The organism is Pseudomonas helmanticensis (genome assembly GCF_900182985.1).
GTDB lineage: Bacteria > Pseudomonadota > Gammaproteobacteria > Pseudomonadales > Pseudomonadaceae > Aquipseudomonas > Aquipseudomonas helmanticensis.
The window spans coordinates 4,793,082-4,906,195 of record NZ_FXUY01000001.1; the positions used below are offsets into that span (position 1 = coordinate 4,793,082).

General features: G+C 60.0%; 108 protein-coding genes, 1 pseudogene and 1 riboswitch (2 of these 110 cut by a window edge). Of the genes and pseudogenes, 48 read left to right on the forward strand and 61 right to left on the reverse strand.

The window, feature by feature from the left end:
• Both QOL84_RS21390 and trmB read left to right on the forward strand, forming a co-directional pair.
• Positions 1-228, forward strand: partial view of a thiazole synthase gene (locus QOL84_RS21390; protein WP_016983239.1) — the end only. Its footprint begins 567 nt before the window's first position; only the last 228 of its 795 coding nucleotides appear in the window; its start codon lies beyond the left edge, outside the window; its stop codon occupies positions 226-228.
• A gap of 9 nt (positions 229-237) precedes the next feature.
• Positions 238-963: a tRNA (guanosine(46)-N7)-methyltransferase TrmB gene (gene trmB, locus QOL84_RS21395; protein WP_283438471.1), complete on the forward strand. Its 726-nt coding sequence runs from the start codon at positions 238-240 to the stop codon at positions 961-963.
• A gap of 138 nt (positions 964-1,101) precedes the next feature.
• Here the strand turns inward: trmB and QOL84_RS21400 are convergent, their stop codons facing one another.
• The 10 genes from QOL84_RS21400 to QOL84_RS21445 form a co-directional block, all read right to left on the reverse strand.
• Positions 1,102-1,425, reverse strand: coding sequence for a DUF3392 domain-containing protein (locus QOL84_RS21400; RefSeq protein ID WP_034153666.1), 324 nt, complete (start codon positions 1,423-1,425; stop codon positions 1,102-1,104).
• Between the two features lie 22 nt (positions 1,426-1,447).
• The gene (gene hemW / locus QOL84_RS21405; RefSeq protein ID WP_283438472.1) at positions 1,448-2,653 is read right to left on the reverse strand and encodes a radical SAM family heme chaperone HemW; all 1,206 of its coding nucleotides are present in this window, start codon (positions 2,651-2,653) and stop codon (positions 1,448-1,450) included.
• Positions 2,650-3,246: an RdgB/HAM1 family non-canonical purine NTP pyrophosphatase gene (gene rdgB, locus QOL84_RS21410; RefSeq protein ID WP_129395906.1), complete on the reverse strand. Its 597-nt coding sequence runs from the start codon at positions 3,244-3,246 to the stop codon at positions 2,650-2,652. Before rdgB ends, hemW begins: the two co-directional genes overlap by 4 nt.
• Positions 3,243-3,677, reverse strand: coding sequence for a DUF4426 domain-containing protein (locus QOL84_RS21415; RefSeq protein ID WP_283438473.1), 435 nt, complete (start codon positions 3,675-3,677; stop codon positions 3,243-3,245). The genes rdgB and QOL84_RS21415 overlap by 4 nt, the downstream gene beginning before the upstream one ends.
• Before the next feature lie 26 nt (positions 3,678-3,703).
• Complete coding sequence (gene metW / locus QOL84_RS21420) at positions 3,704-4,324, reverse strand: methionine biosynthesis protein MetW (RefSeq protein ID WP_008083798.1); 621 nt, start codon at positions 4,322-4,324, stop codon at positions 3,704-3,706.
• A gap of 7 nt (positions 4,325-4,331) precedes the next feature.
• Positions 4,332-5,471, reverse strand: coding sequence for a homoserine O-succinyltransferase MetX (gene metX, locus QOL84_RS21425; protein WP_129395904.1), 1,140 nt, complete (start codon positions 5,469-5,471; stop codon positions 4,332-4,334).
• Between the two features lie 186 nt (positions 5,472-5,657).
• Positions 5,658-5,951, reverse strand: a complete 294-nt coding sequence (locus QOL84_RS21430; RefSeq protein WP_283438474.1) for a DUF167 domain-containing protein — start codon at positions 5,949-5,951, stop codon at positions 5,658-5,660.
• Positions 5,948-6,538: a YggT family protein gene (locus tag QOL84_RS21435; protein WP_283438475.1), complete on the reverse strand. Its 591-nt coding sequence runs from the start codon at positions 6,536-6,538 to the stop codon at positions 5,948-5,950. The genes QOL84_RS21430 and QOL84_RS21435 overlap by 4 nt, the downstream gene beginning before the upstream one ends.
• A 10-nt stretch (positions 6,539-6,548) precedes the next feature.
• The gene (proC, locus tag QOL84_RS21440) at positions 6,549-7,367 is read right to left on the reverse strand and encodes a pyrroline-5-carboxylate reductase (protein ID WP_129395901.1); all 819 of its coding nucleotides are present in this window, start codon (positions 7,365-7,367) and stop codon (positions 6,549-6,551) included.
• Between the two features lie 23 nt (positions 7,368-7,390).
• Positions 7,391-8,077, reverse strand: coding sequence for a YggS family pyridoxal phosphate-dependent enzyme (locus tag QOL84_RS21445; protein WP_283438476.1), 687 nt, complete (start codon positions 8,075-8,077; stop codon positions 7,391-7,393).
• A gap of 56 nt (positions 8,078-8,133) precedes the next feature.
• Between QOL84_RS21445 and QOL84_RS21450 the strand changes: the two genes are divergently transcribed.
• Positions 8,134-9,168, forward strand: a complete 1,035-nt coding sequence (locus QOL84_RS21450; RefSeq protein ID WP_283438477.1) for a type IV pilus twitching motility protein PilT — start codon at positions 8,134-8,136, stop codon at positions 9,166-9,168.
• A gap of 125 nt (positions 9,169-9,293) precedes the next feature.
• On the opposite strand, the gene QOL84_RS21455 is transcribed toward QOL84_RS21450, so the two are convergent.
• Positions 9,294-9,917, reverse strand: coding sequence for a C40 family peptidase (locus QOL84_RS21455; RefSeq protein WP_129395899.1), 624 nt, complete (start codon positions 9,915-9,917; stop codon positions 9,294-9,296).
• Positions 9,918-10,166: 249 nt separating this feature from the next.
• Between QOL84_RS21455 and QOL84_RS21460 the strand changes: the two genes are divergently transcribed.
• The gene (locus QOL84_RS21460) at positions 10,167-10,598 is read left to right on the forward strand and encodes an NINE protein (RefSeq protein ID WP_129395898.1); all 432 of its coding nucleotides are present in this window, start codon (positions 10,167-10,169) and stop codon (positions 10,596-10,598) included.
• Positions 10,599-10,692: 94 nt separating this feature from the next.
• Here the strand turns inward: QOL84_RS21460 and QOL84_RS21465 are convergent, their stop codons facing one another.
• The 7 genes from QOL84_RS21465 to gshB form a co-directional block, all read right to left on the reverse strand.
• Positions 10,693-11,964, reverse strand: a complete 1,272-nt coding sequence (locus tag QOL84_RS21465; RefSeq protein ID WP_283438478.1) for a dihydroorotase — start codon at positions 11,962-11,964, stop codon at positions 10,693-10,695.
• Positions 11,961-12,965, reverse strand: a complete 1,005-nt coding sequence (locus tag QOL84_RS21470) for an aspartate carbamoyltransferase catalytic subunit (RefSeq protein WP_095164512.1) — start codon at positions 12,963-12,965, stop codon at positions 11,961-11,963. The genes QOL84_RS21465 and QOL84_RS21470 overlap by 4 nt, the downstream gene beginning before the upstream one ends.
• Positions 12,966-12,992: 27 nt before the next feature.
• Complete coding sequence (gene pyrR / locus QOL84_RS21475) at positions 12,993-13,499, reverse strand: bifunctional pyr operon transcriptional regulator/uracil phosphoribosyltransferase PyrR (protein ID WP_016985973.1); 507 nt, start codon at positions 13,497-13,499, stop codon at positions 12,993-12,995.
• Positions 13,500-13,579: 80 nt separating this feature from the next.
• Positions 13,580-14,017, reverse strand: a complete 438-nt coding sequence (gene ruvX / locus QOL84_RS21480) for a Holliday junction resolvase RuvX (RefSeq protein ID WP_007913667.1) — start codon at positions 14,015-14,017, stop codon at positions 13,580-13,582.
• On the reverse strand, positions 14,017-14,589 hold the full coding sequence (locus QOL84_RS21485) for a YqgE/AlgH family protein (RefSeq protein WP_283438479.1): 573 nt from the start codon (positions 14,587-14,589) through the stop codon (positions 14,017-14,019). Before QOL84_RS21485 ends, ruvX begins: the two co-directional genes overlap by 1 nt.
• 174 nt (positions 14,590-14,763) lie before the next feature.
• The gene (locus tag QOL84_RS21490) at positions 14,764-15,663 is read right to left on the reverse strand and encodes an energy transducer TonB (RefSeq protein ID WP_064388085.1); all 900 of its coding nucleotides are present in this window, start codon (positions 15,661-15,663) and stop codon (positions 14,764-14,766) included.
• Between the two features lie 107 nt (positions 15,664-15,770).
• The gene (gene gshB, locus QOL84_RS21495; protein ID WP_283438480.1) at positions 15,771-16,742 is read right to left on the reverse strand and encodes a glutathione synthase; all 972 of its coding nucleotides are present in this window, start codon (positions 16,740-16,742) and stop codon (positions 15,771-15,773) included.
• 225 nt (positions 16,743-16,967) lie between these two features.
• Between gshB and pilG the strand changes: the two genes are divergently transcribed.
• The 16 genes from pilG (at position 16,968) to madM (ending at position 35,357) form a co-directional block, all read left to right on the forward strand.
• Positions 16,968-17,372 carry a twitching motility response regulator PilG gene (pilG, locus tag QOL84_RS21500; RefSeq protein WP_116028398.1) on the forward strand — a complete coding sequence of 135 codons (405 nt, stop codon included), beginning with the start codon at positions 16,968-16,970 and terminating at the stop codon, positions 17,370-17,372.
• A 60-nt stretch (positions 17,373-17,432) separates the two neighbouring features.
• On the forward strand, positions 17,433-17,798 hold the full coding sequence (gene pilH / locus QOL84_RS21505; RefSeq protein WP_008084306.1) for a twitching motility response regulator PilH: 366 nt from the start codon (positions 17,433-17,435) through the stop codon (positions 17,796-17,798).
• Positions 17,799-17,808: 10 nt separating this feature from the next.
• Entirely contained in the window at positions 17,809-18,348 is a 540-nt protein-coding gene (locus tag QOL84_RS21510; RefSeq protein WP_283438481.1) for a chemotaxis protein CheW, read from the forward strand.
• 144 nt (positions 18,349-18,492) lie between these two features.
• Positions 18,493-20,553: a methyl-accepting chemotaxis protein gene (locus QOL84_RS21515; RefSeq protein WP_129395893.1), complete on the forward strand. Its 2,061-nt coding sequence runs from the start codon at positions 18,493-18,495 to the stop codon at positions 20,551-20,553.
• 11 nt (positions 20,554-20,564) lie between these two features.
• Positions 20,565-26,474, forward strand: coding sequence for an Hpt domain-containing protein (locus tag QOL84_RS21520; RefSeq protein WP_283438482.1), 5,910 nt, complete (start codon positions 20,565-20,567; stop codon positions 26,472-26,474).
• Positions 26,467-26,937 carry a chemotaxis protein CheW gene (locus QOL84_RS21525; RefSeq protein WP_283438483.1) on the forward strand — a complete coding sequence of 157 codons (471 nt, stop codon included), beginning with the start codon at positions 26,467-26,469 and terminating at the stop codon, positions 26,935-26,937. Before QOL84_RS21520 ends, QOL84_RS21525 begins: the two co-directional genes overlap by 8 nt.
• Before the next feature lie 529 nt (positions 26,938-27,466).
• Positions 27,467-27,832, forward strand: a complete 366-nt coding sequence (locus QOL84_RS21530; RefSeq protein WP_283438484.1) for a DUF6124 family protein — start codon at positions 27,467-27,469, stop codon at positions 27,830-27,832.
• 297 nt (positions 27,833-28,129) lie between these two features.
• Complete coding sequence (gene mdcA, locus QOL84_RS21535; protein WP_093429846.1) at positions 28,130-29,800, forward strand: malonate decarboxylase subunit alpha; 1,671 nt, start codon at positions 28,130-28,132, stop codon at positions 29,798-29,800.
• A complete protein-coding gene (locus QOL84_RS21540) occupies positions 29,800-30,672 on the forward strand; it encodes a triphosphoribosyl-dephospho-CoA synthase (RefSeq protein WP_283438485.1) in 873 nt (290 codons plus the stop codon). Before mdcA ends, QOL84_RS21540 begins: the two co-directional genes overlap by 1 nt.
• Complete coding sequence (locus tag QOL84_RS21545) at positions 30,672-30,971, forward strand: malonate decarboxylase subunit delta (RefSeq protein ID WP_007913697.1); 300 nt, start codon at positions 30,672-30,674, stop codon at positions 30,969-30,971. The genes QOL84_RS21540 and QOL84_RS21545 overlap by 1 nt, the downstream gene beginning before the upstream one ends.
• Positions 30,964-31,815, forward strand: a complete 852-nt coding sequence (locus QOL84_RS21550) for a biotin-independent malonate decarboxylase subunit beta (RefSeq protein WP_283438486.1) — start codon at positions 30,964-30,966, stop codon at positions 31,813-31,815. The genes QOL84_RS21545 and QOL84_RS21550 overlap by 8 nt, the downstream gene beginning before the upstream one ends.
• Positions 31,812-32,597 carry a biotin-independent malonate decarboxylase subunit gamma gene (gene mdcE / locus QOL84_RS21555; RefSeq protein ID WP_283438487.1) on the forward strand — a complete coding sequence of 262 codons (786 nt, stop codon included), beginning with the start codon at positions 31,812-31,814 and terminating at the stop codon, positions 32,595-32,597. The genes QOL84_RS21550 and mdcE overlap by 4 nt, the downstream gene beginning before the upstream one ends.
• Positions 32,591-33,211: a malonate decarboxylase holo-ACP synthase gene (locus QOL84_RS21560; protein WP_283438488.1), complete on the forward strand. Its 621-nt coding sequence runs from the start codon at positions 32,591-32,593 to the stop codon at positions 33,209-33,211. The genes mdcE and QOL84_RS21560 overlap by 7 nt, the downstream gene beginning before the upstream one ends.
• Positions 33,208-34,128: a malonate decarboxylase subunit epsilon gene (mdcH, locus tag QOL84_RS21565; RefSeq protein ID WP_283438489.1), complete on the forward strand. Its 921-nt coding sequence runs from the start codon at positions 33,208-33,210 to the stop codon at positions 34,126-34,128. The genes QOL84_RS21560 and mdcH overlap by 4 nt, the downstream gene beginning before the upstream one ends.
• Positions 34,129-34,194: 66 nt before the next feature.
• Positions 34,195-34,587 (forward strand): malonate transporter subunit MadL, encoded by a 393-nt coding sequence (gene madL, locus QOL84_RS21570; RefSeq protein ID WP_129395884.1) that lies wholly within the window; start codon positions 34,195-34,197, stop codon positions 34,585-34,587.
• Positions 34,588-34,592: 5 nt separating this feature from the next.
• Entirely contained in the window at positions 34,593-35,357 is a 765-nt protein-coding gene (gene madM / locus QOL84_RS21575; protein WP_283438490.1) for a malonate transporter subunit MadM, read from the forward strand.
• Between the two features lie 211 nt (positions 35,358-35,568).
• Here madM and QOL84_RS21580 read toward each other — a convergent pair whose 3' ends face one another.
• Complete coding sequence (locus tag QOL84_RS21580) at positions 35,569-36,489, reverse strand: LysR family transcriptional regulator (RefSeq protein ID WP_034153639.1); 921 nt, start codon at positions 36,487-36,489, stop codon at positions 35,569-35,571.
• Positions 36,490-36,677: 188 nt separating this feature from the next.
• On the opposite strand from QOL84_RS21580, the gene trhA reads away from it, so the two are divergent.
• Positions 36,678-37,295: a PAQR family membrane homeostasis protein TrhA gene (gene trhA, locus QOL84_RS21585; protein WP_283438491.1), complete on the forward strand. Its 618-nt coding sequence runs from the start codon at positions 36,678-36,680 to the stop codon at positions 37,293-37,295.
• Between the two features lie 135 nt (positions 37,296-37,430).
• Here trhA and QOL84_RS21590 read toward each other — a convergent pair whose 3' ends face one another.
• Both QOL84_RS21590 and QOL84_RS21595 read right to left on the reverse strand, forming a co-directional pair.
• On the reverse strand, positions 37,431-38,150 hold the full coding sequence (locus tag QOL84_RS21590) for a 16S rRNA (uracil(1498)-N(3))-methyltransferase (RefSeq protein ID WP_007913710.1): 720 nt from the start codon (positions 38,148-38,150) through the stop codon (positions 37,431-37,433).
• A 209-nt stretch (positions 38,151-38,359) separates the two neighbouring features.
• The gene (locus QOL84_RS21595; RefSeq protein WP_007913711.1) at positions 38,360-39,766 is read right to left on the reverse strand and encodes an adenosylmethionine--8-amino-7-oxononanoate transaminase; all 1,407 of its coding nucleotides are present in this window, start codon (positions 39,764-39,766) and stop codon (positions 38,360-38,362) included.
• A gap of 221 nt (positions 39,767-39,987) precedes the next feature.
• Here QOL84_RS21595 and QOL84_RS21600 point away from each other — a divergent pair, with 221 nt between their 5' ends.
• The 4 genes from QOL84_RS21600 (at position 39,988) to QOL84_RS21615 (ending at position 43,528) form a co-directional block, all read left to right on the forward strand.
• Positions 39,988-41,757 (forward strand): flavin monoamine oxidase family protein, encoded by a 1,770-nt coding sequence (locus QOL84_RS21600; protein WP_283438492.1) that lies wholly within the window; start codon positions 39,988-39,990, stop codon positions 41,755-41,757.
• Positions 41,758-41,938: 181 nt separating this feature from the next.
• Positions 41,939-42,097, forward strand: a complete 159-nt coding sequence (locus QOL84_RS21605; protein WP_164979458.1) for a hypothetical protein — start codon at positions 41,939-41,941, stop codon at positions 42,095-42,097.
• Positions 42,098-42,369: 272 nt separating this feature from the next.
• A complete protein-coding gene (locus QOL84_RS21610) occupies positions 42,370-42,921 on the forward strand; it encodes a cytochrome b (protein ID WP_129395878.1) in 552 nt (183 codons plus the stop codon).
• Positions 42,922-42,952: 31 nt separating this feature from the next.
• Positions 42,953-43,528 carry a YceI family protein gene (locus QOL84_RS21615; protein WP_283438493.1) on the forward strand — a complete coding sequence of 192 codons (576 nt, stop codon included), beginning with the start codon at positions 42,953-42,955 and terminating at the stop codon, positions 43,526-43,528.
• Between the two features lie 249 nt (positions 43,529-43,777).
• Here QOL84_RS21615 and rhlE2 read toward each other — a convergent pair whose 3' ends face one another.
• The 4 genes from rhlE2 to ahcY all read right to left on the reverse strand — a co-directional run bounded on the left by rhlE2 (position 43,778) and on the right by ahcY (position 49,291).
• On the reverse strand, positions 43,778-45,658 hold the full coding sequence (gene rhlE2, locus QOL84_RS21620) for an RNA helicase RhlE2 (RefSeq protein WP_129395877.1): 1,881 nt from the start codon (positions 45,656-45,658) through the stop codon (positions 43,778-43,780).
• Positions 45,659-45,880: 222 nt separating this feature from the next.
• The gene (locus tag QOL84_RS21625) at positions 45,881-46,693 is read right to left on the reverse strand and encodes a substrate-binding periplasmic protein (protein WP_283438494.1); all 813 of its coding nucleotides are present in this window, start codon (positions 46,691-46,693) and stop codon (positions 45,881-45,883) included.
• A 169-nt stretch (positions 46,694-46,862) separates the two neighbouring features.
• Positions 46,863-47,708, reverse strand: coding sequence for a methylenetetrahydrofolate reductase [NAD(P)H] (metF, locus tag QOL84_RS21630; RefSeq protein ID WP_123376213.1), 846 nt, complete (start codon positions 47,706-47,708; stop codon positions 46,863-46,865).
• 173 nt (positions 47,709-47,881) lie between these two features.
• A complete protein-coding gene (gene ahcY, locus QOL84_RS21635) occupies positions 47,882-49,291 on the reverse strand; it encodes an adenosylhomocysteinase (protein WP_129395875.1) in 1,410 nt (469 codons plus the stop codon).
• 23 nt (positions 49,292-49,314) lie between these two features.
• A riboswitch (S-adenosyl-L-homocysteine riboswitch) is annotated at positions 49,315-49,413 on the reverse strand.
• A gap of 198 nt (positions 49,414-49,611) precedes the next feature.
• On the opposite strand from ahcY, the gene QOL84_RS21640 reads away from it, so the two are divergent.
• Together QOL84_RS21640 and QOL84_RS21645 are read left to right on the forward strand one after the other, a co-directional pair.
• Positions 49,612-50,019 carry an acyl-CoA thioesterase gene (locus tag QOL84_RS21640; protein ID WP_016984776.1) on the forward strand — a complete coding sequence of 136 codons (408 nt, stop codon included), beginning with the start codon at positions 49,612-49,614 and terminating at the stop codon, positions 50,017-50,019.
• Between the two features lie 175 nt (positions 50,020-50,194).
• Positions 50,195-51,091, forward strand: a complete 897-nt coding sequence (locus tag QOL84_RS21645) for a formate/nitrite transporter family protein (RefSeq protein ID WP_283438495.1) — start codon at positions 50,195-50,197, stop codon at positions 51,089-51,091.
• A gap of 2 nt (positions 51,092-51,093) precedes the next feature.
• On the opposite strand, the gene QOL84_RS21650 is transcribed toward QOL84_RS21645, so the two are convergent.
• Positions 51,094-52,383 carry a cation:dicarboxylate symporter family transporter gene (locus QOL84_RS21650; RefSeq protein ID WP_283438496.1) on the reverse strand — a complete coding sequence of 430 codons (1,290 nt, stop codon included), beginning with the start codon at positions 52,381-52,383 and terminating at the stop codon, positions 51,094-51,096.
• Positions 52,384-52,421: 38 nt separating this feature from the next.
• The gene (locus QOL84_RS21655) at positions 52,422-52,835 is read right to left on the reverse strand and encodes a VOC family protein (protein WP_283438497.1); all 414 of its coding nucleotides are present in this window, start codon (positions 52,833-52,835) and stop codon (positions 52,422-52,424) included.
• A gap of 91 nt (positions 52,836-52,926) precedes the next feature.
• On the opposite strand from QOL84_RS21655, the gene QOL84_RS21660 reads away from it, so the two are divergent.
• On the forward strand, positions 52,927-53,790 hold the full coding sequence (locus QOL84_RS21660; protein WP_283438498.1) for a LysR family transcriptional regulator: 864 nt from the start codon (positions 52,927-52,929) through the stop codon (positions 53,788-53,790).
• A 31-nt stretch (positions 53,791-53,821) separates the two neighbouring features.
• Here QOL84_RS21660 and QOL84_RS21665 read toward each other — a convergent pair whose 3' ends face one another.
• Both QOL84_RS21665 and QOL84_RS21670 read right to left on the reverse strand, forming a co-directional pair.
• On the reverse strand, positions 53,822-55,084 hold the full coding sequence (locus QOL84_RS21665) for a cation:proton antiporter (RefSeq protein ID WP_283438499.1): 1,263 nt from the start codon (positions 55,082-55,084) through the stop codon (positions 53,822-53,824).
• Positions 55,085-55,374: 290 nt separating this feature from the next.
• A complete protein-coding gene (locus tag QOL84_RS21670) occupies positions 55,375-56,544 on the reverse strand; it encodes an MFS transporter (protein ID WP_283438500.1) in 1,170 nt (389 codons plus the stop codon).
• Between the two features lie 337 nt (positions 56,545-56,881).
• Between QOL84_RS21670 and QOL84_RS21675 the strand changes: the two genes are divergently transcribed.
• Positions 56,882-57,715, forward strand: coding sequence for an EamA family transporter (locus QOL84_RS21675; RefSeq protein WP_129395871.1), 834 nt, complete (start codon positions 56,882-56,884; stop codon positions 57,713-57,715).
• 39 nt (positions 57,716-57,754) lie between these two features.
• Positions 57,755-58,138: an MAPEG family protein gene (locus QOL84_RS21680; RefSeq protein WP_283438501.1), complete on the forward strand. Its 384-nt coding sequence runs from the start codon at positions 57,755-57,757 to the stop codon at positions 58,136-58,138.
• Between the two features lie 97 nt (positions 58,139-58,235).
• On the opposite strand, the gene mltA is transcribed toward QOL84_RS21680, so the two are convergent.
• A complete protein-coding gene (mltA, locus tag QOL84_RS21685) occupies positions 58,236-59,408 on the reverse strand; it encodes a murein transglycosylase A (protein WP_129395869.1) in 1,173 nt (390 codons plus the stop codon).
• Between the two features lie 128 nt (positions 59,409-59,536).
• Between mltA and QOL84_RS21690 the strand changes: the two genes are divergently transcribed.
• The gene (locus QOL84_RS21690; RefSeq protein ID WP_129395868.1) at positions 59,537-59,986 is read left to right on the forward strand and encodes a c-type cytochrome; all 450 of its coding nucleotides are present in this window, start codon (positions 59,537-59,539) and stop codon (positions 59,984-59,986) included.
• A gap of 167 nt (positions 59,987-60,153) precedes the next feature.
• Here QOL84_RS21690 and QOL84_RS21695 read toward each other — a convergent pair whose 3' ends face one another.
• The 4 genes from QOL84_RS21695 to QOL84_RS21710 form a co-directional block, all read right to left on the reverse strand.
• A complete protein-coding gene (locus QOL84_RS21695; protein WP_064388116.1) occupies positions 60,154-60,549 on the reverse strand; it encodes a DUF1090 domain-containing protein in 396 nt (131 codons plus the stop codon).
• Between the two features lie 97 nt (positions 60,550-60,646).
• Entirely contained in the window at positions 60,647-62,320 is a 1,674-nt protein-coding gene (gene ligB, locus QOL84_RS21700; protein WP_283438502.1) for an NAD-dependent DNA ligase LigB, read from the reverse strand.
• 236 nt (positions 62,321-62,556) lie between these two features.
• Entirely contained in the window at positions 62,557-63,747 is a 1,191-nt protein-coding gene (gene metK / locus QOL84_RS21705; protein WP_008081040.1) for a methionine adenosyltransferase, read from the reverse strand.
• A gap of 18 nt (positions 63,748-63,765) precedes the next feature.
• A complete protein-coding gene (locus QOL84_RS21710) occupies positions 63,766-64,761 on the reverse strand; it encodes an ArsR/SmtB family transcription factor (protein WP_129395866.1) in 996 nt (331 codons plus the stop codon).
• 271 nt (positions 64,762-65,032) lie between these two features.
• Between QOL84_RS21710 and tkt the strand changes: the two genes are divergently transcribed.
• From tkt to fba, 6 genes are all read left to right on the forward strand, one after another.
• Entirely contained in the window at positions 65,033-67,030 is a 1,998-nt protein-coding gene (tkt, locus tag QOL84_RS21715; RefSeq protein ID WP_283438503.1) for a transketolase, read from the forward strand.
• 160 nt (positions 67,031-67,190) lie between these two features.
• Complete coding sequence (epd, locus tag QOL84_RS21720) at positions 67,191-68,243, forward strand: erythrose-4-phosphate dehydrogenase (protein WP_093429868.1); 1,053 nt, start codon at positions 67,191-67,193, stop codon at positions 68,241-68,243.
• Between the two features lie 12 nt (positions 68,244-68,255).
• A complete protein-coding gene (locus QOL84_RS21725) occupies positions 68,256-69,419 on the forward strand; it encodes a phosphoglycerate kinase (RefSeq protein ID WP_008081033.1) in 1,164 nt (387 codons plus the stop codon).
• A gap of 34 nt (positions 69,420-69,453) precedes the next feature.
• On the forward strand, positions 69,454-69,675 hold the full coding sequence (locus tag QOL84_RS21730) for a hypothetical protein (RefSeq protein WP_007913756.1): 222 nt from the start codon (positions 69,454-69,456) through the stop codon (positions 69,673-69,675).
• A gap of 57 nt (positions 69,676-69,732) precedes the next feature.
• Positions 69,733-70,065, forward strand: a complete 333-nt coding sequence (locus QOL84_RS21735) for an MliC family protein (protein WP_283438504.1) — start codon at positions 69,733-69,735, stop codon at positions 70,063-70,065.
• 252 nt (positions 70,066-70,317) lie between these two features.
• Positions 70,318-71,382 carry a class II fructose-bisphosphate aldolase gene (gene fba / locus QOL84_RS21740; RefSeq protein WP_007913760.1) on the forward strand — a complete coding sequence of 355 codons (1,065 nt, stop codon included), beginning with the start codon at positions 70,318-70,320 and terminating at the stop codon, positions 71,380-71,382.
• Positions 71,383-71,460: 78 nt separating this feature from the next.
• On the opposite strand, the gene QOL84_RS21745 is transcribed toward fba, so the two are convergent.
• From QOL84_RS21745 to QOL84_RS21755, 3 genes are all read right to left on the reverse strand, one after another.
• Positions 71,461-72,660, reverse strand: coding sequence for a type II toxin-antitoxin system HipA family toxin (locus tag QOL84_RS21745; protein ID WP_283438505.1), 1,200 nt, complete (start codon positions 72,658-72,660; stop codon positions 71,461-71,463).
• Complete coding sequence (locus QOL84_RS21750) at positions 72,657-72,908, reverse strand: helix-turn-helix domain-containing protein (protein WP_236427370.1); 252 nt, start codon at positions 72,906-72,908, stop codon at positions 72,657-72,659. The genes QOL84_RS21745 and QOL84_RS21750 overlap by 4 nt, the downstream gene beginning before the upstream one ends.
• 305 nt (positions 72,909-73,213) lie before the next feature.
• Positions 73,214-73,882: a polysaccharide lyase family 7 protein gene (locus QOL84_RS21755; RefSeq protein WP_283438506.1), complete on the reverse strand. Its 669-nt coding sequence runs from the start codon at positions 73,880-73,882 to the stop codon at positions 73,214-73,216.
• A 322-nt stretch (positions 73,883-74,204) separates the two neighbouring features.
• Here QOL84_RS21755 and QOL84_RS21760 point away from each other — a divergent pair, with 322 nt between their 5' ends.
• From QOL84_RS21760 to QOL84_RS21770, 3 genes are all read left to right on the forward strand, one after another.
• Positions 74,205-76,328 (forward strand): putative bifunctional diguanylate cyclase/phosphodiesterase, encoded by a 2,124-nt coding sequence (locus tag QOL84_RS21760; RefSeq protein WP_283438507.1) that lies wholly within the window; start codon positions 74,205-74,207, stop codon positions 76,326-76,328.
• Positions 76,329-76,373: 45 nt separating this feature from the next.
• Positions 76,374-76,865 carry a M48 metallopeptidase family protein gene (locus tag QOL84_RS21765; RefSeq protein ID WP_129395859.1) on the forward strand — a complete coding sequence of 164 codons (492 nt, stop codon included), beginning with the start codon at positions 76,374-76,376 and terminating at the stop codon, positions 76,863-76,865.
• A gap of 77 nt (positions 76,866-76,942) precedes the next feature.
• Positions 76,943-77,239, forward strand: coding sequence for a winged helix-turn-helix domain-containing protein (locus QOL84_RS21770; RefSeq protein ID WP_007913779.1), 297 nt, complete (start codon positions 76,943-76,945; stop codon positions 77,237-77,239).
• 97 nt (positions 77,240-77,336) lie between these two features.
• On the opposite strand, the gene QOL84_RS21775 is transcribed toward QOL84_RS21770, so the two are convergent.
• Positions 77,337-77,789 (reverse strand): GNAT family N-acetyltransferase, encoded by a 453-nt coding sequence (locus QOL84_RS21775; protein ID WP_283438508.1) that lies wholly within the window; start codon positions 77,787-77,789, stop codon positions 77,337-77,339.
• A gap of 256 nt (positions 77,790-78,045) precedes the next feature.
• On the opposite strand from QOL84_RS21775, the gene QOL84_RS21780 reads away from it, so the two are divergent.
• Positions 78,046-78,783: a substrate-binding periplasmic protein gene (locus QOL84_RS21780; RefSeq protein ID WP_283438509.1), complete on the forward strand. Its 738-nt coding sequence runs from the start codon at positions 78,046-78,048 to the stop codon at positions 78,781-78,783.
• A 112-nt stretch (positions 78,784-78,895) separates the two neighbouring features.
• Here the strand turns inward: QOL84_RS21780 and yccS are convergent, their stop codons facing one another.
• The 10 genes from yccS to QOL84_RS21830 form a co-directional block, all read right to left on the reverse strand.
• Positions 78,896-81,088 (reverse strand): YccS family putative transporter, encoded by a 2,193-nt coding sequence (gene yccS, locus QOL84_RS21785; protein WP_283438510.1) that lies wholly within the window; start codon positions 81,086-81,088, stop codon positions 78,896-78,898.
• 232 nt (positions 81,089-81,320) lie between these two features.
• Positions 81,321-82,499, reverse strand: a complete 1,179-nt coding sequence (locus QOL84_RS21790; protein WP_283438511.1) for a BaiN/RdsA family NAD(P)/FAD-dependent oxidoreductase — start codon at positions 82,497-82,499, stop codon at positions 81,321-81,323.
• A gap of 131 nt (positions 82,500-82,630) precedes the next feature.
• Positions 82,631-84,016, reverse strand: a complete 1,386-nt coding sequence (gene dbpA, locus QOL84_RS21795; RefSeq protein WP_122594732.1) for an ATP-dependent RNA helicase DbpA — start codon at positions 84,014-84,016, stop codon at positions 82,631-82,633.
• Positions 84,017-84,327: 311 nt separating this feature from the next.
• Positions 84,328-85,755, reverse strand: coding sequence for a multidrug transporter subunit MdtD (gene mdtD / locus QOL84_RS21800; RefSeq protein WP_129395854.1), 1,428 nt, complete (start codon positions 85,753-85,755; stop codon positions 84,328-84,330).
• Between the two features lie 140 nt (positions 85,756-85,895).
• Complete coding sequence (locus tag QOL84_RS21805) at positions 85,896-87,233, reverse strand: TldD/PmbA family protein (protein ID WP_283438512.1); 1,338 nt, start codon at positions 87,231-87,233, stop codon at positions 85,896-85,898.
• Complete coding sequence (locus QOL84_RS21810; RefSeq protein WP_283438513.1) at positions 87,233-88,675, reverse strand: TldD/PmbA family protein; 1,443 nt, start codon at positions 88,673-88,675, stop codon at positions 87,233-87,235. Before QOL84_RS21810 ends, QOL84_RS21805 begins: the two co-directional genes overlap by 1 nt.
• A gap of 257 nt (positions 88,676-88,932) precedes the next feature.
• A complete protein-coding gene (betA, locus tag QOL84_RS21815; RefSeq protein ID WP_283438514.1) occupies positions 88,933-90,636 on the reverse strand; it encodes a choline dehydrogenase in 1,704 nt (567 codons plus the stop codon).
• A 222-nt stretch (positions 90,637-90,858) separates the two neighbouring features.
• Positions 90,859-92,331 carry a betaine-aldehyde dehydrogenase gene (betB, locus tag QOL84_RS21820; RefSeq protein WP_283438515.1) on the reverse strand — a complete coding sequence of 491 codons (1,473 nt, stop codon included), beginning with the start codon at positions 92,329-92,331 and terminating at the stop codon, positions 90,859-90,861.
• Between the two features lie 88 nt (positions 92,332-92,419).
• The gene (betI, locus tag QOL84_RS21825) at positions 92,420-93,013 is read right to left on the reverse strand and encodes a transcriptional regulator BetI (protein WP_129395849.1); all 594 of its coding nucleotides are present in this window, start codon (positions 93,011-93,013) and stop codon (positions 92,420-92,422) included.
• Positions 93,014-93,095: 82 nt separating this feature from the next.
• Positions 93,096-93,314 carry a hypothetical protein gene (locus tag QOL84_RS21830; RefSeq protein ID WP_283438516.1) on the reverse strand — a complete coding sequence of 73 codons (219 nt, stop codon included), beginning with the start codon at positions 93,312-93,314 and terminating at the stop codon, positions 93,096-93,098.
• A gap of 126 nt (positions 93,315-93,440) precedes the next feature.
• Here QOL84_RS21830 and betT point away from each other — a divergent pair, with 126 nt between their 5' ends.
• The gene (gene betT, locus QOL84_RS21835; protein ID WP_129395847.1) at positions 93,441-95,438 is read left to right on the forward strand and encodes a choline BCCT transporter BetT; all 1,998 of its coding nucleotides are present in this window, start codon (positions 93,441-93,443) and stop codon (positions 95,436-95,438) included.
• A 187-nt stretch (positions 95,439-95,625) separates the two neighbouring features.
• Here betT and choV read toward each other — a convergent pair whose 3' ends face one another.
• The 3 genes from choV to QOL84_RS21850 all read right to left on the reverse strand — a co-directional run bounded on the left by choV (position 95,626) and on the right by QOL84_RS21850 (position 98,660).
• On the reverse strand, positions 95,626-96,804 hold the full coding sequence (choV, locus tag QOL84_RS21840) for a choline ABC transporter ATP-binding protein (RefSeq protein ID WP_283438517.1): 1,179 nt from the start codon (positions 96,802-96,804) through the stop codon (positions 95,626-95,628).
• Entirely contained in the window at positions 96,801-97,646 is an 846-nt protein-coding gene (gene choW, locus QOL84_RS21845) for a choline ABC transporter permease subunit (protein WP_007962645.1), read from the reverse strand. The genes choV and choW overlap by 4 nt, the downstream gene beginning before the upstream one ends.
• Positions 97,647-97,712: 66 nt before the next feature.
• Entirely contained in the window at positions 97,713-98,660 is a 948-nt protein-coding gene (locus tag QOL84_RS21850) for a choline ABC transporter substrate-binding protein (protein ID WP_129395845.1), read from the reverse strand.
• 437 nt (positions 98,661-99,097) lie between these two features.
• Between QOL84_RS21850 and QOL84_RS21855 the strand changes: the two genes are divergently transcribed.
• On the forward strand, positions 99,098-100,474 hold the full coding sequence (locus QOL84_RS21855) for an L-serine ammonia-lyase (protein WP_129395844.1): 1,377 nt from the start codon (positions 99,098-99,100) through the stop codon (positions 100,472-100,474).
• 514 nt (positions 100,475-100,988) lie between these two features.
• Entirely contained in the window at positions 100,989-102,092 is a 1,104-nt protein-coding gene (gene gbdR / locus QOL84_RS21860) for a choline metabolism transcriptional regulator GbdR (protein WP_007949927.1), read from the forward strand.
• Positions 102,093-102,264: 172 nt separating this feature from the next.
• On the opposite strand, the gene QOL84_RS21865 is transcribed toward gbdR, so the two are convergent.
• The 6 genes from QOL84_RS21865 to QOL84_RS21890 form a co-directional block, all read right to left on the reverse strand.
• Positions 102,265-102,528, reverse strand: coding sequence for a hypothetical protein (locus QOL84_RS21865; RefSeq protein WP_016983943.1), 264 nt, complete (start codon positions 102,526-102,528; stop codon positions 102,265-102,267).
• Between the two features lie 346 nt (positions 102,529-102,874).
• Entirely contained in the window at positions 102,875-104,038 is a 1,164-nt protein-coding gene (locus tag QOL84_RS21870) for a gamma-butyrobetaine dioxygenase (protein WP_283438518.1), read from the reverse strand.
• A 24-nt stretch (positions 104,039-104,062) separates the two neighbouring features.
• Positions 104,063-104,539, reverse strand: a complete 477-nt coding sequence (locus QOL84_RS21875) for a thioesterase family protein (protein ID WP_283438519.1) — start codon at positions 104,537-104,539, stop codon at positions 104,063-104,065.
• Between the two features lie 340 nt (positions 104,540-104,879).
• Positions 104,880-105,845, reverse strand: coding sequence for an L-carnitine dehydrogenase (locus QOL84_RS21880; RefSeq protein ID WP_283438520.1), 966 nt, complete (start codon positions 105,843-105,845; stop codon positions 104,880-104,882).
• Between the two features lie 157 nt (positions 105,846-106,002).
• Positions 106,003-106,890, reverse strand: a complete 888-nt coding sequence (gene cdhC / locus QOL84_RS21885) for a 3-dehydrocarnitine:acetyl-CoA trimethylamine transferase CdhC (protein WP_129395840.1) — start codon at positions 106,888-106,890, stop codon at positions 106,003-106,005.
• Positions 106,891-107,011: 121 nt separating this feature from the next.
• Entirely contained in the window at positions 107,012-107,956 is a 945-nt protein-coding gene (locus QOL84_RS21890; protein ID WP_158833432.1) for a choline ABC transporter substrate-binding protein, read from the reverse strand.
• A 192-nt stretch (positions 107,957-108,148) separates the two neighbouring features.
• Between QOL84_RS21890 and QOL84_RS21895 the strand changes: the two genes are divergently transcribed.
• Positions 108,149-109,093, forward strand: a complete 945-nt coding sequence (locus QOL84_RS21895) for a GlxA family transcriptional regulator (protein ID WP_283438521.1) — start codon at positions 108,149-108,151, stop codon at positions 109,091-109,093.
• Between the two features lie 137 nt (positions 109,094-109,230).
• On the opposite strand, the gene QOL84_RS21900 is transcribed toward QOL84_RS21895, so the two are convergent.
• From QOL84_RS21900 to QOL84_RS21915, 4 genes and pseudogenes are all read right to left on the reverse strand, one after another.
• Positions 109,231-109,647 (reverse strand): DUF3010 family protein, encoded by a 417-nt coding sequence (locus QOL84_RS21900; protein ID WP_053124561.1) that lies wholly within the window; start codon positions 109,645-109,647, stop codon positions 109,231-109,233.
• A 29-nt stretch (positions 109,648-109,676) separates the two neighbouring features.
• Entirely contained in the window at positions 109,677-110,000 is a 324-nt protein-coding gene (locus QOL84_RS21905) for a helix-turn-helix domain-containing protein (RefSeq protein WP_122596526.1), read from the reverse strand.
• Positions 109,984-110,112: pseudogene (locus QOL84_RS21910) on the reverse strand (type II toxin-antitoxin system RelE family toxin); the annotation flags it as partial. The gene QOL84_RS21905 and the pseudogene QOL84_RS21910, both read right to left, overlap by 17 nt.
• Positions 110,113-110,336: 224 nt before the next feature.
• The gene (locus QOL84_RS21915) at positions 110,337-110,738 is read right to left on the reverse strand and encodes a lysozyme inhibitor LprI family protein (protein ID WP_283438522.1); all 402 of its coding nucleotides are present in this window, start codon (positions 110,736-110,738) and stop codon (positions 110,337-110,339) included.
• Positions 110,739-110,972: 234 nt separating this feature from the next.
• Between QOL84_RS21915 and QOL84_RS21920 the strand changes: the two genes are divergently transcribed.
• From QOL84_RS21920 to dgcA, 3 genes are all read left to right on the forward strand, one after another.
• A complete protein-coding gene (locus QOL84_RS21920) occupies positions 110,973-111,950 on the forward strand; it encodes a dipeptidase (protein ID WP_027610650.1) in 978 nt (325 codons plus the stop codon).
• Between the two features lie 106 nt (positions 111,951-112,056).
• The gene (locus QOL84_RS21925; protein ID WP_015886256.1) at positions 112,057-112,587 is read left to right on the forward strand and encodes a DUF5943 domain-containing protein; all 531 of its coding nucleotides are present in this window, start codon (positions 112,057-112,059) and stop codon (positions 112,585-112,587) included.
• Positions 112,588-112,602: 15 nt separating this feature from the next.
• A protein-coding gene (gene dgcA / locus QOL84_RS21930; protein WP_283438523.1) for a dimethylglycine demethylation protein DgcA crosses the window boundary here: on the forward strand, positions 112,603-113,114 show its start. Its footprint extends 1,549 nt past the window's final position; the window shows 512 of its 2,061 coding nt (coding positions 1-512); the start codon lies at positions 112,603-112,605; its stop codon lies beyond the right edge, outside the window.

Consider the following 113,114-nt stretch of genomic DNA (forward strand, 5'->3'; position numbering starts at 1 on the left):
TTGGTCGATGCCGGTGTCGGCACTGCGTCCGACGCAACCATCGCCATGGAACTGGGTTGCGATGCGGTGCTGATGAACTCGGCCATCGCCCACGCCCAGCAGCCGGTGATGATGGCTGAAGCCATGAAACACGCCATCGTTGCAGGCCGTCTGGCCTACCTCGCTGGCCGTATGCCGAAAAAACTCTATGCCAGCGCCTCTTCGCCGCTGGATGGTCTGATCAAGTAAGAGCCATTGATGACTGAATCGAACGACACGCCTATCCAGACGGAAGAAGGCGACGAGCGCCAACACCGCCGCATCAAGAGTTTCGTGATGCGCGCCGGGCGCATGACCGAAGGCCAGCAAAAAGGTCTGGATCAGGGCACGCCGCTGTTCGTCCTGCCGCTGGCCGACGCGCCGGTGGATTACGATCAGGTGTTCGGCCGTTCGGCACCGCGCTCGCTGGAGATCGGTTTCGGCATGGGCCACTCGCTGCTGGAAATGGCTGCGGCGGCACCGGATCAGGATTTCATTGGCGTTGAGGTTCACCGTCCGGGTGTCGGCGCGCTGCTCAATGGCGTGCTGACGCAAGGTCTGACCAACCTGCGGGTCTACGATTGCGACGCGATCGAAGTGCTCAACCGCTGCATCGCCGACAACAGCCTCGATCGCCTGATGCTGTTTTTCCCGGATCCGTGGCACAAGAGCCGTCACCACAAGCGTCGTATCGTTCAGGCCTCGTTCGCTGAACTGGTGCGCAGCAAGTTGAAGGTTGGCGGCATTCTGCACATGGCCACCGACTGGGAACCGTATGCCGAATACATGCTGGAAGTGATGAACGTCGCCCCGGGCTACCGCAACCTCGCCGAAGACGGCAAGTGCGTGCCACGCCCGGCCGAACGCCCGATCACCAAGTTCGAACGCCGCGGCGAACGTCTTGGCCATGGCGTCTGGGACCTGAAGTTCGAAAAACTCGCTTAAACATCACGCTATGATCGTTCCCACGCTCTGCGTGGGAATGCTGCCCGGGACGCTCTGCGTCCCACAGCGGACGCAGAGCGTCCATTGAGGCATTCCCACGCGGAGCATGGGAACGATCAAAACAGTTTTTTCTTGGGGTTAGCGGCGGTCGGCGACTACGCCGATGAGGACGAGGACTACCAACAACACTGGCGCCAGGCTGTAGTTGTTGAATTGGCTCAAGCCCTTGATCACCCACGGCGTGGCGTAGATCAGTGCTGCGCCGCTGCCGATTACGCACAGCAGCGACATCAGCGGTATGCGCAAGGCCCCGGCGATGCTGCCCAGGCGTTGCTCGACCCAGCCTTTGAAGTCGGCGCCGAACAGCACCAGCAGGCAGCCGACCAGCGCCAGGGCGATTTCCGAGAGGTTGCTGCGGCTCCAGCGGGAGACGGTGGCGAGCAGGTCGAGTATCAAATCCATGCGTTTTCCCTTAGCACTGAAATCAGTTCAGAAATTGTTGCAGCAAGTCGTTGAGGAACAGCTGTCCGCGCTCGGTGGCCGCCAGACGTGACGGTTCGACCTGCAACAGACCGCTTTGTTCTGCCGCTGCCCGGCCTTCGGCAAGGCTTTCCAGCGACAGCCCGGTACGCTCCGGGTACAGGCGCGATTCGACGCCAGCGGTCAGGCGCAAAGCGTTCATCAGAAACTCGAACGGCATCTCGTCATTGGTCAGCGCCTTTTCGCCAGCCTGAAAGCTTTTTACCGGGTTGAGATAGTCCTTCGGCAAACGGGTTTTCCAAGTGCGCACGATGCGCCCGTCGGGATGGCTGAGCTTGCCATGCGCACCCGCGCCGATCCCGATGAAGTCGCCAAAACTCCAGTAATTGAGGTTATGCCGCGCCGGGCGCCCGGCCTGAGCATAAGCCGACACTTCGTATTGCGCGTAACCGTGCTCGGCCAGCAACGCCTGCCCAGCTTCTTGAATGTCCCACAGCGTGTCATCTTCCGGCAGTACCGGCGGCTGATTCCAGAACACCGTGTTCGGCTCCAGTGTCAGCTGATACCAGGAGATGTGCGTCGGATTCAGTTCGATGGCCTGGCGCAGATCGCTCAAGGCATCGTCGAGCGACTGATCCGGCAAGCCGTGCATCAAGTCGAGGTTGAAGTTATCGAACCCGGCCTGACGCGCCATCCCGGCCGCGCGCACTGCTTCGTCACCGTTGTGAATCCGCCCGAGCGCCTTGAGCTTTTCCTGCTGGAAGCTCTGGATACCGATCGACAGGCGATTGATCCCCAGCTTGCGGTAGGCGACAAACTTCTCTTGCTCGAACGTGCCCGGGTTGGCCTCCAGGGTGATTTCGATGTCGTGAGCAAACGGAATGCGCTGCTTGACGCCTTCGAGCAAACGCCCAAGTGCTTCTGCACTGAACAGGCTTGGCGTACCGCCGCCAAAGAAGATCGAGATGATTTCACGGCCGTAAACCGCATGCAGGTCCTGATCGAGATCGGCCAGCAAGGCGTCGACGTATTCCTGCTCCGGCAGCACCGGGCTGGCGGTGTGCGAGTTGAAATCGCAATAAGGGCATTTGCGCACACACCACGGGATGTGGATGTACAGCGCCAGGGGCGGCAGCGTCGGCAACGGCGCCCGAGGCGAAGAGGCGGCGCCGCCGACGATCAGCGACGACGCAGAAGAATCACGGGTCATTTCAAGCCCAGACGCTGGCGCAGCAGATCCATTGCACGGGCGCGGTGGCTGATCTGGTTCTTGTCGGCCGGGCTCAATTCGGCGCTGGACACGTCACGCTCCGGCACCCAGAACAGCGGGTCATAACCGAAACCGTGTTCGCCGCTGGCAGCGGTCAGAATCCGCCCGTGCCACAAGCCTTCGCAGAGGATCGGCAACGGATCGTCGGCATGACGCACCAGCGCCAGCACACAAACAAACTGTGCACCGCGCTCGGCTTCCGGCACGTCCTTCAAGGCGTCGAGCAGTTTCACGTTGTTCGCCGCATCGCCCTTGCCGTCGGCATAACGCGCCGAATAGATGCCCGGCGCACCGCCGAGGAAATCCACCGCCAGACCGGAATCGTCGGCCAGCGCCGGCAATCCGGAAATGCGCGCAGCGTTGCGTGCCTTGAGGATCGCGTTCTCGACGAACGACAGACCGGTTTCTTCCGGCTCGACCTTGCTCCACTCGCCAATCGAGCGCAGTTGCACCGATTCGCCGAGCATGGCCTGAAGTTCTTTGAGTTTGCCGGCGTTATGGCTGGCCAGTACGAGCTGCTTGATGTTCATCATTCGCCGGGAAAGAGTTCTTGGTTGAAATTGATGGTGTTGATCTTGTCGCCGTTCTGCACCTTGATTTCAAAGGTGCGGGTTTCCTGCTGTTCCACCAGATATTGGGCGATGTAGTAAACCGCGCCTTGTTCGGTCACCTGGCGGAAATTCAGCGTCACGCTCTGGCTGGTCAGGTCTTTGACCGTGCCAGTGACGCTGGCGACCAGCGGTTTGCCGTCCTTGATCACCGAGACATTGATCACGCCCTGATTCTTGCTGCGGATCAGCTCGGCAGCCTTGGCGATGTCCGGTTGCAGGTATGTCGAGTTGAAAGTGTTGTAGTGCACCGTCACGTCGCCAAAGGTTTCCTGACGCTCGCCTTTGATGACGTCGGCCGCCAGCGCGCTGGCGCTCAGGCAGGCAGTCAATAACAACAACGTTAAACGACCCATGATCGTGCTCCTCGGAATGACGTGGCTCAGACCGCGACTTTGTGGTCTGCAAGCTGCGGGCTGCTGACGCGGTAGATACCGATCTCACCTAACAGATTAGGCCATAGCTTACTGGCCCACCCGTGGCGGTGCTGTTGATCCACGGCAAGCCGATCAATGACCTTCGCATCACGTTCGCGGCAAAGTTCTTCAAAATCTTCGAAGGTGCAGAAGTGAATGTTCGGCGTGTTGTACCAGGTGTACGGCAGAAACTCGGAGACCGGCATGCGGCCCTTGCTCGCCAAGTACCAGCGGCAGCGCCAGTGGCCGAAGTTGGGGAACGTGATGATGCATTGGCGACCGACCCGGAGCATTTCGTCGAGGATCTTGTCCGGGTAGTGCACGGCTTGCAGGGCCTGGGTCATGACGACGATGTCGAAACTGTTGCTGGCGAAGTTGCCCAGCCCCTTGTCCAGATCCTGCTCGATGACGTTGATGCCTTTGGCCACGCACTCGGCGATGTTGTCGGCGTCGTTTTCCAGGCCATAACCGGTGACGTTCTTGTTGTCGCGCAGCCAGGTCAGCAGCTCGCCGTCACCGCAACCGAGGTCGAGGACGCGGCTGCCGGCGGGGATCCATTCCTGGATGATTTCCAGATCAGCTCTCATGGCTTTCTCACAACGTGATGCGGTTCATGTAATTGCCGAACGCCTGCAAGTAGCGCGGGATCGGAATCAGGAAGGCGTCGTGGCCCTGCGGTGCGTCGATTTCCAGATAGCTGACGTCTTTGCGCGCGGCCATCAACGCATCCACCAGCTCACGCGAACGCGCCGGGGAGAAGCGCCAGTCAGTGGTGAACGACATCACGCAGAACTTGGCCGTGGCGTTTGCAAAGGTTTTTGCCAGGTCATCGTCGAAGTTCGCCGCTGGATCGAAGTAGTCCAGCGCCTTGGTCATCAACAGATAAGTGTTGGCGTCGAAACGGCCGGAGAACTCCTCACCCTGATAACGCAGGTAGCTTTCGACCTGGAACTCGACACTGTGGAAGTCGTAGTTGAGCTTCTCGCTCTTCAGGCCACGGCCGAATTTCTCGCCCATCGAATCGTCGGACAGGTAAGTGATGTGGCCGACCATGCGCGCCAGCATCAAGCCGCGCTTGGGAATCACGCCCGCTTCCTGGAACGAGCCGCCGTGGAATTCCGGGTCAGTGAGGATCGCCTGACGCGCGACTTCGTTGAAGGCGATGTTCTGCGCCGACAGCTTCGGCGCCGAGGCGATGGCCAGGCAGTGACGCACGCGATCTGGATAGGTGATGGTCCATTGCAACGCCTGCATGCCGCCGAGACTGCCGCCGATCACTGCCGCCCACTGGCCGATGCCGAGCAGGTCGGCGAGATGCGCCTGGCTGTGCACCCAGTCTTCCACGGTGAGTACCGGGAAGTCGGCACCGAACGGCTTGCCGGTCTCCGGGTTGATGCTGCTCGGGCCGGTAGAGCCGTTGCAGCCGCCGAGGTTGTTCAGGCTGACCACGAAGAACTTGCTGGTGTCGATCGGTTTGCCGGGGCCGATGCAGCTGTCCCACCAACCGGGCTTGCGGTCGTCGACGCTGTGATAGCCGGCCGCGTGATGATGGCCGGACAAGGCGTGGCAAATCAGCACGGCGTTGCTCGCTTGCGCGTTCAGCGTGCCGTAGGTTTCATAGATCAGGTCATAGGCGGCCAGCGAACGGCCGCAGGCCAGCGCCAGCGGTTCGCTGAAGTGCGCGGTTTGCGGCGTCACCAGACCAACAGAATCGGGGGGAAAGGCAGTTGGCATCGACCCTGCTCTCGTTGAAATGAGGCGTAAGTCTAAAGACCGGGGGGGTTAGCGGCAAGCAACGATCGGGCCCTGATGTGTTCGCTTCTGACCGAGGTGCGGCCATTCGCGAGCAAGCCCGCTCCCACAGGGGATCGCATTCCAATGTGGGAGCGGGCTTGCTCGCGAATGGGGCGACTCGGTGCTTCAGTTTGGGCGCATCAGGTCAGGCAAATCCGGCAACTTTTTCGGCGAGCAGATCTTCACCCGTTTCTGCCGGTTCAACTCACCACTGAGCAAACTGACCTGGCTTTTCGAAACGCCAAACGCCTTGGCCAGAAAGCCCATCAGACAAGCATTGGCCTTGCCCTCGACCGGCGGCGCGGTCAGGCGGATCTTCAGACGATCACCGTGCAGCCCGGCGAAGTCATCGCTGCGGGCTGCCGGTTGCAGGTGACACTCGAGGATCAAGTCGTCACCGTCCCATCGGAACCAGCTCACATCAGCAGGCGGAGGATTTCCGGCATTATCGTCATCGCTGCCAGATTGTTGATCACCAGCATGTCGATCAGCTTCAGTGCGAGGAAGGCGAAGATCGGCGACAGATCCAGACCGCCAAGGTTTGGCAGGATTTTGCGGAAGGGTGCCAGCGCTGGCTCGCAGATCTGGTTGACCAGTTCAGCACCCGGATTGTGGCTGCCCGGCGCGACCCACGACAGAATCACGCTGATGATCAGGGCGAAGAAGAAGATCTTCAGGAACAGCGCGGTCACACCAATGATCGACCAGATGAACAGTTGCAGCGGGTTACCGGTGGTGCCGTAAGTCAGCAGCAGGGTCAGCGCCATCAGCGCCAGTTGCACCAGAATCGCCAATACCAGCGACGACATGTCGAGGCCGAACAGGCTCGGGATGATTCGACGCAGCGGCTTGAGCAGTGGCTGGGTCGCTTTGACGATGAACTGGCACAGCGGGTTGTAGAAGTTCGCCCGCACCAATTGCAGCACGAAACGCAGCAGCACGATCAGCAGGTAAAGGCTGCCGAGGGTTTGCAGCACGTAAACCGCTGCAGTGTTCAATCCAATCATGTAAGGCTCCTTATTTGCCCAGTTGTTCGGCCATTTCGGCCGAGCGGTGCGCGGCGGCGCCGAGTGCGGTTTCGACCAGGGCTTCGAAGCCATTGGCCTGGAATGATTTGATGGCAGCTTCGGTGGTGCCATTTGGCGAGGTCACGCGACGACGCAGTTCGGCTGCGTCAACGTCGCTGGAGGCGGCCATGTGCGCGGCGCCGAGTGCGGTTTGCAGGGTCAGCTGTTCAGCGATGTCTTTTGGCAGGCCGAGTTTGACGCCGGCGGCGGTCATGGCTTCGATCAACAGAAAGAAATACGCCGGACCGGAGCCGGACACCGCAGTGACCGCGTCCAGTTGCTGTTCTTCGTTCAGCCACAGGGCGATGCCCACGGCAGACAGCAGTTCTTCAGCTTGCTGACGCTGTTCGGCGGTGACTTCGCTGGTCGCGTACAAACCGCTGACGCCCTGACGCAGCAGCGCCGGGGTGTTCGGCATGCAGCGCACGATCGGCTGCTCGCCGAGCCACGCGGTCATGCTCGCGCAAGTGATGCCAGCCGCGATGGAGACCACCAGTTGATTGGGTTTCAGGCTTGGGCGAATCGCCTCGCACACGGCTTTCATCGCCTGCGGCTTGACTGCCAGCACAATCACATCGACGCCGTCGATGGCCTGGGCGTTGTCGGCAAAGGTTTCGATGCCGTGTTCGGCGCTGACCTTGGCGCGGGTTTCTTCACCCGGGTCGCTGGCGCGGATCTGCGCCGCTTCCAGACCCTTGGCGCGCAGGCCGCCGATCAAACTGGCCGCCATGTTGCCCGCACCGATAAACGCAATACGTGTGTTGCTCATGTGTGGTCCTTATCTGGAAACGTTCAAGACTGGGAATAATCGCGGGCGCCAAACAGGGCCGTACCGATACGAACCCAAGTGGCGCCTTGGGCAATGGCCGACTCAAGGTCATGGCTCATGCCCATGGACAGTGTGTCGAGTGGTAAGCCGAGGCTCGCCTGCAACTTCTGCACGGCGGCGAATGCCGCGTCTTGCTCGGCGCGGTCTTCAGTCTGCTCGGGAATCGCCATCAAGCCGCGCAGCTTCAGGCGCGGTAACGCGTTGATGGCTTCGGCCAATGCCGGCAGATCGGCCGGGGTGCAGCCAGATTTACTGGCTTCACCGCTGACGTTGACCTGAATGCAGATGTTCAGCGGCGGCAGCTCGGCCGGGCGCTGTTCGGACAGGCGTTGAGCGATTTTCAGGCGATCCACGGAGTGCACCCAGTCGAAATGCTCGGCAATCGCCCGAGTCTTGTTCGATTGAATGGGGCCGATGAAGTGCCAGATCAAGGGCAGATCGGCCAGGTCGAGCTGTTTGCCCAAGGCTTCCTGCAGATAGTTCTCGCCAAAGTCACGCAGGCCGGCGGCGTACGCTTCGCGCAAGGCCTCGGCAGGCTTGGTCTTGCTCACGGCGAGCAATTGAACGCTGTTTTCAGGACGGTGTGCGGCTTGGATCGCGGTCTGGATGCGCGAACCAACGTGGAGAATGTTGTCTGCTATCGTGGACATCAAGAGGCGCCGGCGGTCTGAAGGTTCGCGGCATTCTACTGGAATTGAGGAGCGCTATGGATATCACTGAACTGCTGGCCTTCAGCGCCAAACAAGGCGCTTCCGACCTGCACCTGTCGGCCGGTCTGCCGCCGATGATCCGCGTCGATGGTGATGTGCGGCGGATCAATCTGCCGGCGCTGGATCACAAGCAAGTGCACGAATTGATCTACGACATCATGAACGACACCCAGCGGGTCGACTTCGAGAAACATCTGGAAACCGACTTTTCCTTCGAAGTCCCCGGTGTCGCGCGGTTTCGGGTTAACGCCTTTAACCAGAACCGTGGCGCGGGGGCGGTGTTTCGCACCATCCCGTCGAAAGTGCTGAGCATGGAAGACCTCGGCATGGGCGATGTCTTTCGCAAGATTACCGACGCGCCGCGCGGGCTGGTGCTGGTCACCGGGCCGACCGGTTCGGGCAAGTCGACCACGCTGGCGGCGATGATCGACTACCTCAACAGCCATCGTCATCACCACATCCTGACCATTGAAGATCCGATTGAATTCGTTCACGAATCGCGCAAATGCCTGATCAATCAGCGTGAAGTCCACCGTGATACCCGCAGCTTCGCTACTGCCTTGCGCTCGGCGCTGCGGGAGGACCCGGACGTGATCCTGGTCGGTGAGATGCGCGATCTGGAAACCATTCGCCTGGCGCTGACTGCTGCCGAGACCGGGCACTTGGTGTTTGGCACGCTGCACACGACTTCAGCGGCGAAAACCATCGACCGGGTGGTGGATGTGTTCCCCGGTGACGAGAAGTCGATGGTCCGCTCGATGCTCTCGGAGTCGTTGCTGGCGGTGGTCTCGCAGACGCTGATCAAGAAGATCGGCGGCGGACGGGTGGCGGCGCACGAGATCATGCTGGGGACGTCGGCGATCCGCAACCTGATCCGCGAAGACAAGGTGGCGCAGATGTACTCGGCGATTCAGACCGGTGGCTCGCTGGGGATGCAGACACTGGATATGTGCCTGAAGGATCTGGTGACCAAAGGCTTGATCAGCCGCGAGCATGCGCGGGAGAAGGCGCGTACGCCGGATAATTTCTGAGGGAGTGATCGTTCCCACGCTCTGCGTGGGAATGCAGCCCGGGACGCTCTGCGTCCCTGCCGAAGCGGACGCGGAGCCTCCATTGAGGCATTCCCACGCGGAGCGTGGGAACGATCGGTATGGTGTTAGCGCTGAACGACGCGCATCTGCTTGCTCGCAGGCTCTTTCGGCAACACGCGCTTGGCAACCACGTAATGCTGTTCCCAATACGGCTTGTTCAGCGTATCGATGCTCACCGCTTTGCCACGACGCGGGGCGTGGATGAAGCGGTCGTTGCCCAGGTAGATGGCAACGTGGTTGACCCGACGGCTCTTGATGTTGAAGAAAATCAGGTCGCCCGGCTTCAGATCCTTGCGCTCGACTTTCTCGCCGTGGCCGCTGGCCATGGCGTTGGAGGTGCGTGGCAGGTCGAACGTGGCGTCGTTGAACGCGTATTTCACCAGGCCGCTGCAATCGAAGCCTTTACTTGGGCTGCTGCCGCCCCAACGATAAGGTGTACCGAGGACGTTCACCGCACGGCTCAGCACATTGCTGCTTTCCTTGCTCGCCATCGGTGGCACCAGCTTGCTGTGGCTCTTGCTGCTCAGCGTGGTGGTTTTGCTTTTGCTGCTTTTGCTCGATGGAGCCGAAGCATGGGATTTAGGGGTGAAGCCGTTAACGTTGGGAAGACGTTGCTCACGATTGGTGGCGTGGGCGGCCAGTGGCATTAATAGGCAGATGGTTAGCCATGTCTTGAAAAATGGTCGCATTAGGCGTGGCTCTTCAGTGATAGCGCGCAACTTTATAACAGCTTTTTTGTCCCTTCTGAGTCCGTTGGTCGATTCAGCTTGTGGGCAACGGAACCAAATAAGCGGCAGATTGACGCGATTGTCGGACACAAGTGCGGTGTAATAAGGCTTTGCGCAAGGTGTAACAGTGAAGAGCCACTTGTCGGCTCGACACAAAAAAGTCACAGAAAGTCCGAAAAAATTTATCTATCGAGGCAAATGAGGTCATCCATGAACCGCTATCAGCAGGTTGCACAACCCCAGGATACGCACAGCAAGGTGATCGGTTATCTGCTGTGGATTTTTGGCTTTACCGGTGCTCATCGTTTTTATTACGGCAAGCCGGTGACCGGGACGATCTGGTTTTTCACCTTCGGTTTGCTCGGGATTGGCTGGTTGATCGACGTGTTCCTGATCCCGGCGATGGATCGCGAGGCGGATCTGCGTTTTACCGCAGGGCCGATCGAATACAACGTGGCGTGGATTCTGCTGACGTTCCTCGGCGCGCTGGGCGTGCACCGGATGTATCAAGGCAAGTGGATCAGCGGACTGATCTATCTGTTGACGGGCGGGTTGTTCTTTCTGGGGGTGCTGTATGACTTCTGGACGCTGAACGATCAGGTTTCCGTGCGCAACGCTGAGAATCGCGGCGCTTTCCAATAAGCCTTCGCGAGCAAGCCCGCTCCCACAGGGGATTCGTGTCGATCACAGATCCAATGTGGGAGCGGGCTTGCTCGCGAATGCAGGCAACCCGGTATCAAGCCTGGTGGCTGATCCGGCCATCCACCAGGGTATAGCGAACCACCCCAGGCAATGTATGCCCGATGAACGGGCAGTTCTCACCCTTCGACAGCCAATTCTCACCAGCCACCGTCGAAGCCTGCGGATCGAACAGCACGATATCCGCCGCCCCACCGACCGCCAGCTTGCCCGCCGGCAGGCGCAATGCCTCAGCCGGGCCAGCGCTCAGACGCGCCAGCAGCGTCGGCAGATCCAGCAAACCGTCCTCAACCAGCGTCATCGCCAGCGGCAGCAACAGCTCAACACTGCTGATGCCCGGCTCGGTTGCGCCGAACGGCGCCAGCTTGGCGTCACGCTCGTGCGGCTGGTGATGGCTGGAGATCGCCGAGACCACACCGGACTTCACTGCTGCACGCAGACCATCACGGTCAGCGCGAGTGCGCAGCGGCGGCTGCACGTGATACAGGCTGCTGAAGTCGATCAGCGCTTCGTCAGTCAGAATCAACTGATACAACGCGACATCCGCCGTCACCTGCAAGCCACGGGCCTGCGCCTGCGCGATCAGCGCCACGCCGCGAGCGCTGGTCAACTGGCTGAAGTGTGCACGCACGCCGGTTTGCTCGACCAGCAGCAGGTCCCGGGCCAGGGCCACGGTTTCAGCGGTTTCCGGAATCCCCGGCAGACCGAGGAAGCTGGCCACCGCGCCTTCGTGAGCCAGACCACCCTCTGCCAGATCATGATCCTGCGAGTTGAAGATGACGGTCAGGTCGAAGGTCGCTGCGTATTCCAGCGCCCGGCACAGTGTGCGGGTGTTGCGGAAGCTCTCCAGGCCGTTGCCGAACGCCACGCAACCAGCGTCGCGCAACGCGACCAGCTCAGCCAGTTGCTCGCCGTCCAGACCTTTGCTCAGCGCGCCAATCGGGAACACCTTGGTGTTGCCGGCTTCGCGGGCGCGGTCGAGGATCAGCTCGGCCACGGCGGAGGTGTCGAGCACCGGTTTGGTTTTTGGTGGGCAGCACAGGCTGGTCACGCCACCGGCGGCGGCGGCGCGGGTTTCGCTGATGATCGAGCCTTTGCGGCTGTAACCCGGCTCGCGCAGGGCCACGTTCAGATCGACCAGGCCCGGAGCGGCAACGAGGCCTTGGGCATCGATGGTTTCTACTGCCGTGAAACCCGCTGGGGCGCCGCCGAGGGCGACGATCTTGCAGGCTTCAACGTGAATGTCGGTGACTTGATCCAGGCCGCTGCTTGGATCGATGACGCGTGCGCCGAGAATGCTGAGCTTCACTGGGCGTTCTCCTGCTCGAATTGGCGCTGGGCGGTCTGCCCGCTCATGGCCATGGACAACACGGCCATACGAATCGCGATGCCGTAGGTGACCTGATTGAGGATCACCGAGTGCGGGCCGTCGGCCACTGCGGACTCGATCTCCACCCCGCGGTTGATCGGCCCCGGGTGCATGACGATGCAATCGGGTTTAGCCCCGGCCAGACGTGCGGTGGTCAGGCCGAACAGCCGGTAGAACTCGCCTTCGCTCGGCAGCAGGCCGCCGGTCATGCGTTCACGCTGCAGGCGCAACATGATCACCACGTCGACGTCTTTGAGGCCTTCGGTCATGTCGGTGTAGACCTTCACGCCGTATTGCTCGATGCCGATCGGCAGCAAGGTTTTCGGCGCGATCACGCGGATGTCCGGGCAACCGAGGGTTTTCAACGCGAGCATGTTCGAACGCGCGACCCGCGAGTGCAGGATGTCGCCGACGATGGCCACCGAAAGGTTTTCGAAGCTGCCCTTGTGCCGACGAATGGTGAGCATGTCGAGCATGCCCTGCGTCGGATGCGCGTGACGGCCGTCGCCACCGTTGATGATCGCCACTTGCGGGCAAACATGTTCGGCAATGAAGTGCGCAGCGCCGGAATCACCGTGGCGCACGACGAACATGTCGGCGGCCATGGCTTCGAGGTTGCGCAGGGTGTCGAGCAGGGTTTCGCCCTTGCTTGCCGACGAGGTCGACACGTTCAGGGTGATCACGTCCGCCGACAGCCGCTGGGCCGCCAGTTCGAAGGTGGTGCGGGTGCGTGTGGAGTTTTCGAAGAATACGTTGCAAACGGTCTTGCCGCGCAGCAACGGGACCTTCTTCACCGCCCGGGCACCGACTTCGAGGAACGAGTCGGCAGTGTCGAGGATTTCCGTCAGCAACTCGCGGCGCAGGCCGTCGAGCGAGAGGAAGTGGCGCAGCTGGCCCTGATCATTGAGCTGCAGCGGGCGCTTGGTATCTAGAGGCGTCATCGCGAAGGGGACTCTCAATAGGGCGGATTAAAGGTTGAAGTCTTGCAGTTCGAGCGTCAGCGGCTCGGGGCCGGACAGCTTCACCCGTTCGTGAGCGGCCAGCGACAAGGTTGCGCCGACCACGTTGGGGCGGATCGGCAGCTCACCGGCGTCCAGATCCAGCAGGCAGACCAGGGTCACGCTGGCCGGGCGGCCGTAGTCGAACAATTCGTTCATGGCGGCGCGGATGGTGCGGCCGCTCATCAGTACGTCGTCGATCAGCACCAGATGCTGGCCTTCGATCTCGAAGGGCAGGGCTGACGGGCGCACTTGCGGGTGCAGGCCGTTCTGGCTGAAGTCGTCGCGGTAGAAGGACACGTCCAGCGTGCCCAGTGGCGCGTCGCTGCCCAATTCCTTGAGCAGAGCCTGCGCGACCCAGATGCCGCCAGTGCGAATGCCGATGTAACGCGGTTCAGAGATTTCACGCTGGGCAAGGTGCGCCTTGAGGCGGGTCGCCATCTGGCTGATCAGATCGGCGGGATTTGGCAGGCTCATGGTTGCTCCTTGTTGGGGGCGAGCCGGGTCCTTGGACGCGGCTCGGTTTTTCACTCAAAAGAAAAGCGCCGAAGCGCTTGTCAGGATTCAAACAATGCAGTGTTTTCATCGAGCCACCCCTGCAACAGCAGAGCGGCGGCGATGGCGTCCACCGGGTTGTCGCGGTAACTGCCTTTCTGGCCGCCACGCACCAATCGCTCGCCTTTGGCCTCGAAGGTGGTCAGGCGCTCGTCGTGGGTATAGAAGGGCACGTTGAAACGGCCGTTGAGGCGGCGGGCGAATTTCTCCGCGCGCAGGCACATTTCGCTCGGCGTGCCGTCCATGTTCAGCGGCAGGCCGACGACCACAGCGTCGGGTTTCCATTCCTTGAACAGCGCTTCAACCTGATTCCAGTCGGGAATACCGTTTTGCGCTTTCAGGGTGCACAGCTCGCGGGCCTGGCCGGTAATCACCTGGCCGACCGCGACGCCGATCTGTTTGGTGCCGTAGTCGAAGCCGAGAATCAGGCGCAGGGCCATCAGGCGTGACCTGCCTGGCTGGTCAGCAGGCTGAGGTTGATCCCCAGGTGCCGGGCCGCCGCTTCGAGGCGCAATTCGCTGCTGGTGTTGAAGAGGATGTCGGCGTCGTACGGGCAGGTCAGCCAGGCGTTGTCGGCCATTTCGGCTTCCAGTTGCCCGGCTTCCCAACCGGCGTAACCGAGGGCAATCAGGCTTTTCGCCGGGCCGACGCCGTCCGCGATGGCGAACAGCACGTCCTGCGAGGTCGACAGGGCCAGCTCGCCGTCCAGTTGCGCGGTGGCCTGGAAGGTCTTGCCCGCCGGGTGCAGAACAAAACCGCGATCGGTCTGCACCGGGCCGCCGATAAAGATCGGTACGTGCTGGCAGAGTGCTGGCGGCTCGACGTCCGGGCGCAGTTGCTCAAGAATGTCGGCCAGATTCAGCTCTTGCGGCCGGTTGACCACAATCCCCATAGCGCCATTGGCCGTGTGCTCGACGATGTAGGTCAAGGTATGGGCAAAGTTCGGGTCGGCCATGTGTGGCATGGCGATCAGGAATTGATGCTTGAGGTAGCTGGGGCTGACGTTTTTCATGTGCGCTAGTGTGGCGTTCGGGGGGCAAACTGACAAGCTGGAGATGTAAGCAACACACCGATCCAATGTGGGAGCGAGCCTGCTCGCGAAAGCGGTGTGTCATTCAACATTGATGTAGCTGATCCACCGCATTCGCGAGCAGGCTCGCTCCCACAGGGGGATTTGCGGTGTCTTTTAATTGCTGGAGAGCTTGTCGCCCCGGGCGAATTTCCAGGTGCGGATGATTTCCAGACGGTCGATGTCCGACAAGTCCCCGGTAAACGGGGCAAACGGTGCCGCCAACCGGACGATGCGCTGCGCCGCCTGATCCAGCAGCGGCTGGCCGGACGATTCCAGTACCAGCACTTCATACAGCGAGCCGTCGCGGTTGATCGAAACCATCAGGCGCAAATTGCCGTAGATCTGCTTGCGCCGGGCTTCCTCGGGGTAATTGAGGTTGCCGATACGCTCGACCTTCTTGCGCCAGTCGTCTTTGTACCAGGCGCCCTTGTCGCGCATGGTCGACGCCGCGCTCAAGCGGTGGATGCGTGGGCGCTTGGCGTACAACTGTTGTTCTTTGGCCAGTTCGGCTTCGAGGCTGGCGATGTCGCTGGACAGCTGCGAGCTATCGAATTCCGGTGCGTCGACCGTCGGTTTGACTTCGGTCTTGGTTTCTTCTTTCTTGGTCGGCGCTTTTTTCGGCTTCGGCGCGACGGTGGTCACCGCAGCCTTGGGCGCGGCTTCCTGCACTTGCGGCTTGGCGGCCGGTGGCGGGGTGACTTTCTTGACCTGATTGTCCTGGAATGGCGCCACTTCAGTGGTCTTGGGGATCGCCTTCTTGTCCAGCGTGCCGCTGCCTTCCTGATGCTCTTGAGCAAGAAAGTCAGCCTTCTCCGGCTTCTTTTCGCTCTTGAAGGTGGCGAGGGTGATTTCCAGGGTTTTGCTGATTTGCTTGGGCTCGACCATCGTGAAGCCGACTCCGAGCAGCAGCGCCAAATGGATCAACGCAGCAAGGAATAAGGTAAATCCGAGGCGATCGGCCGGGCGCACGCCACGATGGGCGAGTTCTGCGGGCAGATCGGACGGGAGGGTCATGACAAGAAAACCAACATCGCGTTTTTCAGAGGCTGCGCATGATAACGCAATGTTGGTTTCACGCCTTGGGCTTCACGCTTCAAGCGACAGACTGCATGTGACGTGCATCAAGCTTGTGGCAATTTGCCGGCGGCTTGCAGCTTCTTCTCGATCGCATCCATCAACATGCCTCCGATGTCAGTGCCAAACGCATTGTCGATTTCACGGATGCAGGTCGGGCTGGTGACGTTGATTTCGGTGAGGCTTTCACCGATCACATCGAGACCGACGAACAGCAGGCCTTTCTCACGCAAGGTCGGGCCGACTTGAGCAGCGATCCAGCGATCCTTGTCAGTCAGCGGACGCGCTTCACCTCGACCACCGGCGGCGAGGTTGCCACGGGTTTCGCCGAGTGCCGGAATCCGCGCCAGGCAGTAATCCACCGGCTCGCCGTCGATCATCAGGATGCGCTTGTCGCCATCGACGATAGCCGGCAGGTAGCCCTGAATCATGATCTGCTGCTTGCCGTGCAAGGTCAGGGTTTCGAGGATCACCGACAGGTTCGGGTGGCCGGCGGTGTGGCGGAAGATCGACGAACCGCCCATGCCGTCCAGCGGCTTGAGGATCACGTCGCCGTGATGGTCGGCGAACTGACGCAGGACGTCCGGGCGACGGCTGACGATGGTCGGCGGCGTGCACTGCGGGAACAGCGTGGCGAACAGCTTTTCATTGCAGTCGCGCAGGCTCTGCGGCTTGTTCACCACCAGTACGCCGGCGGTTTCGGCCTGTTCGAGCAGGTAGGTGGAGTAAACGAACTCCATGTCGAACGGTGGATCCTTGCGCATCAGGATCACGTCCAGATCGCTCAGCAGGTTGTCCTGCTCGGCGTCCAGTTCGAACCATTTTTCCGGATTGGCGAAGACTTTCAGCGGCTTCATGCGCCCGCGTGCCTGACCTTCGGCCTGATACAGGTCGCTCTGCTCCATATAGAACAGTTCCCAGCCGCGCTTTTGCGCGGCCAGCAGCATGGCCAGCGAGCTATCCTTTTTATAGGAGATGCTGGCGATAGGGTCCATGACAATCCCGACGCGAACGCTCATTGGGTTTTCCTCGAAAATTGGCTACCGGATCGGTATTGAAAAAGTGCCGCCAGAGTGGCGCCGGGCGGGTTTTCGGTCAAGGAAAAACCCGTCGATAGATTGCATCTGGAGACTGTGCTAAAAAGGCTGGCGTAGCGTGCTGGCCCTTGAGCATCAAGGGTTTCGAGCCATTCATAACCGCAAAACGGACAAATTGATTCGCAAAGGCGACGGTAGAGCCCTCTTATGGAACAGCAGTCCAGCGCCTTGAAGGTCATGGTGATCGACGACTCGAAAACGATTCGTCGCACCGCCGAAACATTGTTGAAGAATGTCGGTTGCGAAGTGATCACGGCGATCGACGGTTTCGACGCCCTGGCGAAGATCGCCGACAACCATCCCGGGATCATTTTTGTCGACATCATGATGCCGCGTCTGGATGGTTATCAGACCTGCGCTTTAATCAAGAACAACAGTGCATTCAAGGCCACGCCGGTGATCATGCTGTCATCGCGTGACGGACTGTTCGACAAGGCCAAGGGGCGGATTGTCGGTTCCGATCAATTTTTGACCAAGCCTTTCAGCAAGGAAGAACTGCTCAGCGCGATCCAGGCCCATGTTCCGGGCTTCGCCGCCGTTCTGCCGCAGTAAGACACGTACAGTGATGCTCGGCCAGCGGGCCGGGGGTCGACAAGAAAAATGGGGAAAACCATGGCACGTATCCTGATCGTCGATGATTCGCCGACTGAAATGTACAAACTCACCGGCATGCTCGAAAAGCACGGCCATGAAGTGTTGAAGGCCGAAAACGGCGCCGACGGCGTGGCCCTGGCCCGTCAGGAAAAACCCGACGCGGTGCTGATGGACATCGTCATGCCCGGCCTCAACGGTTTTCAGGCGACCCGCCAACTGACCAAGGATGCCGAGACCAGCCACATCCCGGTGATCATCATCACCACCAAGGATCAGGAAACCGACAAGGTCTGGGGCACCCGCCAGGGCGCCAAGGACTACCTGACCAAACCGGTCGACGAAGACACCCTGATCAAGACTCTGAATAACGTGCTCAAAGGCTGATCGCGCGACCATGAGCGAATCGCTGACCGCGTTCGAACTGCTCTGGCAAATCGACCAGCGCTGCCGCTTGCTGGCCGCAGACCTGCCGTCGCAAGCGGCGCGTCAGGATCGCTGGAGCGGCATCGGCTTTCGCCTCGGCGAGCATTGGTATGTGGCGCCGATGGGCGAAGTCAGCGAAGTGCTGCACGAACCGCGCTTCACCCAGTTGCCCGGGGTCAAGCCATGGGTCAAAGGCGTGGCTAACCTGCGCGGGCGGCTGCTGCCGATCATGGATCTGTGCGGCTTTTTCGGGCATGAGCTGTCGCCGTTGCGTAAACAGCGGCGGGTGTTGGTGGTTGAACATGGGGATGTGTTTGCCGGGTTGATGGTCGATGAAGTCATCGGCTTGCAGCATTTCGAGCAGGACAGCTTCGAACCGATCTCGATCAGCAAGCGCCAGGGCTCGAAGGCCGAGTTCGTCAAAGGCTATTTCCGGCGTGAGCAGAACTGGCGGGTGTTCAGCCTGTTTGCCCTGGCCAAATCCCCGGTGTTCATGAGCGTCGCGGTATAGCCGTTACAACAAAGATCCCTTGTAGGAGTGAGCCTGCTCGCGATTCAGGCACCGCGGTGTATCAAGTACACCGCGTTATCGTTCAATCGCGAGCAGGCTCACTCCTACAGGTTCTTCGGTGAGCTTCAAATTAGGCGAGGACCGATGACAAAAGCAAAAACAGGCAAGCCGGCGGAAGGATCGCGCAGTCGCTCGCAGATCATCGTGCTGTTCATCGCACTGATCGTGTTCATCATGCTGCTGTTCGCCAACTTCGCGTACCTCAATACCCAGGCGAACTACGACAAACAGTACATCGGCCACGCCGGTGAGCTGCGCGTGCTCTCGCAACGCATTGCCAAGAACGCCACCGAAGCCGCGGCCGGCAAGGCTGCCGCGTTCAAGCTGCTCAGCGATGCGCGCAACGATTTCGCCTTGCGCTGGGGTTACCTGAAGAAGGGCGACGCGGTCACTGGCCTGCCGCCAGCCCCCGCCACCGTGCGCCCGGAAATGCGCGCCGTGCAACTGGACTGGGAACGCCTGCTGAAAAACACTGACGCCATTCTCTCTAGCGAACAGACCGTGCTGTCGCTGCATCAGGTCGCCGCGACCCTGGCCGAAACCGTGCCGCAGTTGCAGATCGAATACGAAAAAGTCGTCGAAATCCTCCTGCAACGTGGCGCCCCGGCGGCGCAGGTCGCCATGGCCCAGCGCCAATCGCTGCTGGCTGAACGCATCCTCGGCGCGGTCAACACCGTGCTCGCCGGCGATGAAAACTCCCAACAAGCCGCCGATGCCTTTGGCCGTGACGCCACCCGTTTCGGCCAAGTGCTCAACGGCATGCTGCAAGGCAACCCGACGCTGAAAATCAGCCAGGTCGAAGACCGCGACGCCCGCGCGCGTTTGAGCGAAATCTCCGAGCTGTTCCAGTTCGTCTCCGGCTCTGTCGATGAAATCCTCGAAACCTCGCCCGAGCTGTTCAAGGTTCGCGAATCGGCGAGCAACATCTTCAGCCTCTCGCAAACCCTGCTCGACGAAGCCTCGCACCTGGCCACCGGTTTTGAAAACCTTGCCGGCGGGCGCAACACCGACACTATCGGCGGTTACGTCCTCGGTTTGCTGGCGCTGGCCTCGATCATACTCATCGGCATGGTTATGGTGCGCGAGACCAACCGGCAACTGCGCGAAACCGCCGAGAAGAACGAGCGCAACCAGAACGCAATCATGCGCCTGCTCGACGAAATCGAAGACCTCGCCGACGGTGACCTCACGGTGACGGCTTCGGTGACCGAAGACTTCACCGGCACTATCGCCGATTCGATCAACTACTCGGTCGACCAATTGCGCGATCTGGTCGCGACCATCAACCTCACCGCCGGCCAGGTCGCCGCAGCGGTGCAGGAAACCCAGGCCACCGCCATGCACCTGGCCCAGGCCTCGGAGCATCAGGCCCAGCAGATTTCCGAAGCGTCGACGGCAATCAGCGACATGGCCGAATCCATCGATCAGGTCTCGGCCAACGCCGCTGAGTCTTCCGCGGTCGCCGAGCGCTCCGTGGAAATTGCCAACAAGGGCAACGAGGTGGTGCACAACACCATCCACGGCATGGACAACATTCGCGAACAGATTCAGGACACCGCCAAGCGCATCAAGCGTCTTGGCGAGTCGTCGCAGGAAATCGGCGACATCGTCAGCCTGATCGACGACATCGCTGACCAGACCAACATCCTCGCCCTCAACGCGGCGATTCAGGCGTCGATGGCCGGTGATGCCGGGCGCGGTTTTGCCGTGGTCGCTGACGAAGTGCAGCGCCTCGCCGAGCGCTCGTCCGCCGCCACCCGGCAGATCGAAACCCTGGTGCGGGCGATTCAGACCGACACCAACGAAGCGGTGATTTCCATGGAGCAGACCACCACCGAAGTGGTGCGCGGCGCGCGACTGGCGCAGGATGCCGGTGTGGCCCTGGAAGAAATCGAAGGCGTATCGAAGACCCTCGCGGCGCTGATTCAAAGCATCTCCAACGCGGCGCAGCAGCAGACCTCGTCGGCCGGGCAGATCTCGCTGACGATGAACGTGATCCAGCAGATCACTTCGCAGACTTCGTCCGGCTCCACGGCCACCGCCGAAAGCATCGGCAACCTGGCGAAAATGGCCAGTCAACTGCGCCGTTCGGTGTCCGGATTCACCTTGCCGGCGGCGTCCGCGCCGGCGACGGATAAAGTGTGATCGGAGCGGTTATGGGTGATCGGCACGACTATGTGGCCCTCGAATGGGTCAAGGGCGAAATTGCCGAAACGCTGAAGCAGGCGCATCAGGCGATTGAAGCCGTGCTCGATGATCCGCAGGCCTTTGCGGGGCTGGACGAATGCCTGGATTACATCCATCAGGTCCACGGCAGCCTGCAAATGGTCGAGTTCTACGGTGCCGCCCTGCTCGCCGAAGAGATGGAGCAACTGGTTGCAGCCTTGCAGCACGAGCGCGTCAGCCATCGCGACGAAGCCCTGCACCTGTTGTTGCAAGCGCTCGGGCAATTGCCGATCTACCTCGACCGTGTGCAGAACGCTCGCCGGGATCTGCCGTTGGTGGTGTTGCCGCTGATCAACGATCTGCGCAGTGCCCGTGGCGAAAGCCTGCTCTCGGAAACCAGCCTGTTCAGCCCGCAATTGCCGGAGTTAGCACCGCTGAGCGCAGAAGCGTTGGCACTGCTGGAACCGGCCGAACTGCCGAATGTGCTGCGCAAATTACGCCAGATGCTGCAAATGGCCTTGGTCGGTTTGCTGCGCGAGCAGGACGACCAGACGCACCTCGAGTACCTGGCCAAAGTCTTCACCCGCCTCGAAGCGCTGAGCGGCGATTCGCCCCTGAGCCCGTTGTGGCAAGTCGCCTCGGCGCTGGTCGAAGGCATGCGCGAAGGCGCCATCGCCAACAGTCCGGCGCTGCGCAGTCTGTTCAAGGACGCCGACAAAGAGCTCAAGCGCCTGCTCGAGCAAGGTATGTCGGGCCTTAATCAGCCGCCCCCGGCGGAGCTGCTGAAAAGCCTGTTGTTCTATATTGCCAAAGCCGAACATCCCACCGGGCAGATGCTGACCATGAAAGATCGCTACTCGCTGGACGACGCGTTGCCCGACAGCGCGATGGTCGACGAAGAACGCGCGCGCCTGGCCGGCCCTGACCGCGACGCGATGCGCTCGGTGCTGGCGGCACTGTGCGAAGAGCTGGTGCGGGTCAAGGAACGCCTCGATCTGTTCGTGCGCAGCGATCGCCAGCACACTTCGGATCTGGAAAGCCTGCTCGCGCCATTAAGGCAGATCGCCGACACCCTTGCCGTGCTCGGTTTCGGCCAGCCGCGCAAAGTCATCATCGATCAACTGGCCGTGGTGCTCAGCCTCGCCCAAGGCCAGCGTGAACCGAATGACGCGATCCTGATGGACGTTGCCGGCGCGCTGCTTTACGTCGAAGCGACGCTGGCCGGAATGGTCGGCACGGTCGAGCCGGAAAGTCCGGAAGACTCGCGCTTGCCCACCACCGACCTGACGCAGATTTATCAGATCGTGATCAAGGAAGCGCGCATCTGCCTGCAACAGGCCAAGGACATGATCGTCGACTACATCGACGCCGATTGGGATCGCCAGCAACTGCAACCGTTGCCGGCGCTGCTGACCCAGGTGCGCGGTGCGCTGGCGATGATTCCGCTCAGCCGCGCGGCGAGTCTGGTCGAGGCCTGCAACGGTTTTATCCGCGAGCATCTGCTGCTCGATCCGCACGAGCCGGGTTGGGAGCAACTGGATCGTCTGGCCGATGTCATCAGCAGCCTCGAGTACTACCTCGAGCGCTTGAGTGACGATCCGCAGGCGCCGAGCGAGCAACTGCTGGACATCGCGCAGAAGTCCCTCGCCAACCTCGGTTATTTCCCTGACGAAGAGCCCGGCGAACACTCTGTGCCCGTGCTCGAAGACGTTCTCAGCCCCAGCGAAGCGCTGGTGATGCAGGACCTGCAGGCGCTGGATGATCCCGAGATCGTGCAATCGTTGGCCGAGGTTCTGGCCAGCCCGGTTTCCGCGCTGAACCCGCCGGCGCTGATCACGCCCGGCAGCCTGATGCCGCCGCCGGCCGGCGAAGAACCGATCGACGACGAGCTGCGCGAAGTGTTCCTCGAAGAGACCGACGAAGTCCTCGAAGTGCTCCATGAATACCTGCCGCGCTGGACCGCCAACCCGCAGGATCGCGATGCGCTGACTGAACTGCGCCGCGCCTTCCATACCCTCAAGGGCAGCGGGCGCATGGTCCGCGCGCTGATCCTCGGTGAGCTGGCGTGGGCCGTGGAAAACCTGCTCAACCGTGTGCTTGAACAAAGTGTCGAACCGGGATCGGTGGTGCAGCAACTGCTGACCGACACGGTGCTCTTGCTGCCCGAATTGATCAACGAATTCGCCACTAACAGCCAGCGTCAGCGCAGCGATGTCGATCAGCTTGCCGCCCGTGCCCACGCATTGGCCAAAGGTGACGAACCGCTGGCCGCCGAAGACATCGACGATGTCGCTGCACTCGATCCGCTGTTGCTGGAGATCTTCCGCAAAGAAGCCGAAACCCATCTCGCCAGCCTCAACCGTTTCCTCGATCAAGCCGCCGAGCATGTGCCGTTGCAGGCCAGCGATGAATTGCAGCGCGCGCTGCATACGCTCAAGGGCAGCGCCTCAATGGCCGGGGTTTTGCCGATTGCCGAATTGGCCGCGTCGCTCGATCAACTGGCCCGCGAGTTCAAGGCGCATCAGTTGCCGCTTGACCTCGACGAAGTGGAATTGCTGCTGGAAGCCGAGGGCCTGTTTCGTATTGGCCTGCGTCAGCTCAAGCACGATCCGCTGGCGCCGATTGTCGGTGCGCAATCGCTGATCAAACGCACCGACGCGCTGCTCGCCGAGCGCCTCGAAACCATCCTCAATGCACCGAACACCGGGTTGCGGATCAAGCGTGACCCGCAACTGATCAACAACTTCCTCGCCCAAGGCATGGACATCCTCCTCGACGCCGAAAACCTCTTGCAGCGCTGGCAGCAACATCCCGGCGAGCGTCAGGAACTCAGCGCCTTGCTGGATGAACTGACCACCCTCGGCGAAGGCGCGCACATGGCCGATCTGCTGCCGGTCGATGTCCTGTGTGAAGCCTTGCTCGACCTGTATGGCGCTGTGGAAGAAAGCAGCCTGGCGGTCAGCGAGCGGTTTTTCCAGGAAGCGCAAAACGCTCATGAAGCGCTGATCAACATGCTCGACGAACTGGCGGCCGGGCAGGAAGTCACGCCGCAGCCGGCGCGGATTCGGGCCCTGCATGATCTGCTTGATGAGAGCCTCGATCCGTCGTCGATGGGCCTGATTCGCAGCGATGGCAGCCGTACTTTGAGTATCCGTGAACTGGGCAGCGCCACCGCTGAGTTGCAGCAAAAGGCAATGGCGCTTGAACCCGATGACGAAATTGTCGAGATCTTCCTTGAAGAAGCGGTGGACATTCTCGACAGCTCCGGCCAAGCCTTGCAGCGCTGGCTCAGCGACCCCGACAACACAGCGCCGCTGTCCTCGTTGCAGCGGGATTTGCATACGCTCAAGGGCGGCGCGCGGATGGCTGAAGTCGAGGCCATCGGCGATCTGGCGCAAGAGCTGGAAAGTCTCTACGAAGGCCTGGTCGATCGTCGCTACAGCTACAGCGAAACCTTGGGGCGATTGCTGCTCAAAAGTCACGACCGCTTGGCGTTGTTGCTTGATCAACTGCAAAACCATCAGCCGCTGACGCCGGCACAGGATCTGATCGACGTTATCCGTCAGGTCCGCCAAGGCCAGAACGTTGCCGAAGTGCCGCCAGCAACAACCGATCACGACAGCGCCGGTCACGACCCGGAGTTGCTGGAGATATTCCTCGAAGAAGGTTTCGACATCATCGAAAACTCCGGCGCCGCACTGCTGCGCTGGCAGGCCGAGCCGGGCAATCGTCAGGAAGTGGAAACCCTGCTGCGCGATCTGCACACCCTCAAGGGGGGCGCGCGGATGGTCGAGATCGGCCCGATCGGCGACCTCGCGCATGAGCTGGAATACCTTTACGAAAGTCTTTCCAGTGGCGCCTTGCAGCCGTCGGCGGAGCTGTTTGCGCTGGTGCAGCGCGGGCATGATCGTTTGGCGCAAATGCTCGATGGCGTGCGCGCCGGGCAACCGTGCCCACCGGCGGATCGGCTGATCAACGCGATCCAGAATTTCAGTCATCCGGCGACGGTAGAAACGCCGCCAGTGCTACCTGTTCCGGTCAAGACTGACGTGGCACCGCCGGTTGCCGAGGCTGGCGCGGACATGGTCAAAGTCTCCGCCGAACTGCTCGATGAGCTGGTCAATCTGGCCGGCGAAACCTCGATCTTCCGGGGCCGTATCGAACAGCAGGTCAACGACGCGCAGATCGCTCTGAACGAGATGGAAACCACCATCGAGCGTATGCGCGATCAGTTGCGCCGCCTCGACACTGAAACCCAGGGGCGGATTCTCAGCCGTCAGCAAGTCGATGCCGAACGCCTCGGCTACGAAGATTTCGATCCGCTGGAAATGGACCGTCATTCACAGTTGCAGCAACTGTCGCGGGCGCTGTTCGAATCGGCTTCCGACCTGCTCGATCTCAAGGAAACCCTCGACCGCCGTAACCACGACGCCGAGAACCTGCTGCAGCAACAGGGCCGCATCAACACTGAATTGCAGGAAGGCCTGATGCGCACGCGCATGGTGCCGTTCGAGCGCATGTTGCCGCGCCTGAAACGCATCGTCCGCCAGGTCGCTGAAGAGCTGAACAAAGACGTCGCGTTTGTCGTCGGCAACGCCGAAGGCGAGATGGATCGCAACGTCCTCGAACGCATGGCCGCGCCGCTGGAACACATGCTGCGCAACGCCGTCGACCATGGTCTGGAATCCGCCGAAGTGCGCCTGGCGGCGGGTAAACCGGCGCAAGGGCAGATCAGCCTCGACCTGTCCCGCGAGGGCGGCGACATCGTTTTCGATATCCGCGATGACGGTGCCGGGGTGCCACTGGAAGCGGTGCGGCGCAAGGCGATCAAGCGCGGCATGCTCGCGCCGGAAGCCGAGATCAGCGACCGCGACGTGTTGCAGTTCATCCTCCAGCCGGGGTTTTCCACGGCGGAAAAGATTACCCAGATTTCCGGGCGCGGCGTCGGCATGGACGTGGTGCATGAAGAAGTGCGGCAACTCGGCGGCAGCATGAGCATTGATTCCGTGCCGGGGCAGGGCGTGCATTTCCGTATTCGCTTGCCGTTCACCGTGTCGGTCAACCGCGCGTTGATGGTGCAGTGCGGTGAGGATCAATACGCGATCCCGCTGAACACCATCGAAGGCATCGTCCGCGTCTTGCCGAATGATCTGGAAGGGCACTTCCGCGTTGATCCGCCGCGCTATCAATACGGCGGCCAGACCTATGAGCTGTGCTACCTGGGCGAACTGCTGAAAACCGCGCCACGGCCGAAACTGCTCGGGCAGAACTTGCCATTGCCGGTGCTGCTGGTGCACTACAACGACCGGCACATTGCGGTGCAGGTTGATGCGATGGCGGGTACGCGCGAAATCGTGGTCAAGAGCCTCGGCGCGCAATTCGCAGCGGTGCAGGGCGTGTCCGGGGCGACGATTCTCGGCGACGGCAGGGTGGTGCTGATTCTCGATCTGCTCGCGCCGATCCGCGCGATGCAGGCACGCATTGCACAGACGCCGACGCTGCCGGAAATCGACAGCGAACCGCAGAAACCGTTGCTGGTGATGGTGGTCGACGACTCGGTCACGGTGCGCAAGGTCACCAGCCGTTTGCTCGAACGTCACGGCATGAACGTGCTGACCGCCAAGGACGGCGTCGACGCCATGCTGCTGCTCGAAGAACACATGCCCGACCTGATGCTGCTCGACATCGAAATGCCGCGCATGGACGGCTTCGAAGTCGCCACCCAGGTGCGCAACGACGAGCGCCTGCAACACCTGCCGATCATCATGATCACCTCACGCACCGGGCAGAAACACCGCGACCGTGCGATGGCCATCGGCGTCAACGACTACCTCGGCAAGCCGTATCAAGAGTCGGTGTTGCTTGAAAGCATTGCCCAGTGGAGCAAGAAACATGCATGAGCGCCGGCATAATCAGCGCACCAGCCAACTGACCGGGTTGTTGCTGCCGTTGGCGGATCGTAATTTGATCCTGCCTAACGTTGCTGTTGCTGAGTTGATCGATTACCAGGCCAGTGCCTTCGATCTGGATACGCCGCCGTGGTATCTGGGGCGGGTCAAGTGGCGTGAGCGGCAGATTCCGTTGTTGAGTTTCGAGTCGGCGTGCGGGCAGAAAATCGTCATTGGCGAGCGTGCGCGGATCGTGATTTTGAATGCGCTGGGCGGGTTGCCGGAGTTGAAGTTCATTGCGCTGCTGGTGCAGGGGATTCCGCGTTCTTACAAGCTTGATAGCCAGTTGAGTTATGTCGACGTGCCGTTGTGTGCGCTGGAGCAGGCAGCGGTGCAGGTCGGGGAACAGGTGGCGAAGGTGCCGGATTTGTTGGGGTTGGAGAAGTTGTTGGTGGATGCGGGGCTGGTCCATTGATCCAGAGTCTTCAGTGTTCTGGATGGCCTCTTCGCGAGCAGGCTCGCTCCCACAGTTGATCTTCGGTGATCCTGGATTTTGCGTACGACACAGACCTCCTGTGGGAGCGAGCCTGCTCGCGAAAGCGCCAGTCGCCACACCTTAATCCGACAGAAAAATCCTCAATCTCCGTGCGCAATAAACGCCTTCCAGCCCCGCTGTTTAAAGACACTCTGTGTTACGGCTCCCTAGCCTACAAATCCTTGCGCCGCTGCCTACGCATGCACCAGAATCCGCCGGCTTGTGCGCCTTTGGCATGCTGCGTAACTTGATTCCGTCACTGATTCCCAGTGATCGGGTTTAGCAGCCCGTGGTTAATCTAAGGGTGCACATACACCATCGTCAGGCTTCGCCTGCATTCGATGGCGGCTGTGCGCAGGGCGCTTCGGCGCGCCGGCTTCCTTAGGTTCCCCGGTCTGCTAACCTGCGTTCAGCTGCCACCCCTTCTTTTAGCAGAGAAGTGGTTCCAGCTTTATTTCGGAACCTGAAGATGATTAAACCAACGCCTAACCCCCCGCTCACAGACCCGGCATCCCCCTACGAATCCCCCGACTCCAAGAAATTCCACGAAGCCGCCGAACGCGCCCTCGACCATTACCTCGGCCCGACCAACGCCGACCTGATGGCCACGCCCTACACCCCGAACACGCTGTACATGGCCAACCCGAATGCCGACACCGAATCCCTGCTGGCTGACGCCAGCGAAACCCTTGGTTCGGCTACGGTCATGCTCAATAACCACGCAGCAACGGTGGAAGGTACGCACCGCAAGACTGTGCAAGGTATTGCGCAGGTGGTGATGGTGGCGGAGATGGCCGTCAACCGTTTGTTGGATCGGTTGGTGCCGACGGAGTGATTTAAAAGCCGACCCTCACCCCAGCCCTCTCCCGGAGGGAGAGGGGGCCGACCGCGGGATGCTAACAAGTTACGCCGACCTGAAAGTACCGCTGTGAATCCATAATCGACTCGGTGGGGCAGGTCGATGTATGGCGCTATACACCTCGGTCGGTCCCCTCTCCCCCCGGGAGAGGGCTAGGGTGAGGGCGGCTCTTGATCGTTACCCTGAGCGTAATGATTCACCGCCGCGCTTGATTGATGCCCCCACCCCACACGCCTACCTTAGCTCCACGACAGCGAACCCCGTGGAGTGAGCATGACAACAACAATTTCCCCCGACTCGCGCTGGACGCGGCGGCGCGATGAGAAGCAGCGCCGCCTCGACAAGGTGCGCGGGCTGGCCGACGGTGTGGTGTTGCCCACCGACAAGATCGTCGCCGCGCTCGAAGCGCTGATTCATCCCGGCGACCGTGTGGTGCTGGAGGGCAACAACCAGAAGCAGGCGGATTTCCTCTCGCGCTCGCTGGCCAAGGCCGACCCGGAAAAGCTCCACGACCTGCACATGATCATGCCCAGCGTCGGTCGCTCCGAGCACCTCGACCTGTTCGAACGCGGCATCGCCCGCAAGCTCGATTTCTCCTTCGCCGGCACCCAGAGCCTGCGCATCAGCCAGTTGCTTGAAGACGGCCTGCTGGAAATCGGCGCGATTCACACTTACATCGAACTCTACGCGCGACTGGTGGTGGACCTGATCCCCAACGTCGTGCTCTCGGCCGGGTTCATGGCCGACCGCGCCGGCAACATCTACACCGGCCCGAGCACCGAAGACACCCCGGCGCTGATCGAACCGGCCGCGTTCAGCGACGGCATCGTCATCGTCCAGGTCAACCAATTGGTCGACGACGTCAGCGAGCTACCACGCGTTGATATTCCCGCCTCATGGGTCGATTTCGTCGTGGTCGCCGACAAGCCGTTCTACATCGAACCGCTGTTCACCCGCGACCCACGCCACATCAAGCCTGTGCACGTGCTGATGGCGATGATGGCGATTCGCGGCATCTACGAAAAACACAACGTGCAGTCGCTCAACCACGGCATCGGTTTCAACACCGCCGCCATCGAATTGATCCTTCCGACCTACGGCGAATCCCTAGGCCTCAAAGGCAAGATCTGTCGCAACTGGACGCTCAACCCGCACCCGACGCTGATCCCGGCGATCGAGAGCGGCTGGGTCGAAAGCGTGCATTGCTTCGGCACCGAACTGGGCATGGAAAACTACATCGCCGCGCGCCCGGACGTGTTCTTCACCGGCCGCGATGGCTCGCTGCGTTCCAACCGGATGTTCTGCCAACTCGCCGGGCAATACGCGGTGGATCTGTTTATCGGCGCGACGTTGCAAGTCGATGGCGACGGCCATTCCTCGACCGTCACCCGTGGCCGTCTCGCCGGTTTCGGCGGCGCGCCGAACATGGGCCACGACCCGCGCGGTCGCCGTCACGGCACCCCGGCGTGGCTGGACATGCGCCACGACGATTCGCAGCAACCGATGCTCGAACGCGGCAAGAAACTCGTGGTGCAAATGGTCGAGACATTCCAGGAGGGCGGCAAACCGACCTTCGTCGAAACCCTCGACGCGGTGGAAGTGGCGAAGAAAAGCGGCATGCCGCTGGCGCCGATCATGATCTACGGTGATGACGTCACACACCTGCTCACCGAAGAAGGCATCGCCTACCTGTACAAGGCGCGTTCGCTGGAAGAGCGCCAGGCGATGATCGCTGCGGTCGCCGGCGTCACCGCCATCGGCCTGCGCCACAACCCGAAAGACACCGAACGCATGCGCCGCGAAGGCCTGATCGCCTTGCCCGAAGACCTCGGCATCCGCCGCACCGACGCCACTCGCGAATTGCTCGCGGCAAAAAGCGTGGCCGATCTGGTCGAGTGGTCCGGCGGCCTGTACAACCCGCCCGCCAAATTCAGGAGCTGGTAATGCACGCACTTAACCTGCAAGCGAAACCGCTGTCCCTGGCTGATCGATTGGCTGATCTTGCGGTGGACGCGCTGATTGACGAAGCGGATCTGTCGCCGAAACCGGCACTGGTCGACCGTCGCGGCAATGGCGCGCACACCGATTTGCACCTGGGCCTGATGCACGCGTCGGCGCTGTCGTTGTGGCCGGCGTTCAAGGAGATGGCTGAAGCAGCGGTTGAAATCGGCGAAGTCGATTCAACGTTGCGCGAAGCGATTGGCCGCATCGGCCGTGAGGGCGAGCAAGCCATGCTCACCACCACCAACGGCGTGAACACGCATCGCGGCGCAATTTGGGCGCTGGGATTGTTGGTGACCGCCGCTGCAATGGAGCCGAAATCCACCAGCGCCAATGCAGTTTCATTGCGCGCCGCGCGACTGGCCTTGCTGGATGACCGCCACGCCCCCAAACCTTTGAGCCACGGCGCCCAAGTCGCCCTGCGTTATGGCGCTCGCGGTGCTCGTGAAGAAGCGCAACTCGGCTTCCCCTCAGTTCTGCAACGTGGCTTGCCACAACTCAAACGCAGCCGCGCCAACGGCCACGGCGAACAGAACGCTCGACTCGATGCCTTGCTCGCGATCATGACTGACCTCGCTGACACCTGCGTGCTCTACCGCGCCGGCGAAGAGGGCTTGCAAGCCATGCAACTCGGCGCGCAAGCGGTACTCGACGCCGGTGGTAGCGCCAGCCTCAGCGGTCGCCGCCGGCTGCACGAACTGGATCAACAACTCATCGCATTGAATGCCTCGCCCGGTGGCGCCGCCGACTTGCTCGCCGCCACGCTGCTGCTCGACCGTATCGAGCGCGACGGCATCCTTCAGGGAGCGTTTTGATGGAAACCCTATCGTTTGAATTCCCCGCCGGGCAGCCGCCACGCGGTCGCGCGCTGGTTGGTTGTGTCGGCTCGGGTGATCTGGAAGTGCTGATCGAACCGGGCCTGGCCGGCAAGCTGACGATCAATGTGCAGACCTCGGTCAACGGCGCCCAGTTGCGTTGGCAGCACCTGTTTGCGCGGATGTTCGACGGCACCACGCCGCCGGCGATGGCTATTGATATCCACGATTTCGGCGCGACGCCGGGGGTGGTGCGCTTGCGTCTGGAACAAGGTTTCGAGGAGATCGGCCATGACTGACAGCGCAGCGTTGCTTAACAAACACAGCTTCGTCGAACTCGGCGCGCGGCAACGGGCGAAGGCTTTGCTCGATGCCGGCAGCTTTCGCGAATTGCTTGATCCGTTTCAACGGGTGATGTCGCCGTGGCTCGAACGCCAGGGCGTGGTGCCGCAGGCCGATGACGGCGTGGTGATCGCCAAGGGCAGCCTCGACGGTTTGCCGATAGTCATTGCCGCGATTGAAGGCGCGTTCCAGGGTGGCAGCCTTGGCGAAGTCGGTGGGGCGAAGATTGCCGGCGCGCTGGAACTGGCGGCTGAAGACAACCGTAAAGGCATTCCGACCCGCGCGGTGTTGCTGCTGGAAACCGGTGGCGTGCGCTTGCAGGAGGCCAATCTCGGGCTGGCGGCGATTGCTGATATTCATGCGGCGATTGTCGATTTGCAGCAGTACCAACCGGTGGTCGGTGTGGTTGCGGGTAGCGTCGGTTGCTTCGGCGGCATGTCGATTGCGGCGGCGCTGTGCAGTTATTTGCTGGTGACTCAGGAAGCACGCCTTGGTTTGAACGGCCCGCAGGTGATTGAGCAAGAAGCCGGGATCGAGGAATACGACTCCCGCGACCGTCCCTTCATCTGGAGCCTGACCGGTGGCGAGCAGCGTTTTGCCAGTGGTCTGGTGGATCGTTATGTCGCCGACGACGTGGCGAAGATTCGTCAGCAGGTCGGTGAATTGCTCCAGCAAGGTTTGCCGGCGCAGCCGCGCAGCCAACGCGCCGAATGGTTTCTGCAACGTCTCGGCAGTCTGAACACTGACCCGCAAATCGAACCGTCGGTGGTTCGCGACCTGTATCAAGGAGAGCGCTCATGAGCGGTTATTCATTGCGCGGTTTGAACTGGTTTAACGCCTTGAGCGCCGGCGCTCTCAAGGTCGAAGGGCTGCCGCCATCGTTGAGGGTCGCTGACGGTGAATTGGGGCGTTTTATCGCTGTGGTCGCTGATCCGGACAATCGTTTTCCGCGTGCTCGTAATGGCGAAGTCGGCTTGCTCGAAGGCTGGGGTCTGGCCAAGGCTGTGGATGACGCGATCACGGCTGACCGCGATAAAGCGCAGAAGCGCCCGATCATCGCCATCGTCGATGTGCCGAGCCAGGCCTACGGTCGCCGTGAAGAAGCCCTCGGCATTCACCAGGCGCTGGCCGGTGCGGCGGACAGTTATGCCCGCGCACGTCTGGCCGGGCATCCGGTGATTGCGTTGTTGGTGGGTAAGGCTATGTCCGGGGCGTTTCTGGCTCATGGTTACCAGGCCAACCGTTTGATTGCGCTGCGCGATCCGGGCGTGATGGTGCATGCGATGGGCAAAGCTTCGGCCGCACGGGTGACCTTGCGCAGTGTTGAAGAGCTGGAAGCGTTGGCCGCCAGCGTGCCGCCGATGGCTTATGACATCGACAGCTATGCGAGTCTCGGATTGCTCTGGGAAACCTTGTCGGTGCAGCAGATCGAGCAGCCGACGGCGGAGGATCTCTCAAGGGTTAACGAATGCCTCAAACAAGCCATCGGCGATGTCTCCAGCACTGACTTGAGCAATCGTCTCGGCGCGAAAAATCGTGCGGCTTCCAGCAAAGTGCGCGAACTGTTGATGGCGCAGTGGTGAGCACGCCTCTGGCCCACGATCTGCTCTGGGGCATGACCCCGGCGCAGTTGCCGGCGGATGCGCCGTTGTGGGCGGTCGAGTCGCTGGCCGCTGGGCAACCGGTGGTGGTGCGGCGCGCGTTGAGTGCTGAAGGTTTTGTCGCGGTCGGCGTGCGCGGTGTGTTGCGCGAGCAGCGGCTGGCAGCGTTTATGGCACTGGGTTCGACTGCCTGTCGGGTCAGCCCCGAAGTGCTTTGTCATGTCGATTGCGAACGCGATCTGCCAGTGATGCAGGCGCTCAAACAACTGCGGCCAATGCTCGACGATTGCGGTTGGGTCTGGGGTGTCAGTGGCAGTGTCGGGTTTGAATTGGCCAGTGGTTTTATCGCGATGCACGCGGCCAGCGACCTCGATTTGATTCTGCGTACACCGCAACTGATCACTCGTAATCAGGCACGCAAACTGGTCGAACTTTTTGATCAGGCCGTGTGCCGGGTCGATATGCAATTGCAAACGCCGTTCGGTGCCGTGGCGCTGCGTGAGTGGGCCAGCGGTTCGGCGCGCGTGCTGTTGAAAAATGCCCATCAGGCTTGCCTGGTGATTGATCCGTGGAATCCGCAGGAGCAGGCGGCGTGAGCAGTCTGCTGGTGTTCCCCGGCCAGGGTGCGCAGCAAGCGGGCATGCTGCAGCGTTTGCCTCGGGAATCGTTGGTCGAGGCCAGTGATGTGCTCGGTGAAGATGTATCGCTGCTGGATTCCAGCGCAGCGTTGCGCACGACAAGGGCGGTTCAGCTGTGCCTGCTGATCGCCGGCGTCGCTGCTTCGCGGCAGCTGTTGCAAGACGGACTCACGGCAGATTATGTCGCCGGCCTGTCCATCGGCGCTTACCCGGCAGCGGTGGTTGCCGGCGCCTTGAGCTTCAGCGATGCGCTGCATCTGGTCAGCCTGCGCGGCGAACTGATGCAGCAAGCTTATCCACAAGGCTATGGAATGACCGCGATCATCGGCCTGCAGTTATCCACAGTCGAAACGCTGCTGGCGCAGGTGCACAGCGAAGATTCGCCGGTGTATCTGGCCAACATCAATGCCGATAACCAGGTGGTGATTGCCGGCAGCGACAAGGCCATGCAAGCCGTGGCTGAACTCGCGCGCAGTCGTGGCGCCGGTCTGGCCAAACGTCTGGCAGTGAGCGTGCCTTCGCACTGCCCACTGCTGGAAAAACCGGCACAAACCCTCGCCGAAGCCTTCGCCAAGGTTGAACTGAAAACCGCGAAAATCGCTTACCTGAGCGGCAGCCGCGCACGCCCTGTGACCAAAGTAGAAGCGCTGCGCGACGACCTCGCCTTCAACATGTGCCGCGTGGTGGATTGGCGCGGCACCGTGCAAAGCGCTTACGAGCGCGGCGTACGTTTACAGATCGAACTGCCGCCCGGTGCGGTGCTGACCGGGCTGGCGCGCCGGGTGTTCGAGCAGGGCACCGTCACTGCCTTCGACAGTGCGCGGCTCGACACCTTGCAAGCGCTGTTGCGTGAGGAGGGTAGCCGCCAACTCTAAACCGCCGCGACTCAAGCTTCGAACAACAAAAACAACATTCGACGATGCACTTTGAGGACTACAACAATGATTATTTACGGTGTGGCGTTTCTCGCCTTTTGTACGCTGGTGGGTATCTGGGTCGGTGAACTGCTCGGCAAGCTGATCGGCGTGCCGGCCAACGTCGGCGGCGTCGGCATTGCGATGCTGCTGTTGATCGGTCTGGGCAGTTATCTGAACAAAAGCGGATGGCTCAAGGGCAAGACCGAGCAGGGTGTCGAATTCTGGAGCGCGGTCTACATTCCTATCGTGGTGGCCATGGCGGCCCAGCAAAACGTCTACGGCGCACTGAAGGGCGGGCCGATGGCGATCCTCGCCGGGACGCTGGCCGTGGTCATCGCCTTTGCCTTGGTGCCGGTGCTGACGCGCATGGGCAACAAGGAGCAGACCCCGATCGCTCCAGCCAAGACTGCGGGGTAATCGCCATGTACGAATCGATGATGAAAGTGATCACCGGGTACGGTTTGATCAGCGGCTTCCTGATTGTCGGCCTGACCATGTGGGTGTCCTACTGGATGTCCAACACCTTCACCAAGGGCCGCTTGCACGGCTCGGCCATCGCTATTTTGCTCGGGCTGGTGCTGTCGTATGTCGGCGGCGCACTGACTGGCGGGCAGAAGGGTGTGGTGGATATTCCCTTGCTGTCCGGCATCGGCTTGCTCGGCGGGGCGATGTTGCGCGATTTCGCGATTGTTGCCACGGCGTTTGGTGTCAGTGTCGAAGAGCTCAAGCGTGCCGGGTTTGTCGGTGTGCTGGCGCTGTTTGTAGGTGTCGGTACGTCGTTTGTCGCTGGGGTCGGCGTGGCGATGGCGTTCGGTTATACCGATGCGGTGAGCCTGACCACCATTGGCGCGGGCGCGGTGACTTACATCGTCGGGCCAGTGACCGGCGCGGCGATTGGTGCGAGTTCCGAGGTGATGGCGCTGTCGATTGCGGCGGGGCTGATCAAGGCGATTCTGGTGATGGTGATGACGCCGTTCGTGGCGCCGATGATCGGCCTCAACAACCCGCGCAGTGCGGTGATTTTTGGCGGCTTGATGGGTACGTCGAGTGGCGTCGCTGGTGGGTTGGCGGCGACGGATCCGAAGCTGGTGCCTTATGGGTGTCTGACGGCTGCGTTTTATACGGCGCTTGGGTGTTTGTTGGGGCCTTCGGTGTTGTTTTTGGCGATGCGCGGGTTGATGGGATAACAGCAAAGAGCTGCCTTCACCCTAACCCTCCCGAAACGTCGGACCGCCCGTAGGGAGAGGGGACTGACCGAGGTGTTTTGGCGTTATACATCGACCTGAAATTTCTGAGTCGAATTCAATTCTTGAACCCATGAAGATCTGCTCCCTTTCCCCTCTACCCCTTGGGGGAGAGGGCTGGGGTGAGGGGGTAGCCCTTGATTTTGATCTTGATCTAAACCCCAGCCTGCCGATTCGCATACATCCGACACTCCGCCAACAACGCCAGCAAATTCGGATCCCGCTCCTTGGCCTTCAAAAACACCACACCGATGTGCTGCTGCAACCGGTACTTCTCCTGCAACGGAATCAGCTTCACCCGGTTCTCATACACCGCCGCAATCCTTCCCGGCAGCAACGCATAACCCACTCCCGAACTGACCATGCTCAACAGCGTGAAGATGTCATTCACCTGCATCGCCACCTTCGGCTCGAACCCCGCCTGCTTGAATACCCGGTTGCCGTCCTGATGCGTCGCAAAGCCCTGGGTCAAGGTAATAAAAGTTTCATCCCGGACTTCCGCCAGATCGACTTCACTGCGCTGGGCAAACTTTGAATCCGCCGGGGTGGCGAGGAAGATGTCGTCGGAGAACAGCGCAATCTGCTCGCAATCCGGGTCGTTGATGCTGTCGTCCAGCGACACCAGAATCGCGTCGACTTCCATGTTTTTCAGCTTGTAGAGCAGGTCGATGTTCGAGCCGAGGATCAGGTCGATGTTGAGTTCGCTGCGGCGGATCTTCAGGCCCATGATCAGTTGCGGTACGGTTTTCACTGTCAGTGAATACAGCGAGCCAAGCTTGAAACGTTCGGCGGAGAACCCGGCGGCTTCGCGGGTCAGGCGCACGCTTTCGACGACGTCGTTGATCAGCTTCTGCGCGCGTTCTTCGAGGACGTAGGCGCTTTCCAGCGGTGTCAGGTTGCGGCCTTCGTGTTTGAACAGCGGGCAGCGCAGGGCGCTTTCCAGCGAGTGAATCGCGCGGTGCACGCTGACGTTGCTGGTCTGCAACTCGGCAGCGGCGCGGGCGAGGTTGCCGGTGCGCATGAAGGCGAGGAACACCTCAAGTTTTTTCAGGGTCAACTCTTCGTCGATCAGCATGGCGCGGACTCTTTTTGGTATCGGCCGATTGTGCACGGAAGATCAAAAGATCGCAGCCTTCGGCAGCTCCTACATTGAGATGCGTTCGAAGGTAGGAGCTGCCGAAGGCTGCGATCTTTTGATTGCGCTTTTACGCTCAAGGCCCGAGCCTTGCGCGCTGCGGTAATGAATATTGAGGTAAGCGATACATGTATCACGGAGAACGATTGAATGCCTGGACCCATCTGGTCGGGGCGGTGGCGGCTTTTGTCGGCGGCGTGTGGATGCTGGTGATTGCCAGCCTGGATGGCAGTCCGTGGAAGATTGTCAGTGTGGCGATTTACGCGTTCACTTTGCTGGTGCTTTACAGCGCTTCCACCGTTTACCACAGCGTGCGCGGGCGCAAGAAAGCGATCATGAAGAAGGTCGATCACTTTTCGATCTACTTGCTGATCGCCGGCAGTTACACGCCGTTCTGCCTGGTCACCCTGCGCGGGGCGTGGGGCTGGACGCTGTTCGGGATTGTCTGGGGGCTGGCGCTGATCGGCATTCTGCAAGAGATCAAACCGCGTTCGGAGGCGCGGATTCTGTCGATCGTGATTTACGCGGTGATGGGCTGGATTGTGTTAGTGGCGGTGAAGCCGTTGATTGCGGCGCTGGGCACCACCGGGTTTGCCTGGCTGGCGTCGGGCGGGGTTTTGTACACGGTGGGGATTATCTTTTTTGCCCTGGATCACCGGCTGCGGCATGCGCATGGGATCTGGCATCTGTTTGTGATTGCCGGAAGCTTGCTGCACTTTGTCGCGATTCTGTTTTATGTCCTCTAGCCGGCTGACTGATCGTTCCCACGCTCTGCGTGGTAACGCCTCCTGTGACGCTCTGCGTCACGCCGTTTGGGACGCGGAGCGTCCCGGGCGGCATTCCCACGCAGAGCGTGGGAATGATCAATTCGGCAAAAAGGATTAGAAATCACCCCACAATTGTTGGGCTACCGCCAACGCCACAACCGGCGCCGTCTCGGTGCGCAACACTCGCGGGCCGAGGCGGGCGGCGTGGAAGCCGTTACCCTTGGCCTGCTCGACTTCGGCATCCGTCAAACCGCCTTCAGGCCCGATCAGAAATGCCAGAGTCGCCGGTTTGGCATGACTCACCAACGGCTCGGCCACCGGATGCAGCACCAGTTTCAACTCGGCTTCGGTCTGTTTGATCCAGTCCGCCAGCAACACCGGCGGATGAATCACCGGTACCCGCGAACGACCACATTGCTCGCACGCGCTGATCGCCACCTGACGCCAGTGCAGCAGGCGTTTGTCGGCTCGCTCATCCTTGAGGCGGACTTCGCAGCGATCGCTGAAAATCGGCGTAATTTCATTCACGCCCAGCTCGGTGGCTTTCTGGATCGCCCAGTCCATCCGCTCGCCCCGGGACAGGCCCTGGCCGAGGTGGATGTGCAACGGCGATTCGACCTGACCGGCGAATTGCTCGTCGATCTGCACGGTCACGCGCTTCTTGCCGACTTCCAGCAGGGCGCCGCGAAACTCATGGCCGGAACCGTCGAACAGCTGCACCGCATCGCCCTCGGCCATGCGCAGCACGCGGCTGATGTAATGCGCCTGGGCTTCCGGCAATTCGTGTTCGCCGGTGCTCAGGGGAGCGTCGATAAAGAAGCGGGACAGTCTCATTTCGGGTCTCTAAAAAATTGGCGCGTAGTCACTGTAGTGAAGAGCTTTTGTGGTGAGGGGATTTATCCCCGTTGGGTGGCGAAGCCGCCCTAAAATCTGCAAACGCGGTGAGTCAGGAGTATTGCGTGTGCTGATTTCACGACTGCTGCGCAGCCGAACGGGGATAAATCCCCTCGCCACAGGGTTTTTTTCAAACCTTTAGATGGCAATCAACCCGGATCGCGGAAGCCGGGGTGGAAATCTTTTGGCACGGCGACGCTGACGCTGTCACGGGTAGCGATGTCGATGCCTTCGCTGGCGACTTCGGCGAGGAAGTCGATCTGCTCCGGGGTGATCACGTACGGCGGCAGGAAATACACCACGCTGCCCAGCGGACGCAGCAGCGCGCCACGCTCCAGCGCGTGCTGGAACACCTTCAAACCGCGACGCTCCTGCCAAGGGTAGGCCTCTTTCGTGGCCTTATCCTTGACCATCTCGATGGCCAGGACCATGCCGGTCTGGCGCACTTCCGACACATTCGGATGATCGACCAGATGCGCGGTCGCCGAGGCCATGCGCTGGGCCAGCGCCTTGTTGTTCTCGATAACGTTGTCCTGCTCGAAGATATCCAGCGTCGCCAGTGCCGCCGCGCACGCCAGCGGGTTGCCGGTGTAGCTGTGCGAATGCAGGAACGCGCGCAAGGTCGGATAGTCGTCGTAAAACGCGCTGTAGACCTCGTCGGTGGTCAGGCACGCCGCCAGCGGCAGGTAGCCGCCGGTCAGGGCCTTCGACAGACAGAGGAAGTCCGGGCGAATGCCGGCCTGTTCGCAGGCAAACATCGTCCCGGTACGGCCGAAACCAACGGCGATTTCATCGAGGATCAAGTGCACGCCGTAGCGATCACAAGCCTCGCGCAGCAATTTCAGATACACCGGGTGATACATGCGCATGCCGCCAGCACCTTGAATCAGCGGCTCGACGATCACTGCCGCGACGCTGTCATGGTTCTCGGCCAATGTCTGTTCCATGGCCGCGAACATGTTGCGCGAATGTTCTTCCCAGCTCATGCCTTCGGGGCGCCCGTAGCAATCCGGACTCGGCACTTTGATGGTGTCCATCAGCAGCGCTTTGTAGGTCTCGGTGAACAGCGGCACGTCGCCGACCGCCATCGCCGCCATGGTTTCACCGTGGTAGCTGTTGGTCAGGGTGACGAAACGCTTTTTGTTCGGTTGGCCGCGATTGAGCCAGTAGTGAAAGCTCATTTTCAGCGCGACTTCGATGCAGGACGAACCGTTATCGGCGTAGAACACCCGGTTCAGGCCTTCCGGCGTCATCTTCACCAGACGCTCGGACAGCTCGATCACCGGCTGATGGCTGAAACCCGCCAGAATCACGTGCTCAAGCTGATCGACCTGATCCTTGATGCGCTGGTTGATGCGCGGGTTGGCGTGGCCGAACACGTTGACCCACCACGAGCTGACCGCATCGAGGTAGCGCTTGCCTTCGAAGTCTTCGAGCCAGACGCCCTCACCGCGCTTGATCGGGATCAGCGGCAGCTGTTCGTGGTCTTTCATCTGGGTGCAGGGATGCCACAACACCGCGAGGTCGCGTTGCATCCACTGGTTATTCAGGCCCATTTACAGTCTCCTCGAGGCGGCTCGCGTCAGGCGCGGGCAAACAATCGCGCAAGCCTATGCAATGCGTCGCGCGGGGACAACCCATTGTGTCGATTGAGCTACTTTGTATGAGCCGATAGACGTCGCTGGCGGCGTTTTGATGGCTAACGTATTCTTCGCGGTTCTTTGGGTCGTCTGACCCGCACAACTGCTTTTTTCTGTGTATTTCCGGAGTTCGCTGAATGTCTGTCGGTTGGCTGCGCGCCTGTGCGCTGGTGATATTGGGGCTGTTCAGCGTTACGGCGCTGGCCAAGGATAAAACCGCAATCGTGATCGGTGGCGGCCTGTCGGGCCTGACTGCCGCTTACGAACTGCAAAACAAAGGTTGGCAGGTCACCCTGCTGGAAGCCAAACCAAGCCTGGGCGGTCGCTCCGGTATGGCCACCAGCGAGTGGATCGGCAACGACAAGACCCAGCCGGTGCTGAACAAGTACGTTTCGACCTTCAAGCTGGGCACCACGCCAGCACCGGAATTCGTGCGTACGCCGGGTTATCTGATCGACGGCGAGTATTTCTCCGCCGCTGATCTGGCGACCAAGCAGCCGGCCACCGCCGATGCCTTGAAGCGCTACCAGAAAACCCTCGACGATCTGGCGCGTTCGATCGACGATCCGCAGAACCCGGCCGCGACCAACACCCTGCACGCGCTGGACCAGATCACCGTATCGAGCTGGCTCGACAAGCAGAACTTGCCAGCGACCGCGCGTCAGTTGATCAACCAGGACATCCGCACTCACTACGACGAGCCTTCGCGTCTGTCGCTGCTGTATTTCGCGCAGCAGAACCGCGTCTATCGCGGCGTGTCCGACCGTGACCTGCGCGCTTCGCGTCTGGTCGGCGGTAGCCAGGTACTGGCGCAGGCGTTCGTCAAACAGATCAAAACCATCAAGACCAACGCGCCAGTGTCGGCGATCACCCAGGACAAGGACGGCGTGACCGTCAAGGTCGGCAGCGTTGGCTACCAGGCTGACTACGTGGTGCTGGCCGTGCCATTGCGTGCACTGAACAAGATTGCGCTGACGCCTGCGCTGGATGCTCAGCATCTTGCGGCGATCAAGGGCACCAACTACGGTTGGCGCGACCAGATCATGCTGAAGTTCAAGACGCCGGTGTGGGAAAGCAAGGCGCGCATGTCCGGCGAGATCTACAGCAACACCGGTCTCGGTATGCTCTGGATCGAACCAGCCCTGAAGGGCGGCGCCAACGTGGTGATCAACCTGTCCGGCGACAATGCCCGCGTGATGCAGGCGTTTGGCGACAAACAGATGGTCGATCAGGTGCTGATTCGTCTGCACGCGTTTTATCCACAGGCCCGTGGCTCGTTCACCGGTTATGAAATCCGTCGCTACAGCACCGATCCTTCGATGGGTGGCGCGTACCTGGCTTACGGCCCGGGCCAGATCAGCAAGTTCTGGCGTCTGTGGGAACGTCCGCTGCAGCGTGTGACGTTCGCTGGCGAACACACCGACACCTTGTACCCGGGCACCCTGGAAGGTGCACTGCGCACCGGTCAGCGTGCGGCCAGTCAGGTTGAAGATCTGGCGGCAGGCAAATCGTTCGAGCCAGCCAAAGTGCTGCCGGCTGCAGCAGCGGCAGGCGCGGCGGGTGCCGTGGCAGCGAAGAAGGGCAACTTCTTCAGCAACCTGTTCGGCGGTTCGGATGACGAGAAGAAGCCAGAGCCTGTGAAGGCGCCAGAGCCAGCTCCTGCTCCGGTTGCTCCAGCGCCTGCGCCGACTCCGGCACCTGCGCCAGCTCCGGTGGAAGCACCGAAGCCAGTGACTCCGGTGAAAGCTGAACCGGCGAAGAAAGCGGCGGCCAAGCCAGCGGCGAAGAAGCCTGCAGCTAAAACCGAGGCGAAGAAGGCCCCAGCCAAACCGGCAGCGAAAAAGGCCGAACCGGCGAAGAAGCCAGCGGCCAAACCGGCAGCCACTACTGAGACCAAGGCGCAGTAAGCCTTTGCTTCAATAAAAAACGCGACCTTCGGGTCGCGTTTTTTTGCCCTGCAATTTTGTCCTTCGCCATCCGGTCACGGGGCTTACTTGTGTACCGGAGCCTTCCCACAAAGTACTCAGACTGAGGTGATAGCGGGTGCCCCGGCGCCAATTCTATGCTGGGAAAAATAGGAGGCACTTGATGAAAACGTTCACGCTCATGCTTTTGCTGATTGCACTTCCAGGTTGCTCCAACGGGCGCTTATTACCTGGCGGTTATAGTTCAGAACTCGCGCATAAATGCCAGATAGATCCCTACAGCGCCGATTGCCTGCAACCACCGGCGGTGCTTCATAACTAATCAGCCATGAATAAAGGGCCGGTTCCACGAATAACTCTGTCCCGTTCGGCAGTTTCCCATGGCCACCTTTGCTTGCGCTTGTGCAGGCGCCCGAGGGTTCAGCAACGATCATTTGTCCAGACGCCCCACGCCGTAATCGCCTTTAATCTTTCCTTAACACGCCACTTACAGACTCTTGATCGTATTTATCGATATTTCAAAGCGAAATTTTCCGCTTTAATTCGATAGATAACTCGCTAGTCTTGGTTCGCAGTTCTCACAGGATTTGGGCAATGCAGCTACGTAACTCTTCATCGCGCTATGGTTGGGTCAGCATCTTCATGCACTGGGGCGTGGCGCTGGTGGTCTTCGGGCTGTTCGCGTTGGGCCTGTGGATGGTCGGGCTGGATTACTACAGCAGCTGGCGCAAAGAGGCGCCGGATCTGCACAAGAGCATCGGCCTGGTGTTGCTGGCCGTGATGGTGTTGCGGGTGTTGTGGCGCTTTATCAGCCCACCGCCGCCGACGCTGCAAAGCTACAGCCGCATGACTCGTATCGGCGCCAAGTTCGGCCACGGGTTTCTCTATCTGGCGCTGTTCGCTGTGATGCTTGCCGGTTACCTGATTTCCACCGCAGACGGTGTCGGGATCCCGGTGTTTGGCCTGTTTGAAGTTCCTGCACTGGTTTCCGGGCTACCGGATCAGGCAGATACCGCTGGGGTGATTCATCTCTGGCTGGCGTGGGCGCTGGTAATTTTTTCCGGTCTCCATGCGTTGGCAGCATTGAAGCACCACTTTCTCGATCGTGATGCGACCCTGACACGAATGCTCGGTCGCAAAGCCTGAAATTCAACCTCGACTCAAAGGAAAAGAAAGCATGTTGAAAAAGACTCTGGCCGCTCTGGCAATCGGTTCTGCACTGCTCTCGGCTCAGGCCATGGCAGCGGACTACAAAATCGACAAGGAAGGTCAGCACGCCTTCGTTGACTGGAAAATCAGCCACCTGGGTTACAGCTTCATCCACGGTACTTTCAAAGATTTCGACGGTACTTTCTCGTGGGATTCGGCCAAGCCTGAAGCCAGCAAGATCGCTGTTGATGTGAAAACCGCCAGCCTGTGGTCGAACCACGCTGAACGTGACAAGCACATCGCCAGCAAAGACTTCCTGGATGTTGGCAAGTTTGCTGATGCCAAGTTCGTCTCCACTGCCGTTAAACCGACCGGTGAAAAGACTGCTGACGTGACTGGCGACCTGACCCTGCACGGCGTGACCAAGCCAGTGACCTTCAAGGCCACGTTCAACGGCGAAGGCAAGGATCCATGGGGCGGCGAGCGTGCTGGTTTCAACGCCACCACCACCCTCAACCTGAACGATTTCGGGATCAAGGGCCCAGGTCCTACCTCGCAAACTGCAGATCTGGACATCTCGCTGGAAGGCGTGAAAGTTAAATAACTTTCCCCCGCCACACAAAAACGCCCCCGGTCGAAAGGCCGGGGGCGTTTTTTATTGCCCGCCAAAACACAATTCCCCCTGTAGGAGCTGCCGAAGGCTGCGATCTTTTGATGTTGGCTTTTCTAAGATCAAAAGATCGTCCGATCGCGGCCCGAGCCTTCGGCAGCTCCTACAGAATGCGGGTTGGGGTCGTCCATAAAAAATGCCCCGGCTCTTGCGAGGCGGGGCATTTTTCATCGCAGCGTCAAATCAGCGATTGCGGGTCAGCAAGGCTGGTTTTTCGCCACGCGGGCGAGCTGGCAGTTGATCGAGCTGCTCAGGTGTCGGGAAGCGGTCGGCTTTCGATTCCTTGTGCATGATCTTCGGACCGTTGCTGCGCGGGTTTTGCACAGCCGGTTCGCTGCGTGGCTGGTCGTCACGGGCTGGACGGCGGTTGCGCGAGGACGAAGCGTCATCGCGACGAGCCGGCTGACCATCACGCGGTGCACCATTGCGCGGGCCGCTGCGTTTGGCCGGTGGGGTGCCGGTGCTCGAGCCGTTGCTGTTGCGCGGGCCGTTCTGGCGACCTTGTGGCTGACCGCCACGTGGTGCGCCGGAACCTGCGCCTGCGCCCTGCGCCGGTGCGCCTGGACGACGGCCGCGACCGCCAGCCGGGGCAGGCTTTGGCACGTAGTCAACGCGGTTACCGAAGTTGTCCACATCGTCGTCGAGGAACTCGTCCGGTGCACGATCAGCCGCCGCACGCGGTGGCTGGCTCGGACGCTGTTCACGGGCCGGAGTGCCTTCGCGCGGTTTCTGCTGACGGGCAGGACGCTCGCCACGTTCACCGGCCGGCTTCTCTTTGCCCTTGTCTTTGCCCTTGTCTTTACGACCGCCGCCACCGCCGCCGCCATTCGGCCCGTCGCCGCGTGGGCCACGTGGGTTGCGCGGGTTACGCACGTCCGGACGCTCGCGCACTTCCGGCTTCTCGGCTTCAATGGTGCTCGAATCGAAGCCCATCAGGTCGCCGTCGGCGATTTTCTGCTTGGTCATGCGCTCGATGCTTTTCAGCAGTTTTTCTTCGTCCGGTGCGACCAGCGAGATCGCTTCGCCCGAACGACCGGCACGGCCAGTACGGCCGATACGGTGAACGTAGTCTTCATCAACGTTCGGCAGTTCGAAGTTGACCACGTGCGGCAACTGGTCGATGTCCAGACCACGTGCAGCGATGTCGGTGGCGACCAGAATGCGTACTTCGCCAGCCTTGAAATCGGCCAGCGCTTTGGTGCGCGCGTTCTGGCTCTTGTTGCCGTGGATCGCCACAGCCGGCAGGCCGTGTTTGTCCAGATACTCGGCCAGACGGTTGGCGCCGTGCTTGGTACGGGTAAAGACCAGTACCTGTTCCCACGCGCCAGCGGTGATCAGGTGCGCCAGCAGCGCACGCTTGTGGCTGGCCGGCAGACGGAATACGCGTTGTTCGATGCGCTCGACCGTGGTGTTCGGCGGCGTCACTTCGATGCGTTCCGGGTTGTGCAGCAGCTTGCCGGCGAGGTCGGTGATGTCTTTGGAGAACGTTGCCGAGAACAGCAGGTTCTGACGCTTGGACGGCAAGCGCGCGAGAACTTTCTTCACGTCGTGCACGAAGCCCATGTCGAGCATGCGGTCGGCTTCGTCGAGGACGAGGATTTCCACGTGGGACAGGTCAACGCTGCCCTGGCCGCAGAGGTCGAGCAAACGACCCGGGCAGGCGACGAGTACGTCGACGCCACGGGACATGGCCTGAACCTGTGGGTTCATGCCGACACCGCCGAAGATGCAGGCGCTGACGAATTTCAGGTCACGGGCGTAGATCTTGAAGCTCTCGTGAACCTGGGCCGCGAGTTCGCGGGTCGGGGTCAGGACCAGTACGCGCGGTTGGCGCGGGCCGTGACGCTGGGATTTGTCCGGGTGACCGTTGGGGAACAACCGCTCCAGGATCGGAAGGGCGAAACCGCCGGTTTTACCGGTACCTGTCTGTGCCGCAACCATCAGGTCGCGACCTTGCAACACGGCGGGAATAGCCCGCTGTTGCACCGGAGTAGGCTCGGTATAGCCCGCATCTTCGATGGCGCGGACTAAAGCCTCGGAGAGACCGAGGGAAGCAAAGGACATGAGTAATCCTGTTTTAGTTAGGGCTTGGCCCAATGGGAGTCTTGCCTGGCGCGAATCACGTTTAAGAGGACGCAATCCCGTCCGGTCCTGCTGCGGTTCCGAAGGCACGTCTGGAGTGCTCGCGCGGGCTGCAAAGCTGCGCTGTAGCGGGTCGAGAGGCCTGTTACGGTTCCGGGCGTCCGGGCGTGAGCCTGGCGGGAACGCCGGAGTATAACAGAGCAATCACTGTGCGCCGCTTTCCTGCTGCTCAACGGTTTTACTGCTCGCCGAGGCATTGCTCAACGGCGCGGCATCCGCCGGAGCTGCGCCATAGCGGGCGCTCAGCTCGGCATAGGCCGGCTCGCGCTTGAAGCGCTTGAGCTCGGCACCGAAGCGCTGTACGAGTAAATCCATGCCGGCATTGCGGCGAACCGCGAGAAATTGGCTCTGACGGCTAATAACTGTAGGGTTTTCAGTGATCTGATTGCGGATATCCAACTCGTCGAGCAAATGCTGGCCGACGCGGCGATCGGTGATCAGCAGATCAATCCGGCCACGCACCAGTTTGCCGAAATTGGCCTCGTGGGTCGGCGCCGGTTCGCGGGTAAACAGTGTCGAATTGCTGAAGTCGGGGCTGTACAGATAGCCCGGCGAGGTGCCGATGGTCAGGCCTTGGAGTTCTTCGAGCTTGCTGAACGGATGCGGCCGATTGTTGGCGTAGAACATCACGAACTCGACGTCCGACAGCGGCTCGCTCGGGTAGAGCAGGGTGGCGTCGCGTTCATCGCTGTGAAAAATATCCAGTGCACCGTCGGCCTGGCCGGTTTCGAGCATCGACAGGCAACGCTTCCACGGCAGGAATTGCCATTCGACTTCAATGCCCAGGCGTTTGAAGACAATGGCCGTGGTTTCGTAGTCGAGCCCAAGGTTCTTGCCGCCTTCCTCATACACGTACGGCGCCCATGGCTCGGTGACAATACGCAACTTCTCGCCTCGAGCGGCAAAGCTCAGGCAAGCAAAAACCAGCACGGCGAATAACTGTGTGATCAAAGGCATGGCTTGAGATTACGACGAGAAACGCGAAAGAGCCAGAAAGTGCCTGCACAAGCTCTGTTTCGGGGCTTCAAAAGCAAAAGATCGCAGCCGTCGGCAGCTCCTACAGGTGTAATTAACACCAATGTAGGAGCTGCCGACGGCTGCGATCTTTTGATCTTTCTTTTGATGCTTAACGCGGCAACTTCAGGTTATTCCAGATCGCCAGGCTAGGCTCAGCCTGGTTCATGGAATAAAAATGCAGCCCCGGCGCGCCGCCCTGCAACAAGCGTTCGCACATCTCGCTGACGACTTGCTCGCCAAAGCGCTGAATGCTTTGCGTGTCATCGCCATAGGCTTCCAGTTGCTTGCGGATCCAGCGCGGAATTTCCGCACCGCAGGCATCGGAGAAGCGCGCGAGCTTGCTGTAGTTGGTGATCGGCATGATCCCCGGTACGACCGGAATATCCACGCCCAGCGCCTGCAAACGGTCGACAAAGTAGAAGTAGCTGTCGGCGTTGAAGAAGTACTGGGTGATCGCGCTGTCGGCGCCGGCACGGGCCTTGCGCACGAAGTTGGCGAGATCGTCTTCGTAGTTGCGTGCTTGCGGATGCATCTCCGGGTAAGCAGCGACTTCGATGTGGAAATGATCACCGGTTTCTTCACGAATGAATTCAACCAGTTCATTGGCGTGACGCAGCTCACCGCTGGTCATGCCCATGCCGGACGGCAGATCGCCCCGCAGGGCAACGATGCGCTTGATGCCGGCAGCCTTGTACTCGTTCAGCAGGCCGCGCAGGTCGTCCTTGCTGTCGCCGACGCACGACAGGTGCGGTGCGGCCGGTACTTTGACTTCGCTTTCCAGTTGCAGAACGGTGTTGAGGGTGCGATCACGGGTCGAACCACCAGCGCCATAGGTGCAGGAAAAGAAATCAGGATTGTAAGTGGCCAGCTGACGGGCAGTGGCGAGCAGTTTTTCATGCCCAGCATCGGTCTTGGTCGGGAAGAACTCGAAGCTGTAGCGACGGTCTTGGGACATGGTCATACCCTTGGAAACACGTAAGCCGGACGCTGCACCCTGTAGGAGCTGCCGCAGGCTGCGATCTTTGCAGATCAACAGATCGCAGCCTGCGGCAGCTCCTACACAGAGCGGTCAGCAGCGCCAGTCAGGCAACGCGGTGCGCCAGGCACACCGCGTCGACGCTCAGCCAATCAGTAGCGGTAAGCGTGCGGCTTGAACGGGCCTTCGACGGTCACGCCGATGTAGTCAGCCTGTTGCTTGGTCAGTTGAGTGACCACGCCGCCGAAGCCGCGAACCATTTCCAGGGCCACTTCTTCGTCGAGTTTCTTCGGCAGTACTTCAACGGTCAGGCGCTCGGCTTTCTGGGCTGGCGACAGGTCGGCGTACTTCTGGCCGAACAGGAAGATCTGTGCCAGAACCTGGTTGGCGAACGAACCGTCCATGATGCGGCTTGGGTGGCCAGTGGCGTTACCCAGGTTGACCAGACGGCCTTCGGCCAGCAGGATCAGGTAGTCATCGTTCTGAGCGTCGAAAGCGCCAGCACCGGTACGGTGGATCTTGTGTACCTGAGGCTTCACTTCTTCCCATGCCCAGTTCTTGCGCATGAAAGCGGTGTCGATTTCGTTGTCGAAGTGACCGATGTTGCAGACAACGGCGCGCTTCTTCAGGGCTTTGAGCATGTTCGAGTCGCAAACATTGACGTTGCCGGTGGTGGTCACGATCAGGTCGATCTTGCCCAGCAGCGCTTTGTCGATGCTTGCTTCGGAACCGTCGTTGATACCGTCGATGAACGGCGAAACCAGTTCGAAACCGTCCATGCACGCTTGCATGGCGCAGATCGGGTCAACTTCGGAAACCTTGACGATCATGCCTTCCTGACGCAGGGACTGAGCGGAGCCCTTGCCCACGTCACCGTAACCGATGACCAGCGCTTGCTTGCCGGACAGCAGGTGGTCGGTACCGCGCTTGATTGCATCGTTCAGGCTGTGACGGCAGCCGTACTTGTTGTCGTTCTTGGACTTGGTCACCGAGTCGTTGACGTTGATGGCCGGGATGCGCAGCTCGCCCTTGGCCAGCATGTCCAGCAGACGGTGTACGCCGGTGGTGGTTTCTTCGGTCACGCCGTGAACGCGATCCAGAACCTGTGGGTACTTGTCGTGCAGCAGCTGAGTCAGGTCGCCGCCGTCGTCGAGGATCATGTTGGCGTCCCATGGCTGGCCATCCTTCAGGATGGTCTGCTCCAGGCACCACTCGTATTCTTCTTCAGTTTCGCCTTTCCAGGCGAAAACCGGGATGCCGGCAGCAGCGATAGCGGCAGCGGCCTGATCCTGAGTGGAGAAGATGTTGCACGACGACCAGCGAACTTCGGCACCCAGGGCAACCAGGGTTTCGATCAGTACGGCAGTTTGAATGGTCATGTGGATGCAGCCGAGGATCTTGGCGCCTTTCAACGGCTGTTCGCCGGAGTACTTGCGACGCAGACCCATCAGAGCTGGCATTTCCGATTCGGCAATGATGGTTTCGCGACGGCCCCAGGCAGCCAGGGACATGTCGGCAACTTTGTAATCGTTAAAATCTGCAGGCGTGATAACAGCGCTCATGATGAGCCTCCATTCGTAATGTATGCGAATGGGCGCCGTTGTGCGTTTAGTGTCCGGCCGTGGCCAGTCAACGCCCCATCCGAGCCTGACAGGTTGAACCTGCTGCAGCGCCCCTCGGACAGGTGGCGGGAAAACGGTATCAATTGAAGATGACCGTTTTGAAACGGTGGCGATTATAGCCGTCTAGACTGATCTTCCAAAGGGTTTCTGTCGGCCAGATGAAGATCGTTAATGACGACCATAGTCGAAGCCGCATGGAGCATGACCGCTCAGTCTGCCAAGATACCGTCCATCGTTCGGCAAGACACTCAGGAGTGAAGATGAATTTCCACACCCGCAAATGGGTAAAACCCGAAGACCTCAACCCCAACGGCACCCTGTTCGGCGGCAGCTTGCTGCGCTGGATCGATGAGGAAGCGGCGATTTACGCCATCGTGCAGCTGGGCAATCAGCGCGTGGTGACCAAGTACATTTCCGAGATCAACTTCGTCAGCGCCTCGCGCCAGGGCGACATCATCGAGCTGGGCATCACCGCCACCGAGTTCGGCCGCACCTCGATCACCTTGACTTGTGAAGTGCGCAACAAGATCACTCGCAAGAGCATTCTGACCGTCGAGAAGATGGTTTTCGTGAACCTTGGCGAAGACGGCCTGCCGGCACCGCATGGCCGCACTGAAATCAAATATGTCAAAGACCAGTTTCAGGAAGACGAATTAGTCACTAAATAACGCGACCCCTGTAGGAGCTGCCGAAGGCTGCGATCTTTTGATCTTGCTTTACAAAAAACAAAGTCAAAAGATCGCAGCCTTCGGCAGCTCCTACACTATTAGCGTGGCGCTCACAGAACGTATTACAAGCCGCAAGGGTCGTAGGTAAACACCACCCCCCCACGGTTGCCACGCCATGACCACCCCCACCGACGGCAAGACCCCCGATCTCTCGGCCAAAGAACAGCACGAAGTCGAGAAGAGCCAGCCGCCGCGCGCGGCCGTCCTGCACGAAATCATCCGCTCACAAGGCGATCAGGAACTGGAGCGCAGCATTGCCGCACTCTGGTGGTCGGCACTGGCGGCCGGGCTGACCATGGGCCTGTCGTTGATGGGCATGGGCCTGCTCAACTCGCGCCTGCCCGAAGGTGACGAATTCAAGGTGATCGCCAGTTTCGGTTACTGCGCAGGCTTTCTGGCGGTGATTCTCGCCCGTCAGCAACTGTTCACCGAGAACACCCTGACCGCCGTGCTGCCAGTCATGACCAAGCCGACGATGCGCAATTTCGGCCGACTGATCCGCCTGTGGACGGTGGTGCTGGTCGGCAACCTCTGCGGCACGATTCTGGTCGCGTACGTGATGCTCGAACTGCCGATCTTCGACACCAAGACCGATCACGCCTTCCTCGAAATCGGCCGCAAGGTCATGGAAAACCACGCCAGCCAGATGTTCGCCAAAGGCATCGTTTCCGGCTGGATGATCGCCACCATGGTCTGGATGATCCCGTCCATGGAGAGCGCGAAGATGTGGATCATCATCCTCATCACTTATCTGATGGCGCTCGGCGATTTCACCCACATCGTCGTCGGTTCGGCGGAGGTGTCGTACCTGGTGTTTGCCGGCGAATTGCCGTGGAGCGATTTCTGGATGGTCTTTGCCGGGCCGACGCTGGCGGGCAACATCATTGGCGGCAGCTTCATCTTCGCGCTGATCAGTCATGCACAGATCCGCAGTGAGAGCGGGGCGCCGAAGACTGATAAACCAGACTCTGGCGAACCCCGCGAGGATGAGCCGGACAGCAAGCGCCAATAGGTTCAGGCCTTGAGTGGCGGGCTGGCCGGTTGTGCGAGCGGTTCGCTTTGCGGTGCCTTGAGCTGTCCCTCCCAGCGTGCGATGACCAACGGCGCCAACGCATTGCCCAACACATTGAGTGCGGTCACCGGCATGTCCATCAAACGGTACACGCCGGCGATGATCGCCACGCCTTCCACCGGTAATCCGGCGGCGGTGAGCGTTGCTGTCAGAATGATAAACATGAAACCAGGCACTCCGGCCGCGCCTTTTGATGTCAGCACCATGATCAATACGAGCATGGCCTGATCTGCCAGCCCGAGGTCGATGCCGTAAGCCTGGGCGATGAACAAGGTGCCTAGCCCCGCGAACAGTGATGCGCCGTCGAGGTTGAACGAGTAGCCCAGTGGAATGACCATGCTGGTAATCGGGCGCGGCGCTCCATAGCGCTCCATTTTCTCGATCAGTTGCGGCATCACCGTGGCCGAAGCGGCGCTGCTATAAGCCAACAGCAGTTCACTGCGTATTTCCCGGATCAGGTGAAAAAAACGGATACCGGCGATTCTTGCCACCAACCCGAGCACGCAGAATGCGAACAGCAGCACTGCTACGTAAGTGATGCCGATCAGCTTGGCCAGCGGTAGCAAGGCACTCAACCCGAAGCTGGCCACGGTCACGCCGATCAGGCCGAAGATGCCGATCGGCGAATAGTGCATGACCAGATGCGTAACCTTGAACATGGTGTCGGAAACCGCCTGCATCACCGCGATCAACGGCGCCTTCTGTTGCTCGGGCAGCATCGACAGGGCGCAGCCGAACAGGATGGCAAAGAACAACACCGAGAGCAGTTTGCCCTGCGACATCGCCAGTACGATGTTGTCCGGAACGATGTTGACCAGGGTTCGGCCAAGATTCTGTGTTTCACCTGAAGTGGCCAGCCCGCTGACCGGTGCCTGTAGGGTACTGCTGAAGTCCGCACCAGCGCCGGGCTGGAACACGTTACCGACAATCAGACCGAAGACGATGGCGATGCTGGTGATCGTGAAGAAATACACCAGCGTCTTTATCCCGACCCGGCCAAGCGCCTTGGTACTGCCCGCGCCGGCTATGCCGACGACCATGCAGGCAAAGACCAGCGGCACCACGATCATTTTCATCAGCCTGATGAACAGGTCTCCTGCCGGTTGCAGCAAGTTGTCGATGAACCAGGTTTTGTATTCGGGAAACTGGTTGAGAAGGATGCCGACAATAACCCCGGCAACGAGCCCGATCATGATGCGCGTGACAAGACTGGTGGGTGTTTTGCTGCTCATGTTGTGCCCCTTTTTTCTTGTGGTTGTTGGGGGTGGAGTCAATGTGCGAACAGGCCGCTGAAGTCCTTGAAGCCTTTGACTTCGATCGGGTTGCCGCTGGGGTCAAGGAAGAACATCGTGCGTTGCTCCCCAGGTTCGCCGGCAAAGCGGATCAATGGCGGGATCTCGAAAACGCTGCCGAGACGGTTCAGGCGCTCGGCCAGTTCCAGCCATTCTTCGAGCGGCAAAACGACACCGATGTGCGGCATCAACACTTTGTGTTCGCCAACGTGTCCGGTGCGGGTGGTGGCGAAGGGTGTGCCCAAGTGCAGCGAAATCTGATTGCCGAAAAAATCGAAGTCGACCCAGCTCTCTGTACTGCGGCCCTCAGTACAACCCAACACATCTCGATAAAAAATCCGTGCCTGTTCCAGGTCGCAAACATGGTATGCAGCGTGAAAGGGTCTGTTCATGTGATAGCCCCGAGTGAAGGAGCGCTCAGGGTAAACAGGCTGATCGGCGAGGCAAAACGGCTTCGCCTTGTTCTGAGCGAAAGGAAAACTTATGGACGTGCGCTTTCTTCAAAGCCTGATCGCGGTGGTTGAAACCGGTTCGATTGCGGCGGCCGCACGCCGCGAAAACCGCACGGCAGCGGCGATCAGTCAGCGGGTGCAGGCACTCGAGCGATCATTGGGTTATGCCTTGTTGCTGCGCACCGCGCATGCGGCACGGCCGACGGATCAATGTTTGCTGGTGCTGCCGCAAATCAGGGCGATCATCGACCAGACGCAGGCGCTGCAAAACGATCTGCATCACGATGCTTTGACGGGTGAAGTAAAGATCGGGGCGATTTCGACGGCGCTGACCGGTGTGTTGCCGGGATTGATCGAGCGCTTGGCGTTATCGGCGCCGGCGCTGAAATTGAAGATCACGCCGGGTGATTCAAAAAGCCTTTACGAGAAAGTGCTGGCAGGCGACCTGGACGCGGCGATTCTGGTCAGGCCGCCGTTTCAGCCACCCAAGGCCATGGCGCTGACTGTGCTTAAGGTTGAGCCATTGGTTCTGGTTGCTCCGGCCGCGCACGCCGGGCAATCGCTGGAAACGCTGCTGCGCGCAGGCCCACTCATACGTTACGACGCGCGTTCATGGGGCGGGCAGATTGCTCAGCGCTACCTCGATGAGCAGGCGATCGAACCCAATGTGCTCTGTGAGCTGGATGCGCTGGAAACCATCGTCATGCTGGTCGCGCAGGGGATGGGGGTATCGCTGGTGCCGCAATGGGCCGGGATGGCGCTGGACGGCATGTGTGTCATGCCGGTGGGGGATGGGCAGCGCTATTCGCGCGAACTGGTGGTGATGCACAGCTCGACGCCGCACCGCCCATTAGCGATGCGGCATCTGCTCGAATTGCTCGGCGACGCGTCATGACAGTAATCCACGACGGCGCCGCAGGCATGCGTCAGTGCGCTGACTCAGTCGCGGTACTTGGCTCATTGCGAGTCGCATGCTTGACCAGTTTGCCGATGGTCAGGCCCTGCAACAGGATCGACGACAGCACCACGATGTAGGTGATGCTCAGCAGCAGATCGCGCTCCGGGCCCAGCGGCAGGGCCAGCGCCAGTGCCACCGAGACACCGCCGCGCAAACCGCCCCAGGTCAGAATCCGGATCGTGCCGGCCGGCACCGTCCGCCAGCGCCGCAGCAGGACGATGGCCGGGGCCACGGTCAGCAGGCGTGACAACAAAATTGCCACCGCCAGCAAACTCGCTGCCGCCACGTGCAGCCAGTTGAACGGCAGCAGCAACAGCTCCATGCCGATCAGCGCGAACAACAGCGCATTGAGCATGTCATCGAGCAATTCCCAGAAACCGTCGAGATAGCGCCGGGTCATTTCGTTCATCGCCAGATTACGGCCGACATTGCCGATGATCAGACCGGCGACCACCATCGCAATCGGTGCCGAAACATGAATCTCGGTGGCCATTGCCGAACCGCCGATGACCAGCGCCAGAGTGAGCATCACCGTGATCTGATGCTGCTCGATGCTCTTGATCATCCGATAGACCAGGTAACCGATCATCCCGCCGAACAACACGCCGCCAATCGCTTCGTGAACGAACAGCATGGCCGTGGCACTGATGGTCGGGGTTTCGCCGAGTTGAGCGATGCCCAGCAGCACAGTGAACACCACGACTGCGGTGCCGTCGTTGAACAACGACTCGCCGACGATGGTGGTTTTCAGCGGTTTCGACGCATTGGCGGTACGCAGCACGCCGAGCACGGCGATCGGATCGGTCGGCGAGATCAGCGCGCCGAACAACAGGCAATAGAGGAAGCTCACGTGCCAGCCGAACAGGGCAAAGATGTAAAAGGCGAGGCTGCCGATCACCGCGGTGGCGATCAATACGCCGAAAGTCGCCAGTAAACCGATGGGCCAGCGGTAGCTGCGCAGATCATTGAGGTTGACGTGCAAGGCGCCGGCGAACAACAGGAATGACAACATCCAGTTCATCAACAGATCACCGAAGTCGATCTGGCCGATCAGTTGCTGCACGCGTTCTTCGAGGCCGGGGTAGCCGAGCACGCTCAGGCCTTGCAGTAACAGGGAGAACAACAGCGCAGTGACCATCACACCGATGGTCGGCGGCAGGCCGATGAAGCGGAAGTTGACGAAGGTGAGGAGGGTGGTGAGGCAGATGAAAGCGGCGACAAGTTCAAGCATCCGGGGTCCTTTGGATGAGGGGTGGAAAGACAGCGCACCGAATCTTTGGTGCAGGGGTTGGATGGGCTGAGTCAGGATCGGGACACAGTTGAGGGTGTGATGAGATCAACAGCCCCCTCACCCCAGCCCTCTCCCTTAGGGAGAGGGGGAAAGGGAGCAGATCTTCAAGTCTTTCAGGGCCTGAGTTCGGCTCGAAATTTCAGGTCGATGTAACTCAAACACTCAACACGGTCAGTCCCCTCTCCCACTGGGAGAGGGCTAGGGTGAGGGCTCTTGCAGGCTAAACCCGATCAGCCGGACACATTGACCGCAGCCGCTTCGCGACGTTGCAGATAGATGAAAAACAGCGCCGTCAGCACCGTCAATACACCGACCAGCGCACCCGTCCACGGCAAGTCCGCCAGATCCGCACCGCTGGCAACCACCAGACCACCGATCCACGCACCCGCCGCATTGCCGAGATTGAATGCGCTCTGGTTCAACGTCGAGCCGAGGTTCGGTGCTTCATGCGCTTGATCGATGATCAGCAATTGCAGGATCGGACACAGCGCAAAGGCAAAAATCCCCCACAGCACCAGCGTAATGGCGGCCGGAATCACCGAACGGCTGGTCTGGCTGAACGCCGCGAGAATTACCACCACCGCCAAGGCCACACCGACCAGCGACGGCAGCAAACGGCTATCGGCCAAGCGCCCGCCGAGCATGCTGCCACCGGTCAGGCCGACGCCGAACAGCAGCAACATCACGGTCACGCCGTGCGGGCTGACACCGGTGATGTCCTGCAGGATCGGCGCGATGTAGGTGAACACGCTGAACAGGCTGGTGGACGCCAATACGCTCATGCCCAACGCCAACAGCACATTGACCTTGCCCAGCACTTTGAATTCGCTGGCGAGATTGGCCTTGTCCATCGGGATGTGTTTTGGCAGCCATAACCACTGCGCGAGCGCCGCGATCACGCCAATCACCGACACTGCCCAGAACGTCGAGCGCCAGCCGGCGTATTGACCGAGCGCTGTACCCAACGGCACGCCGAGGACATTGGCCAGCGTCAGGCCGGTAAACATCATGGCAATTGCCTGCGCGCGTTTGTTCGGTGCCACCAGTCCGGCGGCGACCACCGAGCCGATGCCGAAAAACGCGCCATGACACAACGCGGTGACCACGCGCGCCGCCATCAATGTCGCGTAGTTCGGTGCGAGGGCGCAGAGGATATTGCCGAGGATGAACATCAGCGTCATGCCCAGCAGCGTCGCTTTGCGCGGCATGTTGGCGGTGCCGATCGCCAGGATCGGCGCGCCGAACACTACGCCCAGGGCATAACCGGTGATCAACAGGCCAGCGTGAGGAATGCTCACGGCGAGGTCGCGGGCGACGTCGGGCAGCAAGCCCATGATGACGAATTCAGTGGTGCCGATGCCGAACGCGGCAACAGCAAGGGCAAGCAAGGCGAGTGGCATGCGCAAGGTCTCTGTCGTTAGTCTTGACGCGTTGATCAGGCATACGCAGGCCAGCGACCGTTCTCGAATGAGTACGGGGCAGGCAGGAATTATTGGTATTTTTCTGTGCGCAACTGAGTGCGGCGTGGTCGGTTGCAGTATAAACAGCTGCTGACACATCGCGAATCAATAATCTGACTATTCGGTTTTCGGATGTTTAACCGTTTGGGTTTTCGGGTGCTCACTGTAGGAGCTGTCGCAGGCTGCGATCTTTTGATCTGGTTGTTAAAAATCAGAATCAAAAGATCGCAGCCTGCGACAGCTCCTACATCGAGACTATAAAAACAAGGGGTAAGACGTGCTGGCGACAGCTTTGGTTTTGGTGGCGGCGCTGTTGCACGCGACGTGGAACACATTGATCAAATTCAGCGCCGAACGGCTGCTGGTGGTGGCGTGCATGGACACCGTGGCGCTGCTGGTGGTCGCCATCGCGTTGCCGTTCGTGAGTCTGCCGCCCATGGAAATCTGGCCGTGGATTCTCGCTTCTGCGGCGTTTGAACTGCTCTATCGTTACCTGTTGATCCAGGCTTATCGGGTCGGCGATCTCGGCCTGGTCTATCCGCTGATGCGCGGGTTGTCGCCACTGGTGGTGCTGGCGCTGACGCTGATCTTCGCCGGCGAAGTCCTCACCACGCAGCAGATCTTCGGCATCATGCTGATTCCATTGGGCATGGTTTGTCTGCTTTGGCAGGGCGGCGGCGGAAAACACCTGCCGTGGTCGATGCTGCCGGTGGTGGCGCTGATCGGCCTGTGCATCGGCTGCTACACCTACATCGATGGCCAGGCGCTGCGACGCTGGTCGCACCCGCTGGATTATCTGGTCTGGGTGACGCTGCTGAGTGCCTGGCCGTTTCCGCTGTTGGCGTGGGTCGCCAAGCGCCCGGCGTTCCGGCTGTTCTGGCGCGAGGAGTGGAAGCTCGGGCTGGCGGTGGGCTTCTGCGTGTTGGCCAGCTACGCTCTGGTGCTGTGGGCGATGCAGTTGGGCTCGATTGCCGAAGCGGCGGCGTTGCGCGAGATCAGCGTGATTCTGGTGGTGCTGTTCGGTATGCGCTACCTGAAAGAACCTTTCGGCCGGCCACGGCTCTTAGCCTGTGGGCTGGTGCTGATCGGCATGTTGATCATGAAGTTCTGACGGCCTGCGAATTCTATAAATCGAAAAAAGGACGGCGTTATGACGGTGGCTCTGTGGTGTGTGTTGGTCGCGATTTTTCTGCCGTATGTCTGCACGGGTGTGGCCAAGGCCGTGGGCGGTTACAGACTGAGTGACAACCATGATCCGCGCGACTTTCTCGAAAGCCTCAGCGGTGTGGCGAGACGTGCGCATGCCGCGCAACTGAACAGCTTTGAAGTGATGCCGGCGTTTGCGGCGGCGGTGATCGTTGCGCACCTGGTGGGCACGGCGCAGCTGGTGACGGTCAATGTGCTGGCGGTGCTGTTTATCACCAGTCGTCTGCTGTACATCATTTGCTATCTGGCGGACTGGGCGATCTTGCGGTCGCTGGTGTGGTTTGTGGGGATGGGGTTGATTGCTTCGTTCTTCTTTGTTTCGGTTTAGGTAAAGCAAGATCAAAAGATCGCAGCCTGCGGCAGCTCCTACTCAGGTTATGTGTTAATCCCTGTAGGAGCTGCCGCAGGCTGCGATCTTTTGCTTTTCAGGGTTTGTCAGCCACCTGCGGCACTTGCGGCAGCGCCGCGCCTTTGGGCCAGAGCATCCAGATCTGCCCTTGCTGTTTCATGTCGCCGGCCAGTTGCCCGGCCGCATCACCGGTGCCCCAGAACAGATCCGCGCGGACCTCGCCGGCAATCGCGCCGCCGGTATCCTGCGCCGCCACCGGGCGCACCAGTGCCGTGCCATCCGGGCGGGTGGTCGACAGCCACAGCAGGCTGCCCAGCGGAATCACCTTGCGATCCACTGCCGCGCTGTAACCGGCAGTCAGCGGTACGTTCAGCGAACCACGAGGGCCTTCGTTACTGTCCGGGTTGCGAGTGAAGAACACATAGCTCGGATTGCTGCCGAGCAGTTCCGGGATGCGCGCCGGATTGGCTTTGGCCCAGTTGCTGATTGCGCTCATGGTCACGTCTTCTTTCTTCAGCTCACCTTGTTCGACCAGCCAGCGCCCGATCGGCCGGTACGGATGACCGTTCTGATCGGCGTAGGCGATACGCAGCTGTTTGCCGTCCTGGGTCTGAATACGCCCGGAACCCTGGATCTGCAGAAATTGCAGGTTCATCGGATCGGTCAGGTAGGCAACCACAGGGGCTTTGACGCCTTTCGATTCAATGGTCGCTGCGTCGTCGTAAGGCTTGAGCACGCGACCTTCGAGGCGACCGCGCAGACGTTTGCCTTTGAGTTCTGGATAAATACTGTCCAGTGAAACAATGATCATGTCTTCCGGCACGCCATACACGGGCACATTGGCCGTGTCGGTCGGCGTCAAGCTGCCGGGGTAGACCGGTTCGTAGTAACCGGTGATCAAACCGTTGGGGTTGTCGTTTTCAGCGCGCAGGCCGTAGACATCCAGATTCTGCTTGAGGAACGCGCGAATCTCCGTGGCGCTTTGCGGCACTGTGGCTGCTGCTGCGCAGGTCGGGCCCCAGACCGTATCAGCCTTGAGTCGGGTGCAGGCGCTGCGCCACGAACCGAAACCGGCGACCAGGTCGCTATCAGACACCGCCGGCAGTGCTTCCCAAGTGGCACTGGAATAGGTCGCGAGGGCATGGGTTTTCGGCTTGGCAGTCTCGCCACCGGTGCAGCCAGCGAGGATTGCCAGCAGCGGAAGGGTTGCGATCAGCGGGTGACGCCAGGCCTGGAAACGGCTGTTCATGGAGTGATTCCTGTGCCGGTTGCCCGAATGCTCCATGCGTTCAAGCAACCCGTATTTTTAATAGGGCTATTGGTGTTTGGCGGTGACGCGAGGATACTGGCCGCCGAATTCCGTGACCTGAAGCCACCATGACTCTTAAAAGAATTTCTGTTGTATTGCTGGCCTGTCTGACCTTGTCCGCCTGTGGCGGTGTCGATCCGAATTCGCCGCTGGGCCAACGCAAGGCGATCTTCAAGCAAATGCTCAAGACCGGTGAAGACCTCGGCGGCATGTTGCGTGGACGTATTCCGTTCGATGGGCCGAAATTCGCCGAAGGTGCGGTGAAACTCGATGCGTTGTCCCATGAGCCGTGGAAGCATTTCCCGCAGGTTCGCGAGGAAGATCACACCAGCGCCAAGGACGATGTCTGGAAGCAGCAGGCGCGTTTTCAGGAAATGGCCCGCAACCTTGAAGCGGCCACCGGTGAATTGGTGATCGCCAGTCAGGTCCAGCCGTATAAAGCCAGCAACCTGGGGCCTGCGGTGCAGAAAGTTGAAGACGCCTGCACTGCTTGCCATAAACAGTTTCGGGATCATTGATCTACAAGACTGCTGAGTAACCTTGTGGCGAGGGGATTTATCCCCGTTGGGTTGCGAAGGAGCCCCAAAACCATACAACCGGGTTTTTTCAGTCAGACCCGACTAGCCGGATTTGCGACGGCTTCGCCGCCGGACGGGGATAAATCCCCTCGCGACAGGGCCATCAATTACTTGTCGATTTCGTCCAGCGCGTCCTGCAGTTCTTTGCGCGATTCAGCGAGTTTGTCTTTGCGCTTGTTGATCTTCTCCGGATCGCCCTTTTTCATTGCCTTGTCGAGATCGGCCTGGCGCTGGCTGACTTCGTGTTTGGCTTCGAGCACTTTGTTTTCGCGTTCTTTCTTCAGGCCGGCGTCGGTGCAGTGTTCGTTCACTTCACGCAGGGCCGTTTCCAGACCTGCCTGCTGATCGGCATTGCCGCGCGACTTGGCCTGTTCGATCTGATTCATGATGCCCTGCTTCTTGGCGGCGCAACCGGTCAGGCCCGGGGCGTCTTCATCGGCCATTACAGGGGCGGCCATCATGCCGCAGAGGGTCAGCATGGCGAGCGGTGCGAGAAATTTCATAAAAGCTCCATGTGCAAAGGCAATCGGGTCGGTAAGGCACTGCGCTGTTGGAGCGCCCTGGCCGCCGTTGGGTTCCCGGCGAGGCGGGATTGCGTGTTCAGAAACCGTCGATTCCGGCGGCATGTAAGGTTTCACTCAGGGCCAGCACCTGCGGGTCGCGGAAGAATGCGCTTAATTGCGCCGCGCGTCCCGGGCCTATGCCGGCTTCTGCCTGCCATTGTTCGGTGTCACGGTGTACCAGCGCCTGCCACGAGTCCGGCAGTTGTGCCTGGCCAGTTGGCGGCAAGCCGATTGCTTTAAGCCATTGGGCAAACGGTTGTTGGCGGGCGCTGTGAAAGCTTTCCATCAGGCGCACGCTGCTGCGTTCGCCGAAGCCAGCAATGTTAGCAAGCTCTGGCGCGTCGAGGGTCAACCAATCCAGCAGGTTGTTCAGGCGGCGTGTTTCGAGAAGTTTCTCCCACGTGCCTCGCCCCACATTCTGCATCGCCAGCCCTTGTTTGCCACTGAGCCAGGTCAGCCGTGCAAGGAATTGGCTTTCACAACCCGGATCAGGTTGCCAGCAGCTCAAAGCGTGGAAGTCATCGGCGTTGGGAATGTCGATGTCGACCCGTTCGGTGGCGCGCAGCACAACGCTGTCGAGCCGAGGAATGGTGAGACCGGCGAGGCTGATTGCAACCTGATCGCCTGGGCGTATATCCAGCGCTTGCCAGCGCTTCAACGAACTGGCGCTGACCCGTTTGATCTGCCGATCATCGAGCATGACTGGTTTGAGTTCGAGGACTGGTGTGATGCGCCCGGTTCGGCCGATCTTGAAATTGACCTTGCGCACCTCGGCCAATGCTTGCGCAAACGGATACTTCCAGGCGACGGCCCAATAGGGTGTGCGGGCTTGCCAGCGTTCAGCTGGCGGGCGCCGGCTCTGGCGCAAAACCACGCCGTCGGTGGCAAACGGCAGGGGCGAGCGATACCAGTGATCGCGCCATTTCTGCGCCTCTGCAAAGTCACTGACGGCGTGGCTGTAGGGCGCGCTTGTGGCGAAGCCCAAGGTTGCCAGCGTGGACATGCGCTCGGGCAAGTCCGGCGGTCCCTGCGGCCAGTCCCAGACAAATAGCCCGATCCCGTTTGCTTGTTCTGAATCGAGGGATTTGCGCGCCATCAGCCCGGCAACGCTGGCGCGGGCGTTGACGCTGCCGGCCCGCGCCAGCACGTGTTCGCTCAAGCGCCAGTAGAGTTCGCCTTGCACCAGCAGATCCAGTGGTTGCGTGAGGCGCTGAGGGATGGCGCCGATTTTCTGTGCCGATGTGGTCCAGTCTTGCCCACGAACACCGTCGCCACGACTGATGGCCTGCTGCAAAACTCCAGCGCGATAGATCAGCGTCACCGCGACACCGTCGACTTTCGGTTGTACCCAGACGTCCTGGCGGTCGCGCAGCCAGGTTTCCACGGCGGCGGCCTCGTGCAACTTGTCCAGGCCGGTGTGAGCGACAGGGTGTGCGATTGAGCCTGAGGCCGTGCGCAACGGCTTGGGCGCGGACGGCAGATCGAAGCACAGCCGCCACTCGCTCAAGCGCAGGCGCGACTGATCGTAGAGTTCGTCGGCAATCGGTGAGTGGCCTTCGCGGTGGTAGGCGTCGTCCCATTGGTCGATCTGGTTTTGCAGGGCGGTGATTTCGTTCTGTGCTTTGAGGGCGGTCCAGTCGGGACAGTCGGCGAGCGTAGTGAGACTGATGAAGGTCAGCAGGAAAACAAGCAGCGAGCGCATCGTGAGCATCCTTGCTCAGGGAAGGTATTTGAAGGCTAGTCGGGATTTCGGGCAGGGGTGGGCAGGTGTTTTTCGGGGTGTTTCGACGGCTGAAGATCAAAAGATCGCAGCCTGCGGCAGCTCCTACATTGGCATGCGGATATCTGTACGAACTGCCGCAGGCGGCGATCTTTTGATCTGGCAGCCATGAAAAAGCCCCGCACGGCGCGAACCGTGCGGGGCTTTTGGGTACCGCCGGGGAAATATTACAGACCAGCGGCAGCGCGCAGGGCGTCGGCGCGGTCGGTTTTTTCCCAGGTGAACGTGGTGAAGGTGTCTTCGCCAACAGTCTTGGTCTCTGGCGTGCGACCGAAGTGGCCGTACGCTGCAGTTTCCTGGTACATCGGGTGCAGCAGATCAAGCATGGTGGTGATTGCGTATGGACGCAGGTCGAACACTTCACGGACCAGTTTGACGATCTTGTCGTCGCTGATCTTGCCGGTGCCGAAGGTGTTCAGCGAGATCGAAGTAGGCTGAGCAACACCGATCGCGTAGGAAACCTGAATCTCGCAACGCTCGGCCAGGCCGGCAGCGACGATGTTCTTGGCAACATAACGGCCAGCGTAGGCAGCCGAACGGTCAACCTTCGATGGATCTTTACCGGAGAACGCGCCGCCGCCGTGACGGGCCATGCCGCCGTAGCTGTCGACGATGATCTTGCGACCGGTCAGACCGCAGTCACCTACCGGGCCGCCAATGATGAACTGGCCGGTCGGGTTGATGTGGAACTGGGTGTCTTTGCTCAGCAGTTCGGCAGGCAGCACGTGCTTGACGATCAGCTCCATCACGCCTTCGCGCAGGTCTTTGTACGACACTTCAGGGTTGTGCTGGGTCGACAGAACAACCGCGTCGATACCGACAACCTTGCCGCCTTCGTAACGGCAAGTCACTTGCGACTTGGCGTCCGGACGCAGCCAAGGCAACAGACCCGATTTACGGGCTTCGGCCTGGCGCTGTACCAGCTGGTGCGAGAAGGTGATCGGTGCAGGCATCAAAACGTCGGTTTCGTTGCTGGCGTAACCGAACATCAGGCCCTGGTCGCCGGCGCCCTGATCTTCAGGCTTGGCACGGTCAACACCCTGGTTGATGTCCGGGGACTGCTTGCCGATGATGTTCATCACGCCGCAGGTCGCGCCGTCGAAGCCGACGTCGGAGCTGTTATAGCCGATGTCGAGAATCACGTTACGCACGATCTCTTCCAGATCGACCCAAGCGCTGGTGGTGACTTCACCGGCAACGATGGCCACGCCAGTCTTGACCAGGGTTTCCACGGCAACGCGTGCGTGTTTGTCCTGGGTAATGATGGCGTCCAGCACCGCATCGGAAATCTGGTCGGCGATTTTGTCCGGATGCCCTTCGGACACGGACTCGGAGGTGAAGAGGGAGTATTCGCTCATCTCGATGTTTTCCTGAATTTACCGATGGTGAGTGTCGCCAGTCGGTCGCTGAAAGTGGCGAACCTGAATCTGGAAACCATTACGTAAGCCTACATAGAGGCTTTCCCCGGGAACGAGTCCCGCAGCGGTGGCCCAACGGGCCAAATCGTCCTGTTCAAACCCCAACCACAGATCACCGCAGGCCTCCCTGGCCCAACTCTGGTTGTGGCTACATAACTCTGTCACGAGCAAGCTACCGCCCGGTTGCAGCAGGTCGGCCATGTGCTTGAGCGCATCGGCCGGCGCGGCGAAATGGTGCAACACCATGTTCAACACCACGCAATCGGCTTGAAGGCTTGTGCCATTCAATGCATCGGCCAATTGCAGGCTGACGTTAGCCAGCTGTTCACGTTCGCATACCTGACGCGCCAGTTCGAGCATCGCCGGGCTGTTGTCCAGCGCGGTGACGGCGTGGAAGCGACGCGCCAGTTCCGGCAGAAAAGCACCATCGCCGGGGCCGACTTCAATGGCCGTGGCAGCACCATCGAAGTTCAGTTTGTCGAGCAGGGCCAGCACACTTTCGCGGTACTGCGGCAGGCCTGCGATCAAATCCTGCTGGGCGCGAAATTTCTCCGCGACCCTTGCGAAAAAGTCCTGACTGGCCGCGGCGCGTTGGCCATGAACCTGCTCGATGCGCGCTTGCACATCGTCAGGCAGCGTCAGGTTGTCGACTTCTTCTAACAACGCCGCGTGCAACTTGCCGCCCAACAGATCGGTGTGGGGCAGGGCGCGGCGATAAAAGATCGCGTTGCCTTCGCGGCGCGTCGCCACCAGGTCGGCTTGTGCCAGTACCTTGAGATGGTGACTCATGCCGGACTGACCCATACCGAAGATCTGCGCCAGCTCCAGAACCCCAAACGAATCGTTGGCCAGCGCGCGCAATACATTCAGCCGCAGCGGATCGCCGCCGGCCTTGCACAGGGCCGCCAGCTCGTCGCAATCGTCATGGCGAATGGAAGGCACACGTAAGTTCATAGGGCTGGCAGTCTAGAGAGGGGTGGAATTCATCGCAAGGGCAATATCAAAAAGTTTTGATATTGCTCGATCAATGGCGCTTTTTATTGCACTTCTCACTCGCCGGTTAACTCTACAAACGAGTAGCGGAAAGGTTTCACCAACAGAAAGCGCCGCTATCCATTGGAAAAACGCCCCCGGATGACTATCTGTCATTGCCCCGAGGCGCTCCGGTGAGGGAAAATGCCCTCCTTTTTTCCGTTTCGACTTACCAGAACCCAGGAGATCAGCGATGCCTAGCCGTCGTGAGCGTGCCAACGCCATTCGTGCCCTCAGCATGGATGCCGTGCAAAAAGCCAACAGCGGCCATCCCGGTGCCCCTATGGGTATGGCAGATATCGCCGAAGTGCTTTGGCGCGACTACCTCAAGCACAACCCGAGCAATCCATCGTTCGCCGACCGTGACCGCTTCGTGCTGTCCAACGGCCACGGCTCGATGTTGATCTACTCGCTGCTGCACCTGACCGGTTACGACCTGTCGATCGACGACCTCAAGCAGTTCCGTCAATTGCACAGCCGCACCCCGGGCCACCCGGAATTCGGTTACACCCCGGGCGTTGAAACCACCACCGGCCCGCTGGGTCAGGGTCTGGCCAACGCCGTCGGTTTCGCCCTGGCAGAGAAAGTCCTGGGCGCGCAGTTCAACCGTCCAGGCCACGACATTGTTGATCACCACACCTATGTGTTCCTGGGTGATGGCTGCATGATGGAAGGCATTTCCCACGAAGTCGCTTCCTTGGCCGGCACTCTGGGTCTGGGCAAGCTGATCGCTTTCTACGATGACAACGGCATCTCCATCGACGGCGAAGTCGAAGGCTGGTTCACCGATGACACCCCGAAGCGTTTCGAAGCCTACAACTGGCAGGTGATCCGCAACGTTGACGGTCACGACCCGGAAGAGATCAAGACCGCCATCGAAACCGCGCGCAAGAGCCCGCTGCCGACCCTGATCTGCTGCAAGACCACCATTGGTTTCGGTTCGCCGAACAAGCAGGGCAAGGAAGACTGCCACGGCGCTCCATTGGGCGACGCGGAAATCGCCCTGACCCGCAAGGCGCTGAACTGGAACTACGGCCCGTTCGAAATCCCGGCCGACATCTATGCCGAGTGGGATGCCAAAGAAAAAGGTCGCGCCGCTGAAGCCGAATGGGATCAGCGTTTCGCTGCCTACTCCGCTGCGTTCCCGACCGAAGCCAACGAACTGGTACGTCGCCTGAGCGGCGAACTGCCGGCCGACTTCTCGGAAAAAGCTTCGGCTTACATCGCTGAAGTCGCGGCCAAAGGCGAAACCATCGCCAGCCGTAAAGCCAGCCAGAACACCCTGAACGCATTCGGCCCGCTGCTGCCGGAACTGCTTGGCGGCTCCGCTGACCTGGCCGGTTCCAACCTGACCCTGTGGAAAGGTTGCAAAGGCGTCAGCGCTGAAGATGCCAGCGGCAACTACATGTACTACGGCGTGCGCGAATTCGGCATGACCGCAATCATGAACGGCGTGACCCTGCACGGCGGCCTGGTGCCTTACGGCGCGACCTTCCTGATGTTCATGGAATACGCCCGCAACGCCGTGCGCATGTCCGCGCTGATGAAGAAGCAAGTGATCCACGTCTACACCCACGACTCCATCGGTCTGGGCGAAGACGGCCCGACGCACCAGCCGATCGAGCAACTGACCAGCCTGCGTACCACACCGAACCTCGACACCTGGCGTCCAGCCGATGCCGTTGAATCGGCCGTGGCCTGGAAAAACGCGCTGGAGCGTAAGGACGGCCCTTCGGCGCTGATCTTCTCGCGTCAGAACCTGCAACACCAGGAACGCGATGCCGGCCAGATCGCCGCCATCAGCCGTGGCGGTTATGTACTGAAGGACTGCGCAGGCGAGCCTGAGCTGATCCTGATTTCGACCGGTTCGGAAGTCGGTCTGGCGGTTCAGGCTTACGACAAGCTGACCGAGCAGGGCCGCAAGGTGCGTGTGGTTTCCATGCCGTGCACCAGCGTGTTCGATGCTCAGGATGCGGGCTACAAGCAAGCCGTGCTGCCGTTGCAAGTCAGCGCACGTATCGCCATCGAAGCGGCACACGCCGACTTCTGGTTCAAGTACGTGGGTCTGGAAGGTCGCGTGATCGGCATGACCACTTACGGCGAATCGGCTCCGGCTTCGGCACTGTTCGAAGAGTTCGGCTTCACCCTGGAAAACATCCTGGGTCAGGCTGAAGAGCTGCTGGAAGACTAAGCAGTACGAATGCGGTGGCCCCAGCCACCGCATTCCCCTGTAGGAGCTGCCGGAGGCTGCGATCTTTTGATCTTGATCTTAAAAAAACAGGATCAAAAGATCGCAGCCTCCGGCAGCTCCTACAGGGGGTTGTGTTGTAGCGAATATTATCGAGAACCCCATGCCTCAACCGCGTCCTTACAAAGTTGCACTCAACGGCTACGGCCGGATTGGTCGTTGCGTCTTGCGTGCGTTGTTTGAGCGAGGCGAGAAAGCCGGGTTTGAAATTGTCGCGATCAACGACCTGGCCGACATGGCCAGCATCGAATACCTGACACGCTTCGACTCCACCCATGGCCGCTTTCCTGGCGAGGTGCGAGTAGAAGGCGATTGTCTGCATATTAATGGTGACTGCGTGAAGGTTCTGCGCAGTGCCACCCCCGAAGGCATTGATTGGGCGTCGCTGGGCGTCGATCTGGTGCTTGAGTGTTCCGGTGCCTATAACACCCGTGAAGACGGCCAGCGCTTTCTCGACGCCGGCGCACCACGCGTGTTGTTCTCGCAGCCGATGGCCAGCGAGGCAGATGTCGACGCCACCATCGTCTACGGCGTCAATCAGGATTGCCTGACCGGCGACGAACTCTTGGTGTCCAACGCCTCCTGCACCACCAACTGCGGCGTGCCGCTGTTGCGCTTGCTCGACAAGGCGATCGGCCTCGATTACGTGTCGATCACCACGATTCACTCGGCGATGAACGATCAGCCAGTGATCGACGCCTATCATCACGAAGACCTGCGCCGCACCCGTTCGGCGTTCCAGTCGGTGATCCCGGTGTCCACCGGTCTGGCGCGCGGTATCGAGCGCCTGCTGCCGGAACTTGCCGGGCGAATTCAGGCCAAAGCCGTACGCGTGCCGACGGTCAACGTGTCCTGCCTCGACATCACGATGCAGACCGCCACCGCGACCGACGCCAACGAAGTCAACCGGATCCTGCGCGAGGCTGCCACCAGTGGTCCGCTCAAAGGCCTGCTCGCCTATACCGAGCTGCCGCACGCCAGTTGTGATTTCAACCATGACCCACATTCGGCCATCGTCGATGCCAGTCAGACCCGTGTTTCCGGCCCCAAGCTGGTGAACATCCTGGCCTGGTTCGACAACGAATGGGGTTTTGCCAACCGAATGCTGGACGTTGCAGAACACTATCTGCAAACAGCAACTTCAAAAAAACCGTAGGAAGTGCGACCCATGACCGTGTTGAAGATGTCCGACCTCGATCTGCAAGGTAAGCGCGTATTGATCCGCGAAGACCTCAACGTCCCAGTCAAGGACGGTGTTGTCACCAGCGACGCGCGTATCCTGGCTTCGCTGCCGACCATCAAGCTGGCCCTGGAAAAAGGCGCGGCCGTGATGGTCTGCTCGCACCTTGGCCGTCCGACCGAAGGCGAGTTCTCCGCCGAGAACAGCCTCAAGCCAGTCGCTGACTACCTGAGCAAGGCGCTGGGCCGTGAAGTGCCGCTGGTGGCTGATTACCTCGGTGGCGTTGACGTCAAGGCCGGCGACATCGTGCTGTTCGAAAACGTGCGCTTCAACAAAGGCGAGAAAAAGAACGCTGACGAACTGGCCCAGCAATACGCTGCCCTGTGCGACGTGTTCGTGATGGACGCTTTCGGCACCGCTCACCGTGCCGAGGGTTCGACCCACGGCGTGGCCAAGTTCGCCAAAGTAGCGGCCGCTGGTCCACTGCTGGCCGCTGAACTGGATGCACTGGGCAAAGCGCTGGGCGCGCCGGCTCAGCCAATGGCGGCCATCGTTGCCGGCTCCAAGGTGTCGACCAAACTCGACGTGCTGAACAGCTTGAGCCAGATCTGCAATCAACTGATCGTCGGCGGCGGCATCGCCAACACCTTCCTCGCGGCGGCCGGTCACCCGGTAGGCAAATCGCTGTACGAACCGGATCTGCTCGACACCGCGCGCGCTATCGCTGCCAAAGTCAGCGTGCCGTTGCCGGTTGACGTTGTGGTTGCCAAAGAATTCGCTGAAACCGCCGAAGCCACCGTCAAGCTGATCGCTGACGTTGCTGCCGACGACATGATTCTGGACATCGGTCCGCAAACCGCAGCCAACTTCGCCGAACTGCTGAAGTCGTCGAAAACCATTCTGTGGAACGGCCCGGTCGGCGTGTTCGAATTCGACCAGTTCGGCAATGGCACCAAAGTGCTGGCCCAGGCGATCGCTGAAAGCTCGGCGTTCTCCATTGCTGGCGGTGGCGACACCCTGGCCGCGATCGATAAATATGGCGTGGCTGAGCAAATCTCCTACATTTCCACCGGTGGTGGCGCGTTCCTCGAATTCGTCGAGGGCAAAGTGCTGCCAGCCGTTGAAGTCCTGGAAAGCCGGGCCAAGGCCTGAGGCCGCCCGTTTGGCCAGGCAAAGGAGTGTTTACATGGTCAAGTCGTTAGCACTGTTGTTGCTGACCGGTACGCTTGCGGCCTGCGGGAGTAACCCGAAGGCCGAAGCGACGCCGGCACCGAGCGAGTCGCAGAAGGGCTGCTATCAGGCCGACTGGCAGGCCGAAACCAACCCGGTGCTGAACAAGCGATCCGGGCCGGACGGTCTGGACAAATACGAGACGCAAACCCCGGCCAAGGAACATGGTTGTCCTTGACGGGTCTGACTCTTTAACTCAGGGCTGGCGGCGTGCGCCGTCAGTCGAGGAACACGGATGAAAGGCTTGATCGCCATTGCGGCATTGGCATTGTTGGGCGGTTGCGCGCAGTTGAACCTGTTTCAGTCGTCTACCCCGGCAGATAACTGGACCACCTGGACCTGCGACAGCCAGGCCAAAGTGCTGTGGCGCTACGCCGACGCCGGCCAGAAGGAAGTCGACGTTCGACTGGGTGGCGGTGATCAGGTCTATCGCCTGAAAGAAGAGCCGGGCGCCTCGGGCACGCTGTACAGCGACGGCATGCTGGCGTTTCACGTCAAGGGTGACGAAGGCCTGGTGTACTGGGTCGCCACCAATGACCTGATCGGCCGCGGCTGCAAGGCGCAATAACTGACACACCGCAGGCCCATTGTAGGCCTTCGCCTGCTCGCGATAGCGGTATGACAGTCGCTGCAATATTGACTGCAAGATGGCTATCGCGAGCAGGCTCACTCCTACAGGGGTTCTGCGCAGTTCTGAAGAATTGGCTTTATCGAATCACCAGACCGGGCCTCGACCCCCGATCTGCAATCACTTGAATAGCCGCCGCCGCTCCGGCAGGCTGGCACGATTAACGACCCTCAACCGGGAGAGACACACACAATGGCACTTATCAGCATGCGCCAGATGTTGGACCACGCAGCCGAGTTCGGCTACGGCGTTCCAGCCTTCAACGTCAACAATCTTGAGCAGATGCGCGCCATCATGGAAGCCGCTGACAAGACTGACTCCCCGGTGATCGTTCAGGCTTCGGCCGGCGCTCGCAAATACGCCGGCGCACCATTCCTGCGTCACCTGATCCTGGCCGCGATCGAAGAATTCCCGCACATCCCGGTGTGCATGCACCAGGACCACGGCACCAGCCCTGACGTCTGCCAGCGTTCGATTCAACTGGGCTTCAGCTCGGTAATGATGGACGGCTCGCTGGGCGAAGACGGCAAGACCCCGACCGACTACGACTACAACGTCCGCGTTACCCAGCAAACCGTGGCCATGGCTCACGCCTGCGGCGTATCGGTAGAAGGCGAGCTGGGCTGCCTGGGTTCGCTGGAAACCGGCATGGCCGGTGAAGAAGACGGCATCGGCGCCGAAGGCGTTCTGGATCACAGCCAAATGCTGACCGACCCGGAAGAAGCCGCTGACTTCGTCAAGCGCACCCAAGTCGATGCTTTGGCCATCGCCATCGGCACCAGCCACGGCGCCTACAAGTTCACCAAGCCACCTACCGGTGACGTGCTGGCGATCGACCGCATCAAGGAAATCCACAAACGCATCCCGAACACCCACCTGGTGATGCACGGTTCGTCCTCGGTGCCACAAGAGTGGCTGGCGATCATCAACCAGTACGGCGGCGACATCAAAGAAACCTACGGCGTACCGGTTGAAGAAATTGTCGAAGGCATCAAGTACGGCGTGCGCAAAGTCAACATCGACACCGACCTGCGCCTGGCGTCCACCGGTGCGATGCGTCGCCTGATGGCCACCAACCCAAGCGAATTCGACCCACGTAAATTCTTCGGCGCCACCGTGACCGCGATGCGTGATGTGTGTATCGCTCGTTATGAAGCGTTCGGTACTGCCGGTAATGCTTCGAAGATCAAACCGATCTCGCTGGAAGCGATGTATCAGCGGTATTTGAAGGGTGAGTTGAACGCTAAGGTGAACTAAGCCTGAGTGTTAACTAGCGTTATGAAAAACCCGCCGAGAGGCGGGTTTTTTTGCAGCTGCGATTTTTGGAGGTAAAAGCTATCCAAAAGTGAGAGCAAAGTGTGAGGCGGATTGCTGGATGGCAATGATCACATGGGGCGCTTGTTCTCGATATTCGGGGTAGCGCTTAAGCACGGATTCAACCGCCGTCAGCATTCGTTGAATGCGCTCCTTGGGTTGCTCGATCCCGCAGGTTTCTGCGAACTCCAAAACTCCTTGTCGCGAGGCAAACATTGATTTGTTACCTGCCAGATCCAGTGCCAAAACATCTTCGGGAATATACGCCGTGGTGTTGACGATGTCGTAGGCCGGGGCCAGACGTGCATCCCGTTGCGTTGGATTGGAATAGAGCAAGCCGAAGTTTTTCAAATGGGCATCGCCGTTGCCAACAATGCAGCTCAGGGCGACAGTATCGAAGAGTTGGTCGAGGGAAGAGCTTACATTTTCCGCCGGACAGAACACTCGGATTGCCTTGGCGATTGCCGCATAGCTTTTGCTGTACTTCTGATTGGCTGAAAGCCCCATCAGTACCGCCATGTCTTCAAAGCCTATTGGATTGAACTGGTCGTCGCGATCAAAACGACGCATGACAAATAGCTTGCCGTTGTTTGAAAGGTAAAAAGGAGGCACGGGGATGCCTGCCTCTTTGGCCATGGACATGCACAGGAACTCATTGATCGCCAGCCCCGGAAATTCATCGCGACCACTTTTGATGATCAGATCCGAAGTTTTCGAGGTCACTCGGGGTAATTCAATTCCGTTCTGCTCCGGTACCAGCACCTTGGGCTGAACACCTGAAATGCCAGCTCGAAGGATGTAGCGATCTAGAAGGTCGGCGAAGATATCTTCTGTACCGTCCCAGGTCAGAATCTCATCAAGCTTCTCTCCTGGAAATTGTTGTTCCTCCAGCAAGGAATCAACTGTTTCAGAGCGCACTTGAACTCGGCCAATGGGCGAAGAGCTGCCGGAGAGCGCCAGTAAAAGCATCGGGTCGACATTTACGGTTTTGGCCAAGCGATTGCGCAATTGCTCAAGCACGTAGCCTTCCGGCAGATTCATCTGGAAGACAGGGTGCAGCTCACGCCGACGAAATTCGTCATGCCGTACGGGCATCGACAAGCTGATTGCCGTAGCAGGCAACGCATCTGCGTGATATCGGAACGTAAAATCTTCGGTATCGCTGAAAATCCAGCCGCTGTTCCCCTCAGGGGTGCTGACCTGGAGCGAGGACATTTTCATTCGAATAAATCCCCAAGCTCTTCAAGGGTTGGCATGGCGGCTGGAACGACGGCGAGTTCACAATCCAGCGCACCCAAAACACGTGCATACGCGATCATGCCGACGGATAAAGTGCCTTTCTCTACTGCGATGACTTTGTGCCGTGTCAGCCCAGCCAAGTCGGCAAGCTGTGCTTGCGTCAGGCCGCGATTTATACGTTTTTCACGTAACTGAGCGCCGAGACGGCTAATCAATAGGGAATAATCCATGTGTCGTTACCGTGACATTTAAGATTTAATGTAGCGTATACGGAACACTTTATCCATTTGTCAGTGATGACTCTTTTTCGTCACTGCGATGACAGAAAAGACTACGGCCCATTTGAACCCCTGTAGGAGTGAGCCTGCTCGCGATGGCGGTGGATCAGTCAGCACAGATGCTGGATGTTGGTCCGTCATCGCGAGCAGGCTCACTCCTACAGTTGGATCGGATGTGAACCGTAGGAAATCGGCTGGCTTTGAGGCCGTCATCGTTGGCAAGCCAACTCCCACAGGGTTTGGGGGGCTCGGCGAAGTTATTTATCGTGATCGATGTCGAGTTTGGAGAAGGTTACCTGGCCACCTTCACTGGTATATCCGGTGTTGTCCTGCACATAAACCCCGGCCTTGAAGTACAACGGCTTGTTACGCCACGTCGCGCTGATTTGTGAATCCCATTGATAACCCGCCGCGCTGATGCCGAGCGCACCGCCGGGGCTGAGGTGAATGAGGTAGTTGAATTCGTTGTCCAGTTTGATCCCGGTAGCCAAGGTGATGACGCGGCTTTCGTCATCGTCCGGGTGCATGCGGACTTTGATCACCAGGTTGCCGGTCTCGATTTTGGTCTTGTATTGGTATTCAAGTTTGACCAGCGGTTTCTGGCTTTCATAGGCGTGGATCTGGCCAATGACGATCTTGCCCGAACTCGGCACTTTGTTGACCGTGACCGTCGCGCGCAGCAAGTTGTCGGCGTCGGGGTAATACCAGTTGCGCAGCGTGCCGTTGCTATAGGTTTCGCGCAGTTCGGTGCGCGGGTAGATGGCGTTTTCGGTTTTTGACCCGGTAACCGGTGACCAGAAAAACAAGGTGCCGGTGTCGGAATGAAAGTACTGATCCTTGAAACCTTTGACCAGTTTGGAGGTTTCGACGGTGTATGGCGGGCTGCCGACGGGAACGCTGAGGTTCCAGGTTGCGAGATCGATCATGTCGGTTCTTCCACTCGATTCATCCTGAACGCGGGTGCCAGAAGCTCTAGTCCGCGCCTTTTGGGGGCGGCCTTTATAAGCGTAGAGGGATTTTTTGTTAATGCCCGTTTGGCAGATGATTGGCGTCAACATCCTGTCGAAATGCCATCTTTCCCGGTTTTCGGGGGCTGTAGCGGTGACCGTTAGTCGGCTAAACAAGGCATTGGCTAAATGATGGCGCGATGACAGCTTCTGCTTTTTCAGATCACGGACTAGAGTGATGGCTCAGTATGTGTACGGTTTTTACCGGAAACCGACCTGAATTCCCGACAAGAGAAGCAGCATGGAATGCGCGCAACCCCAGCCAGGTGAAGGCAGCTCTGTCCTATTGATCGTTGATGATTACCCTGAAAACCTGATCAGCATGCGCGCGTTGCTGCAGCGTCAGGATTGGCAGGTCATCACCGCTGCCTCCGGTTTCGAGGCGCTCAGCCTGTTGCTCGAACATGACGTCGATCTGGTGCTGCTGGATGTGCAGATGCCGGGCATGGACGGTTTCGAGGTCGCGCGGCTGATGCGCGGCAGCCAGCGCACACGCCTGACCCCGATCATTTTCCTCACCGCCAATGAGCAATCCCAGGATGCCGTGATCAAGGGCTATGCCAGTGGTGCGGTGGATTACCTGTTCAAACCGTTCGATCCGCAGATTCTCAAGCCCAAAGTGCAGGCATTGCTGGAGCACCAGCGTAATCGTCGCGCCTTGCAGCGTTTGAGTCATGACCTGGAAGTGGCGCGTGCCTTTAATGCCTCGGTGCTGGATAACGCCGCCGAGGGGATTCTGGTGGTGGGCGAGGACGGTTTGATCCGCTTCGCCAATCCGGCAATTTCGCGTCTGCTCAATGCGCCGGTCAAGGAGCTGGAGGGTAAGGAGTTTCTCGATTACCTGCAGAAACCGCATGTTCCGTTGTGGGCCGATTCCGATTTTTACGCCAGCTACAAACGTGGCGAAACATTAAGACTGCACGACGCATTATTGCGTACCGCGCCCGGCCAGCAGGTGCCAGTGGCCTTGTCCTGCGCGGCGCTACCCACAGAACAACACGCGATGGTGGTGACGGTTCTCGACATGTCGGTAGTGCGCCACCTGCACCAACAGCTCGAGTTCCAGGCCGTGACCGATCCGCTGACCGGGTTGCTCAATCGCCGAGGCTTTTACCAGACTGTGGAAAACCTGCTGCTGCGCGGTGAGCGCAGCGACAGCAGTTGGGTTCTGCTGTATCTGGACCTCGACGGTTTCAAACGGGTCAACGACTCATTAGGCCACGATGCCGGCGACCGTGTATTGCGTTGGGTTTCCGAGCAATTGAAGGCGTGCCTGCGCCCGTTCGACATTCTTGCGCGCATGGGCGGCGATGAATTCACCGCTTTGCTGGATCTGGAATTCCCGGAGCAGGCAGCGAAGATCGCCGAGAAACTCATCGAGCGTGTGTCGATCTGTCAGCAAATCGAGGGGCTGGATATCGCCCTTGGTGCGAGCATCGGCATTGCCACGTATCCGGATTGCGGTTCGAATCTCGACGGTTTGCTGCGTGCGTCCGACATTGCCATGTACGAAGCCAAGCGCGCCGGGCGTCAGCAATATCGCTTCTACGATCATGAAATGAACGGTCGCGCCCGTTCGCGCTTGATGCTTGAAGAAAGCGTGCGCACGGCCATCGAAAATCGCGATTTCAATCTGGTCTATCAGCCGCAGGTGGCGATCGACACGGGTCAGATACGCGGGTTTGAAGCGTTGTTGCGCTGGCAGCATCCCAGCGTCGGCGATGTGCCGCCGGGGCTTTTCCTGCCGTTGCTGGAAGAAGCGCGGCTGATCAGTCGGCTCGGCAGCTGGATCTATCATCGTGGCGCCGGCCAGCGCAAAGCCTGGGAAACCCTGTTTGCCGAGGATCTGGTGCTCGGCGTGAGTTTGAGCAACACCCAGTTCAGCCTGCCGAATCTGGTCACCGAGTTGCGCCAGGTCATGGAGCGGCACGCGCTGCAGCCGCGACAGCTGGAGGTCGAAGTTACCGAAGAAGCCTTGATGCAAAACCCTGACGAAACCCGCAAGCAGCTGCGTCTGCTGCGCAATCTCGGGGTGCGCGTGGCGCTCGACGACTTCGGTTCAGGGCCTTGCTCGCTGGCGCATTTGCGCGACCTTGAGCTGGATACGCTGAAGCTTGATCGGCATCTCATTGCGCGATTGCCGGACTCTGCGCGGGATGCGTCGCTGGTGAGTACCGTGATCAACCTGTGCAAACAATACGGTTTGCTGGTGATCGCCGAAGGCGTCGAAACCATTGAGCAATATCAGTGGTTGCAAGCCCACGGCTGTGAGTACGTGCAAGGTTTCCTTGTCGCGCGGCCATTGATCGCCGAAGACGCCGCGACCTTCGCCGAGCCCTTCGACTGGAGCGCGCTGCCCGGTTGAATTCGCTACACTGGCGCACCTTTTTTCGAACCGTGTCGCCCGTCCATGACTGTGTTGAAGTACCTCCAGGCCTATCCCGCGCAATTACAGGATCAGGTGCGCCAACTGATCGCCGAAGGGCGCTTGGGTGATTACCTCAATCAGCGTTATTCGGGACGGCACGATGTGCAGAGCGACAAGGCGCTGTACAGCTACGCGCTGGACCTGAAACAGGAATACCTGCGCAACGCGCCGGCCATCGATAAAGTGCTGTTCGACAACCGTCTCGACCTGACCCACCGCGCGCTGGGCCTGCACACCACGGTGTCGCGGGTGCAGGGCGGCAAGCTTAAGGCCAAGAAAGAGATTCGTATCGCCTCGTTGTTCAAGGAGGCTGCGCCGGACTTTTTGAAAATGATCGTCGTGCACGAACTGGCGCACTTCAAAGAGTCGGATCACAACAAGGCGTTTTATAAATTGTGCGAGCACATGCTGCCGGGGTATCACCAGGTCGAGTTCGATCTGCGCGTGTACCTGACCTGGCGCGACATGCAATAAACATCAAAAAATCACCACCCCTGTAGGCGCTGTCGCAGGCTGCGATCTTTTGACTTTCTAATCAACGGGGCCCATGCATGGACGTAAGCAAGACCAAAAGCAGTTTCTACCGCCGCCTCTACGTCGCCTACCTGATCGACAGCGGTCTGGCCCCGAGCGTGCCGACGCTGACCGAAGTCACCGGCATGCCCCGACGCACGGCGCAGGACACGATTGCGGCGTTGGCGGATCTGGATATCGTCTGTGAATTCGAGCAGGAAGAGGGCGCGCGTAATCACGCCGGGCGCTATCGGATTCGCGAGTGGGGGGCGATTGATCGCGGGTGGATCGAGCGCAATTTGCGGCAGATCAAGGCAGTTCTTGAATATCCCTGAGTCCTGCGGCGCCTGAGCTGACGCCTTCGCGAGCAGGCTCGCTCCCACAGTTGGAATGCGTTTCCCTGTGGGAGCGAGCCTGCTCGCGAAGGGGCACTTAAGGGCGACGCATCCCGATATGCGGAATGTCATCCTCCAGATATTCCTCACCTGCGACGACAAACCCGTACTTGCCGTAATACCCCTGCAAATGCGCCTGCGCCGACAGATAGATCGGCACTTGCGGCCAATGCTTCTCGGCCTGTTTCAGCGCTTGCTCCATCATTTCGTGCCCGAGCCCTTTGCCACGCCCCTGCGGTGCGGTAATCACGCGGCCGATCACCACGTCACCGCCCTGAGACTCCGGATCAAGCAGGCGCAGGTACGCCATCAACTGGTCATCCTCCCAACCCATCAAATGGTAGGTATCACCTTCCAGATCCTGGCCGTCGAGGTCCGGGTAGGCGCATTTCTGTTCGACCACGAACACGTCCGAACGCAGTTTCAACAGCGCATACAGCTGTTCCTTGCCCAAGTCGCTGTGATGTTTGCAGATCCACTCGATTGTCATTTGCCGATTCCTTGAACAGATCGCCCGATACTAAGCGCAGACGTCGAGGATGTCTGTATGGCGTAAGAGTCTGTGACAAAGATCAAAATGCCATCATTCCTTTCTCGCGATGCAGGGTTCTTTGTGTAATCTGCTGGAGAGCGCTGTGCACTGACTGCAATGAGCTAATGTTAGGGCCTGGGTTTTGCCGGTAAGGGGCCTTGGGGTTTTGACTGAAAACACGCCGGGCATTTCCGCCCGCTAAGGATTTTCAAGCATGCCGCGATTGCATCGAGCCTTTGCTTTGATCGGATTGCTGTTGCTGAGTCAAAGCGCTGCAGCGGAAAAGCTGCGGCTGGTGTTTGATATCTGGCCGCCCTTTACCGATGACACACTGGTCAATGGTGGCCTGGCCACCGACATTGTCAGCACCGCGCTGGCCCGGGCCGGTTACGCCAGCGATTATGAACAAGTGCCTTGGGCGCGGGCGCTGCTGGGGGTTGGCGAAGGGCGTTACGACGTGTTGGTCAACGCCTGGTACAACGACGAGCGCACGAAGCTCGGGCAGTTTTCCGCTGAGTATCTGCTCAACCGCATCCGCTTTCTGAAGCGCAAAGACACGCCGCTCGACTATTCCAGCTTGCAGCAACTGCACACCTATCCGATTGCCGTTGTGCGCGGTTATGCCTATTCGGCGCCGTTCGACGCCGACACGGCGTTGCAGAAAGTCCCTGTGCATAACTTCGCCATGGCCGTGCGCATGCTTGCGGCGGATCGGGTCAAGTTGACGCTGGAGGATGAGTATGTCGCGAAGTATTACCTGGCGCGCGAATCCGCCAAGGTGCGCAACGCGGTGGAGTTTTTGCCCAAGCCGTTGAGCGAGAACAGCCTGCACATATTGGTCAGCCTGAAGAATCCGCAACATGAGCAGATTGTCGCGGGGTTTGATAAGGCGATTGCGGCGATGAAGGCGGATGGCAGTTATGATCGGCTGCTTCGCCAGCATGGGATGTGAGGGATAATCCAGAATCTTCGGTGCGGCAGATGGCCCCATCGCGAGCAGGCTCATTCCTACAATTTGGAATGCGATCCCCTGTAGGCGTGAGCCTGCTCGCGATGACTCCCTGTCAGCCAGCACTAACCTCACTGGTGTCCTTGATCAGGTGCGCCGCCAAGGTACGCAAGGGGCCCAACTGCCGACAAATCAACGCCAATTGCGTCTGCACCAACCGCTGCCCTTCATCAATCTCGTCGGCCATTTGTTCCAGCTCATTGGCCAGCGCTTCTTCTTCGTCACTCTGAATCGCAATAGGCTCTTTGCTCGCCAGACCTTGAGCAATTTCATCGATACTCGCCGCCAGTTTCACCCCGGCGCCATCAATCAGATGCTCGCGCACCTCCGCCGGCAACTGCGTCTCGCGATGGGCACCCAGCCCTGACAGATAACTCAACAAGGTGTGCGACAGCACCAGGAAGCGGAAACCCACGTCCGCTTCCTTCCTGAAATGCCCCGGCTCCATGAGCATGTTCGCCAGCGTCGTCGACAGCGCGGCGTCGGCGTTGTGCGCATTGCGTCGCGCCAGTCGGTAGGCGAGATCATCACTTTTGCCTGCGGCGTATTGCTGCATGATCTGCCGTAGATAGATGCTGTTGCAGGTCAGGGTGTTGGCCAGCACTTTGTTCAGGCGTCGACCCTGCCAGTCCGGCAGGAACAGCAACACGGTCAACCCTGCGATCAGGCTGCCGAGCAAGGTATCGAACAGCCGTGGCAGGAACAGCCCGTAACCATCGCCGACCTGGTTGAAGCAGAACAGCACCATGATGGTGATCGCCGCCGTCGCCAGGGTGTAACGGGTGGTGCGGTTGGTGAAGAACACCACGCCGGCGGCGATGGCGAAACACGACTGCACCAGCGGGCTCGGGAACAGATCGAACAACGCCCACGCCACGGTCAGGCCGATGGCCGTGCCGAAGATCCGCTGACCGAGTTTGCGTCGGGTCGCGCCGTAGTTCGGCTGGCAGACGAACAGTGTGGTGAGGATGATCCAGTAACCTTGCGACGGGTGAATCAAGTGCACCATGCCGTAGCCGATACTCAATGCCAGCGGCAGGCGCAGGGCATGACGGAAGAGCAAAGAGGTCGGCGTCAGTTGTGTGCGCAGGCGAATCCAGACGTCCTTGAAGTTGCGCGGTGAGCGGTCGAGCAGGCTGCTGTCGGTGGCATCGGCCAGGGCGTCCGGGTTGCTTGCGTCACTGAGCAAGCGGTCGAGCGTGCCGAGGTTGGCCGCCAGTGCGCGCAGCGAACGCAGCAGGCCGCGCCAGGCCGGGTTGCTCTGGATGCGCAGGTGTTCGAGAGAGGCGTCGAGGTCGCTCAGGGCTTCGGCGAAACTCGCGTCGTAAATGAACGGCTGACGCATCTGGATCGATTCGGCCAATGCGCGGCAGGCCTTGCCTTGCTGGCGCAGCAGGCGCTGGCAGCGGAACAGCACGTCACTGTGGAAAAACGCATCAGCGAGGGCGTTGTACGGATAGTGCGAAGAACTGGCGCGTTCGTGGATGTCCTGAGCGAGGAAGTACAGCTTCAGGTAACGGCTGACTTTCGAGCCGGGACGACCGTTGCCGACCCGGTGCAGGATGATTTCCTTGGCACTGTTCAGAGCCGCCACCACGCGACCGTTTTGCTGGGCCAGTTCCAGACGTCGCGCTTCGACGTCCATCTGCCTAATCGGTTCGAACAGCGAGGATTTCAGCTTCAAGTAAAAGCCCAGTTCGCGGAACAGTCGCGCCAGACTTTGCTGCACCGGTTGATTGGAAAACAGCGCCTGCCACAGCACCGAGAGCAAGCCGTACCACGCGGCACCGGCGACCAGCAGCATCGGTTCATGCCAGAAATCGGTGACCGCGCCACCGCGCTGATCGACGCCGATCATGGTGTACACCGACAGAATCAGCGTCGCCGAAGCAATCGCCCCGTAACGCTCGCCGAGCGCGCCGAGCATGGTCAGGCCGAAACTCGCCAGCGCCAGGGCGATGGCAAACACGATGGGGTAGGGGAAGAGCAATTCCACCGACAGCGCAGCGATGCTGAAGCACACCAGCGTCACGGCGAGGGCATTGAGGCGGCCCTGCCAACTGTCGTCGGTTTCGGCCAGGGCGCTGGCGATAATCCCCAGGAACAACGGGATTAACAGGCCCATTTCATCCTGATACCAACACAGCGCCATGCTGCCGGTCAGGGCGATGAACACCCGCACGCTGTAGCTGAATTTATCCAGCGCCCACAGGCGCCGCAAAGACTGACGAAACGAGGTCGAGGACATGAAGTGCGAAGGCCTTCCGAGGCGATGCCGCTAAATTGAGCCAGTAATGACGCCGACGCAATGGCGGCGATCACATCTGACAGCAAAAAGTGTTCCTTGATCGCCCGCTACCCCCTGTAGGAGCTGCCGAAGGCTCGGGCCGCGATCGGACGATCTTTTGATCCTGTTTTTCAAGATCAAGATCAAAAGATCGCAGCCTGCGGCAGCTCCTACAGGGGGAGTGTTGTTTCGGTCAGGCGTACTGCGCTGCAGCGTAGCCGGAGGCCCAGGCCCACTGGAAGTTGAAGCCGCCCAGGTGGCCGGTGACGTCGAGCACTTCGCCGATAAAGTACAGGCCGGGGCTTTTCAGCGATTCCATAGTCTTGGAGGATACTTCGCGGGTATCGACGCCGCCGAGTGTTACCTCGGCCGTGCGATAACCTTCAGTCCCCGCCGGTACGACTTTCCAGCTGCCGAGCTTCTCGGCGATCTCCGCCAGCTCAGCATGGGTGTACTGCTTCATCGGCTTGGACACGAACCAGTTGTCCGCGAGCAGATTGGCCATCTTCTTGGTGAAAATCTCTCCAAGCAGGGTTTTCAATTCACTGTTCGGACGCTCGGCTACTTGCTCTTGCAGCCAGCTCGCCGCGTCGTGATCCGGCAGCAGGTTGATCTCCACCGTATCGCCAGATTCCCAGAACGAGGAAATCTGCAAAATCGCCGGGCCGCTGAGGCCGCGGTGCGTAAACAGGATGTTCTCGCGAAAGCTCTGATCGTTGCAGCTGACCAGACAATCCACCGACGTCCCGGACAGCTCGGTGCACAATTCCTTGAGCTGATCAGTGATAGTGAACGGCACCAGCCCGGCGCGGGTCGGCAGCAATTCATGGCCGAACTGCTTGGCCACCTGATAACCAAAACCAGTGGCGCCCAGCGTCGGAATCGACAACCCACCAGTGGCGATCACCAGCGACTGGCACTGGACTTGGCCGAGAGTAGTGTCGAGCAGGTAACCGTTCTCGACTTTCTCGATGGTCTGGATCGACGTGTCGAGGTGCAGCTCGACGCCGACCTGATCGCACTCGGTCAGGAGCATTTCGAGGATGTCGCTGGATTTGTTATCGCAGAACAGCTGGCCGAGTTTTTTCTCGTGGTACGGCACGGCGTGTTTGCCGACCATGCCGATGAAATCCCACTGGGTATAACGCGCCAGTGCAGATTTGCAGAAGTGGGCATTCTGCGAGAGGAAATTGCTCGGCTCGGTGTACATGTTGGTGAAATTGCAGCGGCCACCGCCCGACATCAGGATTTTCTTGCCGGCCTTGTTCGCGTGGTCGAGCAGCAACACCTGACGCCCACGCCCGGCGGCGGTCAGTGCACACATCAACCCAGCGGCGCCAGCGCCAATGATCACGACTTCGGTAGAGCGCAAAACGGTGTCCTCACACAATGATCGTTCCCACGCTCTGCGTGGGAATGCCGCCATGGACGCTCTGCGTCCGTTGTTATGTGACGCGGAGCGTCACGGGATGCATTCCCACGCAGAGCGTGGGAACGATCAGGTCAGAGGATGCGTACGCGCAGCGAACGGCCTTTGATCTTGCCGTCGTTCAGGCGCTGCAAGGCTTGCATGGCGACGGTGCGGTCAACGGCCACGTACGCCTGGAAGTCGAAGATCGCGATCTTGCCAACCTGTGCACCCGGAATACCGGCATCGCCAGTCAGTGCGCCAAGAATGTCGCCCGGACGCACTTTGTCTTTACGGCCAGCGCCGATGCACAGCGTGGTCATCGGCGGCTGCAGCGGCGCGAGGCCCTGGGACTTGAGGTTATCGACCTGATCCCAGTTCAGCGGCGACTTCTGCAGTTGCTCGATGGCCTGCGCGCGATGCGCTTCACCCGGAGCAACCAGGCTGATCGCGATGCCTTTTTCGCCAGCGCGACCGGTACGGCCAACGCGGTGAATGTGGATTTCCGAATCGCGGGCCAACTCGACGTTGATCACCATGTCCAGTGCATCGATGTCCAGACCACGGGCGGCGACGTCGGTGGCGACCAGTACCGAAGTACTGCGGTTGGCAAACATCGCCAATACCTGATCGCGATCACGCTGTTCCAGATCGCCGTGCAGGCCGACGGCGGAAATGCCTTTGGCGGTCAGGTGATCAACGGTTTCCTGCACTTGCTGCTTGGTGAAGCAGAACGCCACGCAGGACGCCGGACGGAAGTGGTGCAGGACTTTGGTCACGACGCCCATACGATCTTCCGGGGAGATCTCGTAGAAACGCTGCTCGATCTGCGTGTCATCGTGGAATGCTTCGGCTTTCACCGTTTGCGGATCACGCATGAACTTGGAGGCCAGTTGCTTGATGCCCACCGGGTACGTGGCGGAGAACAGCAGGGTCTGGCGACGTTCCGGGGTCTTGACGATGATGTCTTCGATGGCGTCGTAGAAACCCATGTCGAGCATGCGGTCGGCTTCGTCGAGGATCAGCGTGTTCAGGCCGTCGAGGACCAGCGAACCCTTGCGCAGGTGCTGCTGGATACGGCCCGGGGTGCCGACGATGATGTGCGCGCCGTGTTCCAGCGAAGCGATTTGCGGGCCAAAGGACACGCCGCCGCACAGGGTCAGGACCTTGATGTTGTCTTCGGCACGGGCCAGACGACGGATTTCCTTGGCGACCTGGTCGGCCAGCTCACGCGTCGGGCAGATCACCAGCGCTTGGCAACCGAAGTAGCGCGGGTTGATCGGGTTCAACAGGCCGATACCGAAGGCGGCAGTCTTGCCGCTGCCGGTCTTGGCCTGGGCGATCAGGTCCATCCCCTTGAGGATCACCGGCAAGCTCTGCGCCTGGATCGGCGTCATCTGGGCATAACCGAGGGATTCGAGGTTAGCCAGCATGGCGGCGGACAGCGGCAGAGTATTAAAAGCGGTGGCGATGGTGGTCACGGGACTGGCCTGCAAAACAAAATGTCGCGCAGTGTAGCAGCCCCGTGCCACTTTCTTCGAAAGTTCTGGACGAACAGCGACTAAAACCACTGAACCCCTGTTGTGCAGGAACTCATCTGTGGCGAGGGGATTTATCCCCGTTGGGGTGCGCAGCACCCCCTATACCTGCCACCTCGGTACATCAGACCGATCGCATTCAACTTTTTGGGGCTGCTGCGCAACCCAACGGGGATAAATCCCCTCGCCACAAAAGCCTTTAGCACAAGGGCTATCATTAAAATCCCCTCCCCACAGAAACTCTTCAGCACCCATCAGTGTTCGATGTGCTCTTCCGGCCGTTTGGCGCGGCGTCCGTCTTCTTTCGACAGTTGCGAGAAGATCGTCGCCGCGAGCATCGCCATGATCCCGACGGTAACAAACGTCAGCTGGAACGCACCGAGCACGGTCTCGACGCCATCGTTGCCGACCTCCGCCGTGAACCCTCCGAGCAACGCACCGGCGCAGGCAACGCCAAGGCTCAACGACAACTGCGCCACCACCGAGAGCAAACTGTTGCCGCTACTGGCGCTCGCATCATCCAGGTCGATCAGCGTCACCGTGTTCATCGCCGTAAATTGCAGCGAGTTGATCGCCCCCAGAATTGCCAGCAGGCACAACAGCAACCAATACGGCGTCTGCTCGCTGACCAGGCCCATGCTCGCCAACATGATCCCCAGTGCCAGCGTGTTGCCGGTGAGGACGATGCGATAGCCAAGCCGCTCGATCAATGGTCGCGCCACCCACTTGGCGATCATCGCTGCAGCGGCCAGCGGCAGCATGCTCATTCCCGCTTGCGACGGCGAATAACCCAACGCCACCTGCAACAGCAGCGGCACCAGAAACGGCAACGCACCGCTGCCCAGACGCGCAAACAGGTTGCCGAGAATGCCGACGGCAAACGTGCGGGTCTTGAACAGCGACGGGGCGAACAGCGGGTTTTCGATGTGCCCGGCGCGCAACCAGTACGCCGCCAGGCAGGCCATGCCGCCGAACAGCAGCAACATCACGCGCAGGTGCGGCAGGTGCAGTTCGCCGAGGCCTTCCATGGCGATGGTGATGAGGATCATCGCCGCGCCGAATAGCAGGAAACCCAAACTATCGAAGCGAGTGCGCTCGGTGCCGCGCAGGTCGGGAATGAACTTCCACACCGCGTAGCAACCGATCACACCGACCGGCAGGTTGATCAGGAAAATCCAGTGCCACGTCAGGTACTCAACCATCCAGCCGCCCATGGTCGGGCCGATCAGCGGGCCGAGCAGGCCGGGGATGGTGATGAAACCCATGATCCGCACCAGTTCGGAGCGCGGATAAGCGCGCAGCACCACCAGTCGCCCGACCGGCAACATCAACGCGCCGCCCAAGCCCTGAATGACCCGCGCGCCGATCAGCATGCTCAGGCTGCTCGACAGTGCACAGAGCAGCGAGCCGAAGCTGAACAGCAGGATCGCGCCGAAGAAGATTTTCTTGGTGCCGAAACGGTCGGCGATCCAGCCTGAGGCGGGGATCAACAGCGCCACGGTGAGCATGTAGGAGATGACCACGCCCTGCATGCGCAACGGATCTTCGGCGAGATCGCGGGCCATGGCTGGCAGCGCAGTGTTGAGGATGGTCCCGTCGAGGGACTGCATGAAGAACGCAATGGCCACGACCCACGGCAACCAGCGGGCGGTGATGGCGTCGAGAGGCGGGCGGTTGGGCATGAAACCTCTTGTTTGTCTGTTTGATGATCGTTCCCACGCTCTGCGTGGGAATGCCTCAACGGACGCTCCGCGTCCGCTTTCGGCAGGGACGCGGAGCGTCCCGGGCTGCATTCCCACGCAGAGCGTGGGAACGATCGCTGTCAGAGAGTCAGCGTAAGTCGGCTAACCAGCGCCCCCGGCAGCAATGCTGACGAGGTATTGCGCTGGCTGTAGGTACTCGCCGACAGCAGCAACTCACGCTCGGCGGTCAACGCTTCCAGCTGCGAACCGAGCAGGCTGTAAGCGCTGTCGTCAAAACGCATGGTGCTCACCGGTGCCTGAATCTCGCCGTTCTCCACCCAGAAGGTCGCAAACCGGGTCATGCCGGTCATGCGCGCCGCCGGTTGGTCCGAGAAGTTCAGGTACCAAAGATTGCTGATGTACAACCCGGTGCCCAACTGCTTGAGGATTTCCGCTTGCGGCAGATCACCGGCGGCCATGTTCAGCGCGCTCGGCGATTCACCACCGCTGGCGCCGTTAGCCGTCAGGCCATATTCCGCGGCACTGCGTGAGCCGACCAGTTGATCGCCAGCCTTGCCCTCGACGATCAAGCGCAAATCGCTGCGCGGATAACCTTCACCGGAAAACGCCGGGCTCAGCGATTCGCTGACTTTCTCGTCCAGCGACACCAACGGGCTGAACGCCTGATCGCCGACATACAGCTTCTGCAGCGGGCTGCTTTTGCTGGCAATCGACTGCGCCGAGAAACCACCCCAGCTCAACATGCCCATGATTTCTTCCAGCGCCGCTGGTGCCAGGTACGCACGGTACTGCCCCGGCGCCAGTGTGCGCAGCGGACGCCCGAGAAATTCCAGTTGCTCGCGAGCCTGCTGGAAACGCTTGGCGAAACCTTCACTGCTCCAGTCATGCCCGGCGTAGCTGGCTTTCACCGCTTCGCCGTTGTCATGGAACAGGCTGAAATCAAAGTTGAAGCTGTTGGCCTGATGCCAGCCAAACGCCCCCGAAGAACTGGCGAAACCACGGCTGATCGGGCCGGCGGCATAAAAGCCAACCAGGTCCAGACCTTCAGCAGCAGCGCAGATTTCATCGACAACCTGTTCAGTGTCCGGCAGTGGATGTTCCTGCACGTTCTGGCTCTGCCAGCCGTTGTGGTTGAGCAGCAAATACGGATCCTGTGGCAGCAGCGGCAGGGTTTCGCGCAGTTGTTGCAAGCCTTCGGCGAGGCGTTGCAGATCGCCTTCCTGATCACCGGACAGGGTGACTTGCAGGTCGGCGTGACGCCCGTCGTTGATCAGCTTCAGAACGATGTTGGCCTGCTGCACCTGCCCAGCCTGACGCACCTTGGCGTGGTTGAAACGCACGAACGCCGAAGACTCGGCAGCGTAGCTGAGGGTGAACTGCTCTGGCTCGCGCACGCTGTCGCGCAGCCAGTTGACCATGACCTTGAAGGCGTCGGACTGACTCTTCGAAATACTCATCAGGCGTCTCCCCCAAACACATCAACGTTGCTGAATACGCAGGCCGGCGAAGCGTGGCCGACGCGGATCACCTGGTTCGGTTCGCCCTTGCCGCAGTTCGGCGTGCCCAGCACCTTGACGGTGTTGGCGTCGCCGACAGCGCGCAGGCTTTTCCAGAAGTGCGCGGAAATCGCCCGGTAGTTCGGGTTTTTTACCACGCCTTTGAGTTCACCGTTTTCGATCAACTGACCCCATTCGCAACCGAACTGGAATTTATTGCGCGCATCGTCAATCGACCACGAACGGTTGGTGCTCATCAAAATGCCGTGCTCGATGCCTTTGATCAACTGCTCAAGCGGCTGGTCGCCCGGTTCGATATTGAGGTTGGCCATGCGGTCGATCGGCGCGCGGTTCCAGCCGCAGGCGCGGCTGTTGGCGACGCCGTCCATCCCGGCACGGAACTGCGACAGTGCACCACCGAGTGGCCGCAGCAGCAGGCCTTCGCGAATCAGGAATTGTTTGTTGGCTTTAGTGCCGTCGTCGTCATGGCCGTAGCTGGCGAGTTCTTCGGGGATGCCCGGATCAAAGGTCACGTTGAGCAGTTTCGAGCCGTATTGCAGGCTGCCGAAGTCGCTGGCTTTGACGAAACTGGTGCCGGCGTAATTGCGCTCATCGCCGAGGATGCGGTCGAGTTCCAGCGGGTGGCCGATGGATTCGTGGATCTGCAGCATCATTTGATCGGGCATCAACAGCAGGTCGCGCGGGCCTTGCGGGGTGTTCGGTGCGAGCAGCAGTTGCAGCGCCTGATCGGCGACTTGCGGGCCGGCGCCGATCAGGCCGCAACGGCTGATCACGTCGGCGCTGCCCTGTTGGCCGAAGTTCTCGCGGCCGAGGCTGCGGGTCTGGCTGTCGTTGCCGTCGTAGGCGGTGACGTCGAGGCCTGGGTAGACGAAGCGCTGGGCCTGGCGCAGTTCCGCCCCGGCGCTGCTCAGGTAGATCTGTTCGACGTGGGTGATGCCGATGCTCACTTCCCAGTTCACCAGGCGCTCATCCTTTGGCACCGAGGCGGATTCCGCGCCGAGCAGCTCGAAGCATTCGCTCAGCGACGGGAAGGGTTGTTCGAGATTGGGTGAAAAGTAATCAGCACGGTCGCTGGACACCGGCTGATCGCGCAGATCGAGCAAGGCGTGCGGCTTGAGGCGGCGAGCTTGCTGCTCGGCGCGCTCAAGCGCGGCTTGCAGGCCTTGCTGCGAGAGGTCGTTGGTCGCCGCATAGGCCTCAACGCCATTGACACGAACGGTGAGCATCGCGCCTTCGTCACGGCTCAGGCTCGGCGGTTCGGCGACGTTCTTGCGCACCGACAGGTACTGGCCGGACTCGCGTACATACCGCAGGGAAAAAAACTCAGCGCCCGTGCGCAAGGCAGCGAAGCGCTGCTTGAGCTGGGGGTGGAAATCGAACATTCGGGAACCTCCTTGTAAGGGGGGAAGCGGTCGAGCGACGGCGGGGAGGGGGTGAAACGGTTGCGCGAGGTCTAGAGTAGGCCTGCGTGGGGGTAGGATCAAGTGAAGAGGGGGTGTAGGAGGATTTACTGTGCGAGGCAGGAGATCGTTCCCACGCTCTGCGTGGGAACGCCGCCATGGACGCTCTGCGTCCGCTGTGTGACGCAGAGCGTCACGGGATGCATTCCCACGCGGAGCGTGGGAACGATCACTTCAACTTACTGAGCAGCCGGGGTGATATCACGCATCGGCTTGCCTTTGACCGGCGCATCGCCCGCGACGTAGTACGGCGCGGTGCTGCGTGGCAGCGGTTGACGGCCACGGATCTTGTCGGCGATTTTCTCGGCGATCATGATCGTCGGCGCGTTCAGGTTGCCGGTGGTGATGATCGGCATGATCGAAGCATCGACCACACGCAGGCTCTGCATGCCGTGCACGCGACCTTCGCCATCAACCACAGCCATCTCGTCGGTGCCCATCTTGCACGAGCAGGACGGGTGGAACGCGGTTTCGGCGTGCTCGCGGATGAACTTGTCCAGTTGCTCATCGGTTTGCACTTCGATGCCCGGGCTGATTTCGCGGCCACGGAAAGCGTCCAGTGCCGGCTGTTGCATGATTTCTCGGGTCAGGCGGATGCCGTCGCGGAATTCCTGCCAGTCTTGCTCGGTAGCCATGTAGTTGAAGAGGATGCTCGGATACTCGCGCGGATCCTTCGACTTGGCCTGGATGCGACCACGGCTCGGCGAACGCATGGAACCCATGTGCGCCTGGAAACCGTGCTCTTTCACACCGTTGCTGCCGTTGTAGTTAATCGCCACCGGCAAGAAGTGGTACTGAATGTTCGGCCATTCGAACTCCGGACGCGAACGGATGAAACCGCCGGCTTCGAACTGGTTGCTGGCGCCGATGCCGGTGCCGTTGAACAACCACTCGGCACCGATGGCCGGCTGGTTGTACCAGAGCAGCGACGGGTACAGCGAAACTGGCTGGGTGCAGGCGTATTGCAGGTACAGCTCAAGGTGATCCTGCAGGTTTTCACCGACGCCCGGCAGATCGTGAACGACCGGAATGTCGAGCGAGTTCAGCAGTTCGGCAGGGCCGACACCGGAGCGCTGCAGAATCTGCGGCGAAGCGATGGCGCCGGAGCACAGCAGGACTTCCTTGCGTGCTTTGACTTCGACGCGCTCTTCAGCGGCGCCGATCAGGTAACGCACGCCAACGGCACGCTTGCCTTCAAACAGAATCTTGTCGGTCAGGGCGTGGGTGACGATGGTCAGGGCCGAACGCTTTTTAGCGGTGTCGAGGTAACCACGGGCGGTGGAAGCACGACGGCCTTTCGGCGTGACGGTGCGATCCATCGGGCCGAAGCCTTCCTGCTGGTAACCGTTCAAGTCTTCGGTGCGCGGGTAACCGGCCTGTACACCAGCTTCAACCATGGCGTGGAACAGCGGGTTGTTGCCAGCCTTCGGCGTGGTCACGCTGACCGGGCCTTCGCCACCGTGGTAGTCGTTCGGGCCGATGTCACGGGTTTCGGCTTTGCGGAAGTACGGCAGGCAGTCGAGATACGACCAGTTTTCCAGCCCCGGCAGTTTCGCCCAGCCGTCGTAGTCCATCGCGTTACCGCGGATGTAGCACATGCCGTTGATCAGCGAAGAACCGCCGAGGCCTTTGCCGCGACCGCATTCCATCCGGCGACCGTCCATGTGTGGCTCGGCGTCGGTTTCGTAAGCCCAGTTGTAGCGACGACCTTGCAGCGGGAACGCCAGTGCAGCCGGCATTTGCGTGCGGAAGTCGAAACGGTAGTCAGGGCCGCCTGCTTCGAGCAGCAGAACGGTGACGCCGGCGTCTTCAGTCAGACGGGTCGCCAGAGTGTTACCGGCCGAGCCGGCACCGATGATGATGTAATCGAATTCTTGGGACATTGAATGCACCCTCTTTGAAGTTGGTCAGGTCAACTGTGACCGCGCACCTGTGGCGAGGGGATTTATCCCCGTTCGGCTGCGCAGCAGTCGCAGAGTCAGCGACTGGGTTCTGTCTGGAGAATGGCAGTGTCTGGAGGGGGGCTGCTTTGCAGCCCAGCGGGGCGGTGCGACGTTTCGCTGAATCCCCTCGCCACATAGGCCCCATCCAGACTCTGCGTCAGATCAGAACACCGAAACGTAATCGCCCAGCTCGACCTGTACCGATTTGATGCGGGTGAAGTTGTTCAGCGAGCTGATGCCGTTCTCACGGCCGACACCCGACTGCTTGTAACCGCCGACCGGCATTTTTGCGTCAGACTCGCCCCAGGCGTTGATCCAGCAGATACCGGCTTCCAGTTGATGAATCACGCGGTGCGCGCGGTTCAGGTCTTTGGTGACGATACCGGCAGCCAGGCCGAAGTCAGTGTCGTTGGCGCGGCGGATCACTTCTTCTTCGGTTTCGTAAGAGAGGATCGCCATCACCGGGCCAAAGATTTCTTCACGAACGATAGTCATGTCGTCGGTGCAATCGGTGAACACGGTCGGTGCGACGAATGCGCCTTTGGCGAATTCGCCGTCGGTCAGACGGTCGCCGCCGCACAGTACGCGGGCGCCCTCTTCTTTGCCCTTGGCGATGTAGCCCAGCACGCTTTCCATGTGCGCGAAGCTGACCAGTGGGCCGAAGTTGGTGTTTTCGTCTTCCGGGTTGCCGACGCGGATGCGTGCAACGCGCTCAACGATCTTGGCTTCGAAAGCGGCTTTCAGGTGCGCCGGTACGAACACGCGAGTGCCGTTGGTGCAGACCTGACCGGAGCTGTAGAAGTTGGCCATCATCGCGGTGTCGGCAGCGCGATCCAGATCGGCGTCGTCGCAGATGATCAGCGGGGATTTGCCGCCCAGTTCCATGGTCACGTCCTTCAGCGACGAAGCCGAAGCGCTGGCCATTACTTTCTTGCCAGTGTCGGTGCCGCCGGTGAAGGAGATTTTTTCGATGCGCGGGTGCTCGGTCAACCAGGTGCCGACTTCACGGCCGCTGCCGGTCAGGACGTTGAACACGCCGTTTGGCAGACCGGCTTGAGTGAAAATCTCGGCCAGTTTCAGGGTGGTCAGCGAGGTGACTTCGCTTGGCTTGAAGATCATCGCGTTACCGGCCGCCAGGGCTGGCGCGGATTTCCACAGCGCGATCTGGATCGGGTAGTTCCACGCGCCGATGCCGGCAACCACGCCCAGCGGCTCGCGACGGGTGTAGACGAAAGAAGTGTCACGCAGTGGAATCTGCTCGCCTTCGATCGCCGGCACCAGGCCTGCGTAGTATTCCAGCACGTCAGCGCCGGTAACGATGTCGACGTACTTGGTTTCGGAGAAGGATTTACCGGTGTCCAGGGTTTCCAGCGCGGCCAGTTCATCGTTGCGCTCGCGCAGGATGTCGACGGCACGACGCAGGATGCGCGAACGCTCCATGGCGGTCATTGCGGCCCAGATTTTCTGGCCCTTTTCAGCAGCGACCACCGCGCGCTCGACGTCTTCCTTGGTCGCACGTTGCACTTGGGCGAGGACTTCACCGTTCGCCGGGTTGATGGCTTCGAAGGTGGCATCGCTGCCAGCGTCGGAGTACGCGCCATCGATGTAGAGTTTTTGCAGTTCGAAACGGGCCATAGTGTCCTCGCAAGTGCATTAGTGGTTGGCGTTGACCACCGCGGTGAGGCTGCGGTGGCGTTCAGGGGCCGAGCGTTTTCTGTGTGCTCTAGCTCACCTTCTTGGCCAATTGGAAATCCATGTATTCGTAAGCGATCTGTTGCGCCTGCGCCGTGTCGAAAGCGTCTCCCGACAAAGCGCCGCGCAACCACAAGCCGTCGATCAACGCTGCCAGGCCACGCGCTGCGGTGCGCGCATCTTCGAGCGGCAACACACGGCGGAACTCGCAGCACAGGTTGGAATACAGACGGTGATCGTTGATCCGCTGCAACCTGTGCAAAGACGGCTGGTGCATGCTGGTGGCCCAGAAGGCCAGCCAGGTTTTCATTGCCGGGCCATTGACCTGGCTGGCGTCGAAGTTGCCTTCGATGATCACCTGCAGATGCGCCCGTGGGCTGTCATCTGCCAGCGCTTGGCGGCGCAGGGTGACGTTCTCGCTGAGGACGTTCATCAGATACCGCATCGTGGCGGCAATCAGGCCGTTCTTGTCCTGAAAGTAATGACTGATGATGCCATTCGAGACACCGGCCAAACGGGCGATCAGCGCAATGCTGGCGTCCCCCATTCCGACCTGATCGACTGCCTGCAAAGTGGCTTCGATCAGTTGTTGGCGGCGGATGGGTTGCATACCGACCTTGGGCATCTTGCACATCTCCTTAGGCCTTCCGAGCGGCGAATGACGCCTATCGGATTGACGGCCAGTCTATTTTGTTTTGATTGAACGTTCAATCAACAAAGAATAAGATCTGCGACAAATCGTCGCTGCCTACAGATTTTTCCTGCGTGTAAGTGGCGATAAAACCGACATCCGAAAATGCTTGAAACCTGCGTGGGGCATGGCGCGGTTCGCGATTCGATGGACGTGTTGAAAGGGCAAGACGCTCAGGGCCGGGTTTCGGATGAACGTCCGCACCTTCGGCCACGAAAGCGATTCGCAGCGCCATTTCGGCAGGTTCGGGCTTTTTCCGGGATGTCTTTATATCACCCGCCGGTCGGCTGCCAACTAACCGATTGGTCGGGTTCCGTGTTGCCTTGTGTTCTTCTCTCGCACTGCCTGGAGCATTTGTGCCATGAGTTCTGCCTCGCTTATAAAGACCCCGCCCGAGAAGGTGACGGTCAACGGTTGGGTGTTTTACACCTCTACCGCGCTGATTCTGTTGTTGACCGCCATTCTGATTATCGCCCCGCAAGAGGCCGGCAGACTGTTGGGTATCGCTCAGGCCTGGTTGTCGCGCAGCTTCGGCTGGTACTACATGGTGGTGATCGCCGCCTACCTGGTATTTGTCGTCGGCCTGGCGTTTTCCTCGTACGGCAAACTCAAACTGGGCAGCAAGGATGACACCCCGGATTTCAGTTACGGCGCCTGGGCGGGGATGCTGTTCTCGTCGGGTATCGGTATTTCGCTGCTGTACTTCGGCGCGTCCGAGCCGCTGGATCACTACTTCAATCCGCCGGAAGGCGCCTCGGCCACCAACATGGCCGCGCGTCAGGCGGTGCAACTGACGTTCCTGCACTGGGGCCTGCACGGCTGGGCGATCTACGCACTGGTCGGTCTGGCCGTGGCGTACTTTGCTTACCGCCATAACCAGCCGCTGGCACTGCGTTCGGCGCTGTATCCGCTGGTCGGCGAGCGTTGGGTCAAAGGCGCGGCCGGTCACGCGGTAGACGGCTTCGGCATGTTCGTGACCCTGCTGGGTCTGGTGACGAACCTGGGGATCGGTTCGCTGCAAGTGTCGTCGGGCCTGGAAAACCTGTTCGGCATGGAACACAGCAACACTAACCTTTTGATCGTGATCATCGTGATGAGCACCGTGGCGACCATCGCTGCCGTGTCCGGTGTGGAAAACGGCATCCGCCGTCTGTCCAACCTGAACATCGTGCTGTTCAGCGGTCTGCTGATTTTCGTCCTGCTGTTCGGCCCGACCCTGCACCTGCTCAACGGCTTCGTGCAGAACATCGGCGATTACCTCAATGGCATCGTGCTGAAAACCTTCGACCTTTATGTGTACGAAGGCGACAACGCCAAGTCCGAGCGCTGGATGGGCCTGTGGACGCTGTTCTATTGGGCATGGTGGATTTCCTGGGCACCATTCGTAGGCATGTTCATCGCGCGTATTTCCCGTGGTCGTACGGTGCGTGAACTGGTCGCCGGCGTGCTGCTGATTCCACTGGGCTTCACTTTGGCCTGGCTGTCGATCTTCGGTAACTCGGCGCTGGACCTAGTGATGAACCATGGGGCGGTGGAGCTCGGCAAGACGGCGCTGGAACAGCCGTCGATGGCGATCTATCAGTTGCTTGAACATTACCCGGCGTCGAAAGTCGTTATCGGTGTGTCGATCTTCGTTGGCTTCGTGCTGTTCCTGACCCCGGCCGACTCCGGCGCGGTAATGATGGCGAATCTGTCCTGCAAGGGCGGCAATGTCGATGAAGATGCACCGCACTGGCTGCGGATTTTCTGGTCGGCAGTGATCACTCTGGTGACCATCGGCCTGTTGTTCGCCGGTAACTTCGAAGCCATGCAAACCATGGTGGTGCTGGCCGGTCTGCCGTTCTCGGTGGTGCTGGTGTTCTTCATGTTCGGCCTGCACAAGGCGATGCGCCAGGACGTGCAGATCGAACAGGAGCAAGCGCAACTGGCGGAGCGCGGTCGTCGCGGTTTCAGCGAGCGTCTGACGCAACTGGACCTGCAACCGAGCCAATCGGTGGTGCAGCGTTTCATGGACAAGCAGGTCAGCCCGGCGCTGGAAGATGCCACCGCGCAGATGCGTGCGCAGGGTCTGACAGTGCAGACGCTGTTGGGTAAATCCAAGCGCTGCATGGGCGTGCGCGTAGAGATGGAAGAGGGCAACCCTTTCGTCTACGAAGTCAGCCTGGACGGCTATCTGGCGACCCCGACCGAATCGGCCCAGTCCGATGAAGCGCGCCAGCGTTACTACCGTGCTGAAGTGTATTTGCACAACGGCAGCCAGGATTACGACCTGATGGGTTTCACGCAGGATCAGATCACGCGGGATGTGCTCGATCAGTTTGAAAGCCATCGGCAGCTCCTTGGCCGGGTGTATAGCTAAACCGCTAAAACAAAAGGGGCTCGATTGAGCCCCTTTTGCGTGATCGTTCCCACGCTCTGCGTGGGAATGTCTCAATGGACGCTCTGCGTCCGCTGTTGTGGGACGCGGAGCGTCCCGGGCTGCATTCCCACGCAGAGCGTGGGAACGATCAGGGATCGCTCACCGCGATCCCTTTTTTTATCCCGCCTTAACCGAGGTTCTTGCCCAGCAACGCGTGATACAACTCACTGTCGCCCAGGATCCCCACCACATGATTGTTATCGTGCAGCACCAGCTTGTTGCCAGTCTGATAACGAATCTGCAACGCATCGCGCATGCCGATGTTCGAGTCCACCAGCGTCGGTTTACGCTCCAGGCCTTCAACCGCTTGCCCCGGCGCCCAGTTCTGCAGGTTCAGCACTGAACCATTCTGCCGCGCACCCTTGATGGTGTTGCCTTCAGCCAGATCCAGCCACGAATCACCGCCCGGATCGAGGCACACCGAGCCGTTGATGCGTTTGCAGTTGTCCAGCGTGCGCATCAGGCTGCGCCCGCACAGCACGTTGAGCGGATTGGTGTGCGCCACGAAGGTCCGCACATAGTCGTCCGCCGGGTTCAGCACGATCTCTTCCGGCACGCTGTACTGGATGATCCGGCCATCCTTCATGATCGCGATGCGGCTGCCGAGTTTCAGTGCTTCATCAAGGTCGTGACTCACGAACACGATGGTCTTGCTCAGCTTGCGTTGCAGCTCCAACAGTTCATCTTGCAGACCCTGACGGATCAACGGGTCGAGGGCCGAGAACGGTTCGTCCATCAGCAAAATATCGGCGTCCATCGCCAGCGCGCGCGCCAGACCGACACGTTGCTGCATACCGCCAGAGAGTTCGTCAGGCTTCTTGTTGCGCCATTGCGTCAGGCCGACCAGTTCGAGCTTGTCATCGACCAGCTTGCGGCGTTCCTTCTCCGGGCGGCCCTGCATTTCCAGACCGAAACTGATGTTCTCGCGCACCGTCAGCCACGGCATCAGGGCGAACTTCTGGAAGACCATGGCGATGCGTTTGGTGCGCATCATTTTCAGTTCGGCCGGGGTGCAGGAGGCGATGTCGATCTGCTTGCCTTCATGCTCGACGAACAGCTTGCCGCGGCTCACGGTGTTGAGGCCGTTGATGCAGCGCAGCAGGCTCGACTTGCCCGAACCGGACAGGCCCATCAGCACGCAGATTTCGCCCTTGTTGACGTCCAGCGTGGCTTTTTCCACACCGACGATCTGCCCGGTTTTCTTGAGGATCTCGTTGCGGGTCATGCCCTGATCGAGCAGCTTGAGCGCTTCGCGTGGATCCTTGGAGAAGATTACGTCTACGTCTTCGAAGCGAATTATGCTCATGCGTCACCCCCTACTTTGGCGTCGGGTTGTTTGCAGATACGGTCGAGCATGATCGCCAGCAGTACGATCGCCAGGCCCGCTTCGAAGCCCAGGGCGATATCAGCAGTGTTCAGTGCGTTGACCACCGGTTTGCCGAGTCCGTCGGCGCCGACCAGTGCCGCAATCACCACCATCGACAGCGACAGCATGATGCACTGGGTGATGCCGGCCGCGATGCTCGGCATGGCGTGAGGCAGTTCGATCCGTGAGAGCAATTGGCGACGCGAGCAGCCGAAGGCCTTGCCGGCGTCCATCAGTTCTTGCGGGACATCGCGGATGCCCAGGTAGGTCAGGCGGATCGGCGCAGCGATGGCGAACACCACCGTGGAGATCAGGCCCGGCACCACACCCAGCCCGAAGAGGGTCAGGGTAGGAATGAGGTAAACGAAGGTCGGTACGGTCTGCATCAGATCGAGTACCGGACGCATTAACGTGTAGAACATCGGTTTGTGCGCGGCGACGATGCCCAACGGCACGCCGATGACCACGCAGACCAGGGTCGCGAACATGACCTGGGCGAGGGTTTCCATGGTTTCCTGCCAGTACCCCAGATTGAGGATCAACAGGAAGGAGGCGATGACGAAAACGGTCAATCCCCATTTGCGCTGGATGAAATGCGCGAGCAGGGCGATGAGGCCGATCAAGACAAAAGGGTTGAACCAGGTGAGCGCAAACGTCACGCCGTGGATCATCGTTTCCAGGGTCACGGCGATTGCGTCGAAAGTGCTGGCGCCGTGTTGCGTCAACCATTCAACGAAGCCCGCGATGTACTGGCCTAGAGGTATTTTCTGATCAATCAGCATGGTAGTGAACGTCCGCATGCAAGGAAATAAACAGCCCGAGGGAGCAAGCTCCCTCGGCATAAGCGATTACTGGGCAATCTTGGCTTTCACGGCCTCAAGGCCTGGTTTACCGTCAATGGTGGTCACGCCAGCGAGCCAGGTATCGAGCACCTGAGGATTCTTTTTCAGCCAGGCCTTGGCGGCCGCGTCGGGCTTCATCTTGTCGTCGAGGATGTTGCCCATCAGTTCGCTTTCCATGTCGACGTTAAACTCCAGGTTCTTCAGCAACTGCCCGACGTTGCTGCATTCCTCGGCGTAACCCTTGCGGGTGTTGGTCGCCACGGTTGCAGCACCGAAATCGGGGCCGAAGAAATCATCGCCACCGGTCAGGTATTGAATCTTGAAGCGCTTGTTCATCGGGTGCGGCGCCCAGCCGAGGAAGACCACGGCGGTGTCGCGTTTCTGCGCGCGGTCAACCTGCGAGAGCATGCCCGCTTCCGACGATTCGACGACTTTGAAACCGGCGGATTTCAGGCCGAAGGCGTCCTTGTCGATCATGCTCTGGATCAGACGGTTGCCGTCGTTGCCAGGCTCGATGCCGTAGATCTTGCCGTCGAGTTCTTTCTTGAATTTGGCGATGTCGGCGAAGTCGTGCAGACCTTTGTCATAAAGGGCTTGCGGCACGGCGAGGGTGTACTTGGCGCCCTTGAGGTTGGTGCGCACGGTTTCCACGGTGCCGGCGTCGCGGTAGGCCTTGATGTCGTTTTCCATGGTCGGCATCCAGTTACCGAGGAACACGTCCATGTTTTTGCCGTCGGCCAGCGACTTGTAGGTCACGGGCACGGAGATCATGGTGGTCTTGGTCTTGTAGCCGAGGGCGTTGAGGACAACCGAGGTGGTCGCGGTGGTGGCGGTGATGTCGGTCCAGCCGACATCGGAGAAGTTAACGGTACTGCACTGCGCCGGTTCTGCAGCTTGCGCCAGTAACGGCAGACTCAGCATGGCGGCCAACAACAACGACGGGGAACCTTTCATGGATGGACTCCTTGGTGTTTTTTTTGGCAGTGTTCCGACTGTGGACCACCGCACTTATAGGTTGCGGTTGGATGGCGTTCTGGAGACAGCTCTACCACGGCGCCTTGCAATCGAGTCATAACGATCATGTACCAGTGAAAATCTGACGCCTACAGGGGGGGTCGTATCCAGTACAGGGATGGTCGTATCTAGTGTCAGTGACGTCGTTTACAGCTTTTTTCTGCCCCGATCAGCCCTCTGAGCCGCACAAAAACGGCGAAAAACCGGGACGAAAACGGCGCGGCGCTGGTGGACATGAGTGCGTCGGTGCCAGACGCCGTGCGTTCCGACAAAAGCCTGATGATGCGGGCATTCCGGCGGATCGCAGCTTGAGCGTAGCAGCTCCGCCAGCGGGCGTTTTTGCGTTCCGGACCGGCATCTTCAGGAGCTCTGCAGCAATGGCTATCAGCGTTTTCGACCTGTTCAAAATCGGCATCGGCCCGTCCAGTTCCCACACCGTCGGGCCGATGCGCGCGGCGGCGTTGTTCGTCGAGTCGCTAAGGGACAAGCATCAACTGGAGCAGGTGCGGCGGATCGAGGTGCAGTTGTTCGGTTCGCTGTCGGCCACCGGTATCGGTCACGGCAGCGATAACGCGGTGATCATGGGCCTGATGGGCGAGTGGCCAGACGCAATCGACCCGGCGCAAATCGGCCCGCGCATTCAGGCGCTGCGCGAAACACACACACTTTTATTGGATGGTCGTTTGTCGGTGCCGTTTGTCTGGGCACGGGACATGCGCCTGATCGATGAAAACCTGCCGTTCCACCCCAATGCGATGACGATCGTTGCCGAGGGCGATCACGGTGAACTGCATCGCGACACCTACTATTCGGTGGGTGGCGGCTTTGTTGTGGATCAGAAGCAGGCGTCCAGCGGTGTCGTTGATCTGGATCGCACTGAATTGCCTTACGACTTTTCCAGCGCGGTCGAGCTGCTGGAGCTGTGCAAAGAGAACAACCTGCGCGTCGCCGAACTGATGCTCGCCAACGAAAAAGTCTGGCGCAGTGAGGAAGAGATTCGCGCCGGCCTCATGAAGCTGTGGCGGGCGATGCAGGATTGCGTCGAACAGGGGCTGAAACATGAGGGCATCCTGCCCGGCGGTTTGAATGTGCGTCGGCGCGCGGCGAAGTTGCACCGCAGTCTGCAGGAGTTGGGCAAGCCCAATGTGATTGGCTCGACGCTGAGCGCGATGGAGTGGGTCAACCTGTTTGCGCTGGCGGTGAATGAAGAGAACGCGGCGGGCGGGCGCATGGTGACGGCGCCGACCAATGGTGCGGCGGGGATCATTCCGGCGGTGTTGCACTATTTTATGAAGTTCAGCGAAGCGGTGACGGACGCCAACGTGGTCGACTACTTCCTGAGTGCGGCGGCGGTGGGGATTCTGTGCAAGAAGAATGCTTCGATCTCGGGTGCCGAAGTCGGCTGTCAGGGTGAAGTCGGTTCGGCGTGCGCAATGGCGGCGGCGGGGCTGGCGGAGATTCTCGGTGCTACGCCGGAGCAGTTGTGCAACGCGGCGGAGATTGGCCTGGAACACAACCTTGGGCTGACCTGCGATCCGGTCGGCGGTCTGGTGCAAGTGCCGTGTATTGAGCGCAATGCGATTGCCGCGGTAAAAGCGATCAACGCGGCGCAGATGGCGCTGCGCGGGGATGGTCAGCACTTTATCTCGCTGGATCGGGTGATTCGCACCATGCGCGATACCGGGGCCGACATGCATGACAAATATAAAGAGACCTCGCGCGGTGGCCTCGCGGTCAGCGCTGTGGAGTGCTGAGACCGCATCGGCCCAATCGCGAGCAGGCTCACTCCTACAGGGGAACGCATTCCAAATGTAGGAGTGAGCCTGCTCGCGATAGCGCTAGACCAGTCAAAACTGCGCGCTAAGTGAACACGGTCAATAAACCACGCCACCTTTTAGCGCGTCGCAATCAGATAAGAGTCTTTCCCAGCTGTTACACGCGCCCAGCCCTCCTACCGTCTGTCACCCGTGCTTGCGGTGACACTCCCCGCAAACCGCGCGCACGCCAGTTCCCACAAGTGCTACCGATTTGCTCACAGCCACCTGAACCGCGCTTTCCCCGTCGCTGATGGCACTTCGAAATACCTTTCGTCGGACGGCTCGTATAGACGCGTCGCGACGTCGTTTTCAGGAGTTATTGAACGGCCATCCAATTTTAGGCATGGCAATTGCTCTGTCATAACAAAGCCCGTCTCCCACGCGAGAACGCTGGCAATAACAAGAGCCTCCGCCTGAGGCCATCACCCGCTTTGTGTGAGGAGATACCGCGATGACGTCGTTCAACTCCGGGGCCCAACCCCAGAACCGTGCGCCTCAATCCATCGGCTTTCTGCTGCTGGACAATTTCACGCTGATTTCTCTGGCCTCCGCAGTAGAACCCCTGCGCATGGCCAACCAATTGTCCGGTCGCGAGCTGTATCGCTGGAGCACCCTCACCGTCGATGGCGGCCAGGTGTGGGCCAGTGACGGTCTGCAAATCACTCCCGACGCTTCCATGCACAAAGCCCCGCCACTGGACACCGTGATCGTCTGTGGCGGCATCGGCATTCAACGCACCGTCACCCGTGAGCACGTCTCGTGGCTGCAAAGTCAGGCGCGTCAGTCCAAGCGTCTCGGCGCCGTGTGCACCGGCAGTTGGGCACTGGCCTGCGCCGGGTTGCTCGACGGTTTCGATTGCAGCGTGCACTGGGAATGTCTCGCGGCGATGCAGGAAGCTTTCCCGCGCGTGGCCATGAGCACGCGTCTGTTCACCCTTGACCGTAACCGTTTCACCAGCTCTGGCGGCACCGCGCCGCTGGACATGATGCTGCACCTGATCAGCCGCGATCACGGCCGTGAACTGTCCGCCGCGATCTCGGAAATGTTCGTCTACGAGCGCATCCGCAACGAGCAGGATCACCAGCGCGTGCCGCTCAAGCACATGCTCGGCACCAACCAGCCGAAACTGCAGGAAATCGTCGCGCTGATGGAAGCCAATCTGGAAGAGCCGATCGACCTGGATGAATTGGCGGTATACGTCGCCGTGTCGCGTCGACAGCTGGAGCGGTTGTTCCAGAAATATTTGCACTGCTCGCCGTCGCGCTACTACTTGAAGCTGCGCCTGATCCGCGCCCGGCAACTGCTCAAGCAGACGCCGATGTCGATCATCGAAGTGGCGTCGGTGTGTGGTTTCGTCTCCACGCCGCACTTCTCCAAGTGCTACCGCGAGTACTTCGGCATTCCGCCGCGTGACGAGCGCGTAGGCTCCAACACCACCCAGCAAGTGGCGATGCTGCCGCTACCGCAGGCGATCGTGATGTCGCCGCTGTCGGGGCCGATGTCGGCGTTGAGTCAGGCGCGCAATGAGTCGACGTTTGCCAGCGTAAGGCTGTAAGGCAAAAGATAAGGATCGTTCCCACGCTCTGCGTGGGAACGCAGCCCGGGACGCTCTGCGTCCCAAAAGGCCGAACGCGGAGCGTCCGTTGAGGCATTCCCACGCAGAGCGTGGGAACGATCATGCGTTCCAATGTAGGAGCTGCCGAAGGCTGCGATCTTTTGATCTGCTGTCAGGCGCTATGGCTTTGCTGGTAGTCCGCCAGTGCCGGCAACAGCTGTTTGTCGATCGCCTGCCGCACCGCCGGCTGGATGCTGGCGCCGCTGGTGTACATGTCCTTGACCATCTTGCGCAGTTCAAACGCACGAACATTATCCAGACCGCGCACTGCGCACTCGCAAGCCTGATCGGCGGTCGTGCCACTGGGCACTTGAATACCCAATGCCTTGAGCTGGCCCAACAGATCTTCCTGGTCAATCAAATCGGCGTACATCATCACGCAAATCCTTCTGTGGCAACGGAGGTCTTGGTTCGATTCTGTAAGGCTGGGGCGGGCACGGCAAGAGCGTTTTGTCAGCGTGGCTGGGACGACTATGAACAGGTCGTTTTCGGCTAACTCGATAGAAAGGGGAGTGGGCACACTGGTCTCAGCTCGCTTCACGACGGTTTGGTCACCCTCGCACGGCAGCTCCTCAACAGTACCCTCTGCCCCGATCTTGTCACGGCTTGCATCGGGGATTTTTTTGGACTGGTGAAAAGCAAAAGATCGCAGCCTTCGGCAGCTCCTACATTGGAATGCGTTTCCCTGTAGGAGCTGCCGAAGGCTGCGATCTTTTTACGGTCTAGCGTTGCAACACCAGAATCCGCGACAACAACTCATCCCGGTCGACATAGCAGCCCTGAAAATGCCGCGCTCCGGTCGCCGGATCAAACGCATTGCGCGCATGCAACGTGCGGCGATTATCAAAGCACCACAGTTCGCCCGCATTGAGCCGCTGCATCAACCGAAACCGTGGCTCACGCGTCATCGCAATAAACCGCCTATACGCCCGATACAACACCGGCATCTGCTCCACCGACGTATCAAACGCCCCGCGCAAAAAGTTCGCCATGCGAATTTCGGCGACTCTGCCCAGAGCGTCCAAGGCGATGATCGGCGCCAGGCAGCGATAGTCGCTATGGCGATCCTTGTTGCGAAACTCCACCGGGATTTCACACAACGCCTGAAACGCCGCCGGGTCTTCACTGCGCAATGCGTCGGCGATCGCAAAGCCATCGACAAAAATACTCTCGCCACCCTCGGCGTTATTCACCAGGCAATGCAGAAATTGCAGGCCCGGTTGCAGCTCGCGAGTCGGCAGGTCGGTATGCAATGGCAGGTTGAAAGCGGTGTAGGCATTGCTGTCGGCATCGGCCTTGGATTGCACGTTGAACAGCACGCCGAAATTGCTTTCACGGATGAACGAAATACGTTGCGCGATGAGCTTCAGCGAACCAGGTTCGGTGGGCACGCCGCGCACTTGCGTCAGACCGATGTCGCGGATGGCGATCATCCATTGCAGCAGGGCGGCGTTGTCGTTCATCAGCGTCGAATAGTCGAAGACCGGCAACTGCAAATCGCTGCGCCACAAATAACTTCTCGGTTTGGCTTCCAGACGTTCGGCGCGGGATTCATCGTCATAAGCATGGGCGCGCAGCCAGCCGGGATCGAAGCGGCTGAGATGGCCGTCTTGCCATTCGATGCGCAGGCAGCCATCTGCATCGATATGTGCAGCTGTAGGTTGGAGCTCTTCGGCGGCATCGACAATCTCGAACACCTGTTCGCGGGTGACGTTGTAAACGCAACGTTCACACGGGCAATTGTCCCGCAGCCAGACGTGGTGAAACGGGCTGGCTCGGCCGTCAGCCCATTCGATGGCAACGCGATCCGCGAAGCTTTGCACGCCGCTTAGCGCGCTGATCAACGGATAAGTACGGAAGTCGGCAACGGCGGTAGCGGTGTTCATGGCGGCTCCTTGCGATTGATGGATTTACCTTGCGGGTGGCAGCGCGATAACGCGGCCGATGTAAGCGGGTGTGGGTAAGTCTTTCTGCTCGGTGGCGATGCTCTGTAGGCGGCTCAAGGTGTCGGCACTGAACGGTGCCGAGCGTGGGCCGGCGAGGTCGACATGCAGCAACATCTGTTCATTGCCGGCCAGTTCCTGCTCTTCTCCAACCTTGTGCAGGCTGTGATAGAGATGCAGACGTTTGCTGTCGTGGCCGATGATTTGCGTACGTACTTCGACTTCGGTATCGAGCTTCACTTCGTGCAGATAGTTGAGGTGCAGTTCTAGGGTGAACAGCGAATTTCCGCTGGCTTCGCGGTTGTTGCTGTCCATGCCGAGGCGGTCCATCAGGGCGTCGGTGGCGTAGCTGAAAATCAGCAGGTAGAAGGCGTCGCGCAGGTGGCCGTTGTAATCGACCCAGTCGGGGATGATTTTGGTCTGGTAGGTGGTGAGGTGCGGCATGATTTGGGTTCCGGCAGTGGGCGGGTCGTTAAGATCAAGAGCTACCCCCTCACCCCAGCCCTCTCCCCCAAGGGGGCGAGGGGGCAAGGGAGCCGATCTTCAAGCGTTTCAAATCCTGAGTTCGGCTCGGTGGTGCAAGTCGGCGTAACTCGAACAATCAACACGGTCAGTCCCCTCTCCCTCAGGGGGCAGAGGGGGAAAGGGAGCAGATCGGGGGCCTTTCAAAACTTGAGTTCGGCTCGGTGGTGCAAGTCGGCGTAACTCGAACAATCAACTCGGTCAGTCCCCTCTCCCTCCGGGAGAGGGTTAGGGTGAGGGCAGCGATGTCATGCCAGGCACTTCACTCGCTGAAACTCATGCCATGCTTTTCCTTGGTGGTCTTCACCGCTTCGAGCACTGCCAGCAAACAGTCATCACGATAGCGTTCCAGCGCCGCAATGCTGTGCCGGCCGAGCTGGTCGCTGGTGCCGTCGACCACGTCATCGATCAACTTGTCAGTCAGCTCCGGTGCCGGCAGATAGGTCCACGGCAACTGCAACGCCGGGCCGAATTGCGACATGAAGTGACGCATGCCGGCATCACCACCCGCCAGCGTATAAGTCAGGAACGTGCCCATGAACGACCAGCGCAAACCCGCGCCAAAACGGATTGCATCGTCGACTTCGCCAGTGGTTGCCACGCCGTCGTTAACCAAATGCAGCGCCTCACGCCACAGTGCTTCGAGCAAGCGATCGGCGATGAACCCCGGCACTTCCTTGCGCACATGCAACGGGCGCATGCCGAGGGACTCGTAGACTTTCATCGCTGCCTGAACGGCTTCCGGCGCGGTGTTTTTGCCACCGACAACTTCGACCAACGGCAATAGATAAACCGGGTTGAACGGGTGACCGACCACGCAGCGTTCCGGGTGCGTCGAACTCTCGTAGAACTCGCTCGGCAGCAGGCCGGATGTACTCGAACCAATCAATGCATCGGGCTTGGCGGCTGCGCTGATTTTGCTGTGCAGATCGAGTTTCAGCTCCAGACGTTCCGGGGCGCTTTCCTGAATGAAATCGGCATCACGCACGCACTCTTCGATGGTCGCGACAAAGCGCAGGCGATCCTGCGAAGCGCCGGGCGCCAAGCCGTTTTTCTCTAGCGCGCCCCAGGCATTGGCGACGCGTTTGCGCAGCGCCGCTTCGGCGCCGGGCGCCGGATCCCAGGCCACGACATCCAGGCCGTGGGCCAGCGCACGGGCTACCCAGCCACTGCCGATGACACCGCTGCCCAATGCTGCGAAGGTTTTGATTTCGGTGATAAAGCTCATGGCGACATTCCTGAAAAGTTCGAAGACCCTGTAGGAGCTGCCGAAGGCTGCGATCTTTTGATCTTGATCTTGAAAAACAAGATCAAAAGATCGCAGCCTTCGGCAGCTCCTACAGGTGAAATGGGGGGCAGTCAGAGCCCCATTTTTGGGCTGAGGGTTAGCCGCGCTGGGTCAGGCCCATTTTCTTGCGGCCTTCGGCAGGCGTAAGCACGCGGGCACCGAGGCGGCTGAGGATCTCGGTGGCGCGCTCGACCAATTGGCCGTTGGTCGCCAGCACACCCTTGTCCAGCCACAGGTTGTCTTCCAGCCCGACACGCACGTTGCCGCCGAGCAACACCGCTTGTGCGGCCATCGGCATCTGCATCCGGCCAATGCCGAACCCGGCCCACACCGCGTCGGCTGGCAAGTTATCGACCATGGCTTTCATCGTGGTGGTATCTGCCGGTGCACCCCACGGGATGCCCAGGCACAACTGGAACAGCGGGTTATCCAGCAAACCCTCCTTGATCAACTGCTTGGCAAACCACAGGTGACCGGTGTCGAAAATCTCCAGCTCGGCTTTCACGCCCAGTTCGGTAATACGTTTGGCGCCCGCACGCAGTTGCGCCGGAGTGGAAACGTAAATAGTGTCGCCATCGCCGAAGTTCAGCGTGCCGCAATCGAGGGTGCAGATTTCCGGCAGCAGTGCTTCGACGTGGGCGAGACGGGTCAGCGGGCCGACCAGATCGGTGTTGGGGCCGAACTCCATCGGGTTCTCGCCAGCACCGATCTCCAGGTCACCGCCCATGCCGGCGGTGAGGTTGACGATGATGTCGACGTCCGCCTCGCGGATGCGCTCCATCACTTCGCGGTACAGCGCCACGTCACGGCTGAACTTGCCGGTCTGCGGATCGCGCACATGGCAGTGCACGACGGTGGCGCCGGCCTTGGCCGCTTCAACGGCTGCCGCAGCGATCTGTTTCGGGGTGACCGGCACGTGCGGGCTCTTGGCGGTCGTGTCGCCAGCACCGGTGAGTGCGCAGGTGATGATGACGTCGTGGTTCATGGTGCGGTTTCCTTCAGGCGTGATGGGTCTGTCCGCAGCCCGTTGCGCGAGCTGCGAAGCTTCGTTCAGTTCCCTCTCCCTCCGGGAGAGGGCTAGGGTGAGGGGCTTTTAAATGAGAGGGTTATTTGCTGGTCAGCTGGAGGTTTTCAGCGGCCGGTTTGCCATCGAAAGTAGTCACACCTTCAAGCCAGCGCTGCTTGTCTTCGGGGTGATCCTTGAGCCATTGCTTGGCTGATTCGAAAGCGTCCTTGTGATCGAGCAGCGGCTGCATCATCCGGCTCTCGTCCTCGGCGGTGAACGTCAGGTTGGTCAGCAGACGGCCAACGTTCGGGCACTGCTCGGCGTATTTCGGCGCAGTGACTGTCCACACGGTGGCCATGCCTTCGTTCGGGCCGAGGGCGTCGTCGCTGCCGGTCAGATAAGTCATCTTCACATTGACGTTCATCGGGTGCGGCGCCCAGCCGAAGAACACTACGGCCTCTTTGCGGCGCACGGCGCGATCGACGGCGGCGAGCATGCCGGCCTCACTGGACTCGACCAACTGGAACTTGCCGAGGCCGAACTGATTCTTGGCGATCATTGCCTTGATCTGCGTGTTGGCGCCCGAGCCCGGCTCGATGCCGTAGATCTTGCCGCCCAGCTCTTTTTCAAACTTGGCGATATCGGCGAAGGTTTTCAGGCCCTTGTCGGCCAGATAGGTCGGCACGGCGAGGGTTGCGCGGGCGTCTTTCAGGCTTGGCGCTTCGAGAACCTTGACCTGATTGGCGTCGACGAACGGCGTGATGGTCTGGGTCATCAGCGGGTTCCAGTACCCGAGGAACAGGTCCAGCCGCTGATCACGTATCCCGGCGAAGATGATTTGCTGGGAGGCGCTGGTTTGTTTGGTGTTGTAGCCGAGGCCGTCGAGCAGGACCTGGGTCATGGCACTGGTGGCGATCACGTCGGTCCAGTTGACCACGCCCATGCGCACGTTCTGGCACGTTGCCGGGTCGGCCGCCATGACGCTGGCGCTCAAGAAAGCGGTACCGCTGAGTGCAAGAACACAGCTGCTGATCAGTCGTTTCATGTCGGGTTCCTCGGCAGGTCGTTTATTGTGAGTTCCGGCATCTGTCGTGCCGGTGATGCAAAGTTACGCAGCAATGCGCCCGTGAAAACGCACTGCGGCGACTGGCATTTGCACTGTAGCGACCTGCACGCTTGAATGCCGCTGGCAAACGGCGTATCAACGAGCCACGCTACCCGCGAATCGAGTGCGCCCATGTCCCAGGATTTCTACTTTCTGCTGATGCCGGGATTCTCCGCCATTGGCTTTATCTCCGCGATCGAACCGCTGCGCGTGGCCAACCGCTTTCGGGGCGAGTTGTACCGTTGGCATGTTTTGAGTGCCGATGGCGGGGCGGTGCTGGCAAGTAACGGCATGTCGGTTAACGCCGATGCAGGGCTGGAACCGCTGAAAAAAGGCGCGACGTTATTGGTGGTGGCCGGGTTTGAACCGTTGAAATTTGCTACCCCGGCGCTGGAGCACTGGCTGCGCCGACTCGATAATGAAGGTGTCACCCTCGGGGCCATCGACTCCGGCAGCTTTGTGCTGGCCGAGGCCGGTCTGCTCGACGGCTATCGTCTGACCATGCACTGGGAAGCCATCGACGCCTTCAAGGAGTCTTATCCACAGCTCAGCGTGACCCAGGAATTATTCGAGATCGACCGTCGGCGCATCACCTCGGCGGGCGGCACCGCGTCCATCGATTTAATGCTCGATCTGATCGCTCAGGCCCACGGTCCGCAACTGGCGATTCAGGTCAGCGAGCAGTTTGTGCTGGGGCGTATTCGTCCGCGTAAAGACCATCAACGCATGGAAGTTGCCACGCGTTACGGCATCAATAACAAGAAACTGGTGCAAGTGATCGGCGAGATGGAGCAGCACAGCGAACCGCCGCTGACCACGCTGCAATTGGCGGAATCGATCAAGGTCACGCGGCGGCAACTGGAGCGGTTGTTTCGACTGCATCTGAACGATACGCCGAGCAATTTCTATCTGCGCCTGCGCCTGGAAAAGGCCCGGCAGCTATTGCGCCAGACCGACATGAGCGTGCTCGAAGTCAGCATCGCCTGCGGCTTCGAGTCTCCGTCGTACTTCACCCGCAGCTACCGCGCAAAATTCGCCCGCTGCCCCCGCGAAGACCGGCGTACCGCCCAGGTCTGAATGGATGTACCCAAAACCAATGTGGGAGCGAGCCTGCTCGCGAAGACGGCGTGTCAGTCAATACAGGATTGACTGATCCACCGCTTTCGCGAGCAGGCTCGCTCCCACATTTGGATCTTCATTTTCTGAAAAAACGGTTACTTCTTCACCAGCGCCGAACACGCCGCCTTATAAGCTTCATGCTGATACTTGTTCAACGTCCCCGGCAGCTCAAAATTATGCTTCTTCGCCTGCGCATTAATCGTCTGCGGCGACAACAACGTCACCTCGCAACCATCGAGCAACTGCAAAATCCCCTCGATCTTGAACGTTGTCGGCCCACCGGCAAACTCACCTTTCTTGCTGCGCTTCTTGATCGCAATCCGGTCAACCGAATTCTCCCGCACAAACGACGCCACCTGCGCTGCGAACAACTTCACGTTTGCTGCCTCGTCATCCTCGTCGAGGGCGATCTTCTTGGTGGCAAGGGGAACGTGGCTCAGGGTCGAACCGTCCAGAGCGGCCACGGCGATAATCGCTTCGCTGCCTTTGATTTCAATGCCGCAGATGTTCATGGGGAATTCCTTGAAGTGAAGAGGGCAGCTTACAGCTCAAGCTGATTGGCGGTGATGCCGAACGCCGACGCAATTTTCTCGCGAGTGGCCTTGCGTGGCTTGGCGACTGTTTCCTGCTGGGCAAACGCCGGTTGGGAAATACCCATGCGTTTAGCGACTTCTTCCTGAGTCAGGTTGAGGTGTTCGCGCCAGGCACGGATCGGTGTTGCCCCATCGACCATCCGGCTGACGACCTCATGGGGAATCAGGTCGGGCTGCATTTTTTGCGCAACGTACTGCGCGTAGGGAATGACGACGAAGGCGGGGTTGCCCTCGGCGTCGTTGATGATTTGGATGTCAGTAGGTGCGTTCATCGCGTTTCTTGACCTCTTGAATACTGACCACTTTGATTGCGCCATCCCAGTCGAACATGACTCGATAATTACCGACACGCAGGCGGTAGGAGTAGTCATGGCCAATCAGTGGGATGCTGTTCATGGAAGAATATAAGTCTTTTATAAGATTCGCGAATCTTTACTTATATTCTCAAGACGACCAATCAAGAACTGTTGTCAGCATATTGCGTGGAAGGCCCGTAGATCGGAGCTTTCACGCAATAGGTGCAGGAGAAGTCGGCATGTGCGGTAAGAAGAGGAGATTCACGAGGCAAATGCAGAAAGCAGTTCCAATTCTCCTTCAAATTCTGAGGACTATTCCTGCCCAATCGACTCCAAAAACTCCGACCGTTCATCACTCATCCGCGCTATGCAGTCATTCTGCGCAATCGTGAAGGCCTTGCTCCCCGCCGTGGCCGGGAACGCTTCCACCGCGCAATCGGCATCCCGTGTCTTCAGCCACTGCTGCTGAGCCGTCTTCATCTTGGCGGTGATGTCCGCCAGTTGCGTGGCGTTTTTGCCGTACGCGGTCTGCATGCGTTCGGTCAGGCTGGCGTAGTTGTCCTTGAGCAGGTCTTCAGCGGTGGTGCGGCTGTAGGTCGAGCATTCCAGGGTCTGGACGTCGTTTTCGACGGCGTCGCACGGGTTGTTGTCGGACTCTTCGGCGGCGTGTACGCCGGTCGCAAGCAGTGCCAAAGCCAGGAAGATCGATTTCATTGTTGTCGCCGCTCTAATCCAGTGGTGTTTCCAAGATGCGCAAGATTCTGGCTCAAGCTTGCGGGCTTGAACAGGTAGCTGATCGGAGCGTCTGGCGACCCTTTGTCGCGGATTGACGCTTTCGGCAATTCCCCTGTCGTTTTTGCACCCGGTCGCCCCGGCACCGAGGCATATGCTGGCCCCAAAGCGCCGGCAGACGATTCGGCGCATGAATCGCCAATAAGGGGACGCCTGATGAGCCCAGCCGAATTACACGCCGACAGCATCGTTATCGACGGTCTGATCATTGCCAAATGGAACCGCGAGCTGTTCGAAGACATGCGCAAGGGCGGTCTGACGGCAGCCAACTGCACGGTGTCGGTGTGGGAAGGCTTTCAGGCGACCGTAAACAATATTGCCGCCAGCCAGAAGCTGATCCGCGAAAACAGCGACCTGGTGATGCCGGTGCGTACCACCGCCGACATCCGTCGCGCCAAGGAACAGGGCAAAACCGGCATCCTCTTCGGCTTCCAGAATGCCCACGCGTTTGAAGACCAGATCGGCTATGTCGAGGTGTTCAAGCAACTCGGCGTCGGCATCGTGCAGATGTGCTACAACACCCAGAATCTGGTCGGCACCGGTTGCTACGAGCGTGACGGCGGCCTGTCGGGTTTCGGTCGCGAGATCGTCGCCGAGATGAACCGCGTTGGCGTCATGTGCGATCTGTCCCACGTCGGTTCCAAGACTTCCGAAGAAGTCATCCTCGAATCGAAAAAACCGGTCTGCTATTCCCACTGCCTGCCGTCGGGCCTCAAAGAGCACCCGCGCAACAAGTCCGATGAAGAGCTGAAGTTCATTGCCGACCATGGCGGTTTTGTCGGCGTGACCATGTTCGCGCCGTTCCTCGCCAAGGGCATCGATTCGACCATCGACGACTACGCCGAAGCGATCGAATACACCATGAACATCGTCGGCGAAGACGCCATCGGCATCGGCACCGACTTCACCCAGGGTCACGGTCAGGACTTCTTCGAATACCTGACCCACGACAAGGGCTACGCCCGCCGTCTGACCAGCTTCGGCAAGATCATCAACCCGCTGGGCATCCGCACCGTCGGCGAGTTCCCGAACCTGACCGAAACCCTGCTCAAGCGCGGCCATTCCGAGCGCGTGGTGCGCAAGATCATGGGCGAGAACTGGGTCAACGTCCTCAAAGACGTCTGGGGCGAGTAACGCTTTCTCAAGACCGCCGCCGATCTGCTCCCTCTCCCTCTGGGAGAGGGCTGGGGTGAGGGCCGCGGCCAACACTGAATCTAAAATTTTCTGGAGTTAAGTTTCCATGGCCAAGATCGCCCCGCAATTGCCAATCGAAGTCGACAGCGAGACCGGTGTCTGGACCTCTGACGCCCTGCCGATGCTCTACGTGCCGCGGCATTTCTTCGTCAATAACCACATCGGCATCGAGGAAGTGCTGGGCGCTGACGCCTACGCCGAGATCCTCTACAAGGCCGGCTACAAATCCGCCTGGCACTGGTGCGAAAAAGAAGCTGAATGCCACGGCCTGGAAGGCGTCGCCGTATTCGAGCACTACATGAAGCGCCTGTCGCAGCGCGGCTGGGGCCTGTTCAAGATCCAGGACATCGACCTCGACAAAGGCACCGCCAGCGTCAAGCTCGAACACTCGGCGTTCGTCTACGTCTACGGCAAGGTCGGGCGCAAGGTCGACTACATGTTCACCGGTTGGTTTGCCGGTGCCATGGATCAGATTCTTGAGGCGCGTGGAAGCAAAATTCGTACTGTCGCCGAACAAGTCTACGGAGGCTCCGAAGAGGGCCACGATGACGGCCTGTTCACCGTCAAGCCGTTGTAAGCCGAGGACCGTGCCATGGCTTTCGAAGCAATGTTCCAGCCGATCCAGATCGGCAAACTGACCATCCGCAACCGCGTGCTCAGCACCGCACACGCCGAGGTCTACGCGACTGACGGTGGCATGACCACCGACCGCTACGTCAAGTATTACGAAGAGAAAGCCAAGGGCGGTATCGGCCTGGCGATCTGTGGTGGTTCCTCCGTGGTGGCCGTCGACAGCCCGCAGGAATGGTGGAGCTCGGTGAACTTGTCCACCGACCGGATCATTCCGCATTTCCAGAACCTGGCCGACGCCATGCACAAGCACGGCGCCAAGATCATGATTCAGATTACGCACATGGGCCGACGCTCGCGCTGGGACGGCTTCAACTGGCCGACCCTGATGTCGCCGTCCGGCGTGCGTGAGCCGGTGCACCGCGCCACCTGCAAAACCATCGAGCCGGAAGAAATCTGGCGCGTGATCGGCAACTACGCCCAGGCGGCGCGCCGGGCCAAGGCCGGTGGCCTCGACGGCGTCGAACTGTCTGC

What these genes read in the sequence shown, in the direction of transcription:
- trmB (WP_283438471.1), top strand. Translation starts at nt 238, where the DNA reads ATGACTGAATCGAACGACACGCCTATCCAGACGGAAGAAGGCGACGAG.
- QOL84_RS21400 (WP_034153666.1), bottom strand. Translation starts at nt 1,425, where the DNA reads ATGGATTTGATACTCGACCTGCTCGCCACCGTCTCCCGCTGGAGCCGC.
- hemW (WP_283438472.1), bottom strand. Translation starts at nt 2,653, where the DNA reads ATGACCCGTGATTCTTCTGCGTCGTCGCTGATCGTCGGCGGCGCCGCC.
- rdgB (WP_129395906.1), bottom strand. Translation starts at nt 3,246, where the DNA reads ATGATGAACATCAAGCAGCTCGTACTGGCCAGCCATAACGCCGGCAAA.
- QOL84_RS21415 (WP_283438473.1), bottom strand. Translation starts at nt 3,677, where the DNA reads ATGGGTCGTTTAACGTTGTTGTTATTGACTGCCTGCCTGAGCGCCAGC.
- metW (WP_008083798.1), bottom strand. Translation starts at nt 4,324, where the DNA reads ATGAGAGCTGATCTGGAAATCATCCAGGAATGGATCCCCGCCGGCAGC.
- metX (WP_129395904.1), bottom strand. Translation starts at nt 5,471, where the DNA reads ATGCCAACTGCCTTTCCCCCCGATTCTGTTGGTCTGGTGACGCCGCAA.
- QOL84_RS21435 (WP_283438475.1), bottom strand. Translation starts at nt 6,538, where the DNA reads ATGATTGGATTGAACACTGCAGCGGTTTACGTGCTGCAAACCCTCGGC.
- proC (WP_129395901.1), bottom strand. Translation starts at nt 7,367, where the DNA reads ATGAGCAACACACGTATTGCGTTTATCGGTGCGGGCAACATGGCGGCC.
- QOL84_RS21445 (WP_283438476.1), bottom strand. Translation starts at nt 8,077, where the DNA reads ATGTCCACGATAGCAGACAACATTCTCCACGTTGGTTCGCGCATCCAG.
- QOL84_RS21450 (WP_283438477.1), top strand. Translation starts at nt 8,134, where the DNA reads ATGGATATCACTGAACTGCTGGCCTTCAGCGCCAAACAAGGCGCTTCC.
- QOL84_RS21455 (WP_129395899.1), bottom strand. Translation starts at nt 9,917, where the DNA reads ATGCGACCATTTTTCAAGACATGGCTAACCATCTGCCTATTAATGCCA.
- QOL84_RS21460 (WP_129395898.1), top strand. Translation starts at nt 10,167, where the DNA reads ATGAACCGCTATCAGCAGGTTGCACAACCCCAGGATACGCACAGCAAG.
- QOL84_RS21470 (WP_095164512.1), bottom strand. Translation starts at nt 12,965, where the DNA reads ATGACGCCTCTAGATACCAAGCGCCCGCTGCAGCTCAATGATCAGGGC.
- pyrR (WP_016985973.1), bottom strand. Translation starts at nt 13,499, where the DNA reads ATGAGCCTGCCAAATCCCGCCGATCTGATCAGCCAGATGGCGACCCGC.
- ruvX (WP_007913667.1), bottom strand. Translation starts at nt 14,017, where the DNA reads ATGGCCCTGCGCCTGATTCTCGGCTTCGACTACGGCACCAAACAGATC.
- QOL84_RS21485 (WP_283438479.1), bottom strand. Translation starts at nt 14,589, where the DNA reads ATGAAAAACGTCAGCCCCAGCTACCTCAAGCATCAATTCCTGATCGCC.
- QOL84_RS21490 (WP_064388085.1), bottom strand. Translation starts at nt 15,663, where the DNA reads ATGACCCTCCCGTCCGATCTGCCCGCAGAACTCGCCCATCGTGGCGTG.
- gshB (WP_283438480.1), bottom strand. Translation starts at nt 16,742, where the DNA reads ATGAGCGTTCGCGTCGGGATTGTCATGGACCCTATCGCCAGCATCTCC.
- pilG (WP_116028398.1), top strand. Translation starts at nt 16,968, where the DNA reads ATGGAACAGCAGTCCAGCGCCTTGAAGGTCATGGTGATCGACGACTCG.
- pilH (WP_008084306.1), top strand. Translation starts at nt 17,433, where the DNA reads ATGGCACGTATCCTGATCGTCGATGATTCGCCGACTGAAATGTACAAA.
- QOL84_RS21510 (WP_283438481.1), top strand. Translation starts at nt 17,809, where the DNA reads ATGAGCGAATCGCTGACCGCGTTCGAACTGCTCTGGCAAATCGACCAG.
- QOL84_RS21515 (WP_129395893.1), top strand. Translation starts at nt 18,493, where the DNA reads ATGACAAAAGCAAAAACAGGCAAGCCGGCGGAAGGATCGCGCAGTCGC.
- QOL84_RS21520 (WP_283438482.1), top strand. Translation starts at nt 20,565, where the DNA reads ATGGGTGATCGGCACGACTATGTGGCCCTCGAATGGGTCAAGGGCGAA.
- QOL84_RS21525 (WP_283438483.1), top strand. Translation starts at nt 26,467, where the DNA reads ATGCATGAGCGCCGGCATAATCAGCGCACCAGCCAACTGACCGGGTTG.
- QOL84_RS21530 (WP_283438484.1), top strand. Translation starts at nt 27,467, where the DNA reads ATGATTAAACCAACGCCTAACCCCCCGCTCACAGACCCGGCATCCCCC.
- mdcA (WP_093429846.1), top strand. Translation starts at nt 28,130, where the DNA reads ATGACAACAACAATTTCCCCCGACTCGCGCTGGACGCGGCGGCGCGAT.
- QOL84_RS21540 (WP_283438485.1), top strand. Translation starts at nt 29,800, where the DNA reads ATGCACGCACTTAACCTGCAAGCGAAACCGCTGTCCCTGGCTGATCGA.
- QOL84_RS21545 (WP_007913697.1), top strand. Translation starts at nt 30,672, where the DNA reads ATGGAAACCCTATCGTTTGAATTCCCCGCCGGGCAGCCGCCACGCGGT.
- QOL84_RS21550 (WP_283438486.1), top strand. Translation starts at nt 30,964, where the DNA reads ATGACTGACAGCGCAGCGTTGCTTAACAAACACAGCTTCGTCGAACTC.
- mdcE (WP_283438487.1), top strand. Translation starts at nt 31,812, where the DNA reads ATGAGCGGTTATTCATTGCGCGGTTTGAACTGGTTTAACGCCTTGAGC.
- madL (WP_129395884.1), top strand. Translation starts at nt 34,195, where the DNA reads ATGATTATTTACGGTGTGGCGTTTCTCGCCTTTTGTACGCTGGTGGGT.
- madM (WP_283438490.1), top strand. Translation starts at nt 34,593, where the DNA reads ATGTACGAATCGATGATGAAAGTGATCACCGGGTACGGTTTGATCAGC.
- QOL84_RS21580 (WP_034153639.1), bottom strand. Translation starts at nt 36,489, where the DNA reads ATGCTGATCGACGAAGAGTTGACCCTGAAAAAACTTGAGGTGTTCCTC.
- trhA (WP_283438491.1), top strand. Translation starts at nt 36,678, where the DNA reads ATGTATCACGGAGAACGATTGAATGCCTGGACCCATCTGGTCGGGGCG.
- QOL84_RS21590 (WP_007913710.1), bottom strand. Translation starts at nt 38,150, where the DNA reads ATGAGACTGTCCCGCTTCTTTATCGACGCTCCCCTGAGCACCGGCGAA.
- QOL84_RS21595 (WP_007913711.1), bottom strand. Translation starts at nt 39,766, where the DNA reads ATGGGCCTGAATAACCAGTGGATGCAACGCGACCTCGCGGTGTTGTGG.
- QOL84_RS21600 (WP_283438492.1), top strand. Translation starts at nt 39,988, where the DNA reads ATGTCTGTCGGTTGGCTGCGCGCCTGTGCGCTGGTGATATTGGGGCTG.
- QOL84_RS21605 (WP_164979458.1), top strand. Translation starts at nt 41,939, where the DNA reads ATGAAAACGTTCACGCTCATGCTTTTGCTGATTGCACTTCCAGGTTGC.
- QOL84_RS21610 (WP_129395878.1), top strand. Translation starts at nt 42,370, where the DNA reads ATGCAGCTACGTAACTCTTCATCGCGCTATGGTTGGGTCAGCATCTTC.
- QOL84_RS21615 (WP_283438493.1), top strand. Translation starts at nt 42,953, where the DNA reads ATGTTGAAAAAGACTCTGGCCGCTCTGGCAATCGGTTCTGCACTGCTC.
- rhlE2 (WP_129395877.1), bottom strand. Translation starts at nt 45,658, where the DNA reads ATGTCCTTTGCTTCCCTCGGTCTCTCCGAGGCTTTAGTCCGCGCCATC.
- QOL84_RS21625 (WP_283438494.1), bottom strand. Translation starts at nt 46,693, where the DNA reads ATGCCTTTGATCACACAGTTATTCGCCGTGCTGGTTTTTGCTTGCCTG.
- metF (WP_123376213.1), bottom strand. Translation starts at nt 47,708, where the DNA reads ATGTCCCAAGACCGTCGCTACAGCTTCGAGTTCTTCCCGACCAAGACC.
- ahcY (WP_129395875.1), bottom strand. Translation starts at nt 49,291, where the DNA reads ATGAGCGCTGTTATCACGCCTGCAGATTTTAACGATTACAAAGTTGCC.
- QOL84_RS21640 (WP_016984776.1), top strand. Translation starts at nt 49,612, where the DNA reads ATGAATTTCCACACCCGCAAATGGGTAAAACCCGAAGACCTCAACCCC.
- QOL84_RS21645 (WP_283438495.1), top strand. Translation starts at nt 50,195, where the DNA reads ATGACCACCCCCACCGACGGCAAGACCCCCGATCTCTCGGCCAAAGAA.
- QOL84_RS21650 (WP_283438496.1), bottom strand. Translation starts at nt 52,383, where the DNA reads ATGAGCAGCAAAACACCCACCAGTCTTGTCACGCGCATCATGATCGGG.
- QOL84_RS21655 (WP_283438497.1), bottom strand. Translation starts at nt 52,835, where the DNA reads ATGAACAGACCCTTTCACGCTGCATACCATGTTTGCGACCTGGAACAG.
- QOL84_RS21660 (WP_283438498.1), top strand. Translation starts at nt 52,927, where the DNA reads ATGGACGTGCGCTTTCTTCAAAGCCTGATCGCGGTGGTTGAAACCGGT.
- QOL84_RS21665 (WP_283438499.1), bottom strand. Translation starts at nt 55,084, where the DNA reads ATGCTTGAACTTGTCGCCGCTTTCATCTGCCTCACCACCCTCCTCACC.
- QOL84_RS21670 (WP_283438500.1), bottom strand. Translation starts at nt 56,544, where the DNA reads ATGCCACTCGCCTTGCTTGCCCTTGCTGTTGCCGCGTTCGGCATCGGC.
- QOL84_RS21680 (WP_283438501.1), top strand. Translation starts at nt 57,755, where the DNA reads ATGACGGTGGCTCTGTGGTGTGTGTTGGTCGCGATTTTTCTGCCGTAT.
- mltA (WP_129395869.1), bottom strand. Translation starts at nt 59,408, where the DNA reads ATGAACAGCCGTTTCCAGGCCTGGCGTCACCCGCTGATCGCAACCCTT.
- QOL84_RS21690 (WP_129395868.1), top strand. Translation starts at nt 59,537, where the DNA reads ATGACTCTTAAAAGAATTTCTGTTGTATTGCTGGCCTGTCTGACCTTG.
- QOL84_RS21695 (WP_064388116.1), bottom strand. Translation starts at nt 60,549, where the DNA reads ATGAAATTTCTCGCACCGCTCGCCATGCTGACCCTCTGCGGCATGATG.
- ligB (WP_283438502.1), bottom strand. Translation starts at nt 62,320, where the DNA reads ATGCTCACGATGCGCTCGCTGCTTGTTTTCCTGCTGACCTTCATCAGT.
- metK (WP_008081040.1), bottom strand. Translation starts at nt 63,747, where the DNA reads ATGAGCGAATACTCCCTCTTCACCTCCGAGTCCGTGTCCGAAGGGCAT.
- QOL84_RS21710 (WP_129395866.1), bottom strand. Translation starts at nt 64,761, where the DNA reads ATGAACTTACGTGTGCCTTCCATTCGCCATGACGATTGCGACGAGCTG.
- tkt (WP_283438503.1), top strand. Translation starts at nt 65,033, where the DNA reads ATGCCTAGCCGTCGTGAGCGTGCCAACGCCATTCGTGCCCTCAGCATG.
- epd (WP_093429868.1), top strand. Translation starts at nt 67,191, where the DNA reads ATGCCTCAACCGCGTCCTTACAAAGTTGCACTCAACGGCTACGGCCGG.
- QOL84_RS21725 (WP_008081033.1), top strand. Translation starts at nt 68,256, where the DNA reads ATGACCGTGTTGAAGATGTCCGACCTCGATCTGCAAGGTAAGCGCGTA.
- QOL84_RS21730 (WP_007913756.1), top strand. Translation starts at nt 69,454, where the DNA reads ATGGTCAAGTCGTTAGCACTGTTGTTGCTGACCGGTACGCTTGCGGCC.
- QOL84_RS21735 (WP_283438504.1), top strand. Translation starts at nt 69,733, where the DNA reads ATGAAAGGCTTGATCGCCATTGCGGCATTGGCATTGTTGGGCGGTTGC.
- fba (WP_007913760.1), top strand. Translation starts at nt 70,318, where the DNA reads ATGGCACTTATCAGCATGCGCCAGATGTTGGACCACGCAGCCGAGTTC.
- QOL84_RS21745 (WP_283438505.1), bottom strand. Translation starts at nt 72,660, where the DNA reads ATGAAAATGTCCTCGCTCCAGGTCAGCACCCCTGAGGGGAACAGCGGC.
- QOL84_RS21750 (WP_236427370.1), bottom strand. Translation starts at nt 72,908, where the DNA reads ATGGATTATTCCCTATTGATTAGCCGTCTCGGCGCTCAGTTACGTGAA.
- QOL84_RS21755 (WP_283438506.1), bottom strand. Translation starts at nt 73,882, where the DNA reads ATGATCGATCTCGCAACCTGGAACCTCAGCGTTCCCGTCGGCAGCCCG.
- QOL84_RS21760 (WP_283438507.1), top strand. Translation starts at nt 74,205, where the DNA reads ATGGAATGCGCGCAACCCCAGCCAGGTGAAGGCAGCTCTGTCCTATTG.
- QOL84_RS21765 (WP_129395859.1), top strand. Translation starts at nt 76,374, where the DNA reads ATGACTGTGTTGAAGTACCTCCAGGCCTATCCCGCGCAATTACAGGAT.
- QOL84_RS21770 (WP_007913779.1), top strand. Translation starts at nt 76,943, where the DNA reads ATGGACGTAAGCAAGACCAAAAGCAGTTTCTACCGCCGCCTCTACGTC.
- QOL84_RS21775 (WP_283438508.1), bottom strand. Translation starts at nt 77,789, where the DNA reads ATGACAATCGAGTGGATCTGCAAACATCACAGCGACTTGGGCAAGGAA.
- QOL84_RS21780 (WP_283438509.1), top strand. Translation starts at nt 78,046, where the DNA reads ATGCCGCGATTGCATCGAGCCTTTGCTTTGATCGGATTGCTGTTGCTG.
- yccS (WP_283438510.1), bottom strand. Translation starts at nt 81,088, where the DNA reads ATGTCCTCGACCTCGTTTCGTCAGTCTTTGCGGCGCCTGTGGGCGCTG.
- mdtD (WP_129395854.1), bottom strand. Translation starts at nt 85,755, where the DNA reads ATGCCCAACCGCCCGCCTCTCGACGCCATCACCGCCCGCTGGTTGCCG.
- QOL84_RS21805 (WP_283438512.1), bottom strand. Translation starts at nt 87,233, where the DNA reads ATGAGTATTTCGAAGAGTCAGTCCGACGCCTTCAAGGTCATGGTCAAC.
- QOL84_RS21810 (WP_283438513.1), bottom strand. Translation starts at nt 88,675, where the DNA reads ATGTTCGATTTCCACCCCCAGCTCAAGCAGCGCTTCGCTGCCTTGCGC.
- betA (WP_283438514.1), bottom strand. Translation starts at nt 90,636, where the DNA reads ATGTCCCAAGAATTCGATTACATCATCATCGGTGCCGGCTCGGCCGGT.
- betB (WP_283438515.1), bottom strand. Translation starts at nt 92,331, where the DNA reads ATGGCCCGTTTCGAACTGCAAAAACTCTACATCGATGGCGCGTACTCC.
- betI (WP_129395849.1), bottom strand. Translation starts at nt 93,013, where the DNA reads ATGCCCAAGGTCGGTATGCAACCCATCCGCCGCCAACAACTGATCGAA.
- QOL84_RS21830 (WP_283438516.1), bottom strand. Translation starts at nt 93,314, where the DNA reads ATGGCGCTGCGAATCGCTTTCGTGGCCGAAGGTGCGGACGTTCATCCG.
- betT (WP_129395847.1), top strand. Translation starts at nt 93,441, where the DNA reads ATGAGTTCTGCCTCGCTTATAAAGACCCCGCCCGAGAAGGTGACGGTC.
- choV (WP_283438517.1), bottom strand. Translation starts at nt 96,804, where the DNA reads ATGAGCATAATTCGCTTCGAAGACGTAGACGTAATCTTCTCCAAGGAT.
- choW (WP_007962645.1), bottom strand. Translation starts at nt 97,646, where the DNA reads ATGCTGATTGATCAGAAAATACCTCTAGGCCAGTACATCGCGGGCTTC.
- QOL84_RS21850 (WP_129395845.1), bottom strand. Translation starts at nt 98,660, where the DNA reads ATGAAAGGTTCCCCGTCGTTGTTGTTGGCCGCCATGCTGAGTCTGCCG.
- QOL84_RS21855 (WP_129395844.1), top strand. Translation starts at nt 99,098, where the DNA reads ATGGCTATCAGCGTTTTCGACCTGTTCAAAATCGGCATCGGCCCGTCC.
- gbdR (WP_007949927.1), top strand. Translation starts at nt 100,989, where the DNA reads ATGACGTCGTTCAACTCCGGGGCCCAACCCCAGAACCGTGCGCCTCAA.
- QOL84_RS21865 (WP_016983943.1), bottom strand. Translation starts at nt 102,528, where the DNA reads ATGATGTACGCCGATTTGATTGACCAGGAAGATCTGTTGGGCCAGCTC.
- QOL84_RS21870 (WP_283438518.1), bottom strand. Translation starts at nt 104,038, where the DNA reads ATGAACACCGCTACCGCCGTTGCCGACTTCCGTACTTATCCGTTGATC.
- QOL84_RS21875 (WP_283438519.1), bottom strand. Translation starts at nt 104,539, where the DNA reads ATGCCGCACCTCACCACCTACCAGACCAAAATCATCCCCGACTGGGTC.
- QOL84_RS21880 (WP_283438520.1), bottom strand. Translation starts at nt 105,845, where the DNA reads ATGAGCTTTATCACCGAAATCAAAACCTTCGCAGCATTGGGCAGCGGT.
- cdhC (WP_129395840.1), bottom strand. Translation starts at nt 106,890, where the DNA reads ATGAACCACGACGTCATCATCACCTGCGCACTCACCGGTGCTGGCGAC.
- QOL84_RS21890 (WP_158833432.1), bottom strand. Translation starts at nt 107,956, where the DNA reads ATGAAACGACTGATCAGCAGCTGTGTTCTTGCACTCAGCGGTACCGCT.
- QOL84_RS21895 (WP_283438521.1), top strand. Translation starts at nt 108,149, where the DNA reads ATGTCCCAGGATTTCTACTTTCTGCTGATGCCGGGATTCTCCGCCATT.
- QOL84_RS21900 (WP_053124561.1), bottom strand. Translation starts at nt 109,647, where the DNA reads ATGAACATCTGCGGCATTGAAATCAAAGGCAGCGAAGCGATTATCGCC.
- QOL84_RS21905 (WP_122596526.1), bottom strand. Translation starts at nt 110,000, where the DNA reads ATGAACGCACCTACTGACATCCAAATCATCAACGACGCCGAGGGCAAC.
- QOL84_RS21915 (WP_283438522.1), bottom strand. Translation starts at nt 110,738, where the DNA reads ATGAAATCGATCTTCCTGGCTTTGGCACTGCTTGCGACCGGCGTACAC.
- QOL84_RS21920 (WP_027610650.1), top strand. Translation starts at nt 110,973, where the DNA reads ATGAGCCCAGCCGAATTACACGCCGACAGCATCGTTATCGACGGTCTG.
- QOL84_RS21925 (WP_015886256.1), top strand. Translation starts at nt 112,057, where the DNA reads ATGGCCAAGATCGCCCCGCAATTGCCAATCGAAGTCGACAGCGAGACC.